This is a genomic window from uncultured Roseobacter sp., from assembly GCF_947495025.1.
Classification (GTDB): Bacteria; Pseudomonadota; Alphaproteobacteria; order Rhodobacterales; family Rhodobacteraceae; genus Roseobacter.
The window spans coordinates 897,256-1,010,797 of record NZ_CANLXG010000002.1 but is presented as its reverse complement, the minus strand read 5'-3'; the positions used below and the strand labels follow the sequence as shown (position 1 = coordinate 1,010,797).

Annotated in this window: 113 protein-coding genes and 1 tRNA gene (2 of these 114 running past the window's edge); 52 read left to right on the top strand and 62 right to left on the bottom strand. The window is 57.7% G+C overall.

The features are described from left to right. The 8 genes from Q0792_RS13135 to Q0792_RS13100 all read right to left on the bottom strand — a co-directional run. On the bottom strand, positions 1–1,049 hold the 5' portion of the coding sequence (locus Q0792_RS13135) for a hydantoinase/oxoprolinase family protein (protein ID WP_298841229.1). It extends 991 nt beyond the left edge of the window; 1,049 of the gene's 2,040 nt are visible here — the first part of the coding sequence; its start codon is at positions 1,047–1,049; the stop codon falls past the left edge of the window. A 63-nt stretch (positions 1,050–1,112) separates the two neighbouring features. After that, entirely contained in the window at positions 1,113–2,147 is a 1,035-nt protein-coding gene (gene queG, locus Q0792_RS13130; protein ID WP_298841225.1) for a tRNA epoxyqueuosine(34) reductase QueG, read from the bottom strand. 60 nt (positions 2,148–2,207) lie between these two features. After that, complete coding sequence (locus Q0792_RS13125) at positions 2,208–2,873, bottom strand: glutathione S-transferase family protein (RefSeq protein WP_298841222.1); 666 nt, start codon at positions 2,871–2,873, stop codon at positions 2,208–2,210. A 56-nt stretch (positions 2,874–2,929) separates the two neighbouring features. Beyond that, on the bottom strand, positions 2,930–3,595 hold the full coding sequence (mtgA, locus tag Q0792_RS13120; protein ID WP_298841220.1) for a monofunctional biosynthetic peptidoglycan transglycosylase: 666 nt from the start codon (positions 3,593–3,595) through the stop codon (positions 2,930–2,932). Between the two features lie 107 nt (positions 3,596–3,702). Further along, on the bottom strand, positions 3,703–8,235 hold the full coding sequence (gene gltB / locus Q0792_RS13115; RefSeq protein WP_298841217.1) for a glutamate synthase large subunit: 4,533 nt from the start codon (positions 8,233–8,235) through the stop codon (positions 3,703–3,705). Next, complete coding sequence (locus tag Q0792_RS13110; protein WP_298841215.1) at positions 8,232–8,660, bottom strand: GFA family protein; 429 nt, start codon at positions 8,658–8,660, stop codon at positions 8,232–8,234. Before Q0792_RS13110 ends, gltB begins: the two co-directional genes overlap by 4 nt. After that, positions 8,657–9,091: a GFA family protein gene (locus Q0792_RS13105; RefSeq protein ID WP_298841212.1), complete on the bottom strand. Its 435-nt coding sequence runs from the start codon at positions 9,089–9,091 to the stop codon at positions 8,657–8,659. Before Q0792_RS13105 ends, Q0792_RS13110 begins: the two co-directional genes overlap by 4 nt. 209 nt (positions 9,092–9,300) lie before the next feature. Next, positions 9,301–10,734, bottom strand: a complete 1,434-nt coding sequence (locus tag Q0792_RS13100) for an NAD(P)-dependent oxidoreductase (RefSeq protein WP_298841210.1) — start codon at positions 10,732–10,734, stop codon at positions 9,301–9,303. Between the two features lie 222 nt (positions 10,735–10,956). On the opposite strand from Q0792_RS13100, the gene Q0792_RS13095 reads away from it, so the two are divergent. Continuing rightward, positions 10,957–11,760: an undecaprenyl-diphosphate phosphatase gene (locus tag Q0792_RS13095; RefSeq protein WP_298841207.1), complete on the top strand. Its 804-nt coding sequence runs from the start codon at positions 10,957–10,959 to the stop codon at positions 11,758–11,760. Here Q0792_RS13095 and Q0792_RS13090 read toward each other — a convergent pair. Beyond that, on the bottom strand, positions 11,757–12,740 hold the full coding sequence (locus tag Q0792_RS13090) for a complex I NDUFA9 subunit family protein (RefSeq protein ID WP_298841204.1): 984 nt from the start codon (positions 12,738–12,740) through the stop codon (positions 11,757–11,759). The genes Q0792_RS13095 and Q0792_RS13090 overlap by 4 nt on opposite strands. Positions 12,741–12,911: 171 nt before the next feature. On the opposite strand from Q0792_RS13090, the gene Q0792_RS13085 reads away from it, so the two are divergent. The 3 genes from Q0792_RS13085 (at position 12,912) to Q0792_RS13075 (ending at position 14,350) form a co-directional block, all read left to right on the top strand. Then, positions 12,912–12,997 (top strand) — tRNA-Leu (locus Q0792_RS13085). Between the two features lie 577 nt (positions 12,998–13,574). Next, positions 13,575–13,940, top strand: coding sequence for a hypothetical protein (locus Q0792_RS13080; RefSeq protein WP_298841201.1), 366 nt, complete (start codon positions 13,575–13,577; stop codon positions 13,938–13,940). A gap of 17 nt (positions 13,941–13,957) precedes the next feature. Beyond that, a complete protein-coding gene (locus tag Q0792_RS13075) occupies positions 13,958–14,350 on the top strand; it encodes a hypothetical protein (protein WP_298841199.1) in 393 nt (130 codons plus the stop codon). 20 nt (positions 14,351–14,370) lie between these two features. On the opposite strand, the gene Q0792_RS13070 is transcribed toward Q0792_RS13075, so the two are convergent. The 3 genes from Q0792_RS13070 to pncA form a co-directional block, all read right to left on the bottom strand. After that, entirely contained in the window at positions 14,371–15,288 is a 918-nt protein-coding gene (locus Q0792_RS13070; protein WP_298841197.1) for an aminotransferase class IV, read from the bottom strand. 11 nt (positions 15,289–15,299) lie between these two features. Continuing rightward, positions 15,300–16,589 (bottom strand): nicotinate phosphoribosyltransferase, encoded by a 1,290-nt coding sequence (pncB, locus tag Q0792_RS13065; protein ID WP_298841195.1) that lies wholly within the window; start codon positions 16,587–16,589, stop codon positions 15,300–15,302. 381 nt (positions 16,590–16,970) lie between these two features. Further along, a complete protein-coding gene (gene pncA, locus Q0792_RS13060; protein WP_298841192.1) occupies positions 16,971–17,567 on the bottom strand; it encodes a bifunctional nicotinamidase/pyrazinamidase in 597 nt (198 codons plus the stop codon). Positions 17,568–17,693: 126 nt separating this feature from the next. Here pncA and Q0792_RS13055 point away from each other — a divergent pair, with 126 nt between their 5' ends. The 6 genes from Q0792_RS13055 (at position 17,694) to Q0792_RS13030 (ending at position 24,768) form a co-directional block, all read left to right on the top strand. Continuing rightward, the gene (locus Q0792_RS13055; protein WP_298841884.1) at positions 17,694–18,581 is read left to right on the top strand and encodes a rhodanese-related sulfurtransferase; all 888 of its coding nucleotides are present in this window, start codon (positions 17,694–17,696) and stop codon (positions 18,579–18,581) included. 329 nt (positions 18,582–18,910) lie between these two features. Beyond that, positions 18,911–19,744, top strand: a complete 834-nt coding sequence (locus Q0792_RS13050; RefSeq protein WP_298841882.1) for a flagellar motor protein MotB — start codon at positions 18,911–18,913, stop codon at positions 19,742–19,744. Between the two features lie 101 nt (positions 19,745–19,845). After that, positions 19,846–21,174, top strand: a complete 1,329-nt coding sequence (locus Q0792_RS13045; RefSeq protein ID WP_298841189.1) for a flagellar hook protein FlgE — start codon at positions 19,846–19,848, stop codon at positions 21,172–21,174. A gap of 40 nt (positions 21,175–21,214) precedes the next feature. Continuing rightward, complete coding sequence (gene flgK / locus Q0792_RS13040) at positions 21,215–22,660, top strand: flagellar hook-associated protein FlgK (protein ID WP_298841187.1); 1,446 nt, start codon at positions 21,215–21,217, stop codon at positions 22,658–22,660. 3 nt (positions 22,661–22,663) lie between these two features. Beyond that, positions 22,664–23,668 (top strand): flagellin, encoded by a 1,005-nt coding sequence (locus Q0792_RS13035; RefSeq protein ID WP_298841184.1) that lies wholly within the window; start codon positions 22,664–22,666, stop codon positions 23,666–23,668. Next, positions 23,665–24,768: a flagellar basal body P-ring protein FlgI gene (locus Q0792_RS13030; protein WP_298841182.1), complete on the top strand. Its 1,104-nt coding sequence runs from the start codon at positions 23,665–23,667 to the stop codon at positions 24,766–24,768. The genes Q0792_RS13035 and Q0792_RS13030 overlap by 4 nt, the downstream gene beginning before the upstream one ends. Before the next feature lie 364 nt (positions 24,769–25,132). Here Q0792_RS13030 and fliP read toward each other — a convergent pair whose 3' ends face one another. The 4 genes from fliP to fliF are packed head-to-tail and all read right to left on the bottom strand — an operon-like array spanning position 25,133 to position 28,379. Next, positions 25,133–25,864, bottom strand: coding sequence for a flagellar type III secretion system pore protein FliP (fliP, locus tag Q0792_RS13025; RefSeq protein WP_298841179.1), 732 nt, complete (start codon positions 25,862–25,864; stop codon positions 25,133–25,135). A 7-nt stretch (positions 25,865–25,871) separates the two neighbouring features. After that, complete coding sequence (locus Q0792_RS13020; RefSeq protein WP_298841177.1) at positions 25,872–26,165, bottom strand: FliM/FliN family flagellar motor C-terminal domain-containing protein; 294 nt, start codon at positions 26,163–26,165, stop codon at positions 25,872–25,874. Beyond that, the gene (locus Q0792_RS13015) at positions 26,158–26,757 is read right to left on the bottom strand and encodes a FliH/SctL family protein (RefSeq protein ID WP_298841175.1); all 600 of its coding nucleotides are present in this window, start codon (positions 26,755–26,757) and stop codon (positions 26,158–26,160) included. Before Q0792_RS13015 ends, Q0792_RS13020 begins: the two co-directional genes overlap by 8 nt. Further along, positions 26,757–28,379, bottom strand: a complete 1,623-nt coding sequence (gene fliF / locus Q0792_RS13010) for a flagellar basal-body MS-ring/collar protein FliF (protein WP_298841172.1) — start codon at positions 28,377–28,379, stop codon at positions 26,757–26,759. Before fliF ends, Q0792_RS13015 begins: the two co-directional genes overlap by 1 nt. Positions 28,380–28,501: 122 nt before the next feature. On the opposite strand from fliF, the gene fliL reads away from it, so the two are divergent. The 10 genes from fliL (at position 28,502) to Q0792_RS12960 (ending at position 38,331) form a co-directional block, all read left to right on the top strand. Continuing rightward, entirely contained in the window at positions 28,502–28,996 is a 495-nt protein-coding gene (gene fliL / locus Q0792_RS13005; RefSeq protein ID WP_298841169.1) for a flagellar basal body-associated FliL family protein, read from the top strand. A gap of 10 nt (positions 28,997–29,006) precedes the next feature. After that, positions 29,007–29,393: a hypothetical protein gene (locus tag Q0792_RS13000; protein WP_298841167.1), complete on the top strand. Its 387-nt coding sequence runs from the start codon at positions 29,007–29,009 to the stop codon at positions 29,391–29,393. After that, positions 29,390–29,983: a hypothetical protein gene (locus Q0792_RS12995; protein ID WP_298841165.1), complete on the top strand. Its 594-nt coding sequence runs from the start codon at positions 29,390–29,392 to the stop codon at positions 29,981–29,983. Before Q0792_RS13000 ends, Q0792_RS12995 begins: the two co-directional genes overlap by 4 nt. A 66-nt stretch (positions 29,984–30,049) precedes the next feature. After that, the gene (gene motA / locus Q0792_RS12990; protein ID WP_298841161.1) at positions 30,050–30,919 is read left to right on the top strand and encodes a flagellar motor stator protein MotA; all 870 of its coding nucleotides are present in this window, start codon (positions 30,050–30,052) and stop codon (positions 30,917–30,919) included. Continuing rightward, positions 30,916–33,168 carry a hypothetical protein gene (locus Q0792_RS12985; protein WP_298841158.1) on the top strand — a complete coding sequence of 751 codons (2,253 nt, stop codon included), beginning with the start codon at positions 30,916–30,918 and terminating at the stop codon, positions 33,166–33,168. Before motA ends, Q0792_RS12985 begins: the two co-directional genes overlap by 4 nt. Positions 33,169–33,269: 101 nt before the next feature. Then, on the top strand, positions 33,270–33,968 hold the full coding sequence (locus tag Q0792_RS12980; RefSeq protein ID WP_298841155.1) for a lytic transglycosylase domain-containing protein: 699 nt from the start codon (positions 33,270–33,272) through the stop codon (positions 33,966–33,968). A 7-nt stretch (positions 33,969–33,975) separates the two neighbouring features. Next, positions 33,976–36,057, top strand: a complete 2,082-nt coding sequence (flhA, locus tag Q0792_RS12975; RefSeq protein WP_298841152.1) for a flagellar biosynthesis protein FlhA — start codon at positions 33,976–33,978, stop codon at positions 36,055–36,057. Next, the gene (locus Q0792_RS12970) at positions 36,054–36,824 is read left to right on the top strand and encodes a flagellar biosynthetic protein FliR (RefSeq protein ID WP_298841149.1); all 771 of its coding nucleotides are present in this window, start codon (positions 36,054–36,056) and stop codon (positions 36,822–36,824) included. The genes flhA and Q0792_RS12970 overlap by 4 nt, the downstream gene beginning before the upstream one ends. Then, complete coding sequence (gene flhB / locus Q0792_RS12965) at positions 36,821–37,909, top strand: flagellar type III secretion system protein FlhB (protein ID WP_298841146.1); 1,089 nt, start codon at positions 36,821–36,823, stop codon at positions 37,907–37,909. Before Q0792_RS12970 ends, flhB begins: the two co-directional genes overlap by 4 nt. Next, complete coding sequence (locus tag Q0792_RS12960; protein ID WP_298841144.1) at positions 37,906–38,331, top strand: hypothetical protein; 426 nt, start codon at positions 37,906–37,908, stop codon at positions 38,329–38,331. The genes flhB and Q0792_RS12960 overlap by 4 nt, the downstream gene beginning before the upstream one ends. 30 nt (positions 38,332–38,361) lie before the next feature. Here the strand turns inward: Q0792_RS12960 and Q0792_RS12955 are convergent, their stop codons facing one another. From Q0792_RS12955 to Q0792_RS12915, 9 genes are read right to left on the bottom strand one after another with little or no spacing between them, the layout of a single operon-like run. Further along, positions 38,362–38,871 (bottom strand): flagellar basal body-associated FliL family protein, encoded by a 510-nt coding sequence (locus tag Q0792_RS12955; protein ID WP_298841142.1) that lies wholly within the window; start codon positions 38,869–38,871, stop codon positions 38,362–38,364. 11 nt (positions 38,872–38,882) lie between these two features. Then, positions 38,883–39,614, bottom strand: coding sequence for a flagellar basal body L-ring protein FlgH (flgH, locus tag Q0792_RS12950; protein WP_298841139.1), 732 nt, complete (start codon positions 39,612–39,614; stop codon positions 38,883–38,885). A 13-nt stretch (positions 39,615–39,627) separates the two neighbouring features. Next, entirely contained in the window at positions 39,628–40,047 is a 420-nt protein-coding gene (gene flgA, locus Q0792_RS12945; RefSeq protein ID WP_298841136.1) for a flagellar basal body P-ring formation chaperone FlgA, read from the bottom strand. Then, positions 40,044–40,829: a flagellar basal-body rod protein FlgG gene (flgG, locus tag Q0792_RS12940; protein WP_298841133.1), complete on the bottom strand. Its 786-nt coding sequence runs from the start codon at positions 40,827–40,829 to the stop codon at positions 40,044–40,046. The genes flgA and flgG overlap by 4 nt, the downstream gene beginning before the upstream one ends. 19 nt (positions 40,830–40,848) lie before the next feature. Further along, a complete protein-coding gene (locus Q0792_RS12935; RefSeq protein ID WP_298841131.1) occupies positions 40,849–41,562 on the bottom strand; it encodes a flagellar hook-basal body complex protein in 714 nt (237 codons plus the stop codon). Between the two features lie 2 nt (positions 41,563–41,564). Further along, entirely contained in the window at positions 41,565–41,834 is a 270-nt protein-coding gene (locus Q0792_RS12930; protein ID WP_298841128.1) for a flagellar biosynthetic protein FliQ, read from the bottom strand. A gap of 1 nt (position 41,835) precedes the next feature. Continuing rightward, positions 41,836–42,162 (bottom strand): flagellar hook-basal body complex protein FliE, encoded by a 327-nt coding sequence (gene fliE, locus Q0792_RS12925; RefSeq protein WP_298841125.1) that lies wholly within the window; start codon positions 42,160–42,162, stop codon positions 41,836–41,838. 49 nt (positions 42,163–42,211) lie between these two features. Next, positions 42,212–42,604, bottom strand: a complete 393-nt coding sequence (gene flgC, locus Q0792_RS12920) for a flagellar basal body rod protein FlgC (protein ID WP_298841123.1) — start codon at positions 42,602–42,604, stop codon at positions 42,212–42,214. A gap of 14 nt (positions 42,605–42,618) precedes the next feature. Beyond that, entirely contained in the window at positions 42,619–43,017 is a 399-nt protein-coding gene (locus Q0792_RS12915) for a FlgB family protein (protein ID WP_298841121.1), read from the bottom strand. Between the two features lie 81 nt (positions 43,018–43,098). On the opposite strand from Q0792_RS12915, the gene Q0792_RS12910 reads away from it, so the two are divergent. Next, a complete protein-coding gene (locus Q0792_RS12910) occupies positions 43,099–44,466 on the top strand; it encodes a FliI/YscN family ATPase (protein WP_298841119.1) in 1,368 nt (455 codons plus the stop codon). 10 nt (positions 44,467–44,476) lie between these two features. Here Q0792_RS12910 and Q0792_RS12905 read toward each other — a convergent pair whose 3' ends face one another. The 6 genes from Q0792_RS12905 to Q0792_RS12880 form a co-directional block, all read right to left on the bottom strand. Then, positions 44,477–45,775 carry a DUF1217 domain-containing protein gene (locus Q0792_RS12905; protein WP_298841116.1) on the bottom strand — a complete coding sequence of 433 codons (1,299 nt, stop codon included), beginning with the start codon at positions 45,773–45,775 and terminating at the stop codon, positions 44,477–44,479. Then, positions 45,775–46,179, bottom strand: coding sequence for a flagellar biosynthesis repressor FlbT (gene flbT / locus Q0792_RS12900; RefSeq protein ID WP_298841113.1), 405 nt, complete (start codon positions 46,177–46,179; stop codon positions 45,775–45,777). The genes Q0792_RS12905 and flbT overlap by 1 nt, the downstream gene beginning before the upstream one ends. Before the next feature lies 1 nt (position 46,180). Continuing rightward, a complete protein-coding gene (flaF, locus tag Q0792_RS12895) occupies positions 46,181–46,546 on the bottom strand; it encodes a flagellar biosynthesis regulator FlaF (RefSeq protein ID WP_298841110.1) in 366 nt (121 codons plus the stop codon). 75 nt (positions 46,547–46,621) lie between these two features. Further along, positions 46,622–47,938, bottom strand: a complete 1,317-nt coding sequence (locus tag Q0792_RS12890; RefSeq protein ID WP_298841107.1) for a flagellin — start codon at positions 47,936–47,938, stop codon at positions 46,622–46,624. A gap of 211 nt (positions 47,939–48,149) precedes the next feature. Next, on the bottom strand, positions 48,150–48,509 hold the full coding sequence (locus Q0792_RS12885) for a flagellar biosynthesis protein FlgN (protein ID WP_298841104.1): 360 nt from the start codon (positions 48,507–48,509) through the stop codon (positions 48,150–48,152). Then, positions 48,496–48,780 carry a rod-binding protein gene (locus Q0792_RS12880; RefSeq protein ID WP_298841102.1) on the bottom strand — a complete coding sequence of 95 codons (285 nt, stop codon included), beginning with the start codon at positions 48,778–48,780 and terminating at the stop codon, positions 48,496–48,498. Before Q0792_RS12880 ends, Q0792_RS12885 begins: the two co-directional genes overlap by 14 nt. Before the next feature lie 982 nt (positions 48,781–49,762). Between Q0792_RS12880 and Q0792_RS12875 the strand changes: the two genes are divergently transcribed. Together Q0792_RS12875 and Q0792_RS12870 are read left to right on the top strand one after the other, a co-directional pair. After that, the gene (locus Q0792_RS12875) at positions 49,763–50,302 is read left to right on the top strand and encodes a flagellar hook-length control protein FliK (protein WP_298841099.1); all 540 of its coding nucleotides are present in this window, start codon (positions 49,763–49,765) and stop codon (positions 50,300–50,302) included. A gap of 10 nt (positions 50,303–50,312) precedes the next feature. Next, entirely contained in the window at positions 50,313–51,002 is a 690-nt protein-coding gene (locus tag Q0792_RS12870) for a flagellar hook capping FlgD N-terminal domain-containing protein (RefSeq protein ID WP_298841096.1), read from the top strand. Here Q0792_RS12870 and Q0792_RS12865 read toward each other — a convergent pair whose 3' ends face one another. The 5 genes from Q0792_RS12865 to Q0792_RS12845 form a co-directional block, all read right to left on the bottom strand. Beyond that, a complete protein-coding gene (locus tag Q0792_RS12865) occupies positions 51,003–52,328 on the bottom strand; it encodes an FAD-binding oxidoreductase (protein WP_298841094.1) in 1,326 nt (441 codons plus the stop codon). After that, positions 52,328–53,143, bottom strand: coding sequence for an ABC transporter permease (locus Q0792_RS12860; protein ID WP_298841091.1), 816 nt, complete (start codon positions 53,141–53,143; stop codon positions 52,328–52,330). The genes Q0792_RS12865 and Q0792_RS12860 overlap by 1 nt, the downstream gene beginning before the upstream one ends. Beyond that, positions 53,140–54,015, bottom strand: coding sequence for an ABC transporter permease subunit (locus tag Q0792_RS12855; RefSeq protein WP_298841089.1), 876 nt, complete (start codon positions 54,013–54,015; stop codon positions 53,140–53,142). The genes Q0792_RS12860 and Q0792_RS12855 overlap by 4 nt, the downstream gene beginning before the upstream one ends. A 37-nt stretch (positions 54,016–54,052) precedes the next feature. Continuing rightward, a complete protein-coding gene (locus tag Q0792_RS12850; protein ID WP_298841086.1) occupies positions 54,053–55,180 on the bottom strand; it encodes an ABC transporter ATP-binding protein in 1,128 nt (375 codons plus the stop codon). 80 nt (positions 55,181–55,260) lie between these two features. Continuing rightward, entirely contained in the window at positions 55,261–56,343 is a 1,083-nt protein-coding gene (locus tag Q0792_RS12845) for a polyamine ABC transporter substrate-binding protein (RefSeq protein WP_298841084.1), read from the bottom strand. Positions 56,344–56,502: 159 nt separating this feature from the next. Between Q0792_RS12845 and Q0792_RS12840 the strand changes: the two genes are divergently transcribed. The 8 genes from Q0792_RS12840 (at position 56,503) to Q0792_RS12805 (ending at position 64,813) form a co-directional block, all read left to right on the top strand. After that, on the top strand, positions 56,503–57,180 hold the full coding sequence (locus tag Q0792_RS12840) for a GntR family transcriptional regulator (protein ID WP_298841081.1): 678 nt from the start codon (positions 56,503–56,505) through the stop codon (positions 57,178–57,180). A 91-nt stretch (positions 57,181–57,271) separates the two neighbouring features. Next, positions 57,272–58,669 (top strand): aspartate aminotransferase family protein, encoded by a 1,398-nt coding sequence (locus Q0792_RS12835; RefSeq protein ID WP_298841079.1) that lies wholly within the window; start codon positions 57,272–57,274, stop codon positions 58,667–58,669. Positions 58,670–58,917: 248 nt separating this feature from the next. Further along, on the top strand, positions 58,918–60,018 hold the full coding sequence (locus tag Q0792_RS12830; RefSeq protein WP_298841076.1) for an ABC transporter ATP-binding protein: 1,101 nt from the start codon (positions 58,918–58,920) through the stop codon (positions 60,016–60,018). A 115-nt stretch (positions 60,019–60,133) separates the two neighbouring features. Continuing rightward, positions 60,134–61,240, top strand: a complete 1,107-nt coding sequence (locus Q0792_RS12825; RefSeq protein WP_298841074.1) for an extracellular solute-binding protein — start codon at positions 60,134–60,136, stop codon at positions 61,238–61,240. A 72-nt stretch (positions 61,241–61,312) separates the two neighbouring features. Then, positions 61,313–61,600: a DUF1330 domain-containing protein gene (locus tag Q0792_RS12820; protein WP_298841071.1), complete on the top strand. Its 288-nt coding sequence runs from the start codon at positions 61,313–61,315 to the stop codon at positions 61,598–61,600. Further along, entirely contained in the window at positions 61,601–63,241 is a 1,641-nt protein-coding gene (locus tag Q0792_RS12815; protein WP_298841068.1) for an ABC transporter permease, read from the top strand. Between the two features lie 4 nt (positions 63,242–63,245). Next, a complete protein-coding gene (locus Q0792_RS12810) occupies positions 63,246–64,424 on the top strand; it encodes an ABC transporter permease (protein WP_298841065.1) in 1,179 nt (392 codons plus the stop codon). Continuing rightward, a complete protein-coding gene (locus Q0792_RS12805) occupies positions 64,421–64,813 on the top strand; it encodes a lysozyme inhibitor LprI family protein (protein ID WP_298841062.1) in 393 nt (130 codons plus the stop codon). The genes Q0792_RS12810 and Q0792_RS12805 overlap by 4 nt, the downstream gene beginning before the upstream one ends. Before the next feature lie 3 nt (positions 64,814–64,816). Here Q0792_RS12805 and Q0792_RS12800 read toward each other — a convergent pair whose 3' ends face one another. Both Q0792_RS12800 and Q0792_RS12795 read right to left on the bottom strand, forming a co-directional pair. Continuing rightward, a complete protein-coding gene (locus Q0792_RS12800; protein WP_298841060.1) occupies positions 64,817–66,169 on the bottom strand; it encodes a lytic murein transglycosylase in 1,353 nt (450 codons plus the stop codon). A 72-nt stretch (positions 66,170–66,241) separates the two neighbouring features. Beyond that, positions 66,242–66,961, bottom strand: a complete 720-nt coding sequence (locus tag Q0792_RS12795) for a YafY family protein (protein ID WP_298841059.1) — start codon at positions 66,959–66,961, stop codon at positions 66,242–66,244. Positions 66,962–67,042: 81 nt separating this feature from the next. Between Q0792_RS12795 and Q0792_RS12790 the strand changes: the two genes are divergently transcribed. Then, the gene (locus Q0792_RS12790; protein WP_298841056.1) at positions 67,043–67,735 is read left to right on the top strand and encodes a glutathione S-transferase family protein; all 693 of its coding nucleotides are present in this window, start codon (positions 67,043–67,045) and stop codon (positions 67,733–67,735) included. Here the strand turns inward: Q0792_RS12790 and rnr are convergent. From rnr to dapE, 3 genes are read right to left on the bottom strand one after another with little or no spacing between them, the layout of a single operon-like run. Beyond that, positions 67,732–69,987 carry a ribonuclease R gene (gene rnr, locus Q0792_RS12785; RefSeq protein ID WP_298841053.1) on the bottom strand — a complete coding sequence of 752 codons (2,256 nt, stop codon included), beginning with the start codon at positions 69,985–69,987 and terminating at the stop codon, positions 67,732–67,734. The genes Q0792_RS12790 and rnr overlap by 4 nt on opposite strands. A gap of 5 nt (positions 69,988–69,992) precedes the next feature. Then, positions 69,993–70,592 (bottom strand): TIGR04282 family arsenosugar biosynthesis glycosyltransferase, encoded by a 600-nt coding sequence (locus tag Q0792_RS12780; protein ID WP_298841049.1) that lies wholly within the window; start codon positions 70,590–70,592, stop codon positions 69,993–69,995. Beyond that, the gene (dapE, locus tag Q0792_RS12775; RefSeq protein ID WP_298841047.1) at positions 70,589–71,734 is read right to left on the bottom strand and encodes a succinyl-diaminopimelate desuccinylase; all 1,146 of its coding nucleotides are present in this window, start codon (positions 71,732–71,734) and stop codon (positions 70,589–70,591) included. The genes Q0792_RS12780 and dapE overlap by 4 nt, the downstream gene beginning before the upstream one ends. A 222-nt stretch (positions 71,735–71,956) precedes the next feature. Between dapE and Q0792_RS12770 the strand changes: the two genes are divergently transcribed. Beyond that, positions 71,957–73,540 (top strand): Hint domain-containing protein, encoded by a 1,584-nt coding sequence (locus tag Q0792_RS12770; RefSeq protein ID WP_298841044.1) that lies wholly within the window; start codon positions 71,957–71,959, stop codon positions 73,538–73,540. Beyond that, entirely contained in the window at positions 73,541–74,635 is a 1,095-nt protein-coding gene (locus Q0792_RS12765; RefSeq protein WP_298841042.1) for a Hint domain-containing protein, read from the top strand. It abuts the gene before it with no gap. Between the two features lie 9 nt (positions 74,636–74,644). Here the strand turns inward: Q0792_RS12765 and Q0792_RS12760 are convergent, their stop codons facing one another. The 3 genes from Q0792_RS12760 to dapD all read right to left on the bottom strand — a co-directional run bounded on the left by Q0792_RS12760 (position 74,645) and on the right by dapD (position 76,838). Next, the gene (locus Q0792_RS12760; RefSeq protein WP_298841039.1) at positions 74,645–74,986 is read right to left on the bottom strand and encodes a hypothetical protein; all 342 of its coding nucleotides are present in this window, start codon (positions 74,984–74,986) and stop codon (positions 74,645–74,647) included. 9 nt (positions 74,987–74,995) lie between these two features. Continuing rightward, positions 74,996–75,907 (bottom strand): hypothetical protein, encoded by a 912-nt coding sequence (locus Q0792_RS12755; protein ID WP_298841036.1) that lies wholly within the window; start codon positions 75,905–75,907, stop codon positions 74,996–74,998. 103 nt (positions 75,908–76,010) lie between these two features. Then, entirely contained in the window at positions 76,011–76,838 is an 828-nt protein-coding gene (gene dapD, locus Q0792_RS12750) for a 2,3,4,5-tetrahydropyridine-2,6-dicarboxylate N-succinyltransferase (RefSeq protein WP_298841034.1), read from the bottom strand. Between the two features lie 168 nt (positions 76,839–77,006). On the opposite strand from dapD, the gene Q0792_RS12745 reads away from it, so the two are divergent. Continuing rightward, positions 77,007–77,855, top strand: coding sequence for a TIGR00730 family Rossman fold protein (locus tag Q0792_RS12745; RefSeq protein WP_298841030.1), 849 nt, complete (start codon positions 77,007–77,009; stop codon positions 77,853–77,855). A gap of 6 nt (positions 77,856–77,861) precedes the next feature. Here Q0792_RS12745 and Q0792_RS12740 read toward each other — a convergent pair whose 3' ends face one another. The 3 genes from Q0792_RS12740 to Q0792_RS12730 all read right to left on the bottom strand — a co-directional run bounded on the left by Q0792_RS12740 (position 77,862) and on the right by Q0792_RS12730 (position 80,441). Then, on the bottom strand, positions 77,862–78,608 hold the full coding sequence (locus Q0792_RS12740) for a DsbA family protein (RefSeq protein ID WP_298841027.1): 747 nt from the start codon (positions 78,606–78,608) through the stop codon (positions 77,862–77,864). Continuing rightward, positions 78,608–79,792, bottom strand: coding sequence for a 23S rRNA (adenine(2503)-C(2))-methyltransferase RlmN (gene rlmN, locus Q0792_RS12735; RefSeq protein ID WP_298841024.1), 1,185 nt, complete (start codon positions 79,790–79,792; stop codon positions 78,608–78,610). Before rlmN ends, Q0792_RS12740 begins: the two co-directional genes overlap by 1 nt. Before the next feature lie 121 nt (positions 79,793–79,913). Then, positions 79,914–80,441 carry an invasion associated locus B family protein gene (locus tag Q0792_RS12730; RefSeq protein ID WP_298841021.1) on the bottom strand — a complete coding sequence of 176 codons (528 nt, stop codon included), beginning with the start codon at positions 80,439–80,441 and terminating at the stop codon, positions 79,914–79,916. Between the two features lie 175 nt (positions 80,442–80,616). Here Q0792_RS12730 and Q0792_RS12725 point away from each other — a divergent pair, with 175 nt between their 5' ends. After that, entirely contained in the window at positions 80,617–81,597 is a 981-nt protein-coding gene (locus Q0792_RS12725) for an asparaginase (RefSeq protein ID WP_298841019.1), read from the top strand. Here Q0792_RS12725 and Q0792_RS12720 read toward each other — a convergent pair whose 3' ends face one another. Both Q0792_RS12720 and serB read right to left on the bottom strand, forming a co-directional pair. Continuing rightward, positions 81,598–81,912: a hypothetical protein gene (locus Q0792_RS12720; protein ID WP_298841016.1), complete on the bottom strand. Its 315-nt coding sequence runs from the start codon at positions 81,910–81,912 to the stop codon at positions 81,598–81,600. It abuts the gene before it with no gap. A 57-nt stretch (positions 81,913–81,969) separates the two neighbouring features. Next, positions 81,970–82,848 carry a phosphoserine phosphatase SerB gene (serB, locus tag Q0792_RS12715; protein ID WP_298841012.1) on the bottom strand — a complete coding sequence of 293 codons (879 nt, stop codon included), beginning with the start codon at positions 82,846–82,848 and terminating at the stop codon, positions 81,970–81,972. Between the two features lie 158 nt (positions 82,849–83,006). Here serB and Q0792_RS12710 point away from each other — a divergent pair, with 158 nt between their 5' ends. The 3 genes from Q0792_RS12710 to Q0792_RS12700 all read left to right on the top strand — a co-directional run bounded on the left by Q0792_RS12710 (position 83,007) and on the right by Q0792_RS12700 (position 86,644). Continuing rightward, the gene (locus Q0792_RS12710) at positions 83,007–84,161 is read left to right on the top strand and encodes a phosphoserine transaminase (RefSeq protein WP_298841010.1); all 1,155 of its coding nucleotides are present in this window, start codon (positions 83,007–83,009) and stop codon (positions 84,159–84,161) included. 62 nt (positions 84,162–84,223) lie between these two features. Beyond that, positions 84,224–85,819: a phosphoglycerate dehydrogenase gene (serA, locus tag Q0792_RS12705; RefSeq protein WP_298841008.1), complete on the top strand. Its 1,596-nt coding sequence runs from the start codon at positions 84,224–84,226 to the stop codon at positions 85,817–85,819. Between the two features lie 96 nt (positions 85,820–85,915). Then, the gene (locus Q0792_RS12700; RefSeq protein WP_298841006.1) at positions 85,916–86,644 is read left to right on the top strand and encodes a metallophosphoesterase family protein; all 729 of its coding nucleotides are present in this window, start codon (positions 85,916–85,918) and stop codon (positions 86,642–86,644) included. Here the strand turns inward: Q0792_RS12700 and Q0792_RS12695 are convergent. From Q0792_RS12695 to Q0792_RS12680, 4 genes are all read right to left on the bottom strand, one after another. Next, entirely contained in the window at positions 86,606–87,004 is a 399-nt protein-coding gene (locus Q0792_RS12695; protein WP_298841004.1) for a hypothetical protein, read from the bottom strand. The two genes, Q0792_RS12700 and Q0792_RS12695, sit on opposite strands and share 39 nt — an antisense overlap. Continuing rightward, positions 87,001–88,041, bottom strand: coding sequence for an L-threonine 3-dehydrogenase (tdh, locus tag Q0792_RS12690; protein ID WP_298841002.1), 1,041 nt, complete (start codon positions 88,039–88,041; stop codon positions 87,001–87,003). Before tdh ends, Q0792_RS12695 begins: the two co-directional genes overlap by 4 nt. Next, positions 88,038–89,225, bottom strand: a complete 1,188-nt coding sequence (locus Q0792_RS12685) for a glycine C-acetyltransferase (RefSeq protein ID WP_298841000.1) — start codon at positions 89,223–89,225, stop codon at positions 88,038–88,040. The genes tdh and Q0792_RS12685 overlap by 4 nt, the downstream gene beginning before the upstream one ends. A gap of 93 nt (positions 89,226–89,318) precedes the next feature. Continuing rightward, positions 89,319–89,885, bottom strand: a complete 567-nt coding sequence (locus Q0792_RS12680) for a helix-turn-helix domain-containing protein (RefSeq protein WP_298840998.1) — start codon at positions 89,883–89,885, stop codon at positions 89,319–89,321. A 114-nt stretch (positions 89,886–89,999) separates the two neighbouring features. Between Q0792_RS12680 and Q0792_RS12675 the strand changes: the two genes are divergently transcribed. Next, positions 90,000–91,178, top strand: a complete 1,179-nt coding sequence (locus Q0792_RS12675) for an acetyl-CoA C-acyltransferase family protein (RefSeq protein WP_298840996.1) — start codon at positions 90,000–90,002, stop codon at positions 91,176–91,178. An 18-nt stretch (positions 91,179–91,196) separates the two neighbouring features. On the opposite strand, the gene ubiB is transcribed toward Q0792_RS12675, so the two are convergent. Both ubiB and ubiE read right to left on the bottom strand, forming a co-directional pair. Further along, positions 91,197–92,744, bottom strand: a complete 1,548-nt coding sequence (gene ubiB / locus Q0792_RS12670; RefSeq protein WP_298840994.1) for a 2-polyprenylphenol 6-hydroxylase — start codon at positions 92,742–92,744, stop codon at positions 91,197–91,199. Between the two features lie 3 nt (positions 92,745–92,747). After that, positions 92,748–93,500 (bottom strand): bifunctional demethylmenaquinone methyltransferase/2-methoxy-6-polyprenyl-1,4-benzoquinol methylase UbiE, encoded by a 753-nt coding sequence (gene ubiE / locus Q0792_RS12665; protein ID WP_298840992.1) that lies wholly within the window; start codon positions 93,498–93,500, stop codon positions 92,748–92,750. Between the two features lie 133 nt (positions 93,501–93,633). Here ubiE and Q0792_RS12660 point away from each other — a divergent pair, with 133 nt between their 5' ends. The 11 genes from Q0792_RS12660 (at position 93,634) to Q0792_RS12610 (ending at position 105,911) form a co-directional block, all read left to right on the top strand. Further along, positions 93,634–94,026 (top strand): hypothetical protein, encoded by a 393-nt coding sequence (locus Q0792_RS12660; RefSeq protein WP_298840990.1) that lies wholly within the window; start codon positions 93,634–93,636, stop codon positions 94,024–94,026. Further along, on the top strand, positions 94,019–94,870 hold the full coding sequence (mutM, locus tag Q0792_RS12655) for a bifunctional DNA-formamidopyrimidine glycosylase/DNA-(apurinic or apyrimidinic site) lyase (RefSeq protein ID WP_298840988.1): 852 nt from the start codon (positions 94,019–94,021) through the stop codon (positions 94,868–94,870). The genes Q0792_RS12660 and mutM overlap by 8 nt, the downstream gene beginning before the upstream one ends. Positions 94,871–94,935: 65 nt before the next feature. Next, positions 94,936–95,712, top strand: a complete 777-nt coding sequence (locus tag Q0792_RS12650) for an enoyl-CoA hydratase (protein WP_298840986.1) — start codon at positions 94,936–94,938, stop codon at positions 95,710–95,712. Between the two features lie 180 nt (positions 95,713–95,892). Further along, on the top strand, positions 95,893–96,156 hold the full coding sequence (rpsT, locus tag Q0792_RS12645) for a 30S ribosomal protein S20 (protein WP_298840983.1): 264 nt from the start codon (positions 95,893–95,895) through the stop codon (positions 96,154–96,156). A 496-nt stretch (positions 96,157–96,652) separates the two neighbouring features. Continuing rightward, the gene (dnaA, locus tag Q0792_RS12640; RefSeq protein WP_298840981.1) at positions 96,653–98,014 is read left to right on the top strand and encodes a chromosomal replication initiator protein DnaA; all 1,362 of its coding nucleotides are present in this window, start codon (positions 96,653–96,655) and stop codon (positions 98,012–98,014) included. A gap of 143 nt (positions 98,015–98,157) precedes the next feature. After that, complete coding sequence (gene dnaN / locus Q0792_RS12635) at positions 98,158–99,276, top strand: DNA polymerase III subunit beta (RefSeq protein ID WP_298840978.1); 1,119 nt, start codon at positions 98,158–98,160, stop codon at positions 99,274–99,276. Positions 99,277–99,340: 64 nt separating this feature from the next. Next, a complete protein-coding gene (recF, locus tag Q0792_RS12630) occupies positions 99,341–100,441 on the top strand; it encodes a DNA replication/repair protein RecF (RefSeq protein ID WP_298840975.1) in 1,101 nt (366 codons plus the stop codon). Then, positions 100,438–101,058: a LysE family translocator gene (locus Q0792_RS12625; protein ID WP_298840974.1), complete on the top strand. Its 621-nt coding sequence runs from the start codon at positions 100,438–100,440 to the stop codon at positions 101,056–101,058. The genes recF and Q0792_RS12625 overlap by 4 nt, the downstream gene beginning before the upstream one ends. Positions 101,059–101,136: 78 nt before the next feature. Further along, positions 101,137–103,551 carry a DNA topoisomerase (ATP-hydrolyzing) subunit B gene (gene gyrB / locus Q0792_RS12620; RefSeq protein ID WP_298840968.1) on the top strand — a complete coding sequence of 805 codons (2,415 nt, stop codon included), beginning with the start codon at positions 101,137–101,139 and terminating at the stop codon, positions 103,549–103,551. Between the two features lie 168 nt (positions 103,552–103,719). After that, positions 103,720–104,796 (top strand): DUF2793 domain-containing protein, encoded by a 1,077-nt coding sequence (locus tag Q0792_RS12615; protein WP_298840966.1) that lies wholly within the window; start codon positions 103,720–103,722, stop codon positions 104,794–104,796. 62 nt (positions 104,797–104,858) lie between these two features. Beyond that, a complete protein-coding gene (locus Q0792_RS12610; protein WP_298840963.1) occupies positions 104,859–105,911 on the top strand; it encodes an FAD-dependent oxidoreductase in 1,053 nt (350 codons plus the stop codon). Positions 105,912–105,913: 2 nt separating this feature from the next. Here the strand turns inward: Q0792_RS12610 and Q0792_RS12605 are convergent, their stop codons facing one another. Further along, positions 105,914–106,717 carry an enoyl-CoA hydratase gene (locus Q0792_RS12605; RefSeq protein ID WP_298840960.1) on the bottom strand — a complete coding sequence of 268 codons (804 nt, stop codon included), beginning with the start codon at positions 106,715–106,717 and terminating at the stop codon, positions 105,914–105,916. An 83-nt stretch (positions 106,718–106,800) separates the two neighbouring features. Further along, on the bottom strand, positions 106,801–107,757 hold the full coding sequence (locus tag Q0792_RS12600) for a fatty acid desaturase (RefSeq protein WP_298840957.1): 957 nt from the start codon (positions 107,755–107,757) through the stop codon (positions 106,801–106,803). A 155-nt stretch (positions 107,758–107,912) separates the two neighbouring features. Here Q0792_RS12600 and Q0792_RS12595 point away from each other — a divergent pair, with 155 nt between their 5' ends. Next, the gene (locus Q0792_RS12595) at positions 107,913–108,746 is read left to right on the top strand and encodes a transcriptional regulator (RefSeq protein ID WP_298840954.1); all 834 of its coding nucleotides are present in this window, start codon (positions 107,913–107,915) and stop codon (positions 108,744–108,746) included. Here the strand turns inward: Q0792_RS12595 and Q0792_RS12590 are convergent. The 5 genes in view from Q0792_RS12590 to Q0792_RS12570 are tightly spaced (at most 59 nt apart) and all read right to left on the bottom strand, a layout consistent with a single transcriptional unit that may run on beyond the window. Next, on the bottom strand, positions 108,740–109,906 hold the full coding sequence (locus tag Q0792_RS12590; RefSeq protein ID WP_298840951.1) for an acyl-CoA dehydrogenase family protein: 1,167 nt from the start codon (positions 109,904–109,906) through the stop codon (positions 108,740–108,742). The genes Q0792_RS12595 and Q0792_RS12590 overlap by 7 nt on opposite strands. A gap of 24 nt (positions 109,907–109,930) precedes the next feature. Beyond that, entirely contained in the window at positions 109,931–110,722 is a 792-nt protein-coding gene (locus Q0792_RS12585; protein ID WP_298840948.1) for an enoyl-CoA hydratase family protein, read from the bottom strand. After that, positions 110,722–111,126, bottom strand: a complete 405-nt coding sequence (locus tag Q0792_RS12580; RefSeq protein WP_298841880.1) for a MarR family winged helix-turn-helix transcriptional regulator — start codon at positions 111,124–111,126, stop codon at positions 110,722–110,724. Before Q0792_RS12580 ends, Q0792_RS12585 begins: the two co-directional genes overlap by 1 nt. Before the next feature lie 59 nt (positions 111,127–111,185). Then, positions 111,186–111,938 carry an SDR family NAD(P)-dependent oxidoreductase gene (locus Q0792_RS12575; protein ID WP_298840946.1) on the bottom strand — a complete coding sequence of 251 codons (753 nt, stop codon included), beginning with the start codon at positions 111,936–111,938 and terminating at the stop codon, positions 111,186–111,188. Continuing rightward, positions 111,935–113,542 carry the 3' portion of a bifunctional salicylyl-CoA 5-hydroxylase/oxidoreductase gene (locus tag Q0792_RS12570; protein WP_298840943.1) on the bottom strand. It continues 693 nt past the right edge of the window, so only the last 1,608 of its 2,301 coding nucleotides appear in the window; the start codon falls outside the window, past its right edge; its stop codon occupies positions 111,935–111,937. The genes Q0792_RS12575 and Q0792_RS12570 overlap by 4 nt, the downstream gene beginning before the upstream one ends.

Below are 113,542 nucleotides of genomic sequence, written 5' to 3'. Positions count from 1 at the left end.
TGCACAACATCCGGCGCCAGAAATGCCGCAAGCGAAACCGGCAAAACCCGTCGCGGTCCCAGCACCACACCACCAGCCAGACCTTCGCTTTGCAGATGGACCTCACTGTCCCCGCCCAGGCCCGTGGTACGCATTGCGACTGCCTCGACCATTGTACGGTATCCGCCCACACGCGCACCGGCAGGGTCAACCGATGGTCGCCCGTCGCGCAGCAGCGCCACGTCGGTCGTTGTGCCTCCGATATCACTGACCAGCGCATTTTCCGCTCCCGTCAGCCAACGCGCGCCAACGATCGACGCCGCCGGGCCTGAAAGAATGGTTTCGATAGGTTTCTCGCGCGCCTGGTCTGCCGAGATCAGCGCTCCGTCGCCGCGCACAACCATCATAGGCGCCTTCACACCGATGTCGCTCAGAACGGCTTCTGCCCGGCCGATCAGGCGTTCAATCATCCCGATCAGGCGTGCGTTCAGCAGCGCCGTCAGCGCTCGTTTGGGCCCGTTGAGTTTTGCGGAAAGCTGATGCGATGCTGAAACCGGTCGTCCGGTTTCTTCCCGGATGATAGCTGCTGCACGGACCTCATGCGTTGGATTGCGCGTTGCAAACTGAGCTGCGACTGCGAACCCGCTCACCTCATGCCCCCAGCGACGGGCGAAGTCACGAACCGAAACCTCATCCAGTGGTGCGTTCTGCGCGCCTGCATGATTGTGCCCGCCAGCACAGATCAGCACCGGGTCGCCCTTCAGGGCCTCGCGCAGGCCGTGCGCCTCCAGATCCCGCTCCCGAAACCCGATAAACACCAGCGCCGCGCGCCCCCCCTGGCCTTCGACCAACGCATTGGTGGCAAGCGTTGTCGAAAGAGAAGCAAGCGAAATATCCCCCGGCCTGGTGCCTGATGCCTCCAGCACAGACGTTACCGCAGAACCTATGCCGACTGCCAGATCCTCACGTGTCGTCAGAGCCTTGGCGGAAGCCAGCACACGTTCTTCATCCTCCAGCAGGACTGCGTCCGTGTAAGTGCCACCGGTATCTACCCCGAGTAAAATAGCCATTCCGGGCCTCCTCTGTTCGGGTAAGCCATATCCTCTGCACAAGGATTTTCCAGCCCGAACACGTCAGACAGCGCGCAATTGCGTCACTGCCCAGCGTGCTGCATCCGCGACCCCCTCATCCGGGTCATCGCAGAGCGCCTGGGCCGCGACCAGCAACGGGGTGTGTCCTGAGTTTCCGATGGCGTAAAGAACGTTCCGCACAAAACGATCCCGCCCGATGCGTTTTACGGGTGATCCGGAAAATTTTAACCGGAACGCTGCATCCGTCAGATCTGCGAGGTCTGCCAGGCGCGGCGCCGTCAGGGAACCGTCACCAAGCAGGCGCATGTCCTGCGCCGCAACAGCAAATTTGTTCCATGGGCAAACGGCGAGGCAATCGTCGCACCCGTAGATGCGGTTTCCCATCGCCTTACGCAGATCTTCTGCGACAGGTCCCCTGTGTTCAATCGTCAGGTAAGAAATGCACCGGCGCGCGTCCAGCTGGTAAGGCGCGGGAAATGCATCCGTCGGACAGATTTCCAGACAGGCCCGGCAAGACCCGCAGTGATCCACCTCTGCTGCATCCGGTTCCAGCTCCAGCGTCGTGAAAACAGCGCCCAGAAACGCCCAGTTTCCCCAGTCGCGACTGACAAGGTTGGTGTGTTTTCCCTGCCAGCCCAGACCAGCAACCGCAGCAAGTGCTTTTTCAGGAACGGGCGCAGTATCGACAAAAACCTTCACCTCACATCCCGTTTCCTGCACCATCCAGCGTGCCAGCCGCTTCAGTCTTTTCTTTACAACGTCGTGATAGTCCCGTCCCTGGGCATAGGCCGAAATCGCCGCACGGTCTGGCCGGTCCAGAACAGCCAGCGGATCGTATTCCGGCGCATAGCTCTCGGCGAGCATGACGACGCTCTTTGCGTCGGGCCACAGTGCCGCGGGGTCCGACCGCCAGTGCATCCGCTCTTCCATCCATGCCATCTGACCGTGATAGCCGGCGGCGATAAAAGCGGCGAGCCGTTCAGGTAACCCGGGCAAAGCATCGGGCCTGCAAAACCCACATGAGACGAAGCCCTCGTCAAGGGCCTGCGCGACAATGCGGTTTTTCAGCGTCGACATGGCGTTTTCTGGCCGGAATTGTCCCCGGTGGTCCGGGAGCAGGCAGCCCCCCCGCGGTTCTCAGAAGTCCAGATCATTGTAGTGGCGCGGCGGCGGGAAACCGGACACCTGATCTGCCAGAATGGAACGGAATGCCGGTCTTGATTTGATTTTGGCATACCAGTCCTTGACCACATCAGAGCGGTTCCAGTCGACATCCGAGATATAGTCCAGTGAACTCATATGCGCCGCCGCGGCGAAATCCGCCAGCGTCATCACATCACCCGCGAGCCACCGGCGGTGATCCAGCAGCCAGGTCATGTAATCGAGGTGATATTTGATCGCTTTCGCGCCCGATTTCACGTTGCCGCTGTCGGGATATCCCTGCCCGGTCACCTTCTTGTTCACCCGCTCGTAAAGGAGCTTTGACGTTACTTCAGTGTGAAACTTGTCATCAAACCATCCGACAATGCGGCGGACTTCCTGCCGCGCCACCGGGTCTTTGGGCATCAGAGCAGGATCGGGCCGCGTCTCCTCGATGTACTCACAGATCGCAGCGCTCTCGGCCATCATGATCCCGTCGATACGCAGAACGGGCACCTTGCCGGCCGGGTTGCGACGCATAAAATCCGCATCCTGCTCCCAGTATTTTTCCTCGACGAGTTCCACCTCGATCTTTTTCTCAGCAAGGCTGAGCCGGACCTTGCGGCAGAACGGTGACAGGGGGACGTGAAACAATCGCGCCATGCGGATATCCCGGAAATCAGAAGTCCCTTCCTCAATGCCCGGTTGATCGCCTGGATTCAACTCTCGAAACAGTCCGATCGGCCATCTTTGCCGATTGTTGCCGCTCCGGAGAGGATCGCCCGGGTGCGTTTGCGCACGAAATCCGAAGGCCGCGAAGCTGATCTGCCTTTTGGATCAGGCAGGATCGCCGCCAGCCGCGCCGCCTGCAGATCAGACAGGTGTGCAGGCGCCACACCAAAGTAGTGATCTGCCGCTGCTTTCACTCCAAAGACACCTTTGTCGAACTCAGCCACGTTCAGATATACCTCCACGATCCGGCGTTTGGACCACATCAGTTCCAGCAGGGGCGTCATCAGCGCTTCGAGCGCTTTTCGGGTATAGTTACGACCATGCCACAGATAAACGTTTTTGACGGTCTGCTGACTGATCGTGGACGCACCCCTGTTGCCACCATCTTCTATCGCATCCCGGATTGCCTGAACATCAAAGCCCCAGTGATTGCAGAAGTTGGCATCTTCGGCAGCAACAACGGCACGGGCCATAGCCGGTGCAACCTGGTCAATACTGACCCATTCATAGGTCACACCGCCCAGACGGCGATCTTCGGCAAACATATAGGGTGTCGTCCAGGGGTTGATCAAAACGCCCAGCCCGATCAGCAGCAGCACCACGGCCGACACCGCCAGAGCCGCTCTGAAAAACCATCTCCGCACTGCCCGCATAAACAACTGCGGTGCCTTGGGCTGCTGCTTCCTGCGGCTTCGGGTGGTTTTGCGTTTTGCCATGGCCCGGGTATAGGCGGGCCATGGCAGCTTGTGAACCGCCGAGGTTATTCGGCCGGAACTGCCGTCTCTTCGATACCAAGCGGTGCCGGCAGATGCACCAGCATCTCTTTCGGACAGACCTGAAGGAAATGCTGCTTTTCACTGTCCCAGTGCTGAAGGATATCAGCGACCCGACGGCTTCCGGTCTCTTCCAGGTGCATTTCGAGCAGCTCCTCGAGCTGGCTCAGCCAGTGGTCAACCGCTACAGGGCAGGTCACCAGTGTCTCCATGTTCATGAGCGCAGGCGCCTTACCCTCCGGATCATACAGATAAGCCATGCCCCCGGTCATACCCGCGCCAAAGTTTGCACCGATGTCGCCAAGGATCACCGCAACACCACCGGTCATGTATTCACATCCGTTCGATCCGCAGCCTTCGATCACGACCTTTGCGCCCGAGTTACGGACCGCAAAACGCTCACCGGCGCGACCGGCAGCAAAAAGATAACCGTCCGTCGCACCATACAGCACCGTATTGCCAATGATAGTGTTCTCAGCAGCAACGATGGGCGAAGCCATTGGCGGGCGCACGACAATCATGCCTCCGGACAGACCCTTGCCCACATAATCGTTGGCATCCCCGGAAACTTCCAGTTTCAGACCGGGTGCCGCAAATGCGCCCAGCGATTGCCCGGCAGACCCTGACAGTTTTACCGTCAGGTGATCGGGCTGCAGCGTGTTGCGCATCCCGAACCGCTTGACGATATGGCTCGACGTGCGCGTGCCCACTGTCCGGTGCGTGTTCTGCACCGCATAGGACAGCTGCATCTTTTCTCCGTCTTCGAGGAACCGGCTGCCGTCACGGACAATCTGGCTGTCCAGTGTATCCGGCACCGCGTTGCGATCCTTGTCGCGGTTATAGACGATGTCCGCCGCACCATCGACAGTGATCAGCAGCGGGTTCAGGTCCAGATCATCCAGATGCGCAGAGCCACGGCTGACCTGGGTCAGCAGATCGGCACGCCCGATCACGTCATCCAGGCTGCGCGCACCGATCTGCGCCAGTATTTCCCGGACTTCGGTCGCGTAGAACGTGATCAGGTTGACCACCTTGTCCGCATTGCCGGTGAATTTCTCGCGCAGGCTTTCATCCTGGGTACAGACGCCGACCGGGCAGGTGTTTGACTGGCACTGCCGAACCATGATGCAGCCCATCGCGATCAGCGCCGCTGTGCCGATGCCGTATTCTTCGGCCCCCAGCATTGCCGCCATGACGATGTCACGACCTGTGCGCAATCCTCCGTCTGTGCGCAGGGTGACACGTTCGCGCAGGTTGTTCATCGACAGAACCTGGTGCGCTTCGGTCAGTCCCATCTCCCACGGCAGGCCCGCGTATTTGATCGATGTAGCCGGCGAAGCACCGGTGCCCCCGTTGTGGCCCGAGATCAGGATCACATCCGCTTTGGCTTTGGCTACACCGGCAGCGATTGTACCGACACCGGAGGAAGCAACCAGTTTCACTGTTACTTTGCAGCGCGGGTTGATCTGTTTCAGGTCATAGATCAGCTGCGCCAGGTCCTCGATAGAGTAGATATCGTGGTGCGGCGGCGGGCTGATCAGCGTGACACCTTTTGTTGAATGGCGCAGGCGTGCGATCAGGTCTGTGACCTTCATGCCGGGCAGCTGGCCGCCCTCACCGGGTTTCGCTCCCTGCGCTACTTTGATTTCCAGTTCTTCGCACTGGTTCAGGTATTCGGCTGTGACCCCGAAACGGCCCGATGCGACCTGTTTGATCTTGGCCGACGGGTTATCGCCATTTGCTTCCGGCACAAAGTGCGCCGGGTCTTCGCCGCCCTCACCACTGTCAGATTTCGCACCGATACGGTTCATTGCGACATTCAGCGTCTTGTGCGCTTCAGGGCTCAGCGCGCCGAGACTCATACCCGGCGTGACAAAACGCTTGCGTATGGAGGTTATGCTTTCAACTTCTTCAATCGGAACAGGCTGGCCCAGCGGTTTCACATCCAGCAGATCACGCAGGTGAATGGGCGGATTGCTCTGCATCTTTGCAGAATACTGCTTCCACATCTCATAGGACGCGCGGTTGCAGGCCATCTGCATCATATGCATTGACGTCGCTTCCCAGGCGTGGGTCTCACCGGATTTCCGCGCCTTGTAAAAGCCACCGATCGGCAGAACGGACGGCGCACTGCCCCAGCCTCTGGCATGCACCTCCTCGGCTTTGCGCTGAATGCCAGAGATGCCGATACCCGAGATCCGGCTGGTCATGCCCGGGAAGTATTCCGCACACATAGCCCGGCTCAGACCAACTGCCTCAAAATTCAGACCGCCGCGGTATGACGAGATCACCGAGATGCCCATCTTGGCCATAATCTTCAGCAGGCCCTGATCGATCGCATTGCGATACCGCGCTACGGCGGTTGTCAGGTTTACGTCCAGCAGGCCGCGCTCGATGCGGTCAGCAAGGCTGTCCTCTGCGAGGTACGCATTGACGGTTGTGGCGCCGCAGCCGACCAGAACTGCAAAATAGTGCGGATCAACGCATTCGGCCGACCGAACGTTCAGCGAAGTAAAGGTCCGCAACCCTTTGCGGGTCAGATGGCTGTGCACTGCGCTTGTGGCCAGGATCATCGGCATGGCGACCCTGTCTTCACTGCTGTGCTGATCGGTCAGGACCAGATGGCCGGCACCGGAACGCACGGCATCCTCTGCCTCGGCCCGGATCCGTTCCAGGCCTTCATTCAGTGACCCCGAACCTGACGCAAAGCTGCAATCAATCTCGACCAGCTCAGCATTGAAGTGCCCGACCAGCGCGTCAAACTGCGCATTGCCTACAAACGGACTGTCCAGTGTCAGGATCTCAGTCTGGCTGCTGTCTTCATCCAGTACGTTCTTGAGGTTACCGAACCGTGTTTTGAGGCTCATTACGCGGAACTCGCGCAGGGAGTCGATCGGCGGGTTGGTTACCTGGCTGAAGTTCTGTCGAAAGAAGTGGCTCAGCGGGCGGTATTTGGTGGACAAAACGGCCGAGGGCGTGTCATCGCCCATCGAGGCCAGCGCCTCTTTGGCGTCTTCCGCCATGGGGGCCAGTATCTGCTCCAGCTCTTCAATGGAGTATCCCGCGGCGACCTGACGGCGGCGCAGGGCATCGCCACTGAACATCGCCTTTTCTGTGATCCCGCTCAGCTGAGCATCCAGATCGTTGATTTTGCCGACCCATTCGCCAAAGGGCTGGCTCGCGGCAAGCCTGTTCTTGATATCTGTGTCGTGGAAAAGGCCGCCATCCTTCATGTCGACAGCGAGCAGCTGGCCCGGGCCAAGTGCGCCTTTTTCAACCACACGCGTTTCGTCCAGCGGCACCATGCCTGTTTCAGACCCGGCAATCAGCATGCCGTCGTTGGTTACCACATACCGCATCGGGCGCAGACCGTTACGGTCAAGACCGGCACATACCCAGCGTCCGTCCGTCATGGCCAGGGCCGCCGGACCGTCCCATGGTTCCATCACCGAGTTGCAATAGGAATACATGTCCCGCCAGGCCTGGGGCAGCTCAACAGCCTGTTTTGACCAGCTTTCCGGCACCAGCATGGTCTTGGCCATCGGCGCATTGCGCCCGGCCCGCACCAGCACCTCGAACACTGCATCAAGCGCCGCACTGTCGGACGATCCCGCGGGGACAATCGGCTTGATATCCTCGGCCATCTCGCCAAAAGCACCGGAGGCCATGCGGATCTCGTGGCTCTTCATCCAGTTCAGGTTGCCGCGCAGTGTGTTAATTTCGCCGTTATGGGCCAGCATCCGGAACGGCTGTGCCAGCCACCACTGCGGAAATGTGTTGGTCGAATACCGCTGGTGATAGATCGCAAAGGCGCTTTCAAAGCGTTCGTCCATCAGGTCGGGGTAGAACTCTGCCACCTGCTCGGCCAGCATCATGCCCTTGTAGATGATCGACCGGCAGGACATCGACGCGATGTACAGGGTCGGCACCTGTGCCGCCAGTGCCGCCTTTTCGATGCGACGGCGGATGACATAGAGCTCGCGTTCGAACGTGTCCTCATCGACACCCTTGGCGTTGGAGATCAGGATCTGCTCGATCTCGGGGCGGGTCGCATTCGCTTTTTCGCCCAGACAGGAGATGTCGACGGGCACGTGACGCCAGCCATAAATATAGTAGCCCATGCGCAGGACTTCGGTCTCGACGATTGTCCGGCAGGTCTCCTGCGCGCCAAAATCAGTACGGGGCAGAAACACCTGACCCACGGCGATCATCTCGTCTTCGCGTGGTGTGTGTCCGGTACGGCGTACTTGGTCGTAAAAGAATTCGACAGGGATCTGCACATGAATACCCGCACCATCGCCGGTTTTGCCATCTGCATCCACGGCGCCCCGGTGCCAGATCGCCTTGAGCGCCTGAATACCGTTTTCCACTACCCGGCGGCTGCGCGTTCCGTTCAGGGACACCACCAGACCGACACCGCAGGAGGAATGCTCCTCTTCCTCAGAATAGAGGCCGTGCTCTGCCATGTAAGCCCGTTTGGCTTCTTCCTGCGCTACCCAGGCGTCATCATATACGGTCATCCGGCTTCTCCTTCGACAAATCTGTTCTTGGATTCATAGACAGCGCGCGTCGCTGTCGGGTGGTCGCCCGACAGTTTTACCGACGCCATCGCCTGGTCCACGTAAACTTCTGAGCGCAAAGGCGCGGCGAGCACTGCATCGAACAGTCCCGGCATCAGGTTGTATTCTCCGTCGCCATCACGCATCCATAGATGGGAGCCGCAGCGGGGGCAGAAGGCACGCTCTGCAAAATCCGACGACGCAAAGCGGCCAACCTCGCCGACCACTGTCACTGCCACGGCATCGGCCTCGAAACACAGAAACAACCCACCCGACCATCGCTGGCACATCCGGCAATGACAGGCGCCAGGACGCGGGTCATGCGCGCCGTCCACGATGATGTGCACGGCACCACACAGGCACTGTCCTTCCATCCGGTCCGTCATGCATTATTCTCCACTTCGGTAAACATCGCGATCGTCTCTTCGGTGTTCAGACGACGATGATCACCCGCCAGGCTGTAGCCTGATGGGCAGCGGTCAGCGTAAAACTCCAGTTTCAGTTCACCACCTGCCGCATTGTCGAACAGTCCCGCAGCCAGATGACGCATGCCGTCATGCACGGTGCCGTACCACAGCGTCGAGCCACAGGTTCCGCAGAACCCCCGCTCGGCCCAGTCCGACGACGCAAAGCTGGTTGCAGGTCCTTCGACCACCAGCGTGCCGGGCATGGTATCCACAGAAAAGAATGCTCCACTTGTGTGACGTCGGCACATATCGCAATGGCAGGCGCGCAGACGCGGGTTTTCTGTCTGTACCGTTACAGTGACGGCACCACACAGGCACCGGCCATTGAGGACCTTTGCTGCTCCGGTCACAACTGACCTCCGCCGTTGTCACCGGCAGATCCGGACCGCGCGGATGGCAGACCCTGCGCACAGCAGACAGAAGAACGGCGCATCAGCATGACAGCTGCTGCCTGATTCTTTGGTCCTGCATGCCTCGAATGGGCCATTTTTCCGTCCCTGAAGTCTCTTCGGTGCGCCTGAGCAACACCGATGTTGTAAAGATTTGCGACCGTTGCGGGTTATTCCGCTGCAATTGCGCTCGTCGCGCCGAATTTTCCGAGGATTGCTTCGGCACAATCGCGCCCGTCACGGATCGCCCAGACCACCAGGCTGGCGCCCCGGACGATATCTCCCACGGCATAAACACCGTCGAGGTCTGTTGCTCCGGTGGTGAACTCGGCCTTGACTGTACCCCAGCGGGTGACCGGCAGCTCTGGCTGATCCCAGAGCGTTGGCAGCGCCTCGGGCTCAAAACCCAGTGCCATGATCACAATATCTGCCTCTTCGATATAATCAGCGCCCTCGATCACTTCCGGGGTCTGACGTCCGGTCGCATCCGGTGCGCCAAGGCGCATCTTCTGCACCATAACGCCGGTGACCGGATCGCCCGTAAAGCCTTTGGGCGCAGAGAGCCATTCAAAGACCACGCCTTCTTCTTCTGCGTTCTGCACTTCGCGCTGAGATCCCGGCATATTGGCACGGTCCCGGCGGTACAGACATTTGACGGATGTTGCGCCCTGGCGAACCGATGTACGCACACAATCCATAGCCGTGTCGCCTCCGCCGATTACGACAACGCGTTTGCCCTCTGCGTTCAGCGCGCCGGAATCGAATTCCGGAACAGCGTCCCCAAAACTTTTGCGGTTCGACGCGGTCAGGAAATCTATTGCACGGACGACGCCGCTGGCTCCGACGCCCGGCGCTTCGAGACCTCGGGACTTGTACACTCCGGTCGCAATGATCACCGCGTCATGTTTCGCACGGATGTCATTAAAGCTGATGTCCTCGCCGACGTTTGTGTTCAGCTCAAAGGTGACTCCACCCTGCTCCAGCTGGTCGTTACGACGCATGACAACTTCTTTTTCCAGCTTGAAGCCGGGGATTCCATAGGTCAGCAGTCCGCCCGCACGATCGTACCTGTCATAAACAGTTACCTGAACGCCGGCACGGCGCAGCACGTCTGCCGCCGCCAGACCACCCGGTCCGGCACCGATGATTCCCACCGATTCCGCACGTTCCTGCGCTGGTGTCACAGGCAGTACCCAGCCTTCTTCCCAGGCTGTGTCTGTGATGTATTTCTCAACTGCACCGATTGTTACGGTGCCGTGACCCGATTGTTCGATTACGCAGTTGCCTTCGCAAAGCCGGTCCTGCGGACAGATGCGGCCACAGATTTCAGGAAAGGTATTCGTCGCCTGGCTGACCTCATAGGCCTCCTGCAAGCGGCCTTCTGCGGTCAGGCGCAGCCAGTCGGGGATATTGTTGTGCAGCGGACAATGGCTCTGACAATAGGGTACCCCGCACTGCGAACAGCGGCTGGACTGTTCCTGCGCCTTTTTCTCTGCATATTCTGCGTAAATCTCGCGGAAGTCCTCCTTGCGTACAGAAGCATCACGCTTTTCGGGCATGTCACGCTCAACTGTCACAAATTTCAGCATGGGCTGTTCGGCCATGTTCAGAATCCTCCACCAGCTTTCTTCCACACCGCATACGGGATGCCTGAGCATAAATAAAGTCAGTAATACTGACTTATATTGCGGAAAAAACTTCTTTCTGCTGACTTTGTCGCGCGGTCAGTCACTTTTTTAGGTCCGATCCGGAATTAAATTGACACTTTCCATTTGATTCCGTGTCCTTATACCACTCGCTAACCGACCGGCTTACGGGGCACTTGCGTGACTTTATTCCAGCTACTGATCGTTGCGGTGATCCAGGGCCTGACCGAGTTCCTGCCTGTCAGCTCTTCCGGACACCTCGCGCTGCTGCCCGCACTGACGGGTACACCAGACCAGGGCCTGGCGATCGACGTGGCTGTTCATGTCGGCACGCTTTTTGCCGTAGTGCTGTATTTCAGATCGGACGTCGCTGTAGCGCTGGCTGGTACAATGCGCCTGCTTCGCGGGCGGATTGACACTCCCGGCGCTTTTCTGGCGCTGTGCCTTGCGATTTCGACTGTCCCGGTGGTCCTGATCGGATTCATCATCAAAATGGCCGGGCTCGACGAAATGATACGTTCGGTGGCGGTCATCGGCTGGACGATGCTGGGGTTCGGCCTCGTGCTGTACTGGGCAGACAGGAATGGTGGCTCGCAACGCTCCGCCAAAGAGTGGACGCTGCGCGATGCGGCAACCATGGGTCTGGCACAGGCCCTGGCACTGATACCGGGGACTTCCCGGTCAGGGATCACCATTACCGCCGCCCGTCACCTCGGCTATGACCGTGAGAGCGCTGCCCGTCTGTCTATGCTGATGTCGATCCCGACAATCGCCGCTTCGGGCGCCTTGCTCAGCCTTGATGTCGCAGGTCAGGCGGACTGGGCCCTGGCCAGGGATGCCGCGATCGCTGCAGCCTTCGCATTCATCGCAGCACTTCTGGCACTGGTCGTCATGATGCGCCTGCTCAAAACGGTCAGTTTCACCCCGTACGTTATATACAGGGTGCTGCTGGGCATCGTTCTGCTGGTCTACGCCTATTCCTAGGTGCGCAGGTTTTTGGCCGATTCCTTGATGGCATCGTACTGCCCCGAAGGACGGAACCGCCAAAGGTATTCCGGCAGTACAGATGTCATCGATGTCGGCGCAACGCCCAGATCATCAAAACCCATCGTTTTACCCGATACGACATTGTCCCGCGAAAGGTTTCGGACCTGGTCGCGGGTGATCATGCTGTTGGTGACAAGACCTCCGGTCAGTGTCTGAAGCAGGTCAAAGCCAAACGCCATGATGCGCGCAGCAAAGAAAGGTATGCTTACGATCATGCGGCGACGATGGATTACGTCCAGCATCTTCTGCATCAGTTCCCGGAAGCTGGCGACGTCTGGTCCACCGAGCTCGTATACTCCCGGTTGCACGCCCTTTGTCAGCGCCAGTTCGGCGGCCCGGGCGATGTCATCGACGTAAACAGGCTGAAAGCGCGTTTCCGCACCGACGACAGGCAGCACAGGTCCCAGCCGGGTCATTGATGCGAACCTGTTAAAGAACTGATCCTCCGGACCGAAAACAATGGACGGCCGCAGGATCACCGCGTCAGGCATGTGTTCAAGTACACCCGCCTCCCCCAGGGCCTTCGTCCGTGAATAGTCGCTGTCTGATTCCAGATCGGCGCCGATTGCAGAAACGTGCACCATGCTGGCGATCCCCTGCGCTGCAGCTGTGCGGGCGATACGCTCTGCTCCCTCGGACTGAACCGCATCAAAACCGTTCCTGCCTGCCTCGGCCAGAATGCCGACGCAGTTCACAACAGCATCTGCACCCTGCATCACCTGGGCCACCGACGCGTCATCGCGGATATTACAGAGTACCGGCTCCACCTGACCAACGACACCATACGGCTTTACAAAGATTGCCTCGTTGGGGCGCCGCACAGCGACGCGCACACGCCAGCCCGCTTTCGCCATACGGCGCGCGATGTAGCGTCCTACGAACCCGGATCCGCCATAAATAGTGACCAGTTTTGACATCGCTTGCCTCTTTGTGTCGTGATCCCTCCGGATGTACATTTGACGCGGCTCTGAGACAAGGCGCAAATCCGCGCGGGCCCGGCAGGGATATGGCAGTGAAGAGTCCTGAAAACAGCCAAAATCCGTTTGACACCCTTTGGGCGATTGCGTAAACGGCGACCCACGACACCTGCCCAGGTGGCGGAATGGTAGACGCGCTAGCTTCAGGTGCTAGTGTCCGTATGGACGTGGAGGTTCGAGTCCTCTCCTGGGCACCAGATCCCCGAAATTCTGATATTCCGGTCAGCAGACGCAACACATGCGGCTTCTTTCCCGCCACGTCATGTCGCAGACAGAAAGAAGGGATGGTCCGGTATTGGCCGAACATCCGGCTGCCTTTCTTTTCCCGGCACACGAGTACCAATGTGCCAACGCGATCATCGCAAAAATAGCGACATCTTTTGGTCACAATTCAGATTATCCAGGCAATGCAGCGTAAGGGTTCTTTCGTAAGAGCTTATCTGAAATCCGGCCTCGCGCCTGCCGATTCGGATTGTTTTCCCGGCATAGGAGAACTCTGCCGTAACAGATTCGCATCGCAAGCATAATGCATTGTTAAATATATATAAAATACGATTTCCGGGCGCGTTTCCACATATGCGGGAATCACGAATGGATACATTCCACAGACCAATCTTCTCCGGTGCCATCAGACTGTTTCCGCTTCGCGCACGCTCTGCCCCGAAATTTGAAATGGGCCGAAAATATGGCATAACTGTGCACAGCCGGCGTCACATCCGATGATGGGGTCCGGCTGCAAAAACCTGGGTGGGGCACACTGCAGGAGTTTGCTTAATGAACCTCAGGAGCGGCACCTATACGCTGACAGCCGTCGTATTGACGGCATTACTCTGCGCCTGTGCGGTGCAGCGCGAGACACCTGCGACACGCGGCACCTTTGCCGGTCCGGGTGAAGCTGCGGGTTATGTAACTGACTGTTCTGACCGGACTGCACCGTCACTGCAGGTGACCGGTGGGGAACAGGACTGCAACGTTCCGGTCATGTCTCTGCTCAGACAACCGCAGAACGTTGTCTACACGACCCGCGCTCCTGTCGTATCCGCCGAAGAACCGCCTCGCGCCCGGTCTGACAGCAAGCAGAATACATCCGCCCAGTCTTCTTCAGGCGCAAAAACAATTCCCGCTAAAGTATCAGAGTAACCAGTCAGGATTTAACAATGAACGCAGAACTTGCCCGCAACCGCCGTCTCGAAGCACTCAGCAAACGCAAAGCTGATCGCGTGCTTGTACAGCCGCGCCGCTATGCCAGCGAAATGAATCCACCCGAGGAAGGAACGATTTCAGCATGGCTGATCGGCGCACTGATCCACGGTGTTACAAGTCAGGAAATCGAGGAGAAGACGGGCTGGTCCCGCTCAACTGCGCTGGTGAACCTTTACCAGGTTGCCAAGCGGGCAGGTGTCGGTATCCGCCGCCAGAGCGAAAAACTGCATATTATTCTTCCCGAAGGTGCCGAGCGCAGTTCGTCAAAAGCCAGAGTGGTGAATCCTGATCGCAAAGCCGGCAATATCCGGATGTTGCATGAGAGCGAGCGCGTCGTCGCTGTGTGACGCTGCTGGCCTATCCGTCCTCAGGTGACGCTGGCCGTGATAAGATTGCTGTAGAGTGCCCGGATCCGCCTTGTGACCGGGCGCTCACCATCACCGATGGGTTTCCCGTCGATCGTCGCAACCGGTGTCTGTGCGCCGAAGGTTCCCGTCAGGAATGCCTCCTCAGCGCCATATGCCTCGTAGAGCGAATAGTTCTTTTCAAAGACCGGGATACCATTCGCGCGGCACAGGTCGATCACCTTCTGGCGCGTGACGCCCTTCATGCAATAGTCCCCTGTGGACGTCCACACTTCGCCACCGCGCACGATAAAGAAGTTGCAGGCGTTGGTCGTGTTCACGAAACCATGCGGATCCAGCATCAGCCCCTCATCGGCGCCGGCCTCTTCGGCCTGCAGACATGCAATTACACAGTTAAGTTTTGAATGGCTGTTCAGCTTCGGATCCTGCGACATGGGCAGGCCCCGCACCTGCGGTACAGTTGCAAGGCGGATACCCTGAGACTGCAGGCTGGCTGCCGGCTTTGAGTGTTCCATGATGATCACGAGCGTCGGGCCGGTCCGGCTGAGCGAGGGGTGCTGGAAAGGTTTGACCTTGATTCCGCGGGTCAGCATCAGCCGGCAATGCACGTCCGTGTGCATCCCGTTTGCCTCTGCGGTGCGGGTCAAGGCATCAAGGATGCCGGCGCGGTCCATGCCGACATCGAGGGAAACCGTTTTGCACGATGCGAAAAAGCGGTCCATGTGCTCTTCAAAAAAGGCCCATCTGCCATTGTAGAGACGCATACCTTCCCACATGCCATCTCCCAGCAGAAAACCACTGTCGTAGACGGAAACCACCGCCTGATCGCGGGGGACAATATCGCCGTTTACGTAGATCAGGATATCCCGGTTACGGATATCCTCGTCTGAATCGTGGGTTGTATGAGTATCTGACGGCACCGCGTTTCCTTTCAGACGATAACTTCCTGCAGCGCCTGATCTCCGACGTTGAAGACACGTTTGTAGCGTTCGATCTGGTCTGCAGGGCCCATTGCCTTGTTGGGATTGTCCGACAGCTTGACGGTGGGGCGGCCGTTTGCGCTGACTGCTTTGCAGACCAGTGAGAACGGCGCGAGCCGGTCGTCGGGTACCAGACCGCGGAAATCGTTTGTCAGCAGTGTGCCCCAGCCAAAGGAGACGTTTGTGCGCCCTGCAAACTGCCGGTGCAGTTCACGTATTTTTGCCACATCCAGACCATCGCTGAAGATGATCCGCTTTTCGCCCGGGTCTTCGCCACGTGACTGCCACCAGGCAATCGCCTGTTCGGCTGCCTGCGCGGGATCACCGCTGTCTACGCGGATACCTGTCCAGCCTGCCAGCCAGTCAGGCGCGCGTTCCAGAAAGCCGGCAGTTCCGAAAGTATCCGGCAGAATAATCCGCAGGTTGCCCTCATGCTCTTCGTGCCAGTCGGACAGGACATCATAGGGCGCGCGGGCCAGTGCTGCATCGTCCTGCGCCAGCGCGGCGTAGACCATCGGCAGTTCATGCGCGTTGGTTCCGATGGCCTCAAGCTCGCGCCGCATGGCGATCGCGCAGTTTGAAGTGCCGGTAAATGCGCCGCCCAGTCCTTCCTGCATCGCCTGAACGCACCAGTCCTGCCAGAGATAGCTGTGGCGTCGGCGGGTGCCGAAATCCGCAATCGACAGGTCGGGAATATCCCGCATCGCCTCGATCTTTTCCCAGACGCGCGTCATCGCGCGGGCATAGAGCACCTGCAGTTCAAATTTGCCCATGCGGTTCAGCACGGCGCGACCGCGCAGCTCCATAAGCACCGCGAGGGCTGGAATTTCCCAAAGCATCACCTCGGGCCAGCTGCCTTCGAATGTCAGTTCATACTGATCGCCTTTGCGCTCAAGGTGGTAGGGCGGCAGACGCAGCTGCTCGAACCATTCCATGAAATCCGGCCGGAACATCTGGCGTTTGCCGTAAAAGGTATTGCCGCGCAGCCATGTGCTTTCGCCGCGAGACAGTGACAGCGATCGGATATGATCCAGCTGTTCGCGCAGTTCGCCTTCGTCGATCAGATCGGCAAGTGGTACATCTTTCGATCTGTTGATCAGGCTGAAGGTGACACGTGTGTCCGGCTTGTTGCGGAATACCGACTGGCACATCAGCAGTTTATAGAAATCAGTATCGATCAGGGATCTGACGATCGGGTCGATTTTCCATTTATGGTTCCAGACGCGTGTAGCGATGTCCAAGGGTCAGACTCCGATCTTTGTCCGGGCGTTTAAAGCAAACTGCCCTTAGGCTGGCAAGCGGGCGTCGCCGCTGCCGAAGCCCACGCGACCGATTTCCGCCGGTTTCATACGCCACACCTGAATGCATGACAAAACGCAAAGCTTTGCGAAGCGTCGGATATCGCATCTGGCCAGCACGTGGTGGTTCCGGTCGAAGGCAATACAGTCACTACATCACTCGGAGGAAGCGCCTGGTACCAGGCATTCCACGGTCTGCTCCGGACCACGGCGTGTCAGTAGCGAAACCCGCGTGACGTGCACAATACCTGCCGCTCTCGAACACATGGTCCTGGTCTGCTCCGGACCACCGAACATCAGACCGCGGATCGTTTCTGCAGCGGATCAGATCAGGGTTACACCTGCGTCCCGCATTCCGCTTCGCGCTGCATCCAGTGATCCGTCAAGATCGATTGCGCGACAGAGATCCTCGCGCACCGTCACACGAAACCCCTGCTTTGCCGCGTCAACAGCAGAGAAGTTGACACAGAAATCAAGCGCCAGTCCGACCATCAGCAATTCACTGATCCCCCGCGTACGCAGGTATCCTTCGAGGCCCGTGGGCGTAACATGATCGTTTTCAAAAAGCGCCGAATAGCTGTCGATCGCCGGGTTGTATCCTTTGCGGATGATCATATCGGCCCGGTCGACGTCCAGGCGGGTATGGAAACCGGCGCCGGGGCTGCCCTGGATGCAGTGATCCGGCCAGAGAACCTGGGGGCCGTAGGGCATATCGGTCAGTTCATAGGGCGCACGACCTTCGTGTGATGACGCAAAAGAGGAATGCCCCGCCGGGTGCCAGTCCTGGGTCAGGATAACGGCGCTGGCATCTGCCATAAGCCCGTTTATTCCGTCAATGATTTCGTCGCCGCCCGGCACTGCCAGAGCCCCGCCCGGGCAGAAATCGTTCTGCACATCAATAACGATCAGCGCTGTGGTCATCGGATGCTCTCCTCTGTCGGGGGCTATGGGTAGGCCTGCACCGGTACGAGGTCAATGCTGCAGCCCTTCGCGATGCGGTTTTCTGCCCGCTTGCCCCACGACGGACATCGGCGTATCCAGCCGCGCATGTACACGATCGCTGCACTTTATCATTTTACCCGATTCGACGATCCGGCTGCGCTGAAACCCGCATTGCTGGAGCTGTGTATTGCTGAGGATGTCACAGGCACGCTGCTGCTGGCCGGCGAAGGGATCAACGGGACGATCGCCGGTCCCCGCGCCGGTATAGATAAAGTTATTGCGCATCTCAGGGCGCTGCCGGGATGTTCTGATCTGGAGTGGAAGGAAGCGACAAGCGAGCAGGCACCGTTCGGGCGCATGAAAGTCCGTCTCAAACGTGAGATTGTGACCATGGGCCAGCCGGATGTCGACCCGCGCGCGCGTGTCGGGCACTACGTTGATCCGCAGGACTGGAATGAACTGATTTCTGCGCCGGATGTTGCAGTCATTGATACCCGCAACGACTACGAGGTGGCGATCGGCACATTTGACGGTGCCGTAGACCCGAAGACCGGGAGCTTCGGGGAGTTTCCCGCCTGGTGGGAAGCCAACAAGGAGCGGTTTCACAACAAGCGTATCGCAATGTTCTGCACGGGCGGTATCCGCTGTGAAAAATCGACCAACTTTCTGCTGGGGCAGGGTGTTGAGGATGTCTATCACCTCAAGGGCGGTATTTTGCGGTATCTCGAAGAAGTCCCGGCAGATGAAAGCACGTGGCAGGGCGACTGCTTTGTGTTCGACAACCGCGTCAGCGTCGGCCACGGCCTTAAAGAAGGTCCTCATATGCTGTGCCACGGATGTCGCCGGCCAATCCTGCCGGAAGATACCTGCCGACCGGAATACGAGGCTGGCGTAAGCTGCCACAATTGCGCAGAAGAAACGTCGGAAGAAGACAAGAACCGTTTCCGCGAGCGGCAGAAACAGATGGCGCTGGCTCGGGCGAGGGGCGCCTGACAACTGATCCGCCAGGACCACTGGCAGCTGTTGCGGCCAGTCTTACGCAACCTGCTGGCGGCCGGTTTCTTTCTGCTTTGGCGCAGAAATCCCCGCAAGCGTGCTGCCCGTTGAAATGCGCCGCCAAAGCTCTGCGATAATACCAACCCCGCCGGATCTGTGCGTTCGCGGGTGCCATCGCAGCACTCTCAGCCATGTGAGCGCTGCTTCAGCATCTGTATCCGTGACCGGTTCAGCTCGGGACTGAGAAAAACCCGTCTCTTGTTAAGGTCGCTGAAACTTCTTGTGCGCTACACCTCTGCTCGGGTGAATAAATGAGTGGTGGAGATATGGGCGCGCAGAGCAATCTGGCACCAATCATCATCAAGAGGAAAAAAGTAATAGCGGGGGGCCATCACGGTGGCGCCTGGAAAGTGGCTTACGCTGACTTTGTGACCGCGATGATGGCTTTCTTCATGATGATGTGGTTGCTGAACGCAACAACAGAACAACAACGGTCGGGTCTGGCAGATTACTTCTCGCCGACGGTTCCGATCAACCGCATTTCCGGTGGTGGTGACGGGTCATTCGGTGGCGACAGTATGTTCTCCGAAGACACGCTTCCACAGTCGGGACTGGGCGCTTCAGCCGAGCATGCGACACAGAAACAGCAGTCACGCGGCGACACGGGCATGGCCCCCGATGGCGGCGAACAGGATCAGTCTGACGTCGAATTCGAAGCGCTGATTGCGGAACTGGTCGGTCGCGGCGGCGAATCCGAAGTCATGGACAATCTTCTGAAGCACATCGTGACGCGTATCACGGATGAAGGCCTGGTGATCGAGCTTTTCTCCCGCGAGAATGCACCTCTGTTTGCCAGTGGCACCGCCGAACCCACACAGCTGCTGGAAGACCTCGTTTCTCTTGTAGCCGGTGTGAGTCAGGCCGTGAAAAACTCTGTGGCCGTCGGCGGACACGTACGGGCATTTCCGCTGGTTGTGGCTGAAAACCCTGTCTGGGATACATCGTCCCGGCGCGCCGATCTGACGCGCAACATCCTGGAACGGGAAGGCGTTGTCGCCGAACGTATCCAGCGTGTGACCGGCCATGCCGACCGCGAACCCGTTGTAGAAGACCGCATGGCTGCGCGGAATGAAAGAGTTGAGATCGTGCTGCTGCGGTAATCCGAGGTGAGAAATACAGCGCATTTTATATGTTAGCGCGCTGTTAAGCGGGGATGTCTATCTGATGTGGGACTTGGATCTCACATCAGAAAGGCGTGCTCATGTCCATTTCATCATCGCTCAACGCAGGTGTTGCAGGGTTGCAGACAAATGCTCAGCGGTTGGCTTCTATTTCAGACAATATCGCAAACTCTTCGACCTTCGGCTACAAGCGGGTTGAAACCGATTTTGAGTCTATGGTGCTTTCAGGGGGTGGCGGTTCTTATGCTGCTGGCGGTGTCCGCGCGAATACGCAGCGCCTGATCGACGAACGCGGAACACTCGTTTCGACCTCCAACGCCACTGATCTGGCCGTGCGCGGCGGTGGTATGCTGCCAGTCGCACAGGCTGCACAGGTCCAGACTGCCGGTGCGGATGCACCGATGTTCCTGACAACAACCGGCTCTTTCCGGACGGACTCTGAGGGATACCTGACATCGCAGTCCGGTCTGGTTCTGATGGGCTGGCCGGCGGCGACGGATGGTTCCATTCCCCCCTACCCGCGGGATACCGCGGACGGCCTGGAGCCGGTGCGCATCAACACAGGTCAGCTTGCCGGTAACCCAACGACAGCAATGTCGCTCGGAATCAACCTTCCCGCCACGTCGACGGAAGCAGATTCCGCCGGTGCTATCGAGCAGATTTCTGTAGAATACTTTGACAATCTCGGCACCTCTCAGAGCGTAAACATTACGTTCGAACCCGATGTTCCGGCGCTGCCCGGCGATCCCGCGACGAATACCTGGACCATGCGCATGTATGATTCCACAGACCCCTCGGTTATCATCGGGCAGTACGAGCTTGAATTTACCGACGCCCGGGTCGGCGGCGGCTCGCTGGCAGATGTAACACCTTCGACCACCGTTCCGGCAGGCGGCAGCGCACCTTACGATGACACAACCGGACTGCTGACCATCAACGTCGCGGCTGGCCCGATTGAGATTGATATCGGCGCCCTCGGGGATACAGAAGGTCTGTCTCAGCTTTCCTACAACTTCGCTCCGATTTCGGTCACCAAGGACGGATCGGCAATCGGTAACTTCGTTGGCGTCGACGTTGATGCAAACGGATTTGTGCGTGCGTCTTTCGACACGGGCGAAGTCCGGACAATTTACCAGGTGCCTCTGATCAACGTGCCAAACCCCAACGGTCTACAGGCATTTGACAGCCAGACCTACACACCGACGCGTCAAAGCGGCTCTTTCTTCCTGTGGGATGCAGGTGATGGCCCAACAGGTGACATCGTGTCGTTTGCGCGCGAGGAATCGACGACAGACGTGGCGGGTGAACTGACCGACATGATCAAGACCCAGCGCGCATATTCATCCAGTGCCAAAGTCATTCAGACTGTGGATGAAATGCTTCAGGAAACAACCAACATCAAACGCTGATCCCAGCGTTTGAGTAACTCGGCCTCCGGGAGAAACCGCTATGTCAATTTCATCAGCACTGTCCAACGCTATGTCCGGACTGACCGCTTCCGGGCGGTCTTCGGAGGTCATTTCAGCAAACATCGCGAATGCGATGACACCCGGCTATGGCGTCCGGGGGTTGTCGCTTTCCTCGTCTCAGCTGGGCGGGGTAAGTGTCGATGGCGTTGTTCGTAACGTGAACCCCGGATTGCTGGCGGATCTTCGCCTTTCCAGCGCTTCCTTTGAGAACTCAACGGTCCGGACAGACTTTCTGTCACGCTATGAAAACGTACTCGGCACACCGGACGAAGAGAATTCTCTGGCCGCAAGGATTGCGGGTTTTGAGAGCGCCCTTATCACAGCTGCAAGCCGACCTGACGCGCCGGAGCGACTGACAGGCGTTGTTAATTCAGCACGCGACCTCGCCTCACTGATCTCGGGTGCTTCAGAATCGTTGCAACAATCCCGAAGCGACGCCGACAGTACAATCAATACCCAGGTAGCCCGTCTGAATACTTCGCTGGCGAATGTCAAAGAGCTCAACGAACGGATAACACGAACAGTGACCCTCGGTGGAGATCCGTCCGCCCTCCAGGATTCGCGTCAGGCGCTGGTTGATGAAATCAGCGCACTTGTCCCCGTCAGACAGGTTCCGCGCGATAATGGCCAGATCGCTCTGTACTCAACCGGAGGAGCTATCCTGCTCGATGGCAGTGCGGCCGAGATCGAATTTACGGCGGTCAATCAGGTAACAGCCTACATGAGCGTCGGGGCTGGAACCCTGTCCGGCCTGACCATCAACGGAGTTTCGGTAAATACCAGCAGCGAGCGCGGTGCGCTCGGTGGGGGGGCGCTCGGCGCTCAGTTCGAAATCCGTGATGAACTTGCTGTAGAAGCTCAGGAAAAGCTTGATGCCGTTGCAAGAGATCTGATTGAGCGTTTTCAGGATCCTGCCACGGACCCCACTCTTACAGCCGGCGACCCGGGTCTTTTTACAGACGAAGGCTTTGCCTTTGATCCACTGAATGAGCTGGGCATCTCCACCAGACTCGAAATCAACGCCGCGGTTGACGAGCGGCAGGGCGGCGAAGCCTGGCGTATTCGGGATGGCATCAACGCCGCAACTCCGGGAGAAGTAGGTGACGCACGTCTGCTTCAGTCACTGAGCGATGTACTCGTCGAAAAACGCGCTCCTGCTTCGGGGGATTTCGGTGCGGGCTCATTTTCAGTGATCAACCTTGCATCCGCACTGACGTCTCAGCTCGGGTCCGACCGCTTCCAGTCCGAGCAGAAACTGAGTTTTGCGTCGACCCAGTTCGATGAGCTTACACAGCTGATGCTGACCGAAGGCGTCGATACCGACAAAGAACTCCAGCGCCTGCTGGTCGTTGAGCAAAGCTATGCTGCCAATGTTCGGATGATCGAGGCAGCTGACGAAATGATGCAAACAATTCTGAGGCTGTAAAAAATGAGCTCTGTTTCAATAGGCGATCTGTCAAACTCCTTTATGATGCAACGTCGCAGCGTTTCTTTGCGCAATGACCTTTTCCGGTTGACTGATGAGCTGTCCAGCGGGCGTGTGGCAGATGTGAAGCAGGTTCTGGCTGGCAACCACAGTTACCTGACCGGTCTGGAACGGTCTATGGAAGTTCTGCAGGGATACTCCGTCGCGAACAGCGAGGCTGCATATATGACAGCGGCGATGCAGGTTTCACTCGAAAAAGCCCAGGATCTGGGCGGCAATCTCGGGATAGACCTGCTGCTGGCTGGTGGCGGTCCGATCGGGGTCGTGTCCGGTAACCCATCCGAAAATGCTGCAGTTCAGCTCGACGGTATTATCAAATCGATCAATGACGATGTTGCAGGTCGCAGTCTTTTTGGAGGTATCGCCACCGACAGGCCACCCCTGCCGGACGCACAGGTTTTGATTGACTCACTGAGAACTGTTGTCGGAGGTCTGTCCACTCCTGAAGACATGCTGACGGCGGCGGAAACGTGGTTTGCTGACCCGGCGGGTTTTGATGCAATCATTTATGCCGGATCTGATACAGCGATTGCCCCTTTCGTATTGTCTGAAACCGAACGTGTGACACTGGATGTTAAAGCAAACGACGACGCAATAAAGGGTTTGCTGATGAATACGACCCTCGCCGCTCTCGGAAACGATCCTGCGCTCGGTCTTGATGTCCCCAGCCAGTCAGACCTTTACCGGCTGACAGGCGAAGGACTTCAGACCAATCAGGACGAACTGACCGGCCTGCGGTCGAGAATTGGTTTCACCGAAGAACGGATTGAAATGATCTCAGCCCGGAATGAGGCCGAGGAAACCAGCCTGGAATTTGCGCGAAACAACCTCCTCGCGATCGATCCATTTGAAACGGCGACTGAGCTGGAAAATGTCCAGTTCTACCTTCAGAGCCTGTACTCAGTAACTGCACGTAACGCTCAGCTTTCCCTGGTGAATTTCCTATGAAAATTTTTCTGGCTTCAGTTCTTTTAGTAATCTCGTTCGTTTCCTCAACGGCAGCCAACCCCGTCAGAATCAAAGATCTCGTTGAATTCGATGGTGTCCGTGGCAACGATCTCGTTGGCTATGGCCTCGTTGTCGGCCTCAACGGTACCGGCGACGGCCTCAGAAACTCTCCTTTTACTGAGGAAATAATGGCAAACATTCTCGAGAGGTTGGGAGTGAATGTAGCTGGCGAGCAGTTTCGCCCAAAGAACGTAGCAGCTGTTTTTGTTACCGCCTCCCTGCCACCGTTTGCGCGGGGCGGTTCACAGATTGACGTAACTGTTTCTGCAATTGGTGATGCCAACAGCCTGTTGGGCGGAACACTGGTCATGACACCGCTGAATGCAGCGGATGGTCAGATCTATGCAGTGGCGCAAGGAACAATAATTGCTGGCGGAGCCGTGGCTGAAGGCGAAGGTGCGACCGTAACTCAGGGGGTTCCAACCGCAGGTGTAATTCCATCCGGCGCCAGGGTCGAAAGGGAAATCGAATTCGAGCTCTCCAGCCTTTCCAACGTCAGGCTGGCCCTCAGAGATGCCGACTTCACTACCGCGGCCCGCATCGAAACAGCAATCAACAATGACTTTGGTCGTCCGGTAGCGTTCATGCTGGATTCCGGCACGGTACAACTCGATGTGACACAGACCCAGATGGTCTCTGTTGCCCATGCTCTTGGTCGCATCGAGAACATTTCTGTCTCACCGGAACGAAAAGCGCGCGTTGTGGTTGATCAGCGTTCCGGAACGATCGTCATGGGTGAAGATGTCCGCATCAGCAGGGTTGCTGTTTCACAAGGTAACCTGACATTGCGTATTCAGGAGGCGCCGATCGCGGTGCAGCCTAATCCGTTTGCAGAAGGCGAAACGGTCGTGGTTCCCCGGACCCGCGCGGAGATTGAAGAAGAGCCAGGAATCGGCCTCGCTGAAATACCTTCCGGCACTTCGCTGTCAGAAGTAATAACCGGCCTGAACGCGCTTGGTATATCTCCCCGGGATATGATTGACATCCTCAAAAGCATCAAAGCAGCAGGCGCACTACATGCTGAGTTCATAGTAAGGTGAATGCTACTTTTGGGGTGAGTAAGTTCGGCTCGATCGCGCGGCATGATATACTGACAAATCAACCTGGTCCAAACGTCAGCACATTCTGTATCGCAGGAATGATCTTGGCTCCTATCAATACCTGACAGTGTTCTAGTTCGCACGGGGACTGCCTCTCACCACCACCAGGCACTCTGACCAAGACGACGCGATATGCCGACTTTAGCTGCAGATATCTTGCGATAAAGAAACTTCAGCTGTGATCGACAAGTGTACTATTGCTTGGATAACGATCCGGTAAATATCGCGCTGAAGAATGTTGTTTCTGCGGGAAGAAGCCAATCTCGCACCTGAGCACAATATTCTGACAGGTATCACCAGCTCTTCAGAAGTAGCTTCTGACAAGACTGCCGGCAATTAAACTCCAACCGTCGGCCAGGACGAAAAACGCCAGTTTGAACGGCAATGAAACAATTACGGGTGGTACCATCATCATGCCCATGGACATCAACACAGCAGCAACCACGAGGTCGATAATCAAAAATGGAAGAAATATCAGAAACCCGATCTGAAAAGCACGTGCTATTTCCGAAAGCAGAAAGCTGGGAATTAAAACGGACAACGATGCATCAGGCGTCGGAGTTTCCGAAACCGTGTCCGGCCTGAGTTCGGCCATTGAGTAAAACGTTTCCGGATCGATTCTGGCAGCCATAAATACGCGAAAGGGCTCGAGAGTTCGCGCAAATGCCGTTTCGACATCAATTTCATCATTTGTAAGCGGCGATATTCCACTGGACCAGGCTTCGACAAAAACCGGCTCCATAATGAAATACGTAAGAAACAGCGCGAGGCTGACAATCAACATATTCGGGGGCGACTGCTGCAGACCAATTGCCTGACGCAGGATCGAAAGCACTGTGATCAGGAACGGAAAACAGGTCACCATTATCGCAAGACCCGGAGCGAGGCTCAGAACAGTAACAAGTGCAAAAAGCTGTATGGTCCTGGCACTTACAGATCCATCGTCTCCCAGCGAAAGAGAAAGATCCTGCGCACCTGCGGACCCGGTAAACAGCACTAACGCTGAGGCGAGGAAGAAAAAGAACCTGCTGTTCATCCGGGTATCAGGAACCAGAACGACGGTCGATCACTTCTGTAAGTCGCACGACAAGCTGACCCGCACCCTCGCCTTCCTGCTCTTCCAGCATCCCCCGCGCAATCATGCGGTCACCAACGTACAGCTCGACAGGATCATCGACAGACTTGTCAAGCGTCAGCACAGCGTTTTCCCCCAGATTGACCAGTTCTCTGATCAGCGGTCTCGCCTTGCCGACACAAACCGTTACCTCGATAGGAACAGAAGTAAACGGGCTGCTCTGGTCTATTGTCTCGCGCGTGGTATCGACAGCATCAGTCATCTGGCTGCTCCTTCTGAGCTTCAAAGAAAAACGCATTCATTGCACCGGAAATTCCGGTAACGACACTGCTGATATCTATTTCCTGTTCGTTCGATCCGATCCGGACAAATGCCTGACCATCTGCAACAGCGGGTTCCCCAATAACTGTGAACGGTGAGTCGATTTTTTCGTCTCCAATTCGACGCACGAGATCAACATTCTGTGGCGCCACGACGATTTCGATCTGCTGCGAAACACCGCCCTCCAACAGTTCTTCGATCTGCTCCAGAATGTGTCCGGCAAGCGATTGCGCTACCATTTCAGGAAGAAGCCGATCAATGATTTCTGTCATAACAGGCTTCAATGAAAGTGTGAGCTTGGAGAGCGCTTCGTGGTACGTGAAAGACATCTCCTGCAGGCTTCTCGCAAAATCGCTGCTTATCTGATCCCTGGTATCCGCCTGAGCCTTTGTCGAATCATCCCAACCGGCCTGATATCCGGCTTCAAATGCAGCAAGTTTGTCCTGTTCGATCTGGTCATCGGATTCTGGCTTGCCGGAGGATTCCGCACGACCTGCGCTACCGAAATTTCTGTACCTGTGTGAGACAGACATCAGACGCTCTCCTCTTTATCTTCCAGCCAGTTCCGCAGAATTTCTACGGTTTCTTCCTGGCGTTCCCCGATCATATTCCGGAGTCTATCGACCGGGTCATCCGACATGGCACCAGCCATATTGATTTCCGGCAGGCCGCCATTCTCACCCCCGAAATCTGAGATCACCGGAAGATCGGGCAACTCGAATTCCTCAGAAGTAACCTCGCCGTTCATACCATCAGACCGGCCACCTTCAGTTGCCGGAGGAAGCGCCGCTGGTTCATCAGATGTCCGTCCGGCCGGCGCTGAGGTAAGCAGAGGGCGCACAACAAACAGACCAAGAATAAGGGTCACAAGAGCCAGAACCGCCATCTGTATCGCCGACATCAGGTCGAGATTCAGACCATCAACCAGAGATGTTCCAGCGACCGTTCCCTGTGGCGATACACTCTGCAACGCCATCGACTTAATTGTAATGACATCTCCACGTGCCTCGTCGAAGCCGACAGCCGATGCAACAAGATCACGCAAAGCGTCAAGCTCTTCGGTGTCTCTGGCCTGGAAAGTCTGTCCGCCGCTGGGGTCAGGCTGCGCTACATCGTTAACGAGAACCGCGACCGTCAGACGTTTCACAGCACCGGGAACCCTTACGATTTCACGTTCTGTTTCAGACACTTCATAGTTTACGCGTTCGCGGGTTTCACTGTTCTGAGAAGAGGAATTCTCACCTGCACCACCCTCTTCATCGGGCAGGTTTGACGCGACGGTAACATCGCCGCCACCTGCCTCGTTCGATGTGTTGCTGCGCTCTTCTGTGTCGGTACTGATGGCAACCCGGCTTTCCGGATCAAAAATGCGTTCCCGGATGGCCTCACTTTCGGTCACGGTATCAACACTGACCTCTACCACTGCGTTTCCAAAGCCGACGCGTGCTTCGAGAAGACGCTGGACACGGTCACGCAGGACCTGTGCGCGATCCTCACCTCCCACGGCCGGTGCGGCTTCATCCGCATTTCCGATCAGCGTGCCATTGGAATCGATAACAGCAACGTCTTCTGCAGCCAGACCGGCGACAGCAGACGACACCAGAAAACGAATGGCTTTGGCCTGTTGCGTTGTAATCGGACCGCCAGTCGGGTTCACCGCCACCGAAGCCTTTGGTGTCACACCTCTCTGAAAGGGATTCGACCCGGTACTGGCAATGTGCACGCGCGCCATCGCGATATGCGGGCTGGAGACGATCGTTCTGGCGAGCTCTCCCTCCTTTGCGCGCCAGTAGGCTGCATCGAACATCTGGGACGTTGTGCCAAACCCGGAAAGAGTGTCGAGAAGTTCATAGCCACGGTTTGAATTTGCCGGCAGACCTTCGCTTGCCAGTGTCATCCGCAGCTGATCGCGTTCCTTGGCATCCACGAAAATCGAACCGCCCCGCACCTCAAAAACCGCACCGCGCTGCTCCAGAGATCTGACGACATCGCCGGCGGCGCCATTTTCAAGACCCGCATAAAGCAGTGTCATGGTTGGGGCAGAAGCCATGCGCGACATTGCGAGCACGGCAAAGAACATTGCCACAGTGGCCAGACCAACGATGATCTGGCGTTTTATCGATAACCCTGTCCAGACAGATAATACTTGCTGCACTTTTGCCTCCGTCAGACCGAACGTTCTGTCCGGCGTTGACAAGGACTTTGAACGATCTGGCTTAACAATCGGTTAGTGCAATCGCGTCTATAACAGATTTCGACAGCAAAGATGGAGGCGACATGGCCGACGCAACAGCCGATGAAGTACCAGTTGAAGAAAAATCGTCCAAAATGCCTCTGGTTATTGGACTCGTGCTTGCCGTTGTAGGCGGTGGGGGTGGTTTTCTTGCAGCACAGTCCGGTCTGATTCCAGGGTTCGAATCGGGCGGACTGGAGAAAGCGGCCGAGCCTGAGGACGAGGAAAAGTCCGAACCGACAGTCGCTTTTCTTCCAATGGATCAACTTATGATCTCATTGCCGGCCCACAGTTCGAACCAGTACCTGCGGTTTCGTGGCGAACTGGAAGTAAACAAGAAATATGCCGAAGAAGTGAGCCTTCTCATGCCCCGCGTGGTGGACGTACTCAATACGTACCTGCGGGCCGTTGAACTGCGCGACCTAGAGGAAGCTGCAGCGCTGACAAAGCTGCGCTCGCAGATGTTGCGTCGCGTTCAGATTGTTGTGGGACCGGGCAAGGTGACCGACCTTCTCGTCATGGAATTCGTGCTTCAGTAAGGAGACAGAGATGGAACTGATCGCAGATATCTTTCTTGGTGCGGGTGCGCTTGGCGCAGCCATATACTGCTACATACTCGGGAGACGGCTTAACCGGTTCAACGACCTTGAAAAAGGTGTAGGGGGTGCTGTTGCGGTTCTTTCAGCACAGGTTGATGACCTGACCAGAACGCTTGAGACTGCCCAGGCAACGGCGTCAACCTCAGCCGACACTCTGACCGATCTGACGTCGCGGGCCGAAGCAATGGCACAGCGCCTTGAATTGCAGATGGCGTCAATGCACGACATTCCGGAAATTCCGGTAACGGGCGAACGGCCTGCTCCGGTTGCGCCTGTTACGCAAGCCGGGGGTGAGCCAATGTTTGTCAGGCATCGCGCGGCGGTGACACAACAATGAAAAAGCTGTTTTCCAGAAAAAGTGGTAAAGGTTCCGTTCTGCTGATCTGTTTTCTCTTTCTTGGATCGGCGGCAATCCGTGTCGGTATGGGCGCAGGCCAGGCTGTAGCCGTAGAAGCACAGATCGCAGAACCAGCGCAGGTGACGGAGACAAGCGCTCCGGCAGCGCCAGTTGCCGACGAAGAAACTATGGTCGTGATGCTGCAGGCCTTCCAGAACCGCGAAGAGAAGCTCTCTGAAATGGAGCGAAAAATGGCAATCCGCGAGAAAGCACTGACGGTTGCCAATGAAGAAATCGAAAAGCGGCTTCAGGAACTTGAACAGGCAGAGCAGTCACTGAAGTCTCTCATGGCGGTTGCGGATACAGCCGCTGAAGACGATATTGCACGACTGACTGCTGTCTACGAGAATATGAAGCCCAAAGACGCCGCGGCGCTTTTCGAAGAAATGGAACCGGCTTTTGCAGCTGGTTTTCTCGGCCGGATGCGGCCTGACGCAGCAGCCGGCGTAATGACAAGCCTGTCCCCGGAAAAAGCCTATACAATAAGCGTCATTCTGGCGGGTCGAAATGCTAATCTGCCGCGCGGCTGAGCTCGCGATATCCTTTCTTAACCTCATTCTGCAATGATACCGGCGTAACTGGTTCTGAGGGTAGCTATGATTGGAATTATCGGAATAATCACGATTTTTGCTATGGTTTTCGGTGGCTATCTGCTTGCCGGCGGCAAAATGGGAATCGTGCTTAAGGCTCTCCCTTTTGAGATGATGATGATTGGCGGCGCCGCTATGGGAGCGTTTCTGATCAGCAATGACATGTCCGCAGTCAAGCATACCGCCAAAGATATGGGACGGGTGTTCAAGGGTCCCAAGTGGAAGCATTCGGACTACCGGGATCTCCTGTGCCTTTTGTTCGAGCTTATCCGGCTGGCGCGTCAAAACCCGGTTGCGATCGAAGAACATATTGAAGCACCGGACGATTCTTCAATTTTTTCCAAATATCCAAAAATTCTGGCCGACAAAGAGGCGATCGCGCTGATCTGCGATACCCTTCGTTCCGCCTCAATGAACTACGACGATCCACATCAGGTCGAAGAAGTTCTGGAAAAGCGAATTGAAGCGAATCTACATCACGCTCTGCATTCAAGCCATGCCCTGCAAAACCTCGCTGACGGGCTGCCTGCTCTTGGGATTGTTGCGGCGGTCCTGGGGATCATCAAAACCATGGGATCGATTGATCAGCCGCCTGAGGTTCTGGGCAAGCTCATCGGTGGCGCTCTGGTCGGGACTTTTCTGGGTGTATTCCTCGCGTACTGTCTGGTCGGACCATTCGCAGCCAAAGTGAAAACCGTCACCGAGGAAGACGGGCATTTTTACCAGCTGATACGCGAGGTCCTCGTCGCAAATCTTCACGCGCATGCAACAAATATCTGCATCGAAGTGGGTCGTCAGAATACACCATCGCATTGCCGTCCAAGTTTTTCAGAACTCGAAGAAGCTCTTAAATCCGTTAAGCAGAATGCGGCATGAACAGCAGGCAGAACATCTTTGTCGCGCTGTGTTTCGCAAGCGCCACGGCATCACAGGCGGAGCCGATTTCAGTTCTGGCGGGTGAACACGAAGATTTTACCCGCCTTGTTATGGAGCTGCCCGAAGAAACTTCATGGCAACTCGACGGCGAGTCCGGAGCCTATACAATTTCAGTCACCGGTCACGATGACGGGTTTGATACCTCACGAACGTTTTCAATCATTCCAAGAGACCGGCTCGGGTCCGTGACTTCCGACACGTCGAAATTATCACTGACCCTGAACTGCGATTGTCCTGTCACAGCATTTTTTGAGCAAGGCAGTTATCTGATCATCGATGTCAAGGACGGACCTCCCCTGCCTGAAGAAACAGGTTCTGCAGATCCTGAACAGTCAGAACCGATTGTGGAGCGACCACAGTTCGAAAGCGCATTCGGATTTGGTGATCTTCTGTGGTCCCGGCCTGGTGCGGGTCAATCCCCAACTGAGGCTATTGCAATCCCAGAAGTTGCAAACCCGGCTCAAGAACAGACAGCCGATGAGTCAGCAGCCGTCAGACAACAAACTCAATCCGCACTTTCACTGCGTATTGGCGAAGCAATAGCAAACGGAATTCTGGAGGGGAGTGGTGACCCTCTGATGTCGGGAAATCAGGAACCTGATCCGCCCAATAGTGACCTGATTTTCGATTCTTCTGCAAGAAAACCAAAAACAGACGATACTACCGGGAACCTCCGCGTAAGCTCCAGTGGAGACATCCCGGATCAGGGTTTGCGTGCAGTCAAAAATCTGTTGGAGCAGAATTGTCTCAGACCGGACCGACTCGATGTCGCAAGTTGGGGAACCGACGAACCGGCCCCAGCACAGATCAGCTTCGCGCGGGAAAGACTGTTTGGCGACACCGGTATGCTTGATGATGAAGCGGCACTGGCGCTTGCAAGACTATACATTTTTTTGGGTTTTGGCGCCGAAGCACGCCAGACGCTTACTATGTCCGACAAATCTGAACAGTACCCAGAGTTGTTTGATTTGTCGGGTATTGTTGATCAGTCTGATTTCAGGAATTTGCGGATTGCTCATCTTTTCGGCGCCTGCGAAGCACCTGTTGCGCTTTGGGCTGTGTTTGCTGGCGGAACCCTCCCTTCGGAAAATACTTCGGATACAGGCTCGCTTGTTGAAGCATTTTTCAAACTTCCCCCGCACCTTCGCGCCCATCTCGGACCCGTTTTTGGAAAGATCCTTGTCGATGCCGACGAAATCGATACCGCTTCAATCGTATTGCGCAACACAGAACAGGTGACCGGGCAGGATGACACATCCGGTTCCATCCCAAGGTCCATCATCCTGCAGTCGCAAGGTCGAATAGATGAAGCAGAGAAAGCACTTCGCGCAGCGGTAGATGAAAGCAATGACGAATCTCCCGCGGCCGTCGTCGCTCTCGTCAATTCGATTCTCTCTTCAGACAAACCTGTTCCTGCAGACCTCATGAGTACTCTGGAAGCTTATGCTTTTGAACTCCGCCAGACCGAGGCGTCAGAAGACGTAGAAATTGCTCTGGCCCATGCAAAAGCACAAGCTGGCAAATTCGAATCTGCGTTTGAAATAATCAACAGTCTTAATGCGTCTGATCGCCAGATGCTCACAATCCGAAGCAGTGTTTTTTCAAATCTGGCGGAAAGGGCATCTGACTTCGAATTCTTGCAGTATTTTTTGTCAGAGTTTGATTCGACGCCAAGTTTCGTTGCGCCCGGCGCGGCCAGACTCCTGGCTGACAGGCTCGTTGAGCTTGGCTTCCCGGAATTGTCGCTGTCAGCGCTTGAAGTCGTAGAAGGCGATTTCAACACTGAGCAACACAGATCTCTGTCGGCAAAAATCGAACTCAAAACGGGGAACCCGGAAGCTGCCATCCAGCTGCTTGCAACCCCGAGGGACAGTGTGGAGATGCAAATCCTCGCACAGGCACAGTTCGAAGCCGGTCGGTTGTCCGAAGCACGTGAAACTTTCCTGGAGCTGGAAAACAGAACATCCGCCGCCGAAGCAGCCTGGCTGGCAAAAAACTGGTCGGACCTCATTGAAAGCGACACGCCGGTTTTCGGTCCTGTCAGAGAAGCCAGCAGACTTGTCGCGGATGGAACAGAACCGTCTGACAGCATTATTGGCCAGGCCGAAAATGTACTCTATACCACTGAGGAAACCAGAACTGCCATCAGAAACCTGCTTGAAGGCACGGCACTGACAGCCGAAAACTAAATCAGAAGTTCGGTTTTTTTTACAGACTCTGGTTACTCAAATTAAACCATCCTCATCTAAGCATGTGTGAGTTTCAGAACGAAACACAGCTTGGATACCCGATGGTTGCCTTTGAATATTTGCAGGTTACAAAAATTGCCTTTGCGGTTTTTTTGCTCAGCCCTACGGAACTGCAGGCATCCGCAGGATACCACGATCAAGAGAACATCTGCGATGCTGCATCAACCGAGGCCGCAGCCAGTTCTGGTGTACCCCTTCAGGTGCTGAAGGCTATTGCCAGAACGGAGAGTGGCAGAACCCGGGATGGCACGTTTTCCGCATGGCCATGGACAGTCAATGTAGCCGGTGATGGGCGCTGGTTTAGCTCTAGAACTGAAGCTCTTTCCTTTGTGCGGGCAGAAATAGAATCCGGTGAAACTTTGATAGACGTCGGGTGTTTTCAGATTAACCTTCACTGGCATGGCGATCAGTTCGGAACGATCAGCGAAATGATCGATCCGACTGCTAATGCCGCGTATGCCGCTCGTTTCCTCAGCCAGTTGTTTTTCGAAACCGGCGACTGGAACGAAGCCGTTGGAAAATTCCACTCGCGCACACCACAACATGCTGAAAAGTACCTAAACCGCTACAATCGAATACTCGCTTCCTTACCCGGCGACCGCCCGGCGACCCGTAACTCGCAAACCCGGACCAACAATTTTCCGTTTCTGAAACCAGCCTCGGAATCTTCCGGCATCGGATCGCTCGTGCCCTCGGTTACCGGCACGGCAACCAGTCTTTTCTCCACAGGCAATAACTGAGAGCGAAATGCAAAACCTGAGTTTCAAAGCCTTTCTGAATCCAACAATTATGCTGGCCGTAGCGCTGATGGCAGTCATTGTCATGATGATTTTGCCTATGCCCGCCTGGGTGCTTGATACGGGTCTCGCAGCTTCTTTCGCCCTCGCCATTCTGATATTCACGGTAACTCTTTTCATAGAGCGGCCACTGGATTTCTCCGCATTTCCGACCATTCTTCTTGCATCGCTTATGCTTCGGCTTTCGCTGAACGTATCGTCGACCAAGCTGATTATCGGAGAGGGGCATACAGGCACCGACGCGGCAGGGGACGTCATCGAGAGTTTTGCGCAGTTCGTGATGGGCGGAAGTGTTTTTCTTGGGCTTGTGGTGTTCTGCGTTCTTCTGATTGTGAACTTCATGGTCATCACCAAAGGCGCGGCAAGGATGGCAGAAGTGGGTGCGCGCTTTGCACTTGATGGCATGCCTGGCAAACAACTTGCGATCGACAGTGATATGTCCGCCGGTGCAATAACTCATACGGAGGCTAAGGAACGCAGAGAAAAGGAACAACAGGAGACAACCTTTTTCGGATCCCTTGATGGCGCATCAAAATTTGTGAAAGGTGATGCAGTCGCCGGGTTGCTTATTACGCTTCTGAATCTTGTGGCCGGGCTGATCATGGGTATCGCTGTCCATGACATGCCCATCGGGCAGGCATTTGAAACCTACGCGATCCTTACTGTCGGCGACGGTCTCGTTTCGCAGATCCCGGCCGTTATCATTTCCATTGCCTCGGCTTTGCTTCTGGCTCGCGGCGGGGCAACCGGGGCAACCGACCTTGCTGTTTTCAGCCAGCTTGGCAAACACCCCGCTGCGCTCGCAACGGTCGCCGTGCTGATGCTTGCCTTTGCGTTGTTTCCGGGTTTGCCTTTTGTCCCGTTCTTGCTGGGCGCAACTGCCCTCGGGACTGCGTCTTACTTCCTCTACCGAAGGAAAAAATCAGAGCCCGAAACGCCCGATGACGCGCCCGAGGTAAATATACCGGCTGAAAAACCACTCGGTGACGTGCTTGAGATTGACGACGTTCATGTCGAATTTGCACCCGACCTCGTAAATATGGTGCTGGACCCGGGGACGGGTCTGGACGCGCGTATCGCTAACATGAGAACGCACGTAGCGTCGGTTTTTGGCCTCATACTCCCGGAAATCCGCCTGACCGACAATCCAGCGTTGCCGGCCGGAACGTACATTCTGCGAATCCAGGGTGTCGAGCAAGCCAGAGCCCAGCTAAATCCTGAGCAGGTTCTGGCGCTTGTGCCTGAAGATGTATCGGCCTTGCCAGACGGCACCGACACCATGGAGCCGGTATATGGTGCTCCTGCACGGTGGATCGCCAGTCGGGATCAGGAAAAAGCCGCCCTGAACGGTCTGACCCTCGTAACACCGGCTGAGATACTTGCCACGCACCTGCTGGAAACCGTCAAGCGCAATTTCAGCCGCCTGCTTACGCTGAAATCACTGCGTCGTCTTCTGGCCGAGATGGTAAATATTTCAAACCCCGCCAGAGCAGAGGCCAACCGAAAACTGCTTGATGAGATGATCCCGGACAAAGTTCCGGTTGACGTCCTTCACACCGTATTACGATTGTTGCTCGATGAACTTGTCTCTATTCGCAATCTGCCTCTGATACTGGAAGCAACCGCTGAAGCACGCGCGCGAAATGCGCAGCCGGAGGCGATATGTGAGCACGTCCGTCAACGTCTTGGCTTTCAGCTCGTCGCAGAGATGCGGCGTGACGATGGCACATTGCCACTGATCCAGCTTGCACCCGAATGGGAGGATACATTTGCGACCTACCAGGTGGAGGCAGACCGCGGCCTCGATATTGCGCTGCCGCCGGACCTTTTCAATCAGCTTGCTGAAAATGTCTCCAGGAAACTGCAGGACGCCACAGAGAACGGTATCCATGCAGCCGTTGTCACAAGTACAAGGAGGAGACGGTTTCTGAGAACCGTGATGCGCGCCAAAGGCATCAGCAATCCTGTCCTGTCGTTTGAGGAAATCGGGCTGGATGCCCGACCCTCTCTTGTCGGTGTAGTCGCTGCGTGACGGCCTCTGCCGAATTACTGGCGCTTCTGACGACGCAGCTATGGCATGGGTTTGCCGTTTTTTTGCGCGTTGGGGCATTGGTTTCAGTGCTGCCGGCATTCGGTGAACAGTCGGTACCGGCCCGGATCAAGCTTGCAATCGCGATTGCTTTCACCTTCGTGGTCGCGCCTGCCCTGCCCCAGACCGGACCACCCGAAACCCCTGGCGATGTTGGTCTGATCATCTTGTCAGAAACCTTCGCCGGACTGGCCATTGGTCTCGGCCTCAGGTTGTTTGTCCTGGCACTTCAGACCGCTGGTTCTATCGCGGCACAGTCCACATCTCTTTCCCAGGTCCTGGGTGGCGCCGCAGTAGATCCCCTGCCAGCCATGGGTTACATACTGATTGTTGGCGGTCTCGCGCTGGCTGTTATGACCGGTCTGCACGTCAAGGCAGCGCAGCTGATCATTATTTCGTATGAATTCATGCCTTTTGGCCAGTTCGCCAGCGGAAGTAACATGACGGACTGGGGTGTAAGTCAGGTCGCAAAAGCGTTTTCGCTGGCTTTCACCCTTGCTGCGCCTTTCATCATTCTGGCCGTCATCTACAACGTGGCTCTCGGTGCGATCAACAAGGCTATGCCGCAACTGATGGTCGCTTTCGTTGGTGCACCGGTCATCACAGCCGGTGGATTGATCCTTCTGATGGTTGCTGCGCCGTCGATACTTGCTGCCTGGATCGCTGCAATGGATGTCTATCTCTCTGATCCTTTTGGGGGGTCGCGATGAGCGCTCAGGACGAAGATACCGAAAAGTCTTTTGATCCAACGCCACAAAAGCTTCTTGAGGCGCGCCGTAAAGGTGAAATCGCGCGCTCAACGGAGATGCTGACAGCAGCCGGATACGCGGGTCTTTTTGCGGCATTTGTACTTTCGGGCGGTTCAGGTTTACTGGCACTGGGCGCCAGCCTGGCAATCATGATCGACCAGCCCGCACAACTGGCCGAGCTGTTTTTTAGCGGCGCAGCAGCGGCGCCAGCCGGCGGGTTGATGACGAGCGTTGTTGTTGCCATTTCACCGATTTTTCTGCTACCCGCCACCTGCGTTCTGGTATGCCTGTTCGCACTCAAAGGCATTGTCTTCGCACCTGAAAAAATAAAGCCAAAGCTTTCTAAAATCTCACTGATTTCAAACGCTAAGAACAAGTATGGGCGAAACGGCCTTTTCCAGTTTCTGATCAGTACAGTCAAACTGCTGATCTATTCCGCATGTCTTGCAATCTTTCTCAGGTTACATCTGAACGAGATGGTTGGCGCTCTATTCTCCAACCCTCACATGGTCATACTTCTGCTCTCTGAGATTTTCCTGAGTTTTTTGTTTGTGGTTGTCTGCGTATCCGGAGTGATCGGCGGCATTGATGCGATCTGGCAGCATTTCGAGCACATTCGAAAAAACCGCATGTCGAGAAAGGAAATTATGGATGAGACCAAAAACAGCGAAGGAGACCCTTATGTGAAACAGGAACGCAGAAGACGGGCACAGGCTTCTGCAAATTCACAGATGATGGGTGAGGTCCCTGATGCTGACGTGATCATCGTGAACCCGACACACTATGCTGTCGCGTTACGCTGGGACCGGCAGCCTGGCAAAGCACCTGTCTGCGTTGCCAAGGGAGTTGACGAAATCGCGCTGCGTATCCGCGAAATTGCGGCGGAAAACGATGTGCCAATTCACAGCGATCCACCTACAGCAAGAGCGTTGCATGCTACCACAGACATTGATCAGGAGATTGCTCCCGAACACTACAAAGCCGTAGCAGCAGCAATCAGGTTCTCTGAAGCCATGCGCGAACGCTCGAAGAGGAAAGCGTGGTGAAAAAGCAGGAAGCACTCAACTCCCTTGAGAGGGTAGTCCGCACCAGATACCTCGCAACACAGCAGGAGCTGAGGCAACATGTTAAAATTGAAATGCAGCTTCGGGCCGAACTGGCCAGGCTGGATCAGCAAGCAAAAGATGCTGATGGACAGATGAAACCATCAATGAAAATGATCGGTGCTGACATCATCTGGAAATCGTGGCTCGGTCGAACGCGCACGGAGCTTAATTTGAAACTCGCACAAACACTCGCCCAGAAAGAAGGGTACCTGAAGCGGGTGCGCGCGGCTTATGGAAAGGTGCTGGTTGCAGAGGAGCTGAAGGAAGATCTTTTCGACAGGACCCGGAAGTCCGCGCGTCAGTCTGAAATGGAAAGGTCAATCGAAATGACTCTGACACCGGGTTCAAAGACCCGCAGGTAAATCGGACCCGGGTCAGGATCGAGGACTGCTTCAGTAGTCCTGTCGTGCGATCTCAGAAATCAGAACACCTTTCACGATATCAGCACCCAGCGTCTTTTGCCCGACTTCAAGCAGGCTGCGACGCAGAATGTCCAGATTATTATTGTCGGTGAAAGAACCCGAGAAACCACCAATATTAGCAAAATCGAACAGAACCCGCAGGAAAGCATCTCTGATTTTTGGCTCTGTATCATATATCTGCTGACTGTTGCCGTCCGGGACTTCAATATTCAGCGACAAAACGACCATCGATGCAATTCTGTTGTCGGAAACGATGGGTACGACAAACTGGTTGGAAAGTTCTACGTATTGCATCGCAGCGCTCTCGTCGCTTTCCTCAGCTGGGCTGGCCTCTTCCTTTTCCGCAGCCTCTGATTCAGCAGTTTCGGGTGTTACCGTGTTTTCCGCAGGTGGTTCGGGCTCTGGCATCAGATAGAGGCCCGCGCCGACCCCGGCTCCGGAACCGACAAGCAGCATAACGAGAGGGACAACGATTTTCATCTCAGGTCACCTCAGAACGGGAGAATGGCGTCAAGAACCTGCTGGCCCATACGCGGTTGCTGTACGTCCGAAATCTGACCACGGCCGCCATACGAGACCCGGGCAGTCGCAATCTTGTCGTACGTGATTTCATTCTGTCGCGAGATATCTTCCGGGCGCACATAGCCGGTGACGAGAAGTTCGCGCATCTCAAAGTTCACGCGCAGTTCCTGGCTGCCCGCAATTGACAGCACGCCGTTGGGAAGAACATCAACGATCGTCGCGGCGACGCGCAAGGTCAGTTTTTCATTTCTCTTGACGGACCCGTCACCAGAAGACCGGCTGGATGAATTGATTGAAACCGCATCTGCTGTCGATGCACCATCGGGCAGGCGCTCATCAATTCTCTGAGGCAGCCCAAATAGACTGGGAACACCAAGGCTCTCCGAACCGGAACGGGACCGGTCCGTTGCATTGGAAATCTCAGCCTCTTCGTCAATTTCGATGACAACCGTCAGAATATCGCCGCGCTGAATGGCCCGCCGGTCGCCAAGAAGAGATTGCCTTGCTCCGGACCAGAGTGATGCGGCTTCTGTGGGTGAAGATGCATCCGCAGTGATCGGCAAACCAGGAGACAGCATCGCATTGTGCTCAGTTGTCGCCATCGCCGGACTGAAAGACGGTGCCTTGCCAAGGTGGTCAAGCCGGGCACAACCGGTCAGGGCAACAGCGGCGGCTGCAAACGGAATGAGATGTCTGTACATTGTTAACTCCGTACTATTTCACAAGGACAGAACCATCGTCCTGGACCTGACCAAAAAGGGTTTTTCTCGATGCCAGATTCATAATCCGCACTCTGTCACCAACCGCTCCACGTTCAAGCGACCTGCCTTCTGTTTCGATGATCAGACCGGATGCTTCGAAGCGCAGAGGGACTATCTGATTGCGCGCGACCAGCGCCGGTGGACCAACATCGCTGAACCGTACCGGTCTGCCTGCATAGAGTGTCGTTTTCGCTTCCTGCCCGATGACATAATGCAAAGCGTCAAAACTGCCCGCGATGTCGTTTGCGATCATTTTGACATCTGTCTCAGTGATAATCGCGGTCGCACGGATCGTGCGTGTAGCGACCACTGCATCAGCGATGGCAGCACCAGCAGACAACACTAGAAGGACAAATGAACACAATCTGATCATCGGATCTGCGTTGTCGCCCCCATCATCTGGTCAGCGGCCGAGATGACCTTTGCGTTCATCTCATAGCCGCGCTGAGCTTCAATCAGCTCGGTTATCTCGCGAACTGCGTCAACAGAACTGTCTTCGAGAAACCCCTGTCGAACCGTACCAAGGCCATCTTCGCCCGGCGTGGATACCAGCGGCGGGCCCGAGGCTTCGGTTTCGGCAAAGAGGTTGCCGCCGAGGGCTTCAAGTCCTTTGGCATTTGTGAATCCGGTCATATTGAACTGACCAAGCAGCTGCGCGTCCGGGTTGTCGGCGAAATACGCGAACACCTCACCTGACGCATTAATGGAAATGCTTCGGGCATCATCCGGAATGACGATTTCGGGCTGTACCGCAAAACCATCAGACGTAACGATGAGGCCCTCGCCATTCCGCTTGAGGCCACCATCCCGGGTGTAGGCGGTCTGACCGGAGGGCAGCACAATTTCGAGATAGCCGGAGCCTTCGATCGCCAGATCAAGATCGCCACCAGTCGCGCTGAGTGAACCCTGCTGCAGTTGTACCGAAACCGCCGAGGGCCGAACACCCAGTCCAAGCTGAACGCCGGTCGGAAGCACGGTGCCATCCGTGGCGTTTATGGTTCCGGGTCGCATCATCTGCTGATAGTGCAGATCCGCAAACTCTGCCCGGCGTGCGTTATAGCCGGTCGTACTCATGTTGGACAGGTTGTTTGAAATTGTCTCAACCCGCATCTGCTGAGCACTCATACCTGTTGCTGCAATTTTTAAAGCACGCATGGGAATCTCCTGTAAATCGTTACTGTGACAAGGCTTTCAGCGCCTGGCGTACACGTTCGTCCTCTGCCTCGAGAAAACTCGCACCAAGCTCATAGGCGCGCTGGACTTCGATCATCCGCGTAATCTGCGAAATCGCATCGACGTTTGAGTTTTCGACAAACCGCTGAAGTACATTTGCATCCTCAGCCGGTTCGAAACCGGCGTCCGCTCGGAACATGACACCGTCTTCCCGCACCATCTGCTGTGGATCAAGCGGACGCACCACTCCGATCTGTCCGATCGGATTACCCTCTGCTGAAATCGTCCCGTCAGCGGCGACCGCGATGTCACCGGCACCAGCCGGGACGAACACCGGCGCGCCGCCCGGATCGAGGACCTGATATCCGTCGGCAGTCACCAGATCTCCGGCTGCATTGGGCGAAAAAGAACCGGCACGCGTCAGGCGTTCACCGTCAGGGGTTCCGATCAGAAAGAATCCATCTCCCTCGATAGCGAAGTCGAACGTGCCACCCGTCTGTGTCAGAGCACCCTGCTCCAGAGACGTATGACGCACGTTCCCCTGTCCCATGGACAGGCTTGAACCCCCGTCAATCGACTGGACATACTCAGAGAAAACCATACCCTCCTGGCGATATCCCGACGTCGCGGCATTTGCGATATTGTTTGCAACAATACGCATTTCACGCATCAGTCCTGACTGTCTGGTCAGCGTTGTGTAACCTGTGTTTTCCATCGTTAACCTCCAATGATCAGCGGGATGATCATGTCCTGAAAAAATGCAACAAGCGTCTGTGTCATGAAGCCCATGGAAAGCCAGAACACGAGGACAATGGCAGCAAGCTTTGGTACAAAAGTGAGTGTCATCTCCTGAATCGACGTAAGCGCCTGAACAAGACCGATTGAAACACCGGTAATCAGCGCTGCTGTCAGGATCGGAATCGAAATGATAACCGCAATCCAGAGGCCATGCCGCAGCGTATCGAAAAAGATGATCTCATCAGCCATATCAGACCGGCATCCGGAGAATTTCCTGATAGGCTTCTACGACCTTGTTCCGGACAGACACAGCGGCTTCAACAGCCAGCTCGGTCTGAGCCAGTGCCTGAACCAGAGCGTGAGGGTCCGCGTCTCCGACCATTGATGCCTTTGCAACTTCCTCGCTCTGGGCAAGCGTCTGTGCAAAGTCGATTGCTACTTTTTCGACGGTCTGCGCCATACCCGGCTCTTCGGGTTTCGGCTCTGTCGCTGGTCGTGCCTGAGTATAACTCTGGATTGCGGAAGCGGCCCGCGAATCGGTAAACTTCTGAATTGCTGATACAGCTTTCATATCCATTCTGGATCTCCTTTTGTCTGCGCATTTTCTGACGCAAAAAAACCGGGTATTATTTACGCAGCAGTTCCATCAGGCCGCTGGACATTTTTCTTGTCTGTTCAAATACTTTGAGGTTGGCTTCGTAGCTTCGCTGGGCCTCACGGGCATCGCCAAGCTCAATCAGCAGATCAACATTGGACCCATCAAAATAGCCGCTCTCATCTGCCATCGGATGTGAGGGATCGAAAACCCTCTCAAGACTTGTGCGATCAAGCCGGACACGGCTTGTTTCGACCTCCGAGACGTTGCTGTCAGCGTTGAATGCAGTCTCAAACGAAACAAGTTTCCGCCGGTATCCCGGCGTATCCGCATTCGAGATATTTTCAGCAAGATGACGCAGCCTTGTGGCCTGTGCTCTGAGGCCACTGGTTGTCACGTCCAGTGCTTTTGCAAAATCATTCATACTCGACTCCTGTCTTACGAGCGGCTCAGTGTGGCGCGCAGAATGGTCATTGAAGATTTGTAGATTGCGATTGCTCTGTCGTGCTGGCGTTTGGCATCCAGCGATTTGAGCATTTCACTTTCCAGGGAAACGGTATTGCCGTTTGGCGCTTCGGGATTGGAGCGATCAATGATCGGATCAGGCATCTGCCCGGCAACCGCACCGTGCATATGCTGTCCACGCGTGGCGCGCTGTGACAATCCACCGATGACGCTGTCGTCGTTTCTGAAGCTCTCAGCAAACGGTATCACGTCCCGGGCCTTGTAATCCGGTGTATCAGCATTGGCGACATTCTGAGCAGCCACGGCCTGTTTCTGGCCGGCATGAACTGCCATCGCATGTGACATCCTGAAGATATCAAGTTTTTCAAACATCGGGGCTTCTCCCTCGTGCGGTTTCATCAAGGCTTAACTGTGATTCCTTTAGAAAGAGTTTGCGGAACCAAAAGGATCGTCATGTCACAGCATATTCCTTTCGAAGATCTCACCGCCCAGATCATGGAACTGAACCCCGTGCGGGCGATCGGACGGGTTACCCGCGTCGAGGGCGGCTTGATTCACATAACAGGGCTTGCGGGCAAGGCGCGTATCGGCGACCTGGCAGTGGTGTACCGGCTGGGTGAACCGCTTTCCGGGGAAATCCTGCAGCTCGACGGGAACGAGCTGGTGCTGCTGCCAGATCAGAGCCCGGATGGTGTGGCGCTGAACGATCGGGCTGCCCTTTTACAGGCACGCGGTATTGCGCCGTCCGATTCGTGGGTGGGCCGGATCATCGATCCCTTTGGCAATCCTCTGGACGGCAAACCACTTTTGCGCGGGTCGCTTTCAAGAGGCCTGAGGAACCCGCCGCCGGATGCGGCCCAACGCCGGGCTATGGGCGAAAGAATGAACACCGGGCTGACGGTGCTGAATACATTGCTTCCGGTCGTGCAGGGACAGCGCATAGGGCTGTTTGCGGGTTCAGGAGTTGGCAAGTCCAGTTTGCTGGGTCATCTCGCACAGAATATGACGGCGGATATTGTTGTGATTGCCCTGATCGGCGAACGCGGCAGAGAACTGCGTCATTTCATCGAAGAAGTGCTGGGTGAGGAAGGACTCAGGCGTGCTGTCGTTGTGTGTGCGACATCTGACCAGTCACCACTGATCAGACGGCGCTGCGCATGGGCCGCCATGTCAGTCGCGGAACACTTCCGCGATCGTGGATCTTCTGTGCTTTTGCTGGCTGATTCCATAACAAGATTTGCGGAAGCACATCGTGAAGTTGCGGTTGCCTCGGGCGAAGCGCCGGTTCTCCGGGGTTTTCCGCCATCAACTGCACATCTCATCATGTCACTTTGTGAACGGGCCGGGCCTGGCGCTCGGATGCAGGGTGACATTACCGGCGTATTCAGTGTGCTGGTTGCCGGTTCCGATATGGACGAACCCGTTGCTGACATCCTGCGGGGAGTCCTCGACGGGCATGTGGTATTGGACAGGAACATCGCAGAGCGTGGTCGGTACCCGGCAGTTGACGTGTTGCGGTCTGTATCAAGAAGTCTGCCGGCAGCTGCGAGCGATACCGAGAACGCACTGCTCGCTCAGGCCAGAAGACTGCTTTCGGTCTATGACGAGAATGCAATGATGATAAGGGCCGGCCTCTACTCAACAGGCAGCGATCCGGAAGTAGATGCAGCTATTCAGATCTGGTCCGAGCTCGATACATTCCTGTCAAAAACTGAAAAGCAGTCAATCGCGAACAGTTTCACCCAACTTGAACTGGTTCTGAGACGAAGCCGGGCTCAGGTGCCTCCCCGAAATACAGGAAGACCGCATTCAGCCGCCTGATCAGTTCGCGTCACGACTGAAGCAATGCCAGCGCAATTGAGGCTGAAGATGTGTTGGTCGAAAACGCGTCCAGTTGTGCACGTACAATGTACTTCTGAATAACATCGTCGATCATTTCCGGTTCGGAAAATGTGCTGACATCGTCACTTCCAAAAACCTGTCTTGAACGTTCTTTGAAAACCAGCAGTTGCTGATCCACATCGACCTGACCAAATTCTGAAGGCAGGTTCAGCGCTTTTTCGAACAGGGCCCGCAGCGGTGGCTCACCCATGATGGTAAACCACTTGGCATCGTTGGAGATATCGCTTGCGTCGAATTCCTCAAGCTGAAAGCGGCCATTTGTAACAGCCACATCTCCGTCGAAATCGATACCCTCAGGGACTTCGAATTTTGTTTCAATATAAAGGTCCGTCAAAACAGTCGCGAACCCAAAATCACCGACGCGCAGATCTTCTGCAATTCCAAATCCAAACGCCCTTGAGAAGTTCCGGTATTCCGGATTCTCAAGCGTACTACCTAATGCAACGTCTGAAATACTGCCTTCGGCAAGAACCTGTCTGATTTTCTCGAGCTCAGGGCTGACAGGCACTTCTGCAGTTGGTTCAAAATTGACAATCGCCTCGTAGTCTTCGTCGAGACCAAATGCACCAAGTGCTACCTTCAGAAGCCTGGTATCACCAACAAGGTCATCTATTGTTTCGACACTGCCAATAAAACGTTCAAAATACTCAGTATCTGCACTCAGTGAGTTTGCAAGTTCCTCGACAGCCTCGGCAACCTCCTCGGATGCCAGCCGTTCAGCTGACTTGACCGGAGGCCCCGCCAGTTCGCCCAGTTTTCTCTGGGCGTACAGGGCGACACGCATCGTGTCATCCTGTTGTCCGGTGGCCACTTCAAAGCTGTTGGCAATGTACAGCGACGTAATGCGGTTTGTCAGGTCCGACGTTCCGATCTGGCTAGTTTCCCCGGGCCCCAATCCGAAAGCCGCAACAAAATCGGAATATCTTGTGTCAGAAAATCGGTTTGCGAGCGCATCATCACTCGTCGAGCCCTCTTCGAGCATTTTCCTGATAAAAAACCGGTTGTCTATGTCGTCCTGAAGACCAAATGCGCCCAGCGCAACTTCCAGAAGGCGTCGGTCGGAGACGAGATCTTCTGCCGTTCTGACATTGGCAATGTTTTCCTCAAAATAGCTGACAGTTCGCGACTGTTCAGCGGATTCAGAGAAGGTCTTGATCTGGGTATCATAGGTGCGCTGAAGGAAAGACCAGCCACCCAGACCAGAAGACGGGATAATCGGGGCAAACATCAGTTCGGTCGCGCTGCCAGCAATCGATCTTCCCGTGGCAGAAGGGCCCGCAACGCTTTAAGCGCACGATAGTGTTCCTTCTGCACAAGGCCTTTCGTCGCTTCGGCGAGCACGTTCCTGCTGTCAGGGTCCGTAAAAACCTGGCTCAGTTCTTCAATCTGGCGCAGCAAGGGCAGGTGGGCGTCTTCCGGTGATTTATCACCTGACAAAACCAGCTGCATGGCGAAACATACCCGCCTGACTGGTGTTTTCGCATCTTCGGGGTGAATCGCGTCCCGGAGACGCAGAATATTTGCATCAGGCGTCATAATCGACAACCGGCTGCGGCGATCCCCGTTCTCTATAACGACCCCGTTTATCAGGACGCGCTCTTTAGGGCTGAGTTTCAAAACCAAACCACTCATTTTATACAGGCTCCTGTTTCAGACCTTTGAGAATTGCCGCATTAATTTCCAACAACGGGACCGCGCTTTCTTTTTTCTGCAGTACCTTGGATGTGTGCTGCCGCGTGAAATCTGCGAGGTAAACGATGCGCGCCCGCAATTCATCGGGCAAAAGGTTATCCGGATTGGCCGCATCGATACCCAATGCCGTCCAAAGCTTGTTATTTTCGTAAAGGGCTTCGGCCATCGCCGGAAAATCACCGGCTTTGACTGCTGCCCTGAGACGGTGAGAAATACGGGCAATCACTTCATACTCAGTACTCCTCGGTGTTCTGGTCGGGGAGTTGACGGGCGAGTAGGCGCGTTGAGCCTGAGCATATGCGTTCACGTTGAAACCCTACAGCAGTTGAATTGAACTAATCTGATCAGGGGCGCCAAGATGAGCGCCCCTGAAAGGAGTCTGTTACCGGAAGAGCGACAGGATTGTCTGTGGCGCCTGATTGGCGATCGACAGAGCCTGCACACCAAGCTGCTGCTGTGTCTGCAGAGCCTGCAGTTTCGCGGAAGCAGCTTCCATATCGGCGTCAACAAGAGCACCAATACCAGACGTCAGCAGGTCGCTCAGCTTACCCACAAAGTCAGCCTGCGTTTCGATGCGGCTGCCTGCAGAACCAAGCGATGCAGCTGTATCGATCGATGTCTGAATCAGACCCTCGATCGCATCCAGCGCGGAAGCAGAACCTTCCTCTGTGCTCACATCAAGAGCAGAGAGCATCGACAGCGAACCAGCGCGTGTGTTGGTCACATCGTTGCCGGAGCCGTCAGTTGCATCCGCAACGTTAATTGTTACAGCAAGCGTGTTGGTAGCGTCTGTACCACCGGTCCAAACCAGGTTACCGCCGCTGGCTTCCACCGACAGTTCTTCAGTGGAAAGGCCATTCTCGACACGGAAAACGTCAAAAGCAGCTTTCAGACCAGCAGCAACGTCTGCTGCAGTGTCACCTTCCTGAGCAACATAAGCGATGTCGGCATTGGCGACGTTACCAGCTGTTTCCCAGTCAGTACCGGCAAAGGTGCCTGCACCGGCAATCTGGATAATGAACGCTGAACCTTCAGCTGTGCCGCTGGCAAAGCTTGTGCCGTCAATATCAACCGCCTGCGTCGAGGTAGTTGTTGCAGTCAGTGTATCAGTTGCGGCACCACCGGTTGTATCGCTGCCTGCGGTAAAGTCTGCTGCAGCATCTACAGTGGCTTTGTCAGTGCCAAGATTAGCCCGTGTTACACTGATTTCACCGGACGTAACGGTACCGTCACCGGCGCGGTCAAGCGAAGACAGGATGTTGGAGGTCTGGTCTTCTGTAGCGATGCCATCGTCGTTCAGGAGGTTCAGACCGTTGAACTGGGCGGCACCAACAATCGAGCCGATCTGTTCTGTCAGGGCTTCGATGTCTGTCTGGATCTTGGCACGGTCAACGTTCTCTTCCTGAGAGTTGACAATCTTGCCTTTGATTTCGGTCAGCAGGTCAGTGATGCTTTCCGACGCATTCAGCGCCACACCAACCGTTGCCTGACCCAGAGCCAGGGAGTCAGAAATTGCCTCAAAGCCTTTAACGTCCGAGGACATGACCTTGGAAATCGCCCAGACCGCGGCGTTGTCCTTTGCGCTCTCAACAGTTTTACCTGTCGAAATCTCGCTCTGCACTTTGCCGAGGTTCATGTTGATGGATTTCAGGGTCTGCAGCGCAACCATTGCGCTGTTATTGGTAAGAATACTGGACATCAGTAATGTTCCTTTGATCATTCACGCTTTGCGTGGCTTGTGGCCGGTTGGAAAACCAACCGGTTTGAAACAGTCTTTCTGACCAATGCACCCGCCAGTTTCCGGAGGTGCGCCACCCGCGATCGGATGCAGGGCGAAGATGCCCTCTCAAAGGCTAAGGAAGTCCTAAATCACTCTGTCGCAATACCTCTGTTTTTATACAAATACAGTTTCACGCGCGCTTCTCCACCACGGATTCTGAATTCATATCAATAGTTTGTCTCTTGCCACTTTCATCATAGGTGTCGAGTGAATTCCGCACCTGACGAAGAGCAGCCAGCCTCTGTGCAACAGACCGGATACCCTGCAACGCGTGATCCAGCAGGACCTGGTTGCGCTTTACTTTCGTGTTCAGATTTTCCAGCTGGGCGACCTCGGCCGCCTCGAGCACAGACAGCTGTTCAATCAGCACTTCTTTTCTCTCCAGCAGGCGACCGACCTTTTCCAGATCACCTTCCAGCAGCGCTTTTTTTTCAGCGTCAAGCAGGTCATCCAGCTCGCTGATAACGGCCGTAAATTCATTGTCTGTCATTATGGTTCTCCTTCAGAGACTGAAAAATTGATTCGCTGAGACCGATGCCTCCGGCACGGACCATCTGCATGGCCTGTTCCTGCAACAGAAAAGAGGAGAACTGGTCTTCCCCCGACCCCCCACCAAAGTGGTCGCTTGTTTTGCCAAGCCCCGCAGATTTAAGCATTTCAGCCAGAAATCCTGCTTCGAGTTTCTCCGCCGCCTCGCGCAGCGCGCGGTCCTGTTGTGTCGGAAGGGGGCCTGGTTGTCCGACCGGTTGAATGAGTGACATCAGGGTATCTCCAATTGCATCTATTTTTCACGATCATCCATGCAACCGGTAAAGATGCGGTAACCAACGTGCGTCATAAGCGGCTCAGGTAACGGAAGAACTCCGGGAGATCGCCATGTTGGACATTCCATTTCTGAAAGCCCCGTCGGGCCCCACCCGTTCGGACGAACCTGCGAAGGTTCAGGCCCGGTCTGACGACCGGAAAGACAGCTCTGACGATTTTGACACCTTTATGGCAGAGGAGACTGATCACGCTGACGCGACCGCTGCCGGATCAGAACCGGAACAAAGCGCAGAAGATCCGGACAACAGACCCCAACCAGATGATACAGGTGACAGTCCAACCGATCCGGCTGCCCCGGAGGGCACAACTGCTTCGGCTGCAGATACGCCTGAGGCAGACGTTTTTACGCTGAATTCTGAGAACTCAGAAGAACTGCCAGATACGCCCGGTCAGATAAAAGACCCGGCAGGTCAGCCGGCGTCTGAGCTCGCGTTTCTTCAGCAGGCCATGGCCACAGCCGGCAATGTACAGGGTGCCCAAAAGGCGGAAACTGTAGCAAGGAGTGAAGTCGAGACACCTTTGAACAAAGCCCCGGCAGCCGGACAACAACCGGTGAAGACTCCGGTTGATAATTCCCAGGCGCCGGTACTTGTGTCAGGGAACGAATCCGGCGCAACAAAAGCAGAATTACGATCTGAAGACAGAAATACGCAAAGTCAGCCGGTTGTTCGCGAAACCAGCACAGAAAAATTGAACCCAACAATCACTCGTTTCACAGGCGAGCAGTCCGTTGAATTTCAGAAGACCGCTCTTCAGGGCGAACCGGCCGCGGTTGACCGAAGAAGACAAGTGCGTACATCAGATGAAGATCTGCGCCTGACACAGGAGGCACCGCGAACATCGCAGAACGTCCCGCGGACCGGAACGCCGGTTTTGCCGCTGACGGCAGCTCCATTGTCTCAGGCGAATGAGCTTAGCGTGTCCGCTCTGTCAAAAGGAGAGGCCTTTGACCTTCAGCCCGTTGCAGGCAGCGCCTCTGAAGCGGCAACGCAGTGGGACCCGAGATCAGGTGGGACATCCTCGCTGAGCCAGATTCTGGCCCGCGCGGAAACACCCACCATGGTGGCGCGCCAGATGGCCGAAGTGCTTCAGAAAATGCCGGACAAGCCGGTGGAGCTCCTGCTGAGTCCACGTGAACTCGGGAAAGTACGGATGAGCATCGCGGCAAGCGAAAACGCGATTACAGTCACTGTGCTGGCCGAGCGGCCTGAGACGCTGGATCTGATGAAACGTCACATCGATCAGCTCGCCCGCGAATTTGAAGCGCTCGGATATGAAAGCATCAATTTCGCCTTCTCGGAAGGTCAGCAACAGGCCGACAGAGAAGACGATGACCAGAATGGCCAGCAGGCTGCTGTCTTTCTGGCACCCGACCCATCAGAGAATTCAACCGGAGGATCCACGGTTCCGGAGGCCGTCAGGCTGACTGCTGAAACCGGTGTGGACATCAGACTTTGAGGCAGATGAAATGGAAGTAAACACGATCACAACTGCACAGAACCAGTCGGCCACTGCGGACACCAGTTCACAGGCAGCATCTGTCATCTCGTCAGACTTTGAGACATTTCTGCAGATGCTGACCGCGCAGGCACGATATCAGGACCCGCTTGAACCGATAGATTCATCGGAATACGCAGCTCAGCTGGCGCAGTTCTCCATGGTTGAGCAACAGGTGCTGTCAAACGACCTGCTGACAGAGCTCAGTAATCGCCTTGGCGCCGGCAATATTGCGGAAATGGCAGGCTGGATCGGAATGGAGGCGCGTACTACCGCACCTGTCCGCTATGATGGCTCGCCCATTACTGTTGTACCTGCACCCGAAACCGGCGCAGAAGAGGTCGTCCTGGTGGTCTATGACGAAACAGGCGAGGAAGTTCAGCGGCAGCAGATTGCAACCGGAACCGACCCGATTGAATGGGACGGCACCGCGCCCGGTGGTTCAGAACTTGCCCCGGGAGTTTACAGTTTTGCCGTGGAAAGCCGGTCACTCGGCGAAGTGACGGCAACCACTGCGGCCGAAAGCTATGCGCGGATCACTGAAGCCAGACGCCAGGGAAGTGAAACTCTTCTTATTCTGAACAGCGGCGCTGCCGTTTCCACATCCCAGATTGCCGCCCTGCGGGATTCCGCGGTTCCGGTAACGGAAAGCCCGGTCTGATCAGAAATCCAGGAGCTTGAGGCCCGCGTAGAGTGGCAACATAAGTAATCTTCTCGCTGCTCCAAGCGGGAAGGCCCTCAGAGGCTGTACTATGGCTTCAGGGCAAATATCCGGCGTTTTCCCCGAGATCATGTCAGCAAGCAACGCGCCGCTGAATGTACCCATCGCAACCCCGTTCCCATGATAGCAAAGACCGGCCCAGATCCCCGGCTGCCCGGGCACCTGCCCGACAAACGGCATCCGTGACCGGGACAGGCAAACCAGCCCCGACCAGCTGGACGGGCTGTCAACATGGACCCAGGCGGGGAACATCCGGTCAAAATCTCTGCGCACCATAACCCGCGCTTTTTTTTCTGCAGAAATGCCTGAAAAGATGCCGCCACGCATGCCAAACAGAAACCGGTTGTCCGGCATAAGTCGGAAATAATGAAGCAGGTTGCGCGTGTCATAACTCATCTGACGTGTTGTCCAGCCCTGGGCTTGCAGTTCGTCCTGAGTTAGTGGTCGCGTCACCAGGACATTGGATTGCGTTGGCAGGTACCGGCCGGACAGCCAGTCCGGCAGATTTTCAGAAGAATAGCCGTTCGTAGCTACGATGATCTGATCCGCTCTGACATCGCTGCCTTTCACGCACAGGCTGAACTGCGATCCGGCCCGGGAAACGCTGGATACCGGGCTGTGGTGATATATCCGGGCACCCTCGTCCTCTGCGGCCTGCGCCAGACCATCAAGGAATTTCCTGGGATTGAGGCCGAAACCAACCGGCACGGTCAGTGCACCATGAAACCCGGCTGACATCCCCTGTGCAGACAGCTCGCCCGCGCCATATAACTGCGGATCGACGCCATAGTTTTCCCGAACAGTTCCGGCATAGTCGCGCAACCCTTCCATATCGCGCGACCGATGCGCCAGCGCAGTCTCGCCATCTGAGTGCCTATCAACGTCCAGCCTTTTGGCGGAGATAATCTCTTCGACCAGCGCAACGGCCTGTTTCTCCGCCTGACGCCATTCAAGACGCGCCGGTTTGCCGTAGCGGTGATCGAGAAGTGCGTCGCTGGCTTTGGATCCGCCAAGACAACAGAAACCACCGTTTCGACCCGAAGCACCCCAACCCACATGCTCCGCTTCCAGGACAGCGACAGATGCTCCGCTCTCTGCCAGCTTCAGCGCGGCTGTGAGCCCGGTAAATCCTGCGCCGATCACAACGACATCAAACGACGCCCCTTCTGCGACAGGCGGGCGGTCAATAACAGGCGATGTTTGATCCCACCAGCATCCGCTGCGAGGACCCGGACCATAGGTATAGTCGGGGAAAATCCGCTTCATCACGCGCGGGCCGCGGCCTGCTCATCCCTCTGCTGGCGCAGACTGTTCCGTTTCGACACAAGGGAAGCGCTGATAACGCCGATGGTCACGACGGCAATCATCAGTGTGGAGAGCGCGTTGATTTCCGGAGAAACACCCAACCGGACAGCTGAAAAAATCTTGATTGGAAGTGTTGTCGCAGAAGGACCAGCCGTGAATGACGCAATCACCAGGTCATCAAGACTGAGCGTAAAGGCAAGTAACCATCCGGATATTACCGCCGGCGCAATAATCGGCAGAGTAACAAGACGGAACGCCTCGAAACCGGTACAGCCCAAATCCAGCGCGGCCTCTTCGAGCGAACGGTCAAAGGTCAGCAACCGCGATGAGACGACGACCGATACGTAGCACATCGCAAATGTCGTATGCGCGAGGACAATCGTCAGTACACCGCGGTCCAGGCCAATGCCGATAAACAGCAGCAACAAAGACAGCCCGGTGATCACCTCCGGCATGACAAGCGGCGCGTAAATCATACCAGAGAATACAGTGCGGCCCAGAAAGCGCCCACCACGCACCAGAACGTACGCAGCCATTGTCCCGAGCACGGTGGCCAGCGTAGACGACAGAACCGCGACTTTCAGCGTTACCCAGGCGGCATCAAGGAAGGCTTCATTTCCCAGAAGCTCGCCATACCATTTCGTCGAAAAACCGGCCCAGACCGTGACAAGCTTGCTCTCATTGAAGGAATAGACGACCAGAATGACCATCGGCAGATACAGAAATGCAAACCCCAGAGTCAGAGACGTCACATTGAACCAGCTCAGTCTGTTCATTGCTCTGCCTCCGCCTGTTTTTGCTGGTTTCGCTGGAACAGCACAATGGGAATGATCAGGATCAGCAGCAGGATCACGGCAACTGCGCTGGCTACGGGCCAGTCACGGTTGTTGAAGAATTCTTCCCAGAGCACTTTGCCGATCATCAGAGTACCGGATCCACCGAGCAGTGACGGGATAACGAACTCGCCCAGCGCCGGGATAAAGACCAGGAAACTGCCCGCGACGATACCGTTTCTCGACAGCGGAATTGTCACCAGCCAGAACGCCTGGAAACGCGAACAGCCAAGATCCTCGGCAGCTTCGATCAGCGACCCGTCGAGCCGGTCCAGCGCTGCAAAGATCGGCAGTATCATAAAGGGCAGATAGGTATAGACGATCCCGATATAGACCGCAGTGGTCGTGTTCAGAATCGTCAGCGGCTCTCCAATCAGGCCGGTCCACAGCAGGAACTGGTTCAGGAACCCTTCCTGACTGAGGATACCCATCCAAGCATAAACGCGGATCAGAAACGAGGTCCAGAACGGCAGGATTACCAGCATCATCAGCGTCGGCCGCCATTCCTCCGGCGCGCGCGCCATACCATAGGCCATGGGGTAGCCGACCAGCAGAGTGAGCAGTGTAGAGATGAGCGCAATCTGCAGCGAACTCAGGTAAGCTTTCCAGTACAGATCATCTGAGGCCAGGAAGGCAAAGTTTTCGAAATCGAGCGCCTGAAAAAACTGGATCAGTCCGTCAGAAAGCGTCGGCGTATATGGTGGAATAGCCAGTTCGACATCCGAAAGGGAGATCTTGAAGACGATCAGAAATGGCACCAGAAAGAGCGCCAGCAACCAGGCATATGGGACTGCGATAAGGATCAGCCGTTGCATGGCGATCCTCCTGTGACTGCTGTGCGCGCGGGATGTTTCATTGTGCCAGCAACACCCCGGCTGTCGCGGTCCAGCTCAGCCAGACGGTGTCTTCCCAGGTAAAGCTGCGACGCGACACACGTCGGGTATTGGCAGTCTGCGCCTTGATGACCTGCCCGTCGGGTAACGCGACGTGATAGGTTGAAATGTTTCCGAGATAGGCAATGTCCAGCACCGTGCCCTGCACTGCATTGTCTGCGCCATCAGGGCGTTCTGCATGTATGCTGACCTTTTCGGGCCGGATCGCCAGATGGCACGTCTGGTCCGTGGCAAAGGGTCTTTCGGAAACGGCCACCAGAGGCGGCGCATCCGCCGAATGGGAAATGCTGTAGCGTTGCTCGCCCAATGGCGTCGCGGTTCCCCGGATGATGTTCACGTCGCCGATGAAATCAGCGACATAGACGCTCTCGGGTGCTTCATAGATGTGTTCGGGCGTCGCCACCTGCATGATCCTGCCTTCGTCCATAACGGCAACACGGCTCGCTACGGTCATGGCTTCTTCCTGATCATGGGTCACAATAACAAAGGTCGTTCCCGTTTTTTCCTGGATATCCATCAGTTCGAACTGCGTCGCCTGGCGCAGTTTGGCATCAAGCGCTCCCAGCGGCTCGTCCAGCAGCAGAAGTTTGGGCGCCTTTGCCAGGCTGCGTGCCAGCGCCACCCGCTGTCTCTGACCGCCGGATATCTGATGCGGTTTACGGCGTGCAAATTTTTCAAGGCGCGTGAGCTTGAGCATCTCTGCCACGCGGTCGTCAATGTCGTGCTTTGGCATGTTGCCGCGGCGCAGTCCAAAAGCGATGTTTTCGTACACGCTCAGATGCGGGAACAGCGCATAGGACTGGAACATCATGTTCACGGCGCGTTTGTTCGGTGGCACAGGCGCGATGTCCTGTCCTGCCAGTTCAATGACTCCGCTCGTTGGTGTTTCAAAACCGGCCAGCATGCGCATCATCGTTGTTTTGCCGCACCCCGACGGGCCGAGCAAAGCAAAGAACTCGCGTTCGAATATATCCAGGGTCAGGTCGTCGATCGCAGTAAAATCGCCAAACTGCTTGGTTACATTACGAAAGCGGATCAGTGGTTCTTCACTGGGATCGTCCCAGGGGGCAAAAACGGATTCCGGCACGGTGTGTCCTCTTTTTGCCCGCAGACCGGGCGGATGCAAAAAGGGCGGCCCGCGATGGAGCCGCCCCGATTGTCACAGGCTCAGGTGCCCGATTTGATCTTGGTCCAGAGCCGGGTCACCACCCGCTGAACTTTCGCCGGATAAGGCGTCGTGGTGTAGAGGTTTTCCAGCGTGGCCTCATCAGGATAAATCGCGGGATCACCGATCACGTCTTCGGCCAGCATCGGCTGAGAGGCCAGATTTCCGTTCGCGTAGTAAACGTAGTTTGAGGCATCCGCCATATTCTGCGCATCCATGATAAAGTTCAGGAACGTATGCGCAGCCTCGGGGTTTGGCGCGTCTGCGGGAATGGCCATCTGGTCAAACCACATCAGTGCACCCTCAGACGGTGCATTGTAGGCGATTTCCACACCGTTTTCAGCTTCGGCTGCGCGGTCGCGTGCCTGCAGAATGTCACCGGACCACCCGAAGGCGACACAGATATCACCGTTGGCAAGTGCGTTGATGTATTCGGAACTGTGGAACTTCTGAATATAGGGGCGGACGCCGGCAAGAACCTCTTCGGCCTGCGCGATGACCTCGGGGTCATGACTGTCAGGGTCTTCACCAATGTATTTCAGCGCAGCGGGAATCATTTCAGCCGGTGCGTCCAGGAAATGCACACCGCACTCGGCCAGCTTTTCCATGTTGGAGGGCTCGAAGATCAGGCTCAGCGAACCGACAGGTGCATCTTCGCCAAGAAGCTCCGTGACTTTACCCATGTTCACGCCCAGGCCGGTGGTGCCCCACATATAGTTGATCGAGTAAGCGTTATCGGGATCGTACTGCGCCGTGCGCTGCTCGACCGTATCCCACATGTTCTCAAGGTTCGGCAGTTTGGACGCATCCAGCTTCTGGAACGCGCCCGCAGCGATCTGGCGTTGCAGAAAGGTGCCTGACGGGACAACCACGTCATAGCCGGAACCGCCCGCAAGCATTTTGGTTTCAAGAACTTCGTTGCTGTCGAAAACGTCATAGATCAGGTCGATACCTGTCTCAGCTTCGAATTTTTCCAGCAGAGCTTCGTCAATATAGTCCGACCAGTTATAGACCCGGACCTCATCGGCAACTGATGCAGACGCGACAATCGCCACGGCAGCGCTGCTCATCATGAGTTTCTTCATAGTATACTCCCATTGGTGCAGACCGGGTTGGTCCCGGTTCGGCGGAATTTGATCAAGTTTTGCCTGTCACGGCAAGATGCTTTATGGTTTCATGCGATGAAAGACTGCGCAAGGCACCCACCGCGCGACCCGGAAATAAGTGAAGGCAGCCACATCCAGATGCTTACGAACGAGGCAGTTTCATCCGTCAGACCCCTCGCCAGAAGACCCGCGCACCAGTCTGTCTATGAGCAGCTCCGGGATCTTATCCTTTTCGGCGAGCTTGCTCCCGGACAGGCGGTGACGATTCAGGGACTGACCCGCGACCTCGGCGCCGGCATGACACCGGTACGCGAAGCGATCCGCAGGATGACGTCAAACGGTGCGCTCAGCATGCAGGGCAACCGCCGTGTTATCGTACCGGAGCTGACGGAAAGTTGCATAGAGCAACTTGAATTCATGAGAAAAAATCTGGAGCCTGAGCTTGCGCACCGGGCAGCGCTACGCATCACACCCGCTGCAAAAGATGCGCTGAAAGCGTGTGATGATGCGCTGAATAAGGCCATCGCGCTGGGAGACATCCGAGGGTACCTGACCCAGAACTACCGGTTTCACTCCGGTTTATACGCGGCTGCGGATGCGCCTATTCTGCTGGCCACCACGGATCGGCTCTGGCTGCGGTTCGGACCTTCGCTCAGGGTTGTTTGCGGGCGTTTCGGAACCGCCAACCTCCCGGACAAGCACGCCGAACTGCTCGAAGCTCTCGCTGCAGGAGATCCGGACGCCGCCGCAAGGGCTGTTGTCGGCGATGTTGAGCAGGGGATGCGTCAGATACGCGAGGCACTGCGCGACATCTGAACCCGGCAGTGATTCGATTGACTCTGAAAAATTTGATCATATTCTGCGCACCAACCGGAACCGACCTTTCACCGACTTTGCAGGATGCCCCATGTCAGCGATCACCAACCACCTTCCCACGGCTGAACTCCAGGCACTGGACGCGGCGCATCACATGCATCCGTTCACAACGAACGAGGAACTCGCGTCCAGAGGGGCAAGGGTTATCACCAGAGCGAAGGGTGTCTATCTGACAGACAGCGAAGGCAATGAAATCCTGGACGGGATGGCCGGGCTGTGGTGCGTGAACATCGGCTATGGCCGCAGCGAAATGGCCGAGGTTGCCGCCCGCCAGATGCTGGAACTGCCTTATTACAATACTTTCTTCATGACGACGCATGTTCCCGCAATCGCGCTGGCGCAGGAGATCACAAAACTGGCGCCCAAGGGGATGAACCATGTGTTCTTTGCCGGTTCGGGTTCTGAAGCGAACGACACGAATATCCGTATGGTTCGGACGTACTGGGCGGAAAAAGGCAAGCCCGGGAAATCCCATATCATCAGCCGGAAAAACGCGTATCACGGATCGTCAGTAGGGTCGGGAAGTCTGGGCGGAATGTCCTACATGCATGCGCAGGGCGGGATGCCGATCCCGGGTATTCATCACATCGGCCAGCCTGACTGGTGGTCCGAAGGCGGCGATATGACCCCGGAGGCGTTTGGCCTGATGCGGGCCCGCGAACTGGAAGAGAAAATTGAAGAACTGGGAGAGGACAGGGTCGCAGCCTTTATTGCCGAGCCTGTTCAGGGCGCCGGTGGCGTTGTGGTAGCGCCGGACAGCTACTGGCCGGAAATCCAGCGCATCTGCGACAAATACGAAATTCTGCTTATTGCAGACGAGGTCATCTGCGGGTTCGGACGGACCGGAAACTGGTTTGGCAGCCAGACAATGAACATCCGGCCGCATATCATGACAGTCGCCAAGGGCCTCAGCTCCGGCTACCAGCCCATAGGTGGTTCCATAGTCTGCGACGAGGTTGCCGAAGTGATCGGCGCCACCGAATTCAACCACGGTTATACATATTCCGGCCACCCGGTTGCGTCGGCCGTTGCTCTGGAAAACCTGCGCATTCTGCAGGAAGAGAATGTCCTGACCCATGTTCGCGAAACGGCAGCGCCCGCCCTGCGGGCCGGGCTCGAAGGGCTGCTTGATCATCCGCTGGTCGGAGGCCTGAATATACAGGGACTGATGGCGTCGCTGCCTCTTACGCCCCACAAAGAGAGCCGCGCCGCATTCGTCGGCGAGGCGGGAACCATCGGCTATATGTGCCGCGAACGGTGCTTTGCAAACAATCTGGTGATGCGGCACGTCGGCGACAGGATGATTATTTCGCCGCCGCTTATCATCACGCCCGCGGAAATAGATGTATTCATGCAACGCGCCCGCAAGGCGCTTGACGAAACGTGGTCTGCAGCAAAATCAGAAGGTCTGCTCAGGGCAGCCTCCTGAGCACAGCCACCTTCGGATATGCAGTTTCGTCAGACCAGAACACGTTTGATTTTCAGGAAGGCTACCCTGATAATGCCGGAAACACGGCCAAATTCACTGAAATTATCAGAAATTCGGCGCATTTTACTGAAATCTGACAGTTCAGGCGCTCACTGTGGCTAATTGCTTGCGTACCAGCGGTACAGTGTTGTTAGCTGTGGGCCAAACCAGCGCGGAAAACCGCCAGCTAACGGAACGGGGAGCCACACGTGGCAGACACAAGCAATGCAGACGCGTTCGTCGAATTCGAACGGGTCCAGAAAAGCTATGACGGTGAAAATCTGGTCGTAAAAGACCTTAATCTGTCTATGCCAAAGGGCGAGTTCCTGACGATGCTCGGGCCGTCCGGTTCCGGCAAGACCACCTGCCTGATGATGCTTGCCGGTTTCGAGACCGCCACACATGGTGACATTCGTCTTGACGGACAGTCCATCAACAATATTCCGCCGCACAAACGTGGAATCGGCATGGTTTTCCAGAACTATGCGCTGTTCCCGCATATGACGGTTGCCGAAAACCTGTCTTTCCCGCTCGAAGTCCGCAAGATGGGCAAGTCTGAGCGCGAGGAAAAGGTAAAACGCGCACTGGATATGGTTCAGATGGGGGCATTTGGCGGCAGGCGGCCGGCGCAGATGTCTGGTGGTCAGCAGCAGCGCGTTGCGCTTGCGCGGGCCCTGGTTTTCGAGCCCGAGCTGGTCCTCATGGACGAGCCGCTCGGCGCTCTCGACAAGCAGCTGCGGGAAACCCTGCAGTTTGAGATCACCAATCTGGCGCATGACCTGGGAATTACTGTGGTCTACGTGACGCACGACCAGACAGAAGCACTGACAATGTCAGACCGCGTTGCGGTGTTCGATGACGGCCGTATCCAGCAGCTGGCGCCGCCGGACAAGCTCTATGAAGAGCCCGAGAACAGCTTTGTTGCGCAGTTCATCGGCGAGAACAACACGCTAGAGGGCGTGGTAAAGGAGATGAAGGGCGACCGCTGCCTCATCCAGCTGGACGGCGGTGAGCTCATCGATGCAAAACCTGTGAATGTAACTGCTGCAGGTGACCGCACACGGGTCTCTATCCGGCCGGAACGGGTGGAGTATAACAAGGAACGGCTCAGTCCTGATGCGCATACGCTCAAGGCTGAGGTTCTGGAATTCATCTACATGGGCGACATTTTCCGCACCCGTCTCAGAGTGGCGGGCACCGAAGAGTTTGTGATCAAAACGCGTAACGCGCCCGATGTGGAACGGCTCAGGCCCGGCCAGCAGATCGAGATCGGCTGGCTGCCCGAAGACTGCCGCGCGCTCGACGCCTGAGCGCGCTGAAAGCATGTCGTGTTCCACCAGGACACGACTGGAAAGAGGCGGAGGTCAGACCCGTTGCCCCCGCCCGACAAAAATACCAGACGGGATAGAAACTGGGAGAATGAAAATGAAACTCACCAAGACACTGCTGGCCAGCACTGCACTTACTGTTGCAGCTGGCATGGCAAATGCAGACGGCCACATGGCCAGCGAAATGACAATTGTCAGCTGGGGCGGTGCCTACTCCAACTCGCAGCAGCAGGCCTATCACAACCCCTACATGGAAAAGACCGGCGTCAACATCATCAACGACGAAAGCTCCGCCGAAGCCGTGGCCAAACTGCGCGCGATGAACGAAGCGGGCAACGTCACATGGGATGTCGTCGATGTGGTTGCTGCTGATGCGATCCGCCTGTGCGACGAAGGTCTGGCGATGGAAATCGACCCGGACGAGCATCTCGCCGCAGCGCCCGACGGCACATCAGCCGAAGATGATTTCGGTGACCTGCTGGTTTCCGACTGCTTCATCCCACAGATCGTCTATTCGACAACATTCGGCTATCGCACGGACATGGTCGGCGACACGCCGCCCACATCTGTCTGCGCAGTTTTCGACACCGAAGCCTATCCAGGCAAGCGCGCGCTGGAAAAGCGCCCGATCAACAACATGGAATGGGCACTGCTCTGTGACGGTGTTGCCAAGGAAGACGTCTATGACGTCCTGGAAACGGATGAGGGTCAGCAACAGGCGCTCGACAAACTGGCGACTATCAAGGACGACGTGATCTGGTGGTCCGCAGGTGCTGACACACCTCAGCTGCTGGCAGACGGTGAAATCGTTATGGGCTCGACCTACAACGGACGTCTGTTCTCGGTTATCGAAGAGCAGAACCAGCCGGTTGCGATGCTCTGGGACGCACAGGTGTTCGACCTTGACGGCTGGATCATTCCCGCAGGTCTCAGCGACGAGCGTAAAGCGCGCGCACTGGACTATATCTACTTTGCGACAGACACACAGCGTCTGGCCGATCAGGCGAAATACATCAGCTATGGTCCTGCACGTGCCTCTTCTGCACCGCTGGTCTCCACGCACGCTGAACTGGGTATCGACATGGCACCGCACATGCCGACTGATCCGAACAACGCCAAGAACACGTTCCTCTACAACTACGAGTTCTGGGCTGACTATCGCGACGACATCGACGCGAAGTTCCAGGCCTGGCTGGCACAATAAGCCGCTTCCGGCTCTGAACACGGAAGGGGCGGCCGTCCGCCCCTTTCCACAACACGACAGGGGGAACATACTATGCCCAAAGGCTATATAATCGGCCACATCACTGTGAAAAATCCCGAGGCCTACAAAGAATACGTTGAACGCGACACGCCTATCCTGCTGGGTCTGGGCGGCAGCTTCATCGTCCGGGGCGGCCAGTCGGAAGTGCTGGAAGGCGAAAGCCTGGAGCGCCATGTCGTTATCGAATTCCCGTCGTATGAGGCCGCGCTGGCGGCTTTTAACGACCCCGAGTACCAGGAAGTTGCAGAGATACGCCGACGCAACGCCGAAAGTACGATCATTGTTGTTGAAGGTGCCTGAATGAGCGACGCAACCGAACAATCAGGCCCGATGCTTGCGGCTGACGGGCGACCACTCAAAGCAAGCCTGAACCGCGCGCTGCGCCGCCAGAAGCTGCGGGCTCTGATGCTGATCGCGCCTCTGCTGATATTTGTGCTGGTAACGTTCATTGCGCCGATCGCGGATATGCTGTTCCGCTCGATCGAAAACCAGATCGTTTCTGACACACTTCCGCGCACCACCGCCGATCTGGCCGACTGGGATTCTGAAACCGGTGAACTCCCACCACCTGAGACTTTTGAGGCGCTGTACAAAGACATCTTCATCGCCACCGAACGCAAGCTGCACACCCGGCTCGGGTCCCGCCTGAACTATGAACTGACCGGTGTTTCCTCGCTGTTCCGCAAATCCGGCCGCAAGGTTGAGGATATGGGTGAGGTCTATCAGGACCAGTTCGAGGATCTGAACGATTTCTGGAAGAAGGGCGAAAACTGGAGCCAGATGATGGGCAGCGACGACTGGAACGCTGCCATGGCCGCCTGGGACGACAGGAGCGATACGCCGCAGCCGGTTTTTGAGCCACGCAGCGGCATGGCGCAAATGCTGCCCGAAACGACAGAAATGTATCTCACCTTTGCCGATTTTGTTCAGAACGAAGACGAGGACAACCTGGCAAAAGAAGACCCCTGGGCAATTGTTTACTCTGCGCTCTACACGGATCTGGGCAATGGTGCAGATGTGTCCGGCTATACAGGCCCCGGGTCCCGCGAACTGCAGGAGGCAGAGGCCACAGCAGGGGAATTCGAATTCGTTGATTACCCCGCCGCCTTTGAGGACATCGACGAGGACTGGCTGGATATCGAAGTCTGGCAGACGATTCAGATCTACAGCCCCGAGTTCACATCCGGGTACTTCCTGAATGCAATTGATATGAAAAAGGGCCTCGACGGTGCGGAGATGCGGCCCGAGAACGAACAGCTCTATATCAAGCTCTTTATCCGTACCCTGATCATGTCGCTGGTAATCACGGGCAGCTGCATTCTGCTGGGCTATCCGGTCGCCTGGATTCTGGCAAACCTGCCAGCCCGCACAGCGAACCTGCTGATGATCCTTGTGCTGCTGCCATTCTGGACCTCGCTGCTGGTGCGCACTTCGGCCTGGAAGGTCATGCTCCAGCAACAGGGCGTGATCAACGACACGCTTGTGTGGCTGGGGGTTGTCGCAGACGACAGCCGCCTCGCGCTGATCAACAACCAGACCGGCACGATCATCGCCATGACGCACATTTTGTTGCCGTTCATGATCCTGCCGCTTTATTCCGTGATGAAAACCATCCCGCCCAGCTATCTGCGCGCCGCCAAATCACTGGGCGCCACAAACTGGACGGCCTTCTGGCGGGTCTATTTCCCGCAGTCTGTGCCGGGTATCGGCGCGGGCTCGATCCTCGTTTTCATCCTCGCAATCGGCTACTATATCACGCCGGAACTTGTCGGCGGCACGACAGGGACATTCATCTCGAACCGGATCGCCTATCACATTTCCAGCTCGCTGAACTGGGGGCTGGCGGCGGCGCTGGGTGGTATCCTGCTGGCCGTGGTTCTCGGCCTCTACTGGGCCTACGACCGGATCGTCGGTATCGACAACGTGAAACTGGGGGGCTGAGACAATGGCTGCGCTGACACCAATATCCCGCAAACCCGTTTCTTTTTATGTGCCAACAGTTGCCGCAGGTGGCGCTGTGGCCGGCATGTTCGTTGGTACCGCACAGGGCAGCACCCTGCTGGGCATCGTCGGCGGTGCGCTGATCATGGCGGCCGCGGCCTATGTGCTGACACAGATCATAAAGGCCGAAACGCCCGGTCGATGGGGACTTGCCATTCTGTGCGCTGTGGCCGGCTTTGCACTGGGCGGCCTGCCCGCCGGCCTGATCGGCGCGGCATTCGGCTGGTTCTTCGGGTGGTTCAGTTTCTGGCTCTATGAAGGGCGATACCGCGCCTATCTGGCCCCCTATCTGACACCGGGCCAGGTGCTCTGGCACTATACCTTCCGCGTCATATGCGGCGCTATTCTGGTATTCCTGATCACCCCCATCATTGTCGTGATGCCCCTGTCGTTCAATGCGCAGGACTTCTTTACATTTACACCTGAAATGCTGCGTTTTGATCCGGCAGGTTATTCAATCAAGCACTACGAGGATTTCTTCACAAATTCTGACTGGCAGGGCGCACTGGCGAATTCGGTCAAAATCGCGCCTGCGGCGACGCTGTTGTCAGTGAGTTTTGGCACGCTGGCGGCAATCGGTCTGAGCCAGGCGCACGTGCCATTCCGCCGCGCCATCATGGCCATCCTGATTTCGCCGATGATCGTTCCTCTGATCATCTCGGCGGCTGGTATGTACTTTTTCTACAGCCGGATCGGTCTGCAGGGCACCTATCTCGGCGTTGTTCTGGCGCACGCTGCTCTGGGTATCCCGTTTGTCATCATCACGGTGACCGCGACGCTTGTCGGGTTTGACAACTCGCTGACACGGGCTGCCGCGAATATGGGAGCCAACCCGGTGACGACATTCTTCCGCGTACAGATGCCGCTCATTCTGCCCGGCGTCATCTCGGGCGGTCTGTTTGCCTTTATCACGTCGTTTGACGAAGTGGTTGTTGTGCTGTTTGTCGGCTCGGCCGGACAGAAAACACTGCCCTGGCAGATGTTCACCGGTCTGCGCGAACAGATCAGTCCGACCATTCTGGCGGTCGCGACAATTCTGGTAATCATATCGATCGGTCTGCTCACTGTTGTCGAACTCCTGCGTCGACGGTCGGAACGCCTGCGCGGTATGAGCCCGGGATGATCAGACGTTTTCTTCTGCCTGCTCTGATCTGCGTGCCGGCCTCAGTGGTTGTGGCCGACCCATCCCTTGAATGCAGCCTGACGACATCCTCTCAGGTCGAAACTGCCGACTGCCTGATCGAAGCTGAACAGGCGGCGGAAAGCGCACTGGAAATGATCCTTGGGTTTGCGACAGAATCCGCGCAGGAACTGGATGACGTCGCTGGCCGCGCTTTTGCGGTGCCGGCGCTGGAACAGTCCCAGTCAGCCTGGGCCACGTGGCGCGACGCGGAGTGTAAATATGCCGGTTCTCTTTTCGGTGGCGGGTCCGGCACAGGGATTGAAATACGTTCCTGCCGGATCACGCTGACGCGGGCACGCACCCAGGCATTGCTGGAGCGATTCCGCTGACGCTCAGCGAAGACGCTCCAGCAGGCTCAACGATGCATACCCATCCGGCGTAAGGCCGCGCGACCTCTGAAACGCGCGCACTGCCGCAATCGTATTTGGTCCGATGCGCCCGTCCACCCCCTGCGTACTGAAACCGGCCCGGGTCAGCCTCTGCTGAAGTTCCCGGCGTTCGGCCCGTGTCAGAGCACGTCCATCAGCCGGCCAGTCAGCTTTGAAGGCAGAGCCACCACGGATACGGTCGCTCAGGTGACCCACCCCGATCACATAGGCATCAGCCGCGTTGTAGCGCTCGATTGACCGGAAATTACTGAAGATCAGCAGCGCGACACCATCTGCGCCCGCAGGCAGCAGTAACGACGCCCTGCCATGGTTCGGCACCTGACGGCCCTTCATATCCACCACACCCAGACGCGCCCATTGCGCCGGTGTTTTGGTGATCTTGCGGTTGGCCTGCGAGTAGTCAAACCCGCGGGGAACCTGTACTTCGACACCCCATGGCTGGCCCTTTTTCCAGCCCGATTTATTCAGGTAGGCGGCTGTCGAGGCCAGCGCATCGACCGGATCGTCGGCCCAGATGTCGCGTCGTCCGTCGCCATCGAAATCAACAGCAAAGGCAAGGTAAGAGGTCGGAATAAACTGGGTATGCCCCATCGCTCCTGCCCAGCTGCCGGTCATGTTGCGCGGACTGGTGTCGCCGTTCTGCAGGATCTTCAGCGCAGCAATAAGCTGCTCTTCGAAAAAGGCACCGCGCCGCCCGTCAAATGCCAGTGTTGCCAGCGAACCGATGACATCGTTGCTGCCGCGGAAAACCCCATAGCCGCTCTCCAGACCCCAGACGGCGACAACAACCTCTTTTTCAACGCCATAACGCTTTTCAATCGCTTCAAGTGTCCGGCGGTGCTCTTTAAGAGCGGCTTTGCCATTCCGGATACGCCGGTCAGAGACCGCACTGTCGAGGTACTGCCAGATCGTCTTGGTAAATTCGGACTGGTTTCGGTCCCGTCTGATCACGTCGGGGTCATAGCGCACGTTGCGAAAGGCAGACTGCAGGGTCGCATTGCTGATCCCCTGGGCCCGGGCGCGGCTCTGGAAATTCTGTACCCAGCGATCGAATCCGGCGGGTGATGCGACCTGAACAACCGCCGGTTCGGGGTTGCCCGCGCCGCGCGTCGCAGGCCGGAGTTTCGGTCGGGCGGCCGTCGCCATCAGAGGTACTGCGTTCTGCAAAACCGGTTCAGACACAGATGCGGGCCTTACGACGGGTCGCGGCGACTGGCCGGTGCTCTGAGCCTCTGCCACGCCCGTCAGGGCCAGACCGGCGGTTAAAATACCTGCGCTCCACATCTTACACTGCATGTTGATATCCTGCTGCTCTGTTCGTTTTTAATTAACCCCATTCTAACGAATCCCGGGCGTCAGAGAAAGAATTCAATCCGGGCGGGTGCGGTGTTCTGCCGATTCTGTGATGTTGCAGCGGATCCTTTCCAGGTGTTCGCGCAACATGCTCACCCGTTTCGGGCGGAAACTATTGGCGGTTCTCTCAAAGTGGCTGATCCGGTCGAGCCGGAATGTCCGGAAATCGTGTCGCAGGTGGCACCAGGCCATGAGAACATTACTGCGGTCGAGATAGACAAATCCCAGCGGGTCAACACGCCGTTCGGTCGCCACGCCTTTGGCATCCGTATAGGTCAGGATCACGCTGACCTCGTCCCATGTTGCTTCGCGGAGTTTTGCCACATCAACCTGAATGTCAGGTCTCGGCGCATACCGGTGTGCATCGAGCACCGCGTGCTGCAACCTGTGCGCCTGGCGCGGTGGTACGCGCGCCCGGATTTTCGCCAGTGCTGAAGTTGCGGCCTGCGCCAGTGCCGGATCGGCAATCACGGCCACATCACGCAGACCCAGAACCAGTGCCTCGAGCTCGTCATCCTCAAAGCCAAGTGGAGGCAGTGCCGCATCCTCGATGAGTGTGTAGCCAAAGCCAGCTTCGCCATCGATAACGGCCCCGATTCCCCGCAGCGCTTCGATATCGCGGTAAATCGTGCGCAATGACATGCCCATCTCATCCGACAGGCGGTTTGCGGTGACGGGCGGTGGCAGGCGCCGCAGCGTCTGCATCATCTGAAAAAGGCGGTGTGTTCTGCTCATGTGGTCAGCATATCACAAGTACTGCCAGAAACTGTCAGGACACTTTCTTATTCTGGCGACCCCGAGCAAAGGATTCCCGAAATGATCAATCTCCTGACATACCCCGCCGCCTTTGGACAGTTCTCTGCCAGCCCCTTCTGCACCAAAGCCGCCTGGCTGCTGAACCTGTCGGGGCGCATGTGGCGCCGTGAAGATACTCTCGATCCCCGGATGATGCCGTTTTCGAAACTGCCGGTGATCCGCGTCGAAGACCGTCTGATCCCGGACAGCGAAGGGATTCGCGCGCACCTCGAAGCCGGAGGTGCCAACTTTGACCGGGGACTGTCTCAAGACGACAAGGCCGTCTCGCGTGCCTTCATCAGGATGGCAGAGGAACATATGTATTTTCATCTCGTCCTCGACCGTTGGGCTGATGAGACTGTCTGGCCTGTGGTGCGCGAAACCTATTTTGCCGGTGTACCCGGACTGGTACGGGGTCTGGTGACGCGCCAGCTCCGCGCGAAAGTACTCGCTGGGATGAAGACGCAGGGGCTGGGCCGTCTCAATGAAGTGCAGCGAATGGCCAGAATAGAGCCTGATATTGCCGCCATTACGACGCGTGTACGTCACCGCGAATTCCTTTTTGGCGATCACCCGACATCGGCAGATGCCTCGGTTGCTCCGGTTCTGAGCGCGATACGTGCAACACCCGGAATGACCCTGCTCAAGCGCTACGTCGAGGACAATGCCGTTCTGATGGGCTATCTCGACCGCACAGAACGCGCGATGGGCTAGCGCCTGGTGCGTTTGACCTTACGCTTTGTTTTTGCGGCTTTTGTCCTGGCCTTGGTGCCACGGCGCCGGGGCGACCGACCCGCGGGTGACTGACGTCCGCGGGGCATCGCGGCCCCGTCCAGCGACAAAAGTTCCAGAGCGATGCCACCCGTGACTGGTACGGCCTCGGCCAGGCGTACCGTGACGCGCTGCCCGATACTGATAATGATGCCGGTGTCAGAACCCATCAGCGTTCCGGCCTCACGGTCGAAATGAAAGTATTCGTGTCCGATCGAACGCATTGGCACAAGGCCATCAGCGCCCGTCTCATCCAGCTTCACAAAGACCCCGAACCGCGCGATACCGCTGATCCTGCCGGTAAATTCGTTGCCCACCCGTTCGGACAGAAAGGCCGCCATGTAGCGGTCTGTGGTGTCCCGTTCGGCGACCATAGACCGCCGTTCCGTATCCGAAATATGCGTCCCGGTCTCTTCGAGCGTGTCAAAATCCTCGGGCCGCAGACCGTCTTTGCCCCAGCCATGTGCTGCAATCAGCGCGCGGTGCACGATAAGGTCGGCGTATCGCCGGATGGGCGAGGTGAAGTGCGCATAGTGGCGCAGTGCGAGGCCGAAATGGCCCAGGTTCTGCGGTGCATAATAGGCCTGCGTCATCGACCGCAGCGTCGAAAGGTTAATCAGCTCGGCCTCGTCCGTGCCTGCGGCATCATTCAGCAATCTGTTCAGATGCGCGGTTTTCAGCACCTGCCCTTTGGCAAGGCTGAACCCGCTGGCCTGCGCCGTTTCGCGCAATGCTTCCAGTTTCTCGGGGCTGGGCTCTTCGTGGACCCTGAACAGAAGCGGCACGCGTTTTTCAATCAGAGTTTCAGCGGCAGCCACATTGGCAAGGACCATAAACTCCTCGATCAGACGATGCGCATCGAGGCGGTCCTTGAAGCTGACCGACGTGACGGTGCCATCGTCATCCAGAATGATCCGCCGTTCCGGCAGGTCCAGATCCAGCGGCTGGCGGCGTTGGCGCGCAGCGACCAGCGCGTCATAAGCAGCGTAAAGCGGCTTTAAAACAGTCTCTGTCAAAGGGCCGGTACGGTCATTCGGGTTCCCGTTGACTGCTTCCTGCACCTCTTCGTAGTGCAGCGACGCCGGCGACCGCATCAGACCACGGTGGAATGTATGGCCCAGCTTGTTTCCTGCTGCATCCAGCTGCATACGCACCGCGATACAGGCACGTGGGACACCTTCGTGCAGCGAGCAAAGGTCACCCGACAGCCGGTCTGGCAGCATCGGCACCACGCGGTCAGGGAAATAAGTGGAATTACCGCGCTTGCGTGCTTCGCGATCTAACGCCGACCCGGGCGTCACATAGGCGGCAACGTCCGCAATTGCGACCCAGACAATATGCCCGCCCTCATTTGCCGGATCCTCATCCGCATGCGCATAACAGGCGTCATCATGATCACGGGCATCCGACGGGTCAATCGTAATGAGAGGCAGGTCCCGCAGGTCCTCGCGACCTTTCAGACCCAGCGGCTCCGCCCTGTCAGCCTCTGCCACCACATCATCGGGAAAACTGTCAGGGATACCGTGTTCGTGGATGGCAATCAGCGATACCGCCTTTGGAGCGGACGGGTCCCCCAGGCGATCGACCACCCGCGCGCGCGGACGACCCATGCGCCCTGCGGGACCTGCGAGCTCCGCCTCAACCAGTTCACCGTCTTTCGCACCGTGGGTGGCGTCACCTGCAACAAGCCATTCACTGTCGGAACCTTTATCAATCGGGACAATCCGTCCGCCGTCCGACGTGGTCCGGAAAACACCGAGTATCCGCCTGGGGTTAGACCCTATTCTTCTGATCATGCGCGCCTCATAGTGGTGCGCTTCGCCTTTGATCAGTGTCAGACGCGCCAGAATACGGTCGCCAGCGCCCAGCGCCGGATCGGACGCCCGCGGGATTATCAGTACAACAGGTTCGACACCTTCGCCCTGCCATTCCATAGGCCTGGCAAAAAGATCACCATCGCCGTCCGGCCCGGCGACCTGCAGCACTGCCACGGGGGGCAGGCGATCCGGGTCCTGATAGCTGCGTTTGCGCCTTTCCAGATGCCCTTCGGCTTCCAGCTCTCGCAGCACACGTTTCAGGTCAATGCGGGCCGCACCTTTGATACCGAAGGCTTTGGCAATATCGCGTTTTGCCGTCAGCGCCGGGTTTGCGGTGATCCAGTCGAGTATTTCGGCCTTGGAGGGGACTTTTGTCATGCACCTCAGGTAACACGCGCACTCCGGGACGTCATGCGCAAATCCCTGGCTGTGTCCACATCTGCGAGCATGTCTGCATAAGCGATGCGCATATCAGGCAGTGTCGCCAGAGTATCAGACAGCGCATACTCCGTAGACCAGCGTACCCGCGCAAAAAGATCAGTGGGCAAAGCCCGCCTGCGCGCCATGCCGATCAACCAATAACCCCCGTCGGGCGCAGGTCCGAGTACCGCGTCAGATCCGCCCAGAAGTGTAAAAGCCCGTGCAATCTTTGCGCGGTCAATTCCGGGAATATCGGCACCTATGATACAGACAGGACCCCGACAGGGAAGCGCCAGTGCACGTGACATCCGGTCACCGAGATTTCCGCGCCCCTGTGGTATGCGCGGCAGATCGCGGGGCCAGACCCTGCTGTGAAGCCCTTCGGCATCCGGCGCCACAGCGAGGATCAGCTCCCAGCGCGGATCGCGCAGCCGCCGCAGCAGGGAGCGGGTCTGATGTCGGAACCACCAGGCCGCTGCAGTCATGCCGATGTCGCGACCCAGCCGGGTTTTCACGCGTCCCGGCCGTGGCTCCTTGACCATGACGACCAGGTATTTTTTCATGCAAAATAGTCCCGCAGGATACGCGCGTAGATCGTCTTGAGCTGGCGGATATGCGCCACATCCACATGTTCGTCCACCTGATGCATTGACTGACCCACCAGCCCGAACTCGACGACCGGACAGTGGTTTTTCACGAACCGGGCATCAGACGTGCCACCGCTTGTCGAGAGCACTGGCTTTACACCCGTTTCGCGCTCGACGGCAGCCGCCACGAGGTCAGACAGCGGGCCGGGCGGCGTCAGGAAACTTTCGCCGGAAATTTTGATCCTGAGGTCAGTCTTTACGCCAAATTCAGTCTCTGTTCTGGCGACTTCGTCTCTGATCCAGTCACTCAGTGACGCACCGCTGTGCAGGTCGTTAAACCGGATATTCACCGCTGCACTGCATTCGGCAGGGATCACATTTGTCGCCGGATTTCCCGTATCAACGGTTACGACCGCCAGCGTCGACGCATCGAAATGATCGGTGCCCTGATCCAGTTCATGGCTGGCCAGACGGTCCATCAGACGAACCAACGCAGGCAGCGGGTTGAGCGCCCGGTGCGGATAGGCTGAATGGCCCTGTTTTCCGGTCACTGTGACCCAGGCCGTCATCGACCCGCGCCGCCCGATTTTCATCATCTCGCCCATGACAGAGGGACAGGTAGGCTCGCCCACCAGACAGACATCCATCTTTTCGCCGGCTGTCTCCATATAGTCGAGCAATGCAGTGGTCCCATCGGTTGCATCGCCTTCCTCGTCCCCTGTAATCGCTAGAATGATTGCACCGTCAGGTGGTGTTTCCGTGACGAATTCAACGGCGGCAGCAGCAAACGCAGCCACGCCTGATTTCATATCGGTGGTTCCGCGCCCATACATCACACCGTCGCGGATCTCGGCCGCGAAAGGCGGAGAAGACCATGAGGCTTCGTCACCCACCGGCACTACATCAGTATGCCCATTGAAACCAAAGGTGCGCGCATGTCCCCTGCTCCCCCAGCGCGCAAACAGGTTGGCGATACCGCCGCGATCGACACGGGTGCATTCGAACCCAGCATCTTCCAGCAGTGTCTGCAGAACGTCCAGCGCGCCCTCGTCTGCGGGTGTGACAGAAGCGCAGCGCACAAGGTCGGCGGTGAGAGCAACGGGGTCGGGCCGGGACATATTTTTCTCCAGTATTATCGTACCCCAGAGGGCTAAAAGCTATGCCAGGCAAGCGCAATGCCCGTCGCGGAAGTGTTAAGATTTACTTAACAACTGAAGACGACACATGGTAGCGTCCATAAAACAGAGCAGACGTGACGCGATCCGGGCAAAAAGACCAGGACAGTCACAGAAAACAGCACAAAAGGGCGGGGATGCCCGGAAGGTGCGGAGACGACAGGCATGGTTGCGGCATCAGAACTGCCCATTCAGACAGTCCGCGAAGGCAGCACCGCTGTCTCTATGGCAGAGGCAATCTTTGGCGAAGGGGTCGAGGTTCTGTCCGCGACCTACCGCGGCGACGTCGATTCCGCCGGGATATACAGCAACGGAGATGCAACATCCCCGGGCGTGACCCCCGGGGACAGCGGGATCATCCTGTCTACCGGCAACGCGCAGGACTTTACCAATTCCAGCGGAAGCTCAAACCAGAGCAACGAGACCACCACGAACACATCAGGTTTCAACAACGACAGCCAGTTTAACAGTGCTGCCGGCGCAACAACCTTTGATGGAGCGTATCTCGATGTGGATTTCGTGCCGGAGAACGATCTTCTGACGATGCAGTTCGTCTTTTCTTCAGAGGAATACCCGGAATTTCAGGATTCGATCTATCAGGATTTTGTCGGCGTCTGGGTGAACGGGTCACTGGTGGAAATTGATGTGGGGGACGGCGATGTTGACCCGGGCAACATAAATACATCGAATAACATCAACATGTTCGTCGGAAATATGGACGACGGCTACAATACCGAGATGGATGGTTTCACGATCACGCTTACGCTGACCATGAACGTCAATCCGGGCGAAACAAATTCTGTCCGCATCGGGATCGCCGATGTGTCGGATGCAAACTACGATTCCAACCTGCTGATTGCCGGCAACTCGGTACAGACCGAGGTCATCGCCGTCTCGGACGATGTGAACGTCCTCGCCGACGGTGTCAAAACGCTCGATGTCCTGGCCAATGATAAGAACTATGGTCCGGGCACGCTGACGATTACCCACATCAACGGCAATGCTGTGACAGCCGGTGATACGATCATTCTGCCCACAGGGCAGGAGGTAACCCTGAACGCTGACGGTACTCTCAATGTTGCAGGCGACGGTGACGAGGAGATTTTCAATTTCACCTATGGGATCACCAATGGCGAAACGACCGATGTCGGCTATGTAAACGCGACTTCTGTGCCCTGTTTCCAGGCGGGCACGATGATCGCAACTCCTCTGGGCGACGTTCCTGCAGAGCGGCTGCGCCCCGGCGATCTGGTCCTTACCGCTGATGACGGGGCGCAGCCCCTGCGCTGGAGCGGCACGCGCCGGGTATCTGCAGAAGGCGACTTTGCGCCGGTGCATATCCGGCCCGGGACCCTGGGTGATCACGGGTATCTGGTTGTCTCGCCGCTGCACCGTGTCCTCTTAAAAGATGCGCAGGCCGAGCTGCTGTTTGGCGAGCACGAAGTCCTTGTCGCAGCAAAAGATCTGGTGAACGGCACCAGCATCAGCCGGCGTCCGGGTGGGTTTGTCACCTATGTGCATCTGCTGTTTGACCGCCACCAGGTGATCTTTTCCGAAGGACTGGCGACGGAAAGTTTCCTGCCGGGACCCCAGGCACGTACTGTTTTTGAAGAAGAGGCAATAGCAGAGATCTGCGCGCTTTTTCCTGAACTGGAGCCTGAAACAGGATCAGGGTACGGTCCTGCTGCGCGACCGGTTCTCAAAAAATACGAGGCCGCTCTCTGGCGCGCCGCACACGAGGTCGCCTGAATGACGTGGCTCGCACTCGCAGATCAGAAAGAGCGGCGTTTTTCCCTGCGGGGCATCGGCGCGGACAATGCGGACAGGCGCCTGTACCCCGATGATCCGGATTTTCTGATGACACGCGGCAGTCTTCTTTTTGAAACCCGGCTGTCACCGGACGGTGCACCCCAGGTGTTGCTGTCGTTCAATCGCAGCTGGCCGGAGCAACGCAGCCTGAGTTTCCAGGCAGTCCCCGGTGGGGGTGTCGTTCTGGTCCAGGTTCACGGCGGAGATATTGCCCATGCGGCGCTGACCCACAGTGTTCCCGCGCGTACGGATGTACTGCGCGTGACCTTTGCCTGGGACACGCTGCGCGGGGTTGCGCGGCTTACCGTCGAGCGCCCCGAAGAGGACCAGATCACCACTGTGGATGTCCCCGGTGTGCGGCCGTTCCTGCTGCAGGATCTGCGCGACATGCTGATGGGCCGTGGCGACTGTGTCTTTGCTGGCGATATGGTTTTCGCAGCCCTGTCTGACCGCCTCGAAGAAGTCGGGCCCGTCCCTGGTCTTGATGCGGATGCCATGGTTGCGACCCCGGATGGGTACCGGCCGGTGGCAACACTGCGCAGAGGGGTTACGGTGATATCGCGGGATGGCGACGTCATCCCGGTACTGCAGACCGTTTCACGCCAGATGCCTGCCCGCGGCAGTTTTGCGCCCGTCCGACTGCGTGCGCCCTATTTCGGCCTGCGCGATGATGTTGTGACCACGCCGGATCAGCGGTTGGTCATCGACGGCCCGGAAGTTGAATATCTGTTTGGCGAAGAGGCTGTGCTGGTACCGGCGCGACACCTTCTCAACGGCTTTGCGGCGCGCGCTCAGGTGACCGGCCCGACGCGCACCTATTGCCAGCTGATCCTGCCGGGCCACGAGGCGCTGATGGTTGCCGGCACAGCGATGGAAAGTCTCTGTATCGGGCGTATCCGCAGGTATCCTGAGCGTCTGCGCCACACGCTGCTGTCAGGTTTTGAACGCAATATGCTGCCGGAACATGGCAGGCCATCCTATCGCGTTCTGAGATGGTTCGAGGCCATTCATCTTGCGCGCCAGCGGGCTGCCTGAGGTCTGGTTTCAGCCTTCCGCTGTGTCGAAAAACGGTTCCATCTGGGCGATGATCACCGCGTTTTCATCCAGCGCGCGCTGCATCAGCAGGCGTTCCTCATCTCCGATGTCGTGCCCCTCGACAAGACGTTCTTCGAGCGTGCCATAGCCTGTAACATCCAAGGGTGCAGCCTCGGCCTGTTTGAGGACAGCAACCGTTTCCCGTACGGCCTCTGCTTCATCGACACCGCTGGCAAACACAATCAGCCCTGCGCCTGTTGCCTTGTCCGGCAGACCGTCGCCTTCCTTGCGCCCGATCTGGACGAGCAGTGTATAAACCTGCTGGCGGGAAGTTTTTTTATCAGATGCCATGCACCGTTGTTAGTGTTTGGCGAATGGCACCACAACGGCTTTTTCCATGAGCTCTTCAGCGCTCCAGCCACCATAAGGCTGCCAGTCAAAGAACATCTCGTGCAGATGGCGCACGCCCGCAACGATCGGCAAGCGAAATTCGGGCCGCATCCGCAGATACCTTTCTGCCTGCTCCTGCCAGCGAAAAGCCATTTTTTCGTTCGCGTCCCGTGTTTCGATCGCGTCCAGCAGGACAAGCGCCGTACAGCCCGCATAGCCCGGATGGTCCGGGGTCAGCGAGGCCTTTTCGACGACCTGACCCGGAAACCAGTCGCCGAATTCTGACAGGACACAGCTGCCGTCCAGACAATTATCCAGCGCGCGGCGATGGACCTCAACCGTTTCACATTCAGCCAGGGCGCAGACGTTATCCCGGATCTCGGGCGTCATGGAGCGGGCAATGCGGCGCAGCAACCGCTCCAGGTCTTCGGCATCATAGGTCATCAGATCGCGCGCAGGGACGCGCTGTTCGGGCGTGGCGCGGTGCACGCCCTGCAATCGCCAGAACCCATTCATCAGCGTGGCACGTACCGGCGACGGGCCTTCAAGGTAACGGTCCCGCAGCTTTTTCCAGTTGGACGACAGATCGTCCGTGCCAGCGCCCCCCTGCAAACGATCTGCGATCAGCAGTGCGGTTGCAGTCATAAACGGTCCGATACCGCGATCAGGTGAGGCCGCAAAATTCATCAGATCTCCGTGGATCAGCCTGGCATCCGCAGGCCGCAAGCAGCAGCGCTGGTCAAAGATGACCTTTCGGAGAATGGGTTTTACACCCGGTTTCATAAGAGCCGAGAGCTCGCCAAAACCGGTCGCAGCGATCGAACGCAGGTCAGCAGTTACCTGCAGGACGGGAAAGGATATCTGTGGAGCTGTCTGGCGCATGAGCCCTGCTTAAACAGGCATCCTGGCCGGAATAGTTCACGTCCCCGGCGATTACCGGGAAATCCTGGGGCAGCTCTGCCCCAGGTCTTAATCCGCATTTACCTTAGTCGCGCAGCAACTCGTTGATCGACGTCTTGGAACGGGTCTGTGCGTCCACCTTTTTCACGATCACGGCGCAATAGAGGTTCACGCCGTTTTTCGATGGCATGGAACCTGCAACCACGACCGACCCTGCGGGGACTTCACCGTAGGTGAATTCACCTGTTTCACGGTCGACGATCTTGGTCGATTTGCCGATGAACACGCCCATGCCCAGCACGGAACCCTCGCGCACGATGCATCCCTCGACCACTTCAGACCGAGCACCGATAAAGCAGTTGTCCTCGATGATGGTCGGACCTGCCTGCATCGGCTCCAGAACGCCGCCAATGCCGACCCCGCCGGACAGATGCACGTTTTTACCGATCTGCGCACAGGAACCAACAGTGGCCCAGGTATCAACCATTGTGCCCTCGTCCACATAGGCGCCCAGGTTTACAAAAGACGGCATCAGCACCACGCCCGGCGCGATGAAAGCTGATTTGCGGACCACACAGTTCGGCACCGCGCGGAAACCGGCGGCTTTCCACTCGTCATCGCCCCAGCCTGCAAATTTGCTGTCGACCTTGTCCCACCAGCCGGACCCCTGCGGACCGCCGGACTGCATTTCCATGTCCTTGATCCGGAACCCCAGCAGGACAGCCTTTTTGGCCCACTGGTTTACATGCCAGTCGCCACTGCCCTGCTTTTCCGCGACGCGCAGCGTACCGCTGTCCAGAGCGGCGAGCGTGTCTTCGATCGCATCACGGGTCTCGCCGGTTGTCGCCGGCGTAATCGTGTCGCGGGACTCCCAGGCAGATTCGATCGCGGCTTCGAGCTGTGCATTGGACATGGGCAGTCTCCGTTTTATGAAAATTTCAGGTTGTCGGGCCTATACAAGGCCGGACCCGGCTGTGCAATCGTTCGCGAAAAGCACAGAGCCGTGAAGAATGATCCCGGCCCATTGCATAAGACGGCCTGACATGCGCCCCTGTGGGCAACCGGAATTTCGGAGAATACGATGACGGAACGACGCCATAAACACCCCCTGCGCGATGCGCACACGGACCGTGACGCAGCGCTCACAGTGCCCGACACACCGCAGACCCGGGCTTCTGCATATCGCCTCGCCTTTACAGATCAGGATTTCATGTGTCGCGAGGAGTTGCGACCCGTCCGGCTGCAGCTCGAGCTGCTGAAGCCTGAAATGCTGCTTGATGAACATAACATCGCCAGCACGATTGTCCTCTTTGGCGGCGCGCGTATCCCGCGCCCCGTGGACAAGGACAAGGCACGCACGAAAACGCTGGCAGAGCTGTCTCATTTCTATGATGAAGCCCGCGAGTTCGCGCGGCTGATGACCGTCAGAAGCCTGGAAAGTGACGGGCGGGAGAATGTGGTCGTCACGGGTGGCGGTCCGGGTGTCATGGAGGCGGGTAACCGCGGTGCTCAGGATGCGGGGGGCCATTCTATCGGCCTGAATATTGTCCTGCCACATGAGCAGGCACCCAATGAGTATGTCTCGCCCGAGCTCTGTTTCAACTTCCACTACTTTGCGATCCGCAAAATGCACTTTCTCATGCGCGCGCGCGCGATCTGCGTGTTCCCGGGTGGTTTCGGCACGCTGGACGAACTGTTTGAGACACTGACGCTGATCCAGACCGGGCGCATGCAGCGCGTGCCTGTGCTGCTCTTTGGTCAGGCCTTCTGGGAAAAAATTCTCAACTGGGACGCGCTGGCAGATGCAGGGACAATTTCCGATGAGGATCTGCAGCTGTTCCGGTTTGTCGAGAGCGCGGCTGATGCGATGGAGCTGATCGAGACCTGGGGCGAGGCTCCTGCGCGCGACAGCCTGCCGGGGCGCAGCTGAGAGATCTCACGTACAGGCAAGCGGGCCTTCCTCGAGTTCCATTCTGATCAGCCGGTCCAGATCAGGCGGGCGGATGGCGCCCACGACCAGAGTGCGTCCGATCACGGTGCCCGGCGTGCCCGGAATGCCCAGCCGGCCGCCCAGCTCAAGGCCCAGCGCCAGTTTGTTGATCACCCGCTGGCTGTCGAACTCGCGGCGCAGCATGTCCGGCAACAACCCCAGCGCCTCGGCCATACGGCCCAGCGCAGCCGGTCCTGGCGGCAGGTTGTGATGCCACAGGTACGCGCGCGCTGCATCGCCCGCTCCGAGAAACGTTGCGGCAACAGCTGCACGCGCCGACCTGTAGGACCCCTGCCCGAGCAGAGGCATTTCGTGCCAGACCAGACGTATCGGTGCACCTTCAGTTTCCAGGGCTACAAGACGTTCATCAAGGGTCTTGCAATAAGGACAGTTAAAATCACTGAATACCGCAACAGGCACTCTGGACTGCGTCCATCCCTGAGGACCAAACAGAGACAAACATGGGTTTTCCAGCGCTTTCAGCGGCGGATCAGCCGGTGCTGGCAGGCGATCATCAAGACCGATAAGCGCCACATTCCCGGATGACACCGATCCACCCCTGACACGCCTGAAACCATCAAAACCGGACACCGGCGAAAATTCGAACTCTGATGGCAGACGGCGCAGCACAGGCGGCAGGGCAACAGCGGCGGCGACAAATCCGCCGATTACCAGCGCATCACGGCGGCGCATTAGCGGCCTGCCAGACCCGCTTCGGCTTCGATCTGGCGGCGGGATTTGCGCGCGCGTTCCGTTGCGGATTTCAACTGTCCGCAGGCGGCCATGATATCTTCACCGCGCGGCGTCCGGATCGGTGACGCATACCCCGCCTGATAGACGATATTTGCGAAGGCCCGGATACGGTTGTTCGACGACCGCCTGTACGGTGCGCCCGGCCATTCGTTGAACGGGATCAGGTTGATCTTGGCCGGGATCCCTTCGATCAGTCTGATCAGGCGGTGCGCATCCTCGTCGCTGTCGTTCACACCGTCGAGCATCACGTATTCGAAGGTGATCCGCTCGGAGTTGCGACCGCGCGGATACGTGCGCAAAGCCTCCAGCAGGGTCTCGATGTTCCACCGTTTGTTGATCGGCACGAGTTTATCGCGCACCTCGTCCGTCGTTGCATGGAAACTCACGGCCAGCTGACAGCCGATCTCGTCCGCGGTGCGTTCGATCTCGGGCACCACGCCGGAGGTAGACAGCGTAATCCGGCGGCGCGAGAGCTGAATACCCTCTTCGTCCATCGCGATCTTCATCGCGTCGCGCACGTTCTCAAAGTTATAAAGCGGCTCGCCCATGCCCATCAGAACGATGTTGCTGAGCAGGCGCGTTTCGTTCTTTGGCGCACCCGGCTCCGGCCACTCGCCCAGATCATCGCGGGCCACCAGGACCTGGCCGATAATTTCACCAGCCGTAAGGTTGCGTACCAGCTTCTGCGTGCCTGTATGGCAGAACGAACAAGTCAGCGTGCAGCCCACCTGGCTTGAAATGCACAGGGTGCCACGCCCCTCCTCGGGAATGTATACGACCTCGACTTCATGCCCTCCGGCAATCCGCACGAGGTATTTGCGCGTGCCGTCATCGCTGACCTTGCGGGTCACCACTTCTGGCACCTCGATCACAAACTTTTCTTTCAGATCAGCGCGGTACGCTTTGGCCAGATTGGTCATCGCGTCGAAATCCCGCACACCCCACTGGTAAATCCACTGCCAGATCTGGCCTGTGCGCATCTTTGCCTGCTTTTCAGGTGTGCCAGCCTCAATCAGTGCCTCGCGCATCGCCTGGCGCGTGAGCCCGACAAGATTGACCGGCCCTTCCGGCAGTTTGCGCGGAATGGTATGTACGTCCTGTGTGATCGGCGCGGTGGCAGACATCTGATTGATCCCGGGTTGGCTTGGATGCGCCTCTATATAGTGGTTTCAGCACAATACAAAAGGAAAAGCCCGCGCACTTGTTTACGTGTCGCGGGCCATCAGGTCTGACTGCTGTCGCTGATCAGGAGCAGCGCTGCTCCGCGTCCTCGACAGCAGCCGTAAAGCCAAGCAGCGAAAACGTGTCTTTGGTGGTCGTTCCACGGCTTGATACGCCGGTGACAACTGCATTGGCACCCCGTTTCATCGCACTGACGATTTTGGCGTCATCCGACGGGCTCGCGGGCCAGGCCCATTCTCCCTCGGTGAACATCGAGAACTCGGTGCCCCCGATATTGACACTGACCTGGCTGCCATCCCGGAACGGATACCCGCCGGTAAACGAAACCTGACCTGCAACGCTGGCACCCGGCTGATACGACACCATCAGCAGAATCTGGCCGCGGTTGGCTGCAACAACACGCCCATCCCGTGTGTTTACGGTCTCGGTTGGTACCGATACGCCCCAGCATTCCTTTGGATTATCTTCGACGAACACATTCCAGTCTGTCTTGGTCGCTACACGGTTGCTGCTCTGCTCCTGCGCCGACGCGCCGGCCGCAACCATCGCAAGCGATGCAGCAAAACCTAAAATAGCAATTGAATTCCGCATGTTTACAGCCTCCAGCCGTATCTGACCTCAAGTGTTTCAGGATCTGACGGCGCCGTTTTTTCGGTACGCTCTCTTGCCAGCCCGGTTGTTCTTCCCGACAAGAACCACAATAACGCGAATTGCACATCGGCTGAAAGACCGATCAGCAGCTTTTCGCTGGAAAGTGAAGGAAAAAATGACTCAACCTGTAGTGATGACAGAAATCTGGCGCGGCGATTTCGTCGAAAGCGTCCATGCCGGCCATGCAGTGGTCTGTGACGCGTCAGGAGATATTGTCAAAGCCTGGGGCGATCCCGATGCCATCGTGCTGTCGCGCAGTTCGTCGAAAATGATCCAGGCCCTGCCGCTGATTACCTCCGGCGCGGCAGACAGGGCCGGTCTTACAACCGAGCACCTGGCGCTTGCCTGCGCCTCGCACACTGGGGCTGCCATCCACACTGACAGGGTCGCGGACTGGCTCGAAACGCTGGGGCTTGATGACGATGCGCTGCGCTGTGGCCCTCAGGAACCGACGGATCTGCCCGCCCGGAACGGGCTGATCTGTGCGGGTCAGGCCCCCTGCCAGCAGCACAACAACTGCTCTGGTAAACACGCGGGTTTCCTGACGCTCAACCAGCATCTGAGCGGTGGAACAGAGTACATCGACAAAGCGCATCCTGTTCAGCAGGCGGTTCTGGAATCCTTTGAAAGGGTAACGGGTGAAACGTCACCGGGATACGGGACCGACGGGTGTTCGGCACCAAATTTTGCCAGCAGCCTGCACGGTATGGCCCGCGCCATGGCGCATTTCGCAGCAAGTTCCGAAGGCAGCGCGGAAGCGCGCCTGCGGGAAGCCATGTGTCTGCACCCCGAACTCGTCGCTGGCGAAGGCCGCGCCTGCACCGGCCTGATGCGCGCAATGGGCGGCAGGGTTGCCATCAAAACCGGCGCCGAAGGGTTTTTCACCGCGATCATCCCGGAGAAAAAGATGGGCGTTGCGCTCAAGATCGCAGACGGTACGACGCGCGCATCGGAATGCACAATCGCTTCAATCCTTGTGAAACTCGGCGTGTTAGAGCCTGATCACGCTGAAACACTGCGGGTCATGGATGCGCCCGTCATCAACCGGGCCGGCCGTCAGACGGGGTGGATCCGACCAGCGCAGACACTGCGCTGATCACATCTCGATGACTTCGGCGACCTCAACAGATCCGGAACCGTCAGCAACCATCGGACAGCCTTTGGCCATGGAAACAGCGTCTTCGACCGTTTCGGCTGACACCACGGTGTAACCGGACAATGGGTTCGCGCCGCCATTGTCCTCAACACCGGTGGCCGTCACCGTTTTTGACATACCGACCGGGTTGCCCGGTACAACGACCGCCGGCCCCATGCCCTCGAACCAGGACTGCCATGCGGCCATGGCCCTTTCGCCCGCTTCCTTGGTCTCGGGTATCGTCCCGCCGTGATAGGCGAAAATGTACTGTGGCATAGTGTTCCCTCCCTGTTTGGCTGCAGCCATCATAACACAGATCGGGTGAGTCGCGGTTCAGGGTGTGACGAAATCCGCCTGGGCATAGCCCTGCAGGTACAAAAGCGCGGTCAGATCACCGTGGTTGATCCGCACATCGCACTGCGCTGCGACGCTGGGTTTTGCATGCAGCGCAACCCCCGTTCCAGCGAGGCCAAGCATGCCCAGATCATTGGCGCCATCGCCCACGGCGATCACATCTGCAGGTGTAAGGCCCAGACGCGCGGTGATCTCGTTCAGCGCGTCGACTTTGGCCTGTTTGCCAAGGATCGGTGTGCCGACTGCGCCGCTCAGCACATCGCCATCGGTCAGCAGCGTGTTCGCCCGGTTCTCATCAAATCCCAGTTCGTTCGCCACAGCACTGGTAAAGGCTGTGAATCCGCCAGAGACGAGGGCCGCGTAACCGCCATGTGCCTTCATGGTTGCGAGAAGTGTGCGACCGCCCGGCATAAATTCGATCCGCTCAGCCAGGACCTCGTCGATGATGCTGACGGGCAGCCCTTTGAGCAATCCGACACGTTCACGCAGCGCATCATTGAAATCCAGCTCACCATTCATGGCACGGGCCGTGATGTCTTTGACCCGATCGCCGACACCGGCCTCGTCCGCCAGTTCATCGATACATTCCTGCCGGATCATTGTGCTGTCCATATCCGCCAGCAACATGCGCTTGCGGCGACCGTCGGTTGGCTGAACGATCAGATCCAGGCCCATCTGCTGCAGATCCGCCCAGACGTCCCACCGGTTTGACGGCACCTCCGCCATGCCGAATTCCGCCGCAACATCGGGCGCGAGCCAGAGCGCATCGCCCCCGCCCCAGGCATTGCGCAGCGCATCGACGGCATGGGCGTCCAGTGCGCGGGCTTCCGGCGCGGACATCAGGGTGACTGTAAACATCTCTGTAGTTTCCGATCCGCAACCAGCATGTCGCAAAAACACGACCCGGCGACGTATTAGACGCCTTTTTGTGATTGCACCAGACAGCAGCGCCCCTTAAGTCCGTCCGTGGGACACCCTTCCCCAACGAAGGGCGCATATCTGGAAGGATAGCATCAATGGCTATACAACAACCGGCCACGCGGCCGGAAAATCCGCGTTTTTCATCAGGCCCCTGTGCCAAACCCCCCGCATACGATCTGAGCCGTCTGGCATCTGCCCCCCTGGGCCGGTCACACCGCGCCGCGCCCGGCAAGGCAAAGCTGCTCGCCGCGATTGAAACCACGCGCGAGATACTCGGCGTGCCGGCAGATTACAAAATCGGCATCGTACCTGCCTCTGACACCGGCGCTTTTGAAATGGCGATGTGGTCTCTGCTCGGTGAACGCCCGGCAGAAATGGTCGCGTGGGAGAGCTTTGGCGCGGGCTGGGTCACGGACGTAGCCAAACAGCTGAAGATTGAGCACAGCGTGCACACAGCAGACTACGGCGAGATCGTAGACATGGCCGCGCTGAACTATGATAACGACGTCTGCTTTACCTGGAACGGCACCACCTCAGGCGTACGCCTGCCCTCGGGCGATGTGATTCCATCAGACCGCGCGGGGCTGACCCTGTGCGATGCGACGTCTGCAGCCTTTGCCGCGGACCTGCCCTGGAACAAGCTCGATGTAACGACATTCTCCTGGCAAAAGGTACTGGGGGGCGAAGCCGCGCACGGCATGCTGATCCTCAGCCCGCGCGCTGTGGAAAGGCTGGAAAGCTATACGCCACCCTGGCCCCTGCCAAAGATTTTCCGCCTGACCAAAGGTGGCAAACTGATCGACGGTATCTTTACCGGTGCGACAATCAACACCCCGTCAATGCTCTGTGTCGAGGACTATCTGCTGGCGCTCGACTGGGCGAAATCCGTGGGTGGCCTGCAGGGGCTGATTGCCCGGGCGGATGCCAATACGGCGGCTATTTCCGCTTTTGCAGAGACACATGACTGGATTGATTTCCTGGCTGTGGACCCGGCGACACGGTCCAATACATCCGTCTGCCTGAAGTTCACCGACGACCGGATCACGGACGGTGCCGCCTTTGCCAAAGCTGTGGCGAAGCGGCTCGCAGACGAGAATGCGGCCCTTGATATCGGTGCCTATCGTGACGCGCCCGCCGGTCTGCGGATCTGGTGTGGTGGCACGGTCGAGACCGCCGACATCGAGGCGATGCTGCCCTGGCTGACATGGGCCTTTGAGACCGAGATCGAAGCCCTGGCCGTGTCGGCGTAATCCGCCGACGCGATCCCGACAGAACACCGACGTAATACCGACATTCAGAAATGGAGCCCCAAATGGCCCCCAAAGTACTCATCTCCGACAAACTTTCGGAAGCCGCCGTTCAGATTTTCCGCGACCGTGGCATCGACGTGGATTTCCAGCCCGACGTGGGCAAGGACAAGGAAAAACTGGCGGCGATCATCGGCGATTATGACGGCCTGGCGATCCGCTCGGCCACCAAAGTGACCGAAAAGATCATCGCTGCCGCCACGAACCTCAAAGTCATCGGCCGCGCCGGGATCGGCACCGATAACATCGACAAGGATGCCGCTTCACAGAAGGGCATCATTGTAATGAACACGCCCTTTGGCAACATGATCACCACTGCCGAGCACGCTATTGCGATGATGTTCGCCGTAGCACGCCAGATCCCCGAGGCCTCGTCCTCTACCCACGCCGGCAAGTGGGAGAAGTCGAAGTTCATGGGCACCGAGCTTACCGGCAAAACGCTGGGTGTTATCGGTGCCGGCAATATCGGTGGGATCGTCTGTGACCGCGCCCGTGGTCTGAACATGAAGGTTATCGCCTATGACCCCTTCCTCGGGCAGGAGAAAGCCGACAAGATGAAGGTTGAAAAGGTCGAACTGGACGATCTGCTCAAACGTGCTGACTTCATCACACTGCATGTCCCCTTCACCGATCAGACGGCAAACATCCTGAGCCGCGACGCCATTGCGAAAACCAAAAAGGGTGTGCGCATCATCAACTGTGCCCGCGGCGGCCTGGTAGACGAGGAAGCCCTCGCAGATGCGCTGAAATCGGGCCATGTCGCTGGTGCTGCATTTGATGTTTTCGCCCAGGAACCGGCAAACGAAAACCCGCTGTTCAATCTGCCCAACGTGGTCTGCACACCGCACCTGGGTGCCGCTACGACAGAAGCGCAGGAAAACGTAGCCCTGCAGGTGGCCGAACAGATGTCGGACTATCTGCTGACCGGTGCGGTCACGAACGCGCTGAACATGCCATCGGTCACCGCCGAAGAGGCCAAGGTTATGGGCCCCTGGGTCAGCCTGTCGGGTCATCTGGGTGCGTTCATCGGTCAGATGACGGACGAGCCGATTAAGGCGATCAATATTCTTTACGACGGAACCGTCGCTGAAATGAACCTGCAGGCGCTGAACTGCAGCGTGATTGCGGGCATCATGAAAAAGGTCAATCCGGACGTGAACATGGTCTCTGCGCCAGTTATCGCTCAGGAGCGCGGCATTCAGGTCTCAACAACCAACCAGGGAAAGTCCGGTGCATTTGACGGGTACATCAAGGTGACGGTGGTCACGTCCAAGCGCGAACGCTCCGTTGCGGGCACCGTCTTCTCGGATGGCAAACCGCGCTTTATTCAGATCAAAGGCATCAACATCGACGCTGAAATCGGTGCGCATATGCTCTACACGACCAACACGGACGTGCCGGGTATCATCGGGGCCCTGGGCCAGACCATGGGCGACAACGGTGTGAACATCGCGAACTTTACTCTGGGTCGTGCTGCAGCCGGTGGCGAGGCCATCGCCCTTCTCTATGTGGACGAGCCTGTCCCCGCCGAGGCACGCGCAAAACTCGCGGAAACGGGTCTTTTTACGCAGATCAAACCGCTGCAGTTTGACGTCGCCTGACGGGACAACCTGCCACAGATCAGAGGCGCCCGTTTTACAGCGGGCGCCTTTTCATTTTTGCGCTTATGCGGCATGACGCCCACAAGGAGCCGGATTATGCCCACACCCGTCTATGCCATAGGTGACATCCACGGTCAGTTTGAAGACCTGCAACGCGTTCTGGCGCTGATTGAGGCGGACGGCGGCAAAGACGCCGAGATTGTTTTTGTGGGTGACTATGTGGATCGGGGGCCGGACAGCAAAGCAGTGGTTCAACTGCTGCTGGACGCGCAGACGCAGGGCCGGCCCTGGCGCATAATCAAAGGCAACCATGACCGGTATCTGACACGGTTTCTGGATTTCCGCATTGTACATGATCCGGCCACCCGGCCCGATCTGTTCTGGTTCAATCCGCGTCTGGGGGGCGACAAGACTCTCGCCTCATACGGGGTGCAGGCCGAAGACGGAGGCCCGCTGGTCGAGATTCAGCAGGAAGCTGTAGCGGCTGTGCCTCAGGCGCACCGGGATTTTCTGAACAACCTGCCGCTGACACATGCGCATGGTGATCTGCTGTTTGTGCATGCCGGAATCCGCCCGAAGGTATCACTGGATCGGCAGATCGAGGACGATCTGCTGTGGATCCGCCAACCGTTTCTGGAATACCGCAGGTCATTTGGCCCGCTGATCGTGCACGGTCACACGGCGCTGGATTATCCTGAACACGCTGGCAATCGTGTGAATCTGGACGGCGGCGCGGGATATTTCCGCCCCCTGCATGCCGCCGTATTCGAGGGTCGCGACTGCTGGTTATTGTCCGGCGACGGGCGCGTTCCGCTTCGTCCATAACGCGACAGCAACCATTGCCCAGGCCAGGAGACCCTGGCTGTGCGCACTGAGGTTTGACCGCCAGGAAAACGTCAGCAGCCGGGCAAGGCGCTCCGGACCAGGCAGATCACCGATAACAATTTGCCGCGGCAGGTCTTCGAACAGAAATCCGTAGTAGGTGTAGTAAACCTGCGGCGACAGCCAGACAAACAGCACAAACAGCACGATTGCTGTAAACAGTCGCAACCACCACGGCCGCCCGCGCGTAACACGACGGGTTACCCACAGCATAAACAGGCAAAGCACTGCAGACAGCAGTGCCAGCCCGGTCTGCCCCATCTGCGTCAGCGAGAAAAAGCTATCTTCGGCGTATGTGCTCAACGGGTCCAGTCCAGCACCACTTTCCCCGACCGACCGGACCGCATCGTGGCAAAACCGGCCTCAAAGTCATCGGCTGAGAACCGATGGGTGATGACCCCGCTGACGTCCAGACCGTTCTGCAGCATCGCTATCATTTTGTACCATGTCTCAAAGATTTCCCGTCCATAGACACCTTTGATCGTAATCGCCTTAAAGACAATATCGCTCCAGTTAACCGGACTTTTGCCTGGTGGAATGCCCAGCATCGCAATCCGCCCGCCCATGGTCATGGCCCCGACCATCTGGTCAAGAGCATGCTGATTGCCGGACATCTCCAGGCCGACGTCAAAACCCTGAGTCATCTTCAGGTCAGAAATTGTTTGGGTCAGATCCTGCTCGGCAACATTTACCGGCACCACATCCGCAACCTGGGCGGCCAGCGTCAGACGTTCAGCATTGACGTCGGTAATCACCACGTGACGGGCACCGGCATGGCGCGCCACAGCCGCCGCCATGATCCCGATGGGTCCGGCACCGGTAACCAGAACATCCTCGCCGATCAGATCGAAACTCAGTGCCGTGTGCACAGCATTGCCCAGGGGATCAAGGATTGCGCCGATATCGTCAGAAATATCGTCGGGCAGTGGCACCACGTTGAACGCGGGCAGGCAAAGATATTCCGCAAAAGCGCCCTGCTCGTTCACGCCGATGCCCCGTGTCGCCGGATCGAGGTGAAACCTGCCCGCGCGGCTCTGACGGGATGTTTTTCCGATCAGATGTCCTTCGCCCGAGCACCGCTGCCCGATCGCCAGGTCGGTCACATCACGGCCCAGTTCGACAATCTCACCGGCAAATTCGTGCCCGGTGATCAGCGGCACAGGAACGGCTCCGGCAGCCCAGTCATCCCAGTTCCAGATGTGGATATCCGTGCCACAGATACCCGTTTTTCTGATCCTGATAAGCACATCTTCCGGACCCGGTTCCGGTACGGGTGAATGGGTCATCCACAGGCCCTCGCGGGCGTGGAGTTTGCTGAGTGCTTTCATTTCATTGGTCATGTGATTACCCCGCAGGCTTTGCCTGCGACCTCAAAAGCCTGCAGCGCACGGTCCAGATCTGCCCGTGTCAGGGCCGCATTCATCTGCGTCCGGATGCGGGCCTGACCACGCGGGACCACCGGGAAAAAGAACCCCGACACAAAGACACCTTCCTCGAAAAGCCGTGCGGCCATGTCCTGGGCCAGCTGTGCTTCGCCCAGCATCACCGGCACAATCGGGTGTGACCCGGGCAACAGGTCAAATCCCAGCCGTTCCAGCCCCGCACGCCAGTACTCAGTATTTTCAAACAGCCGCGCGCGCAGGTCGTCGCCCGCCTCCACCAGGTCCAGCGCCTTCAGCCCGGCAGACACAATAGATGGCGGCAATGAGTTGGAGAAAAGATAAGGGCGCGCACGCTGCCTCAGCAGGTCGATCACCGGCTGAGGGCCCGCGATATAGCCTCCGATCGCGCCACCCAGAGCCTTGCCGAGTGTGCCGGTGACGATATCAGCCTGAATTCCTGCTGCTGCAGGGGTGCCAGCCCCTTTTGGCCCGATGAACCCGGTCGCGTGGCAGTCATCGACCATCACCATCGCGTCGTATCTGTCGGCCAGCGCCCGGATGTCTCGCAACGGCGCAAGTGTGCCATCCATGCTGAAAACACCATCTGTTGCGATAAGAATAAACCGGGCACCTTCTTCGCGTGCAAGCTGCAGCTGGCCTTCAAGATCGGCCATGTCCGCATTTGCATAGCGGTATCTTTTCGCCTTGCAGAGCCGGATACCATCAATAATCGAGGCATGGTTCAGCGCATCTGAAACTACCGCATCCTCTGGCCCCAGAAGCGGTTCAAACAGCCCGCCATTGGCGTCAAAACATGCGGCAAACAGGATCGAATCGTCATGGCCCAGAAACCGTGCAAGCCGCTGTTCAAGCTGACGGTGAATGTCCTGCGTGCCGCAGATAAACCGGACAGAGGCCATCCCGAACCCGCGCGGTTCCATCGCATCACGGGCAGCCCCGATCAGGTCGGGATGATCAGCAAGGCCGAGATAATTGTTGGCACACAGGTTGATAACGTCGCGATCGCCTACGGCGATCTGCCCACCCTGAGGAGAGGTGATCATGCGCTCGCGTTTCATCATACCGTCGGCCTCGATCTGGCCGAGAGTTTCGGTGATGTGGTCGATATAGCGTTGCGTCATGACAGACTCCTTTCCCGGATCGTCTAACATGGCGGACGGATTTCCGAAATAGGGGAATTACACTTTAGCGGATAAATTCCGTGTTATCGGATTTCAGGCATCCTGGACGACCAGAAAAACCCGTGCGGCCCCGTTCCGGGCGGCAATCCGGTGCGGCACATCTGCGGCATAGCGCGCTGTGTCTCCAGATCTCAGGGTAGTGGTGCTGTCTCCACTGGTAACCTGCAGTTCTCCCTCGATGACTGTCAGGTGTTCACGCGCACCACGGGTATGCGGCTGGCTGTCGAGCACGCCCTCAGATTCAAATGCTACCTCGTAGACCTCGTGCTTTCCTGCTTCTTCGGGTGGTGACAGGATACGGATCCGACACCCCGAGCCGAGGTTGTCGATTGTAGGCACCTCGCTGGCCCGAAGTGTTTCGATACGGGGCGTCGCTGCGGCGCCATCCAGCAATCCGGCAAAATCCACCTGAAGCGCGCGCGTCAGGTTCCAGAGGGTCGCGATTGTCGGGCTGCTCTCGCCGCGCTCAATCTGGCTGACCATCGAGCGGGAAACGCCCGAGAGTTTAGCAACAGCATCCAGAGAGAGTCCCAGCGACCGTCGCGCCTCTTTGAGCCGGGCAGGAAGATGAGTGAGAATGGCATCTGCGGAATCCGTCATATGAGCGGTTTCGCCGATATGGCGGAACCTGTCAACGCAGCTCTGACGGCACGTCGCGGCTGACATCCCGGATGGCATGGATCATAGTCAGACCGGCAACGCAGGGAGAGCACCATGACCAACGAGATCGTAATTCTGGACGGCGCGCGGACCGCTATCGGCACTTTTGGCGGGTCTCTGGCCGGGACGACACCGATTGAACTTGGCACTGTTGCCGCCAAAGCCGCGCTTGAGCGCTCGGGCGTCGAGGGTGCTCAGATCGGACATGTTGCCTTTGGTCATGTGATCAACACCGAACCGCGCGACATGTATCTCAGCAGGGTGGCCGCGATGGACGCGGGCGTGCCGGAGACCACGCCGGCCATGAATGTGAACCGGCTGTGCGGGTCCGGCGCACAGGCAATTGTCTCTGTAATTCAGTCTCTGATGCTTGGGGATGCGGACTTTGGTCTTGCCGGCGGTGCAGAGAATATGTCGCGCTCTCCCTTTATCATGCCTCAGCAGCGCTGGGGTGCAAAGATGGGTGATGTCAAAAGCCTCGATATGATGCTGGGTGCGCTCAACTGCCCTTTTGGCACCGGTCACATGGGCGTGACGGCAGAAAACGTGGCGGCAGAACACGGCATCAGCCGCACGGATCAGGATGCATTCGCGCTTCAGAGCCAGGAGCGCGCGGCAAAGGCAATCGAAGCCGGGCACTTTGCAAGCCAGATCACACCCGTTCAGGTACGGGTAAAGCGGGATATGGTCCCGTTTGAAACCGACGAGCACCCGAAAGCGACGACTGCCGAGGCGCTTGCCGGTCTGCGCGCGGTTTTCCAGAAAGACGGAACCGTCACGGCGGGAAATGCCAGCGGGATCAACGACGGTGCCGCGGCCCTCGTCCTGGCAACAGCCGGTGCTGCTGAAAAAGCAGGGCTGACGCCCAAAGCGCGCGTGCTCGGCTATGCCCACGCCGGTGTCCGGCCGGACGTTATGGGGATCGGACCAATTCCCGCTGTGCAGAAGCTGTTTGACAAGACCGGTCTGACTGCCGGGGATTTCGATGTTGTCGAAAGCAACGAGGCATTTGCCGCGCAGGCGCTTGCCGTCTCTGGTGCACTGGGGTTCGACGCAGCCCGGGTAAATCCAAACGGCGGCGCGATTGCGCTGGGCCACCCTGTTGGCGCCACAGGTGCCATAATCACCGTCAAAACACTCTACGAGCTGGAGCGGACCGGCGGCAAACGCGGACTTATCACGATGTGTATCGGTGGTGGTCAGGGCATCGCGCTGGCCATTGAACGCCTCTGAACGCAGACCGGGGTACCGTCAGAAGAACGCAAGATCCACAAGGATCAGCGTGGTCGCCCCGGATATCCCGATCATCGTGCCCAGAACGACCGCACCGGCGATCCAGCGCAGCAGGCTGCGGTCCTTGGCCGGCGTTTCCGGGTTGCCCTGACGGATCAGCGCACTTTCAACCAGCCCCGGCAGGCGCGGTCCGAAACGGCTCATCACGCGCGCGGTTCTGGCAATATCTGTCAGAACTGCCTTTGGTCCGATCGCCTTTGAAATATAGTCGGACACAATCGGGCGGGCGACTTCCCAGATATTGATCTGGGGGTTGAGAGAACGGGCAACACCTTCGACAACGACCATTGTGCGTTGCAGCAATATGAGTTCGGTGCGGGTTTCCATGCCAAAGCGTTCGGTCACTTCAAAAAGATAACTGAGCAACCGGCCCATAGAGATTTTCGTGGCATCCATGCCGAAGATCGGCTCACCAACAGCACGCAAAGCGCGGGCAAATTCGTCAACGTCTTTGTCCGCGGGCACGTAACCGGCTTCAAAATGAACCTCGGCCACGCGTTTATAGTCGCGGCGGATAAAGCCATAGAGGATTTCGGCATACACTCTGCGGGTATATTCATCGATATGCCCCATGATGCCAAAGTCGTAGGCGACGATATCGCCGTTGGGCGCCACCTTCAGGTTGCCCTGGTGCATGTCTGCGTGAAAATACCCGTCCCGCAGCGCGTGGTTCAGAAAGAGCTGCAGCACCCGGTCGCCCAGCACGACGCGGTCGTGCCCGGCAGCATCTATCGCGTCATTGTCACCCATCGGGGCACCGTCAGCCCAGCCCAGAGTCATGACACGGCGTGCGGAATATTCCCATTTCACCTGCGGGAGCTGAAAGCCTTCATCATCTTTGGTGTTCGCCGCAAACTCGGCGGCCGATGCGGATTCCAGCCGCAGATCCAGCTCGCCCTGAACGACACCGTCAAAGTGTTCGATGACCTCGATCGGACGCAGCCTGCGCGAGCCCGGCGAAAAGAAATCCACGACCCAGGCCGCCAGATAAAATGCATCAATATCCTTGCGGAATGCCCGCTCAATGCCCGGGCGCAGGACTTTGACGGCGACTTCTTCGCCATTTTCGGCGAGCGTCGCTTTGTGCACCTGTGCGATAGATGCAGCCGCCACCGGTTCACTGAAGTCGGTAAACATCTGATCCACAGGCAAGCCCAGCTCGCGCTGCACTTCGGCTTTGGCCTCCTGCACCGAGAAGGGTGGCAGCTTGTCCTGCAGAACCCGCAGCTGCAGCGCCATCTCGTCACCCACAACATCCGGGCGGGTCGACAGGATCTGACCAAACTTGATGTATGCAGGGCCCAGCGCGGTCAGGGCGCGCGTCACGGGCGGCATATTAGTGTCACCCTTATAACCCAGGAACGTGAATGGCGTGGCGAGGGCACGGGCCACGATCCGGACGGGCGCAGGTGTCTCGAATGCGTCCAGCACGGCCTTCATCGCACCGGTTCGCTGAAATGTGGCGCCTGTGCGGATCAGCCGCCAGATATTATGCGGGCCGCGCACAGATCAGATCTTCCAGCCGGAATGCAGACAGGCCACACCCATGGTCAGGTTACGGTATCTGGCATTGGCAAAACCAGCATCACGGACCATCTGCAGAAAGGTTTCCTGGTCCGGAAAATTACGGATCGATTCCACCAGATACTGATAGCTGTCGCGGTCACCGGCAATTACCTGACCCATGCGCGGGATGACGTTGAAACTGTAGAGGTCGTAGGCCTTTTGCATGGCAGGATTGGGCAGCTGGCTGAATTCCAGCACCATCAGGCGGCCCCCCGGTTTCAGCACACGAAAGGCTTCGTTCAGAGCGTCCTGTGGGCGCGTCACATTCCGGATACCGAATGAGATTGTATAGACGTCAAACGTGTTGTCCGCGAACGGCAGCGCCATGGCATCACCGGTGACCCAGTCCAGCTGGTCGGCCATCTGTTCGGCCTCGGCGCGTTTGCGGCCCTCGACCAGCATGGATTCCGTCAGATCCAGGACGGTCGCATGCCCGTGTCCTGCGCGTTTTAGAAAGCGGAACGAAATATCACCCGTTCCCCCGGCCACATCCAGCAGTTTCTGGCCCGCGCGCGGCGCCAGCCAGTCCATCATCGCGTCTTTCCACAGGCGGTGCACCCCACCTGACATTACGTCGTTCATGATGTCGTATTTGCTGGCAACAGAAGAAAAAACGCCCTGAACCAGACCGGCTTTGGCGTCTTCTGCCACAGTTTCAAATCCGAAATGTGTGGTTTTGTCGTCTGGGTCGGTCATCGGGTCTTGTCGCCTTGTGGTTTCGGTCTTGTTATAGGCCTCAGGGGGGCAGGCACAATGCGGCCCTTTGGTCACACCGCGAAATCAGGAATATATGGCAGCGTCCGAAACACATACATGGCGGGAAACCCGGATGACGGGCTGGGGGAAATGGCTGCAGCTTGTCCTGGACGGCCTGTTCGCTCTGCTGGTGGGTGCAGTGCTGTGGTGGGGTAACCTGACGGCCGCCGGGACCCTGCCCGGTGTCATCATCTGGCTGGTCATGGTGTATGTGGCGATCTACAATCCGGTCTCGCGGTTCAGAACCGGGCTTGCATGGAATGACGAGGGCATTCGCCGCACGGGTCTCTTCCGGGACGGGCCGGTCCGCCACTGGGACGACCTGAAGGATATGCATCGTAGTCCACATGCACGCTCCACTGTTCTTGAGTTCGGACTACTCCGAAAAATCCGGGTGCGGTGGAGCTATGATGCCCACCGCGACATCATCCAAATCGCAGAACGAAAGCTGAAAAAAGATGCCTGAACTGCCCGAGGTCGAAACGGTCATGCGCGGCCTGAGCCCTGCTATGCAGGGGGCCGTCATCGCCCGTGCGGATGTAAACCGCCCGGACCTGCGGTGGCCTTTTCCGGATAATATGGCGGGCCGTCTGTCCGGAGCCCGTGTGCTGGGTCTGCGACGGCGGTCCAAATACATCCTCGCAGACCTGGACACCGGTGAAACCCTGCTCATTCACCTGGGCATGTCAGGGCGCATGCTGGTTTCCGGGGACCCGCTTGGTCAGTTTGTGCACGATCATCCGGCGCCCGAGAAACACGACCATGTGGTTCTGCATATGGATAACGGCGCGCGCATTACATTTAACGATCCGCGCCGCTTTGGCGCGATGGACCTGATGCAGACAGCCGGCGCGGAAAACCACAAGCTGCTTGCTGTGCTGGGCCCGGAGCCGCTGGGCAATGATTTCCATGAATCACATCTGATCGCCGCACTGCGAGGACGCATGATGCCGGTCAAATCTGCGCTTCTTGACCAGAAAATCGTGAGCGGACTGGGCAATATCTACGTCTGTGAGGCGCTTTTCCGCGCGAAAATTCACCCACGGCGAAAGGCGGGGCGCATTGCTGAACCCAGGGTTGCAACACTGGTTCCGATTATTCGTCAGGTACTCGAAGAGGCAATTGAGGCAGGCGGGTCGTCCCTGCGGGATTTCCGCCAAGCCGATGGAGAGCTTGGATATTTTCAGCACAGTTTCGATGTTTACGGCCGCGAGGGTGCGCCCTGCCGGGCCGGGGGCTGCACCGGTGAAGTCCGGCGAATCGTGCAGTCGGGACGCTCATCTTTCTTCTGCGCGCAATGCCAAAGATAGCTTGAAGTGCGCAGGCCGCATGGTATTGACTGCAATTTCCACGAAACGACAGAGAGCTTTTCTGCATGGCTTACGAGACGATCATCGTTGATGTCGATAACCACGTCGCCCTGATCACCCTGAACCGGCCCGATGCGCTGAATGCGCTGAACGACCAGCTGCTGGGTGAGCTTGCAGATGCCCTCGCCGGTGCGCAGGAAAATGAAAAGGTCCGCTGCATCATCATCACCGGCTCTGAAAAGGCGTTCGCTGCCGGTGCGGACATCTCGATGATGAAGGACAAGTCTTTTGTCGACGCGTTCGCCGGTGATCTTTTCACGCCTGAAACCGAACAGATCATGCGTGTACGCAAGCCAATCATCGCCGCCGTATCCGGGTACGCGCTGGGTGGCGGATGCGAGCTTGCAATGATGTGCGACTTTATCATCTGCTCGGACACCGCCAAGTTCGGCCAGCCAGAGATCAACCTCGGTGTTGTCGCGGGCCTGGGCGGCACCCAGCGCCTGACACGCCTTGTCGGTAAGTCCAAGGCCATGGATATGAACCTCACGGGCCGCTTTATGGACGCCGAAGAGGCAGAGCGTTCTGGTCTGGTGTCCCGCGTCGTGCCCTGCAAGAAACTGCTGGAAGAAGCGCAGAACGCTGCACAGAAGATCGCCGAGAAATCGACATTGTCGGTCATGGTCGTCAAAGAAGCGGTGAACCGTTCCTATGAAACCACGCTGCGCGAAGGCCTGCTTTTTGAGCGGCGCATGTTCCACTCGCTGTTTGCCACCGAGGATCAGCTCGAAGGCATGTCCGCATTCCTGGAAAAACGCGAAGCACAGTTCCGCGACAAATAACGTCTGTCCGGGGTGCCGACTTTCCGGTTTGCAAATCCTGCAGAACCGTCTATAGACCCCGCCAGACATGCGCGTGCAGCCCGCTCAGGCTAGAATCACCTTCGGGACAGTTCTGTCCGTCCGGGTCCTGCGTTGCGCAACAAGACCGAAACAACGAACCCGAGAAAAGGTTTTTCACGCATGGCAAATTCGCCCCAGGCTAAAAAACGCGCCCGCCAGAACGAAGCACGTTTTCAGATCAACAAAGCGCGTCGTTCGCGTATCCGTACCTACCTGCGCCGTGTCGAGGAAGCGATTGCTTCCGGTGACAAGGACGCGGCCGCTGCTGCCCTGAACGCGGCACAGCCTGAACTGATGCGCGGCGTCACCAAGGGCGTTTTCCACAAAAACACAGCGGCACGCAAAATGTCCCGGCTGTCCTCGCGGGTCAAAGCCCTGGGCTGATCCGGACTTCTGATGAGTCTCAAAAAGCGCCGTTTTTGCGGCGCTTTATTTATGAAAATAAGGCTTCCGGGACGCGGACAGAGATTCTTTTCTGAAAATTCAGAGTCAAGAATGAAGTTCAGTTGCCGTGCCGCTCACGATCTTGCTACCAGTGTACAGCGATTCATTTCGCATTGGGGGGCGGGCCCTGAGAATTCCGCGGTGTTGCGACCGCAAAATGGAATTCCCGGGGACTGGGTACAGAAGTATCTGTGCACTGTCTGCAAGCGCCGTTTTTCGGTTGTTTGCCCTGTCGAAAATAAGAGGACGGCGAGTCCTGATCCGTTGAGCAGCCCGTGTCAGGGCGTAAGGGTCGGACTCTCTTAATTCTAAAACGTCCGGCGGACCTCGCCTGTTCCCACGGGAACGGGACAGGAGAGCTTTGCCTGACATAACCGGACCGGCAGTCAAAGATGGCGCCGTTCCTGAACGGGTAAAAAAGGAAAACGGGTCTAATATGACTGAAGAAATGTGGGGGCAGCTGAGGCAGCGGCTGCGCAAGACCGTAGGGCAGAACAATTATACAACGTGGATCGAGCCGATACGCTTCCGATCTGCTGTGGATGGTATCGCCCTTTTTGATGTGCCCACAAACTTCCTTGGAAACTACGTGAATCAGAATTTCGCCGATGCGATTCTGCATGAGGTCAAAACTGCAGAGCCGGACATCAGAAGACTGAAGTTCGCCGTGCCTGCCGTTGCCGCCGTCGCTGACGGCCCTGCCGGCGAAACCACTTCTGCGCGGCCCGCCACGCCGCGCGCCGCGTCCAACCCCACACTCGCGACTGCCCCGCTCGATACCCGTTTCACCTTTGACACATTCGTTGTGGGCAAACCCAACGAGCTTGCGCATGCTGCTGCCAGGCGGGTGGCCGAGGGTGGTCCCGTGACCTTCAACCCGCTCTTTCTTTATGGCGGCGTCGGCCTGGGCAAAACACACCTGATGCACGCGATTGCGCATGAACTGCGCCAGCGTAAACCCGGTATGAACGTGCTCTATCTGTCGGCAGAGCAGTTCATGTACCGTTTTGTTCAGGCCCTGCGCGACCGCAAGATGATGGATTTCAAGGAAATCTTCCGGTCAGTCGACGTTCTGATGGTCGATGATGTTCAGTTCATTGCCGGCAAAGGCAGCACGCAGGAAGAATTCTTTCACACCTTCAATGCGCTGGTAGACCAGAACAAGCAGATCATCATCTCTGGTGATCGTGCGCCCGGTGAGATCAAGGACATGGAAGAGCGCGTCAAGTCCCGTCTTCAGTGCGGTCTGGTGGTTGATCTGCATCCGACGGATTACGAACTGCGTCTCGGCATTCTGCAGAGCAAGGTTGAGCAACAGCGCGAAACCTACCCGGATCTGGAAATTGATGAGGGTGTGCTTGAATTCCTCGCACACCGCATTTCGACAAACGTCCGCGTGCTCGAAGGCGCACTGACACGGCTCTTTGCCTTTGCGTCTCTTGTCGGTCGTGAGATCAACATGGAGCTGACGCAGGATTGTCTGTCTGACGTGCTCCGCGCCTCCGAGCGAAAGCTCACCGTCGAGGAAATCCAGCGACGGGTGTCTGACCATTACAACATCCGGCTGAGCGACATGATCGGCCCCAAACGCCTGCGCAGCTATGCGCGCCCGCGTCAGGTCGCCATGTATCTGTGCAAACGTATGACCAGCCGTTCGTTGCCGGAAATCGGTCGTCGCTTTGGCGGTCGGGACCACACAACCGTCATGCACGGGGTCAAACGGATCGAGGAGCTAAAGGTACAGGACGGTCAGATCGCCGAAGACCTTGAACTGCTGCGCCGGGCGCTCGAAGAGTAACTTTCCCTGTGGCCTGCTGCCTTTGATGGATGCAGCAGGCCTTGACGCCCTGCCCGTATGCTGGGACTACTCCATAAAACGCTTGTGAAGTCGGGCAAACCGGGTAATTTGCCTGTCCCGACCGTCGACCAGGAAGTGGTACCATGAAGATCAGCATCGAACGCGCAGCTCTGCTCAAAGCCGTGTCTCAGGCACAGTCAGTGGTCGAGCGCCGCAACACCATTCCGATCCTTGCCAATGTGCTGATTGAGGCCGAAGGCAGCGATGCCACTTTCCGCGCGACCGATCTGGATATCGAAGTGGTCGACAAGGCCGCAGCCCAGGTGGAGCGTGCGGGTGCCACAACAGTCGCTGCCACGACACTGCATGAGATTGTGCGCAAGCTTCCCGACGGTGCGCTTGTGACGCTGACCGCCGACAACGCGACAGGCCGTCTGACGGTCGAGGCGGGCCGGTCAAACTTCTCCCTGGCAACGCTTCCAAAAGAAGACTTTCCGGTTATGGCGTCGTCAGAATATGCGTCGAACTTTTCGGCTGCGGCACCTGCCCTGCGGCGTCTGTTCGACAAATCAAAATTCGCCATCTCGACAGAAGAGACACGTTACTATCTGAACGGTGTCTATATGCACATCGCGGACGCTGAGGGCGGTCAGGTGCTGCGCTGCGTCGCAACTGACGGTCACCGCCTCGCACGCATCGATGCCGACCTGCCCGAGGGTGCTGCGGACATGCCGGGCGTGATTGTGCCCCGCAAGACAGTTGGTGAGCTGCGCAAACTGCTGGACGATGATGAAATGAAAATCGCGGTTTCGGTCTCGGAGACCAAGATCCGCTTTGCCACTCCGGATATTACGCTGACCTCCAAGGTCATCGACGGCACATTCCCGGACTATACGCGCGTCATTCCCCAGGGAAATACGCGCAAGCTGGAGGTGGATGCCGCCGATTTTGCGCAGGCTGTAGACCGCGTGGCCACAGTCAGTTCCGAACGGTCGCGTGCGGTAAAACTGCAGCTGGATGAAGATCGCCTTGTCCTGTCGGTCAATGCGCCGGATTCGGGTGCTGCGGAAGAAGAGCTCGCCGTTGCCTATGGGGACGAACGTCTCGAGATTGGCTTTAACGCCAAATACCTGCTGGAAATCGCCAGCCAGGTGGATCGTGAGAATGCGGTGTTCCTTTTCAATTCATCGGGCGATCCGACACTGATGCGCGAAGGCAATGATCAGACGGCTGTTTATGTTGTCATGCCAATGCGCGTCTGAGCGCCGTTACGTCTGAATTTCGTGCCTCGGCGGGGATGTTTTCAGCCAGAAGAAGTCCGGAGCCATGGCACTTTGCCTGACAGCCCTAACACTATCGCATTTCCGCTCGCATAAAACGGCGCGCCTGGCGCTTGATGGCCGGCCCGTGGCTCTGTTCGGACCGAATGGTGCGGGAAAAACCAACATTCTCGAAGCAGTTTCTCTGTTTTCACCGGGGCGTGGTCTGCGTCGGTCGAGTGCGCAGGACATGGCACGCCGTCCGGAGGCGCTGGGATGGAAAACCACAGCCGAGCTGCGATCTCTGCATCAGGTCCACGAGGTCGAAATCTGGTCGGAAGAGGGTGCCCCCCGTCAGGTCAGGATTGATGGCAAAGCTGCAGCACAGACCGCTCTGGGTCGTGTTGCCCGCGTTCTCTGGCTGATACCCTCGATGGACAGGCTCTGGATTGAGGGCGCCGAGGGGCGCCGGCGGTTTCTGGACCGCATGACCCTGAGCTTTGAGCCGGATCATGCAGAAGTATCACTGGCCTATGACAAGGCAATGCGGGAACGTAACCGGCTGCTGAAAGACATGGTACGCGAACCCTCCTGGTACACAGCCCTGGAGGCGCAGATGGCCGAAGCAGCGATCAGCATCAGCGCCAACCGTGACAGCGCTCTGAGGCAGCTGGCACTGGCACAAAAGGACGCGGCAACAGCTTTTCCCACCGCAACACTCGAGCTGGTGTACGCGGAAACACCCCCACCCGCGTCCGAAGAAGATCTGCGCGCTGCGCTGTCGGATCACCGGGCGCGCGACATGGCGGCGGGGCGTACGCTGATCGGCCCGCATCGCGCGGACCTTTTCGGAACCTACGCCGCCAAGGATATTCCGGCCCGCGATTGCTCGACAGGCGAACAGAAGGCTTTGCTGGTGTCACTTATTCTCGCCAATGCGCGGGCGCTGGCCGAGAGTTTTGGCGCGCCACCGCTCCTGTTGCTCGACGAAGTGGCGGCGCATCTTGATCCCGACCGGCGTGCTGCTCTTTATGACGAGATCGCGGCCCTGGGGGCGCAGGCCTGGATGACCGGAACTGAACGTGCGCTGTTTGACGCCCTGGGAGACCGCGCACAGTACTTTGAGGTGACCGAAACAGAGGGTACATCCGGGGTCCGCGCCCTGTGACAATCTCTGCTTCTGACCTTCTGCTCTATGCCGGCGCGCTCGTGATCCTGTTTCTCACACCGGGACCAGTCTGGCTGGCGCTCATGGCGCGCGCATTGTCAGGCGGTTTCAGTGCGGCCTGGCCTCTGGCGCTGGGTGTGGCTGTGGGAGACATCCTCTGGCCGCTGCTCGCCGTTCTGGGCATCTCGTGGATCCTGTCTGTCTTTGACGTTTTCATGGCGGTGCTGCGCTGGGTTGCCTGCGGGGTTTTTATCGCCATGGGCGTGCTGCTCATCCGGCACGCAGGTCAGGCCATCAGCACGGACAGCAGGCTGACAAAACCCGGTCTCTGGGCCGGTTTCTTGGCGGGTATCATCGCCATTCTGGGAAACCCCAAAGCGGTCCTGTTCTACATGGGCGTGCTGCCGGGGTTCTTTGACCTTCGGGGCATCACGTGGCTTGATGTCGCTGCAATCATCGGCATGTCCGTGGCCGTCCCTCTGGTCGGCAACATCATCCTCGCCGCCTGCGTAGGTAAAATCCGCAGCGGCATCACGCGCCCTGAAACACTGCGCAGGATCAATATCGTATCGGGTGCGGCACTTATTGTGGTTGGTGTGCTCATCCCCTTGCTCTGACACAAAATATTGTGCCTGCCGCGTGACATTGCCGGCAAAAAATCGTATAAAATCGCAAAAATACAAAGGTGTGACACGATGTCGGATACCGGGCAGACGCCACAGGAATATGGCGCCGATTCTATCAAAGTTCTCAAAGGGTTGGAGGCGGTCCGAAAGCGCCCCGGGATGTACATCGGTGATACCGATGATGGCTCCGGTCTGCACCATATGGTCTATGAGGTCGTAGACAACGGTATCGACGAAGCTCTGGCAGGGCACGCAGACGCTGTAACGGTCACAATTCACGATGATTCATCAGTTTCAGTCAGCGACAACGGCCGCGGTATTCCGGTCGGTATCCACGAAGAAGAAGGTGTTTCAGCGGCCGAGGTCATCATGACCCAGCTGCACGCCGGCGGTAAGTTTGACAGCAACTCCTACAAAGTCTCAGGCGGCCTGCACGGCGTGGGTGTGTCGGTTGTCAATGCGCTGAGCGACTGGCTCGAACTGCGCATCTGGCGCGAGGGTAAAGAGCACGTCGCACGGTTCGAGGGCGGCTTTACCACCAAACACCTCGAGGTTGTGGGCGAAACCGACCGCACCGGCACCGAAGTACGGTTCATGGCCTCGACAGAGACCTTTTCCAACCTGGAATACTCCTTCGAAACGCTGGAAAAACGTCTGCGCGAACTGGCGTTTCTGAACTCAGGCGTGCGGATCATTCTGGTGGACGAACGGCCTGCCGAGCACCTCAGATCTGAGCTGTTTTACGAAGGCGGGGTAAAGGAGTTCGTGAAATACCTCGACCGCCACAAAAGCTCTGTCATGCCCGAGCCGATCTTTATTACCGGCGAACGCGACGACATCGGTGTCGAAGTCGCGATGTGGTGGAATGACAGTTACCACGAGAATGTGTTGCCTTTTACCAACAACATCCCGCAACGCGACGGTGGTACGCATATGGCGGGTTTCCGGGGCGCGCTGACACGGACGATCAATAACTATGCCCAGTCCTCCGGTATTGCCCGCAAGGAAAAAGTCAGCTTCACCGGCGATGACGCGCGCGAGGGTCTGACCTGTGTGCTGTCGGTCAAAGTGCCGGATCCGAAATTCAGCTCGCAGACCAAGGACAAACTTGTCAGCTCCGAGGTACGCCCGGCTGTCGAAGGTCTGATGAACGAAAAGCTGGCTGAATGGTTCGAGGAAAATCCGACAGAGGCCAAGATCGTCGTTGGCAAGATCATCGAGGCGGCTCACGCGCGCGAGGCTGCCCGCAAAGCGCGCGACCTGACACGGCGCAAGACGGCCATGGATGTGAACTTTCTCGCCGGTAAGCTGAAGGACTGCTCTGAAAAAGATCCTGCCAAGACAGAAGTTTTCCTCGTCGAGGGGGACAGCGCCGGTGGCTCTGCGCAGACTGGTCGTGACCGGCAGACACAGGCGATCCTGCCGCTGAAGGGCAAGATTCTGAACGTTGAACGCGCCCGCTTTGACCGGATGCTCGGCAGCCAGGAGATCGGGAACCTGGTGATGGCTCTGGGCACGGGCATCGGACGCGACGAGTTCAACCTGGAAAAGCTGCGCTACCACAAGATCGTCATTATGACGGACGCCGATGTGGATGGTGCGCACATCCGTACGCTGCTTCTGACGTTCTTTTACCGTCAGATGCCCGAGCTGATTGAACACGGGCATCTCTACATCGCACAACCGCCGCTCTACAAAGTGTCGCGCGGCAAATCGGAGGTCTATCTGAAAGACGAGGCCGCGATGGAGGAGTACCTCATTCAGCAGGGTGTAGATGGCGCGATCCTGAAGCAGGGCAACGGCGAGGAAATCTCCGGGGCTGATCTGGCACGGGTTGTAGACCTTGCACGCCAGATGAGACGTGTGCTCGAGGCCTTCCCGACGCATTATCCGCGCCATATTCTTGAACAGGCTGCGATTGCAGGCGCCTTTGCGCCCGGTGTGGTCGACGCAGACCTTCAGGGCACCGCTGACAAGGTTGCGGCGCGCCTGAACCTGATTGCCGAAGAGTACGAACGTGGCTGGCAGGGCCGAATCACGCAGGATCACGGCATCCGGCTGGCGCGCATCCTGCGCGGTGTCGAGGAGGTCCGCACGCTGGACGGTCGTATTCTCCGCGGCGGAGAGGCCAAAAAGACCGGCAGTTTCACCCGGAGTCTGCAGGACGTTTACAACCTGCCGGCAACACTGGTGCGCAAGGATAGGTCTCAGATGATTTTCGGACCTCTTGATCTGCTGCATGCCATTCTTGAAGAGGGTGAAAAGGGGCTTTCTCTGCAACGGTACAAAGGTCTGGGTGAAATGAACCCGGACCAGCTGTGGGAAACGACGCTGGACCCGGATGCGCGCACGCTGCTGCAGGTGCGTGTCGAGGATATGGCAGAGGCGGATGATCTCTTTACCAAACTGATGGGTGACGTCGTCGAGCCGCGCCGTGAGTTTATTCAGCAGAATGCGCTGAGCGTTGAAAACCTGGATTTCTGACGCGCGTTTGCCGGCTGTACCAGCTGCAACGCGCCCGGCCCGCCCAGCTCATCGCTGCGCCCTGACATTAAGGTAAACGCAACGTTAATCCGCGGTGCGGACGGCTAAACCATGCGAAAGGCTTTTGGCTCAGTTTGTGCTGGTCAAACAATACGCACGGGAACCCAAATGGCCGATATCTCCAGCAGTCTCTCGCTCCCCTTCATTATGCCGAACCAGGCACAGAAACATGTCACGCACAACGAAGCGCTGCGTATTCTCGACGTTGTCACGCAGCTTGGGGTCATGTCGGATGACCTGACGGCCCCGCCCGCCAGCCCCGCGACGGGCGCGCGGTACATCGTGGGCGACAGCGCCACGGGCGACTGGGCCGGACGCGACGGCGAGGTCGCTCTTTTCGAAGACAGCGCCTGGCGTTTTTTCGTGCCGCGTGCAGGATGGCGTGCCTGGGTGACCTCCCGCGAAACACTTCTTGTGCATGACGGCGCCGAATGGATCGACCTCGACAGTGCCGAATTGCAGGATATCGAGGCCTTTGGTCTTGGCATGGCCACCCTGCCCGGCACACCTTTTTCCGCCAAGCTCAACGCCGCAGTCTGGACAGCGCTCTATTCTGCAGATGCGGGCACCGGGAGCTTTGTTTCGACCCTGAACAAGGAGAATTCCGCCGATGACCTCGGATTTATCTTCCAGCAGGATTTCCAGACGCGCGGGCTTTTTGGCCTTTTTGGCAGCGACAATCTTCGCCTGTCCACCTCGCCTGACGGCACGAATTTTTTTGACGGGCTGAGTGTCGATGTCGCGACAGGCATCGTTGATCAGCCTAACCTGCCGCGCTTCAAGGGGACTACGAATTTTGATAACTACTGCGCTGCCGACACCTGGATCACGATCGCGGTCAACGATACAGAGTACAACGACCAGAACGTCTTTGATGCCGGTACCAACAGTTTCACCGCGCCGGTTGCAGGAACCTATGTTTTCGGGGGCGGCCTGACCTTCCGTGAAAACACCAGCGCACTGGTCAGCATCGGCGGGCGACTTTTGCTGAACGGAACGGATGTGATCTCCGGCTCGCAGGGTGAAATCACCGGCCCGCATGTCACCGAGCGCACCTCGCTGAATATTCACGCCATGGCTTCGCTGGCCGCCGGCGATACAGTAGAGCTTCAGGGGCGCGTCCGCGCGCTGGACGGTTACTTTCTGGCGGACCAAACGGCGTTCTGGGGCTACAAAGTCGGCTGATATCACACCGGTGTGTACCGGGGCTGCGTGACAGTGCGGCTGTGTCATGTACACAGTCTGGCATGGATACCGATATACTGATCATTGGCGCGGGTCTTGCAGGACTGAGCCTCGCGCGCAGACTGGAACAGCAGGGCATGGACTATCTGCTCTGCGAGAGTGCCGGACGCATTGGTGGCCGCGTTAAAACTGACCTGGCCGGGCAGGTTCCCGTGGATCTTGGTCCGGCATGGATATGGCCGGACCAGCCACGTATCAACGCCCTGGCCCGGCAGCTTGGCCTGTTGGTTTTTGATCAGTACAGCAAAGGCGACGGGCTCTGGCAGACTGTTTCCGGCGAAGTACACAGGGCACCAGGTGCAGGCTCTATGAAGGGCTCTTTTCGTATTGCTGGCGGTCTGGCGCGGCTCACGCAGGGGCTGGCAGATAGCCTGCCCGAAAACCGGTTGCTGCTGCAGAATTCCGTTAAGAGCCTTGTGAAGGGCGACAACGGCATTCTTGCCGGTACTCAGCGGGGTGAAATCCGCGCGAACCGCGTTGTTGTTGCTGCTCCACCCCGCCTGGTCACCGCGACGACCGGTTTCAGCCCTTCGCTGCCGGATGAAGTCATGTCTGAAATGCACGATGTCCCGACATGGATGGCCGGCCATGCGAAATTCATTGCCGTCTACGGCCGTCCCTGGTGGCGCGAAGCAGGCCTGTCCGGAGACGCGATCAGTCAGACCGGACCGCTCGCAGAGATACACGACGCCTCGCCCCATGATGAACAGGCGTTTGCGCTCTTTGGCTTTGTCGGCACGCCGCCTGCTATCCGGGCAACTCATCGCGACAAGGTCATCAGCGACGCCGTGAGCCAGCTGGCAACGCTTTTTGGGCCCCAGCTTGCCAGCCCGCAGGCGGTCCTGATGGAAGACTGGGCCGCCAACCCCATGATCGCGACCCCTGCGGACCACAACGGTCCGGATCACCATCCGGCCTATGGCACGCCTGCTGCATTACGTGGTTTGTGGGATGGCAACCTGATTTTTGCCTCGTCCGAAATGGGCAATCATTTCGGCGGATTTCTCGAAGGCGCGCTGGAAGCGGCGGAGCAGGCCGAAGCCGCGCTCGGCTGATGTCAGTCGTCCTGCCATTCGGGCATGGGTTCTTTTGCGATAAAGGCATCAATGCCCGCGCGTGTATCGCGCGCCATCATATTGTCGGCCATGGTCCTGCCCGCGAAAGCATAAGCGTCTTCCAGCGGCAATTCCGCCTGTTCGTAAAAGGCACGCTTACCCGTTCGCACAGCGACAGGCGCTTTTCCAACGATCTGCCGGGCCATCGCCATGGCCACTTCATCAAGTTCGGCAGCCGGTACAACGCGGTTGATCAGCCCGATCTCTGCCGCACGGGAGGCGGAGATGAAATCACCGAGCAACAGCATTTCCATCGCCAGTTTGCGCGGGATATTGCGGGACAGCGCAACCATCGGTGTGGAGCAGAACAGACCAATATTGACACCAGAGGTGGCAAAACGTGCGTCATCTGCAGCAACCGCCAGATCGCATGTCGCTACCAGCTGGCAACCGGCAGCGGTCGCTATGCCCTGGACCTGAACAATGACAGGTTGCGGCAGATTCACGATCGACAGCATCATCTTTGAACACCGCGCGAAGAGATCGTTGAAGTATGCCTTGCCCCCATCTTCATCGCCGCGCCGCGCGGTCATTTCCTTGAGATTGTGCCCGGCACAAAAATGGTTGCCCGCGCCGCGCAGAATGACGGCTTTGACATCACTGTTCGTCGCAAGGTCGTCCCAGGTTTCCTGAAGCGCCTGCAGAACATCCTCTGACAGCGCGTTCATGGCCCGTGGATTGTTGATCGTCACCGTGGCAACGCCCGCGTCAACGGCCAGCAGGACAGGGAGTTCGTGGTCGGACATTGTTCGCCTCACAACGGGTCTTGTTTCGTGCACACACGATGGCATCGGCGGGCCACGAACACAAACACCAAACAGCCGGCGGATCACACAGCGCTGTTTTCCCGCACGGCTGTCGCGTCTGGCACGCTGTCTGTACGGCTCCACAGAGTGTGGGGCACCGGATCTTTTGTCCGCAGAAGAAACAGCCACGCGATGTGCCAGTAAGACCGATAGGCATATCCGCCATTACGTTCCAGGAACGCGGATCTCCGGGTGCGATAGAACTGATCCAGCCGATACCAGGCAAGTGACGGGCAGGCATGATGTACGGCATGCAGATTGTTCTTGAGAAAGAGCACCGACAACAATCCACGGTCCTCAATAATAACACTGCGACAACGGGCTTTTTCATGCACGCGGTGCTCAAGGAATGTTCTGATCTTGAGCACCGAGAGACTGGCATAGGCTGACGCCAGAAACACCCATACCGGCATGTCTGCCACAAGGACCCACCAGACGATCACAGGCACCAGACCAAAGGCATGAAAAGCCCATCCGGACAGAACGTTCCTGTCCCCGGATACGATGGCTTTCAGGTCGTCCGCCCAGAACGTAGCTGTACTGATCAGTGGCCCGATGAGCATTCTTCCAAACAGGGTGTTGTTAAAAATATAGATCGCACGGCGCGGTTTTGACCACCTGTTCCAGACCGCAGGGTCGATGAAGTTCGACTCGGGGTCATCGTAGGGATCGGTCAGAGACGGATCGTGGTGATGCGCCAGATGTGTATCACGAAAACGCAGATAGGGGATGAAGAGCCCAAGTGCTGGAAAGACCAGTGCGGTGTTCAGTGTCTGATAACGGAATGGATGACCATGCAGCACTTCGTGGTTCAGAGACGAATACAGCGTCAGAATGAGAGCCAGCAGAACAGCAGAAACAGGCAGACCGATGTGCCCGGAGAAGCCGGTGGTCAGCGCAAATCCTGAATAGCAGAAAAAGGCCACCGCCAGTGTTGGCCATTCAGTATTCGGGGTTGCGGGGCATTCGGGGGTCGCCAACTGGTGCCTTTCATTTGTGCAGGTATCACGTTTCCTGAGGATTTTCCCGATCCGGTCCACCGGTTACAAGCGCGTGAGTTTGCATTAGAAAGATTACTTGTGCGTCTGTTTCCCTGTTTTGTTGTATTTTCACTACAAAATTGCATATATGCATTATGGATAAACGTAATCTCTCTGTGCAGTTCCGCGCAAGACTGCGAAAGGTTCTGGAGTCGCACGTCGAAGGGAAGTCGCACTTCATGGAGCAGACGGGTCTTGACCGCTCCGCCCTCAGCCAGTTCCTGAGCCCGGCCTCGGATCGGCTGCCACGCGCCGAGACGCTCCGGCGTATTGCCCGGATCAGCGGTGTTTCGGCGGACTGGCTTCTCTGTCTGGAGAACGCTCCGGAAGGCCGCCAGGAGGTTGCCGGCAGCGTTCAGATCGAACAGGAAGTTCAGGCGGATGGTTCAACACCGCTGGACCAGTGGCGCAGCGAAGCGGCCGGGTTCAAACTGCGCTATGTCCCGTCGACCCTGCCCGATATGTTCAGCCTGGCACCTCAGGCGCTCGACGATACGCCTGAAGACGCGCGCGGTGGCGGGGTCGAAAACGTACTGGGGCACATTTCGCTCGAAGACATGGACGTGGAGATCGCAATGCCGATACAGACGCTGCAGGATCTTGCCGCACGAACTGGTCTGTGGCGCAATACGCCCGCCCGTCAGTGCCGGCGCCAGCTGGAGCACATGGCCCGCATCTGTGCACAGACCTATCCTGCGCTGCGGCTGCACCTCTATGACGGCAGCAAAACCTATTCCGCGCCCTTTACGGTCTTCGGACGGCAGCGGGTCGCGCTCTACATCGGTGACGCCTACCTGGTGGTCAGCAGCCCCGAGCAGGTGCGCGGGTTTTCCCGGCAGTTCGACCGGCTCGTACGAAGTGCAGTGATCGGCTCCGATCAGGTCAATCTGACCCTTGAACGTCTGGCGCAGTCGGTGAAATCCTACTGATTCAGTCTCTGATGTGCCGAAAGTGTCGATCTGGCAATCACAACTTTCTGCACATCCGAAGCACCTTCGTATATGCGCAGAGCCCTGATTTCCCGGTATAGCCGCTCTGGTACAGATCCGCTGCGCACGCCCTCGCCGCCAAATAACTGCACGGTTTTGTCAATTACACGCTGGGCCTGATCTGTCGCAAAGAGCTTGGCCATAGCGGCCTCGCGCGTAACTCTGGACGCGCCGGTATCGCGCGTCCAGGCAGCGCGGTACACCAGCAGCGCCGCGGCATCCACATCCAGTGCCATGTCAGCGATATGCCCCTGAACCATCTGCAGATCAGACAGCGGTGCCCCGAAAAGCCGGCGCTCCTGCACCCGTTCGAGTGCGGCGTCCAGCGCGCAGCGGGCAAAGCCAAGCGCGGCGGCAGCAACCGTCGCCCGGAAAACATCCAGAACGGACATCGCGATGCGGAACCCCTGCCCGGGTGCGCCGATCAGGGCGTCGCCCGGCAGCCTGAGATTTTCAAAAGACAGCCGCGCCAGAGGATGCGGCGCAATCACATCCAGCTTTTCAGCTATCCGCAGACCCGGCGTCTTGGCAGGCACCAGAAAAGCCGAGAGCCCGCCCGCGCCGGGTGCCTCGCCGGTACGCGCAAAGACCGTATAGACGTCAGCAATACCGCCGTTTGAAATCCAGGTCTTTTCGCCGTTGAGAATATAACCGTCACCGTCCTGTTCGGCGCGCAACGAGATATTTGCCACGTCAGAACCTGATCCCGGTTCAGTCAGGGCAAAGGCGGACAGCGCATCACCCTGCCGCGTTCTGTGCAACCACGCCTGCTGTTCCCCGGACCCGAAGAGCGACAGTGCGCCGGTGCCCAGACCCTGCATCGCAAAGGCAAAATCGGCCAGACCGTCATAGCGCGCCAGCGTTTCGCGGATCAGACACAGGCTGCGCACATCAAGCGTGCCCGGGTTATCGGGATCAACCGCCGAATGACGCAGCCATCCACCCTGCCCCAGCATCCGGACCAGCGCGATGCAGCTGGCATCCACGTTTGTGTGGTCGATATCGCACAGACTGGCCGCGCACCAGGTATCCAGCGCATCCGCAAGTTCGCGGTGCCGTTCCTCGAAAAACGGCCAGTTCAGAAAACTGCGGTCGCTCATCAGCATGATCCCTTTATGGTCCTGTCAGTCGCCCTGAAACACCGGTTGTTCCTTGGCGACAAAAGCCTCGTAGGCGCGGCGGAAATCCCCGGTCTGCATACAGATTGCCTGGGCCTGTGCTTCGGCTTCAATGGCCTGATCGAGAGTCATTGACCATTCCTGGTTCAGCATCGTCTTTGTCATCATGTGCGCGAAATTCGGACCTTCGGCAATTTTACCGGCCAGCGACAGTGCTTCGGCACTCAGATCTTCAGAAGGAACCAGACGGTTGAAAAATCCCCACTGCGCTCCTTCGTCGGCACTCATGCTGCGGCCCGTGTAAAGCAACTCTGCGGCCCTGCCCTGGCCGATGATACGGGGCAGCATCGCACAGGCACCCATGTCACAGCCCGCGAGCCCCACACGGGTGAACAGAAATGCCGTCCGCGCCTGCGGCGTTGCCAGCCGCAGATCAGAAGCCATCGCGATGATTGCCCCCGCGCCCACACAGATACCGTCCACGGCTGCCACCACCGGTTTGCCACACCCCAGCATCGCCCTGACCAGATCACCAGTCATACGCGTGAACTTCAGCAGGTCTTTCATATCCATACCGACCAGCGGCCCGATGATGTCATGAACATCGCCACCCGAACTGAAATTCCCGCTGTTAGAGCCAAATACTACAGCTTTGGTCCCTTCATCGTCGCGCAGATTGCGGAACCAGTCGCGCAGCTCGGCATAACTGTCAAAGGTCAGGGGATTCTTCCGGTCGGGCCGGTCGAGTGTGACCGCGGCAACACTGCCCTCGTGTCTCAGTCTGAAATGATCCGGCATCAGCTGTCCTCTCCGGTTGTTTCGGCAATGCGGCCCAGGCGGGAATAAACGGTCGCAAGCCCCTGAGCGCCGATGGGTGACAGCAATTCATCGACCCAGCGTTCGTGAACTCCGGCCATGTCGTCAAAAAGGACGCGCCCTTTTTCCGTCAGCACAACACGCATCGCCCGCCGGTCGCCCTCGACCGAGCGACGCTCCACCAGACCGTCTGCAACCAGCCGGTCGACGATGCCGGTCACGTTGCCGTTGGAGACCCGCAACACACCGCTGAGGTCGCTCATTTTCATGCCCTCGCCATTGCGATGCAGGGCCGACATTACGTCGAAGCGCGGCAGCGTCGTGTCCCATTCCTGCCGCATACGTTCGCGGAGTTCCGCCTCAATTCTTCGGGTGACCTTAAGCATCCTCAGCCAGACGCGCAGCCGGTCTTTGCTGAGATCACCTTGTGTGTCTGTTTGTCGGGTCACATGACTTCTCCGCCTGAAACTGATAAGGCCTGACCGGTCACTGAGCCGGCACCCGGGCCTGACAACCAGAGAACTGCATCGGCAACCTCGTCCGGCTGAACCAGGCGGCCCTGTGGGTTTGTCGCCGTCAGTGCTTTTCTCGCATCTGTGGCATCGCGCCCTGTCTGGCGCATGATGTTGGCGATCGTGTCATCCAGCATCGGTGTGTCGGTAAACCCGGGACACACCGCATTAACGGTTATTCCCGTCGTTGCCAGTTCGAGTGCGAGCGAGCGTGTCAGGCCGATCACGCCGTGTTTTGCCGCTGAATAGGCACTGACATAGGCGTATCCCTTCAACCCTGCAGTCGATGCGACCGTGATCAGACGTCCGGAACCGGTCTCTTTAAGTGCGGGTAGTACGGCAGACCAGATATTGAAAACGCCCAGCAGGTTGACTTCCAGCATGTCGCGCAGATCATCGGCGGACATCCTGTGGAACGGCTTTGACACTGCTGCACCGGCGTTGGCTACGACGATTCCTGGCCGGCCGGCGGCCCCGATCATCCGGGCGCAGTCTTCGGGGCTGGTCACGTCACCGGTTACGGCGTGCAGGCGCGCGTGCCTGTCCGCCATCGCCTTCAGTACCTCTGGCCGCCGTCCGCTGATCCAGACCTCTGCGCCGGCATCGGCAAGAGTACGGGCAATTGCGGCACCCACTCCGGTGCCGCCCCCGGTCACAAGCGCCTTCTGCCCGGAAAGATCGTTCATACCCGCCCTCCGTCATTTGTGGCGGCATCCCTGCCTGCAAGCCGCCAAGCCTGGTCGCGACCCGCCAGATAGGGATCGGGCCATTGTTCCAGGCGATCACCGAGCGCTGTTGCCGCGTGCAACGTCCAGTAAGGATCCGCCAGGTGTGGCCGGGCAAGGCAGACAAGATCCGCTCGACCGGCCATCAGGATAGAATTGACGTGATCAGGCTCGAAGATATTGCCCACGGCCATTGTCGGCAGACCTGTTTCGTTGCGGATACGGTCCGAAAAGGGCGTCTGGAACATCCGACCATATACCGGTTCTGCATCCGTGGACGTCTGCCCGGCCGATACATCGCAGATATCCACCCCGTGCGCCTTGAACGCCCGGGCGATGGCCACGGCGTCATCTGGCGTAATGCCACCGTCGCGCACCCAGTCATGGGCCGAAATACGCACCGACATAGGTTTGTCTGAGGGCCATACCGCGCGCATCGCATCGAAAACTTCCAGCGGATATCGCAGCCGGTTTTCCAGCGATCCGCCATATGCGTCGGTGCGCCGGTTCTGCAGCGGCGTGATGAAACCCGACAACAGATAGCCATGGGCCGCATGCAGTTCGATCATGTCAAAACCGGCGCTGTGCGCTCTCGTTGTGGCATCGACGAACTGGCTGGTCACACGGTCCATGTCTTCCCGTGTCATTGGTCGGGGGGCAGCATTCCGATGCGACCATGGCACATCGGATGCGGCGATAAGGGGCCAGTTGTCCGACACCAGCGGGGCATCCATCTCGTCCCATCCGACCTGTGTTGACCCTTTGGCACCTGCGTGACCGATCTGCAGGCAGACCTTTGCGTTGCTTTCGGAATGAATAAAATCCATGATGCGTTTCCAGGCCGCTTCCTGGTCGTCTGTACAGATACAGGGACACCCGGGTGTGATCCGCGCATCGTCACTGATACAGGTCATTTCGGTATAAACCAGACCCGCACCGCCTTTGGCGCGTTCGCCGTAATGCACCAGATGCCAGTCGGTTGGCAGCCCGCCGACCGCTTTGTATTGCGCCATCGGCGATACGACGACGCGGTTTTTGAGGGTCATCCCCCGCAGCTGGTACGGCGCGAACATCGGATGGCGGACCGGAGCATCTTCGCGGACACCGGCCTGTGTCTGGAACCATTTCTCGGCACTGACCAGCCAGTCCGGATCCCGGTCGCGCAGGTTTTCGTGACTGATCCTTTGCGACCGGGTCAGCAGAGAATAGCTGAACTGCACCGGGTCCAGATGCAGATACCGCTCCACATCCTCGAACCATTCCAGCGAATTGCGCGCCGCGGACTGCAGTTTCAGCACTTCAACGCGGCGGTCTTCCTCATAGCGCGCAAAGGCGGCCTGCATATCATCTTCATTCGTCAGATAATCGGCCAGTGCAATTGCAGATTCCAGCGCCAGCTTGGTGCCCGACCCGATCGAGAAATGCGCCGTGGCGGCCGCATCGCCCATCAGCACGATGTTTTCGTGGTGCCACCGGTCACACAGCACACGCGGGAACCGGATCCATGCCGACCCGCGCACGTGGTTTGCGTTGGACATCAACGCGTGACCACCGAGGCTCGTGGC

Excerpts from the sequence above, each read along its gene's own strand:
- queG (WP_298841225.1), bottom strand. The coding sequence starts at position 2,147 with ATGTCGACGCTGAAAAACCGCATTGTCGCGCAGGCCCTTGACGAGGGC.
- Q0792_RS13125 (WP_298841222.1), bottom strand. The coding sequence starts at position 2,873 with ATGGCGCGATTGTTTCACGTCCCCCTGTCACCGTTCTGCCGCAAGGTC.
- mtgA (WP_298841220.1), bottom strand. The coding sequence starts at position 3,595 with ATGCGGGCAGTGCGGAGATGGTTTTTCAGAGCGGCTCTGGCGGTGTCG.
- gltB (WP_298841217.1), bottom strand. The coding sequence starts at position 8,235 with ATGACCGTATATGATGACGCCTGGGTAGCGCAGGAAGAAGCCAAACGG.
- Q0792_RS13110 (WP_298841215.1), bottom strand. The coding sequence starts at position 8,660 with ATGACGGACCGGATGGAAGGACAGTGCCTGTGTGGTGCCGTGCACATC.
- Q0792_RS13100 (WP_298841210.1), bottom strand. The coding sequence starts at position 10,734 with ATGGCCGAACAGCCCATGCTGAAATTTGTGACAGTTGAGCGTGACATG.
- Q0792_RS13090 (WP_298841204.1), bottom strand. The coding sequence starts at position 12,740 with ATGTCAAAACTGGTCACTATTTATGGCGGATCCGGGTTCGTAGGACGC.
- Q0792_RS13080 (WP_298841201.1), top strand. The coding sequence starts at position 13,575 with ATGAACCTCAGGAGCGGCACCTATACGCTGACAGCCGTCGTATTGACG.
- Q0792_RS13075 (WP_298841199.1), top strand. The coding sequence starts at position 13,958 with ATGAACGCAGAACTTGCCCGCAACCGCCGTCTCGAAGCACTCAGCAAA.
- pncA (WP_298841192.1), bottom strand. The coding sequence starts at position 17,567 with ATGACCACAGCGCTGATCGTTATTGATGTGCAGAACGATTTCTGCCCG.
- Q0792_RS13055 (WP_298841884.1), top strand. The coding sequence starts at position 17,694 with ATGTACACGATCGCTGCACTTTATCATTTTACCCGATTCGACGATCCG.
- Q0792_RS13050 (WP_298841882.1), top strand. The coding sequence starts at position 18,911 with ATGGGCGCGCAGAGCAATCTGGCACCAATCATCATCAAGAGGAAAAAA.
- Q0792_RS13045 (WP_298841189.1), top strand. The coding sequence starts at position 19,846 with ATGTCCATTTCATCATCGCTCAACGCAGGTGTTGCAGGGTTGCAGACA.
- flgK (WP_298841187.1), top strand. The coding sequence starts at position 21,215 with ATGTCAATTTCATCAGCACTGTCCAACGCTATGTCCGGACTGACCGCT.
- Q0792_RS13035 (WP_298841184.1), top strand. The coding sequence starts at position 22,664 with ATGAGCTCTGTTTCAATAGGCGATCTGTCAAACTCCTTTATGATGCAA.
- Q0792_RS13030 (WP_298841182.1), top strand. The coding sequence starts at position 23,665 with ATGAAAATTTTTCTGGCTTCAGTTCTTTTAGTAATCTCGTTCGTTTCC.
- fliP (WP_298841179.1), bottom strand. The coding sequence starts at position 25,864 with ATGAACAGCAGGTTCTTTTTCTTCCTCGCCTCAGCGTTAGTGCTGTTT.
- Q0792_RS13020 (WP_298841177.1), bottom strand. The coding sequence starts at position 26,165 with ATGACTGATGCTGTCGATACCACGCGCGAGACAATAGACCAGAGCAGC.
- Q0792_RS13015 (WP_298841175.1), bottom strand. The coding sequence starts at position 26,757 with ATGTCTGTCTCACACAGGTACAGAAATTTCGGTAGCGCAGGTCGTGCG.
- fliL (WP_298841169.1), top strand. The coding sequence starts at position 28,502 with ATGGCCGACGCAACAGCCGATGAAGTACCAGTTGAAGAAAAATCGTCC.
- Q0792_RS13000 (WP_298841167.1), top strand. The coding sequence starts at position 29,007 with ATGGAACTGATCGCAGATATCTTTCTTGGTGCGGGTGCGCTTGGCGCA.
- Q0792_RS12995 (WP_298841165.1), top strand. The coding sequence starts at position 29,390 with ATGAAAAAGCTGTTTTCCAGAAAAAGTGGTAAAGGTTCCGTTCTGCTG.
- motA (WP_298841161.1), top strand. The coding sequence starts at position 30,050 with ATGATTGGAATTATCGGAATAATCACGATTTTTGCTATGGTTTTCGGT.
- Q0792_RS12985 (WP_298841158.1), top strand. The coding sequence starts at position 30,916 with ATGAACAGCAGGCAGAACATCTTTGTCGCGCTGTGTTTCGCAAGCGCC.
- Q0792_RS12980 (WP_298841155.1), top strand. The coding sequence starts at position 33,270 with ATGGTTGCCTTTGAATATTTGCAGGTTACAAAAATTGCCTTTGCGGTT.
- flhA (WP_298841152.1), top strand. The coding sequence starts at position 33,976 with ATGCAAAACCTGAGTTTCAAAGCCTTTCTGAATCCAACAATTATGCTG.
- flhB (WP_298841146.1), top strand. The coding sequence starts at position 36,821 with ATGAGCGCTCAGGACGAAGATACCGAAAAGTCTTTTGATCCAACGCCA.
- Q0792_RS12955 (WP_298841142.1), bottom strand. The coding sequence starts at position 38,871 with ATGAAAATCGTTGTCCCTCTCGTTATGCTGCTTGTCGGTTCCGGAGCC.
- flgH (WP_298841139.1), bottom strand. The coding sequence starts at position 39,614 with ATGTACAGACATCTCATTCCGTTTGCAGCCGCCGCTGTTGCCCTGACC.
- flgA (WP_298841136.1), bottom strand. The coding sequence starts at position 40,047 with ATGATCAGATTGTGTTCATTTGTCCTTCTAGTGTTGTCTGCTGGTGCT.
- flgG (WP_298841133.1), bottom strand. The coding sequence starts at position 40,829 with ATGCGTGCTTTAAAAATTGCAGCAACAGGTATGAGTGCTCAGCAGATG.
- Q0792_RS12935 (WP_298841131.1), bottom strand. The coding sequence starts at position 41,562 with ATGGAAAACACAGGTTACACAACGCTGACCAGACAGTCAGGACTGATG.
- Q0792_RS12930 (WP_298841128.1), bottom strand. The coding sequence starts at position 41,834 with ATGGCTGATGAGATCATCTTTTTCGATACGCTGCGGCATGGCCTCTGG.
- fliE (WP_298841125.1), bottom strand. The coding sequence starts at position 42,162 with ATGGATATGAAAGCTGTATCAGCAATTCAGAAGTTTACCGATTCGCGG.
- flgC (WP_298841123.1), bottom strand. The coding sequence starts at position 42,604 with ATGAATGATTTTGCAAAAGCACTGGACGTGACAACCAGTGGCCTCAGA.
- Q0792_RS12915 (WP_298841121.1), bottom strand. The coding sequence starts at position 43,017 with ATGTTTGAAAAACTTGATATCTTCAGGATGTCACATGCGATGGCAGTT.
- Q0792_RS12910 (WP_298841119.1), top strand. The coding sequence starts at position 43,099 with ATGTCACAGCATATTCCTTTCGAAGATCTCACCGCCCAGATCATGGAA.
- Q0792_RS12905 (WP_298841116.1), bottom strand. The coding sequence starts at position 45,775 with ATGTTTGCCCCGATTATCCCGTCTTCTGGTCTGGGTGGCTGGTCTTTC.
- flbT (WP_298841113.1), bottom strand. The coding sequence starts at position 46,179 with ATGAGTGGTTTGGTTTTGAAACTCAGCCCTAAAGAGCGCGTCCTGATA.
- Q0792_RS12890 (WP_298841107.1), bottom strand. The coding sequence starts at position 47,938 with ATGTCCAGTATTCTTACCAATAACAGCGCAATGGTTGCGCTGCAGACC.
- Q0792_RS12885 (WP_298841104.1), bottom strand. The coding sequence starts at position 48,509 with ATGACAGACAATGAATTTACGGCCGTTATCAGCGAGCTGGATGACCTG.
- Q0792_RS12880 (WP_298841102.1), bottom strand. The coding sequence starts at position 48,780 with ATGTCACTCATTCAACCGGTCGGACAACCAGGCCCCCTTCCGACACAA.
- Q0792_RS12870 (WP_298841096.1), top strand. The coding sequence starts at position 50,313 with ATGGAAGTAAACACGATCACAACTGCACAGAACCAGTCGGCCACTGCG.
- Q0792_RS12865 (WP_298841094.1), bottom strand. The coding sequence starts at position 52,328 with ATGAAGCGGATTTTCCCCGACTATACCTATGGTCCGGGTCCTCGCAGC.
- Q0792_RS12860 (WP_298841091.1), bottom strand. The coding sequence starts at position 53,143 with ATGAACAGACTGAGCTGGTTCAATGTGACGTCTCTGACTCTGGGGTTT.
- Q0792_RS12855 (WP_298841089.1), bottom strand. The coding sequence starts at position 54,015 with ATGCAACGGCTGATCCTTATCGCAGTCCCATATGCCTGGTTGCTGGCG.
- Q0792_RS12845 (WP_298841084.1), bottom strand. The coding sequence starts at position 56,343 with ATGAAGAAACTCATGATGAGCAGCGCTGCCGTGGCGATTGTCGCGTCT.
- Q0792_RS12840 (WP_298841081.1), top strand. The coding sequence starts at position 56,503 with ATGCTTACGAACGAGGCAGTTTCATCCGTCAGACCCCTCGCCAGAAGA.
- Q0792_RS12835 (WP_298841079.1), top strand. The coding sequence starts at position 57,272 with ATGTCAGCGATCACCAACCACCTTCCCACGGCTGAACTCCAGGCACTG.
- Q0792_RS12825 (WP_298841074.1), top strand. The coding sequence starts at position 60,134 with ATGAAACTCACCAAGACACTGCTGGCCAGCACTGCACTTACTGTTGCA.
- Q0792_RS12820 (WP_298841071.1), top strand. The coding sequence starts at position 61,313 with ATGCCCAAAGGCTATATAATCGGCCACATCACTGTGAAAAATCCCGAG.
- Q0792_RS12815 (WP_298841068.1), top strand. The coding sequence starts at position 61,601 with ATGAGCGACGCAACCGAACAATCAGGCCCGATGCTTGCGGCTGACGGG.
- Q0792_RS12810 (WP_298841065.1), top strand. The coding sequence starts at position 63,246 with ATGGCTGCGCTGACACCAATATCCCGCAAACCCGTTTCTTTTTATGTG.
- Q0792_RS12805 (WP_298841062.1), top strand. The coding sequence starts at position 64,421 with ATGATCAGACGTTTTCTTCTGCCTGCTCTGATCTGCGTGCCGGCCTCA.
- Q0792_RS12800 (WP_298841060.1), bottom strand. The coding sequence starts at position 66,169 with ATGCAGTGTAAGATGTGGAGCGCAGGTATTTTAACCGCCGGTCTGGCC.
- Q0792_RS12795 (WP_298841059.1), bottom strand. The coding sequence starts at position 66,961 with ATGAGCAGAACACACCGCCTTTTTCAGATGATGCAGACGCTGCGGCGC.
- Q0792_RS12790 (WP_298841056.1), top strand. The coding sequence starts at position 67,043 with ATGATCAATCTCCTGACATACCCCGCCGCCTTTGGACAGTTCTCTGCC.
- rnr (WP_298841053.1), bottom strand. The coding sequence starts at position 69,987 with ATGACAAAAGTCCCCTCCAAGGCCGAAATACTCGACTGGATCACCGCA.
- Q0792_RS12780 (WP_298841049.1), bottom strand. The coding sequence starts at position 70,592 with ATGAAAAAATACCTGGTCGTCATGGTCAAGGAGCCACGGCCGGGACGC.
- dapE (WP_298841047.1), bottom strand. The coding sequence starts at position 71,734 with ATGTCCCGGCCCGACCCCGTTGCTCTCACCGCCGACCTTGTGCGCTGC.
- Q0792_RS12770 (WP_298841044.1), top strand. The coding sequence starts at position 71,957 with ATGGTTGCGGCATCAGAACTGCCCATTCAGACAGTCCGCGAAGGCAGC.
- Q0792_RS12765 (WP_298841042.1), top strand. The coding sequence starts at position 73,541 with ATGACGTGGCTCGCACTCGCAGATCAGAAAGAGCGGCGTTTTTCCCTG.
- Q0792_RS12760 (WP_298841039.1), bottom strand. The coding sequence starts at position 74,986 with ATGGCATCTGATAAAAAAACTTCCCGCCAGCAGGTTTATACACTGCTC.
- Q0792_RS12755 (WP_298841036.1), bottom strand. The coding sequence starts at position 75,907 with ATGCGCCAGACAGCTCCACAGATATCCTTTCCCGTCCTGCAGGTAACT.
- dapD (WP_298841034.1), bottom strand. The coding sequence starts at position 76,838 with ATGTCCAATGCACAGCTCGAAGCCGCGATCGAATCTGCCTGGGAGTCC.
- Q0792_RS12745 (WP_298841030.1), top strand. The coding sequence starts at position 77,007 with ATGACGGAACGACGCCATAAACACCCCCTGCGCGATGCGCACACGGAC.
- Q0792_RS12740 (WP_298841027.1), bottom strand. The coding sequence starts at position 78,608 with ATGCGCCGCCGTGATGCGCTGGTAATCGGCGGATTTGTCGCCGCCGCT.
- rlmN (WP_298841024.1), bottom strand. The coding sequence starts at position 79,792 with ATGTCTGCCACCGCGCCGATCACACAGGACGTACATACCATTCCGCGC.
- Q0792_RS12730 (WP_298841021.1), bottom strand. The coding sequence starts at position 80,441 with ATGCGGAATTCAATTGCTATTTTAGGTTTTGCTGCATCGCTTGCGATG.
- Q0792_RS12725 (WP_298841019.1), top strand. The coding sequence starts at position 80,617 with ATGACTCAACCTGTAGTGATGACAGAAATCTGGCGCGGCGATTTCGTC.
- Q0792_RS12720 (WP_298841016.1), bottom strand. The coding sequence starts at position 81,912 with ATGCCACAGTACATTTTCGCCTATCACGGCGGGACGATACCCGAGACC.
- serB (WP_298841012.1), bottom strand. The coding sequence starts at position 82,848 with ATGTTTACAGTCACCCTGATGTCCGCGCCGGAAGCCCGCGCACTGGAC.
- Q0792_RS12710 (WP_298841010.1), top strand. The coding sequence starts at position 83,007 with ATGGCTATACAACAACCGGCCACGCGGCCGGAAAATCCGCGTTTTTCA.
- serA (WP_298841008.1), top strand. The coding sequence starts at position 84,224 with ATGGCCCCCAAAGTACTCATCTCCGACAAACTTTCGGAAGCCGCCGTT.
- Q0792_RS12700 (WP_298841006.1), top strand. The coding sequence starts at position 85,916 with ATGCCCACACCCGTCTATGCCATAGGTGACATCCACGGTCAGTTTGAA.
- tdh (WP_298841002.1), bottom strand. The coding sequence starts at position 88,041 with ATGACCAATGAAATGAAAGCACTCAGCAAACTCCACGCCCGCGAGGGC.
- Q0792_RS12685 (WP_298841000.1), bottom strand. The coding sequence starts at position 89,225 with ATGACGCAACGCTATATCGACCACATCACCGAAACTCTCGGCCAGATC.
- Q0792_RS12680 (WP_298840998.1), bottom strand. The coding sequence starts at position 89,885 with ATGACGGATTCCGCAGATGCCATTCTCACTCATCTTCCTGCCCGGCTC.
- Q0792_RS12675 (WP_298840996.1), top strand. The coding sequence starts at position 90,000 with ATGACCAACGAGATCGTAATTCTGGACGGCGCGCGGACCGCTATCGGC.
- ubiE (WP_298840992.1), bottom strand. The coding sequence starts at position 93,500 with ATGACCGACCCAGACGACAAAACCACACATTTCGGATTTGAAACTGTG.
- Q0792_RS12660 (WP_298840990.1), top strand. The coding sequence starts at position 93,634 with ATGACGGGCTGGGGGAAATGGCTGCAGCTTGTCCTGGACGGCCTGTTC.
- mutM (WP_298840988.1), top strand. The coding sequence starts at position 94,019 with ATGCCTGAACTGCCCGAGGTCGAAACGGTCATGCGCGGCCTGAGCCCT.
- Q0792_RS12650 (WP_298840986.1), top strand. The coding sequence starts at position 94,936 with ATGGCTTACGAGACGATCATCGTTGATGTCGATAACCACGTCGCCCTG.
- rpsT (WP_298840983.1), top strand. The coding sequence starts at position 95,893 with ATGGCAAATTCGCCCCAGGCTAAAAAACGCGCCCGCCAGAACGAAGCA.
- dnaA (WP_298840981.1), top strand. The coding sequence starts at position 96,653 with ATGACTGAAGAAATGTGGGGGCAGCTGAGGCAGCGGCTGCGCAAGACC.
- dnaN (WP_298840978.1), top strand. The coding sequence starts at position 98,158 with ATGAAGATCAGCATCGAACGCGCAGCTCTGCTCAAAGCCGTGTCTCAG.
- recF (WP_298840975.1), top strand. The coding sequence starts at position 99,341 with ATGGCACTTTGCCTGACAGCCCTAACACTATCGCATTTCCGCTCGCAT.
- gyrB (WP_298840968.1), top strand. The coding sequence starts at position 101,137 with ATGTCGGATACCGGGCAGACGCCACAGGAATATGGCGCCGATTCTATC.
- Q0792_RS12615 (WP_298840966.1), top strand. The coding sequence starts at position 103,720 with ATGGCCGATATCTCCAGCAGTCTCTCGCTCCCCTTCATTATGCCGAAC.
- Q0792_RS12610 (WP_298840963.1), top strand. The coding sequence starts at position 104,859 with ATGGATACCGATATACTGATCATTGGCGCGGGTCTTGCAGGACTGAGC.
- Q0792_RS12605 (WP_298840960.1), bottom strand. The coding sequence starts at position 106,717 with ATGTCCGACCACGAACTCCCTGTCCTGCTGGCCGTTGACGCGGGCGTT.
- Q0792_RS12595 (WP_298840954.1), top strand. The coding sequence starts at position 107,913 with ATGGATAAACGTAATCTCTCTGTGCAGTTCCGCGCAAGACTGCGAAAG.
- Q0792_RS12590 (WP_298840951.1), bottom strand. The coding sequence starts at position 109,906 with ATGAGCGACCGCAGTTTTCTGAACTGGCCGTTTTTCGAGGAACGGCAC.
- Q0792_RS12585 (WP_298840948.1), bottom strand. The coding sequence starts at position 110,722 with ATGCCGGATCATTTCAGACTGAGACACGAGGGCAGTGTTGCCGCGGTC.
- Q0792_RS12580 (WP_298841880.1), bottom strand. The coding sequence starts at position 111,126 with ATGCTTAAGGTCACCCGAAGAATTGAGGCGGAACTCCGCGAACGTATG.
- Q0792_RS12575 (WP_298840946.1), bottom strand. The coding sequence starts at position 111,938 with ATGAACGATCTTTCCGGGCAGAAGGCGCTTGTGACCGGGGGCGGCACC.